A 113,325-nucleotide genomic window follows, 5' to 3' on the forward strand; every position below is an offset into this window, starting at 1 on the left:
GTCGGACGACGTGTTGGGGTCCACGTTCAGCGCGTAGACCTGGCCGGCGGCACCGAGTGCGCGCACCTGCGACAACTGACGCTGCGAGTCCGCCTCGTCCGTGATCACGTTCACCTCGAGGCCTACTGATTCGCCGAAGAGATCGCCGCCGTCGACCCAGTTCGCGTGGTACGAGTTCGACAGGCTGCGCACGCCCTCGTACAGGGCGACATCACCGCCCTCGGCAGTGGCGCCGGCGTCATCCGACGCCGAGCTGCAGCCTGCAAGCATCATGCCCGCGGTGGCGGTGACGGCGGCCGCAGCGAGCGCGAGGCGCCTGCGGCGCGTGAATCCAGACATCTTCATCGATTCTCCTTGTGATCAGTGACACCCGTGTCACCCCGGGGATGCGAGAACCTCCTCGCGGCCCGAGTTCTCGGCCCATCCTTCGGGTGATCAGGACGTGCGGCCGTGGTGCATATCGTTGAGAGCGACCCGTGAGCGGACGATCTCCGTCGGGGCCGAGCGAGCACCCCACATCACGTAGTTATACTACACAAAACCTACATTGACGCAAGCCGCCGGGCCAAATAGAACGCATCCTCGGCGAGGATAGGTAGTCATGCTACATTCCTAGAGATCGAAAGCCTCGGCCCTCGCGCCATCCGCAAAGGAGCAACCATGTCCGGGAACCGTCGCCGCGTGCTCATCCCCAGCCCCGACGTCGTCGAAATCGTCACCGAGGAGCGGGCCGAACTCCTCCCTGGCGAGGCGCTCGTCTCGTTCCGCCTGGCGGGAGTGTGCGGGTCTGATACGCACGCGATGCATGGCCACCACCCGCAGATGACGCTGCCGTACTACCCAGGGCACGAGGTTGTCGGGATCGTGGAAGAGGTGGCCGAGGGAGTGGATGCGTCGCTCCTCGGCGCCCGGGTCACCCCCGAGCCGACCCTGCCGTGCGGCCAATGCAAAACGTGCCGCCGCGGCAACGAGAACGTGTGCGAGAACCTGGAGTTCTTCGGCTGCGGCTTCCGCGAAGGCGGCATGGCAGACACCTTCACCGTGCGGGCCGACCGTCTGCACGTCGTGCCGGAGGGCTTCACCGACGAGCAGGCGATCCTCATCGAGCCGCTCGCCACCCCCGTTCATGCGACCCGGTTGGCCGGCGACCTGACCGGCCGCGCAGTGCTCATCCAGGGGTGCGGCACCATCGGGCTTCTCATGCTGGCCGCTGCCCGCCACGCAGGTGCTCGCCGCATCGTCATGAGCGACGTGCTCGCTTCCAAGCGTGCCTTCGCCGAACAACTGGGCGCCGACGCGACCGTCGACGCGCTCGCAGAGGACTTCCCGGGAGCGGTGCTCGAAGCGCTCGGCGAGACCGCCGACGTCGTTTTCGACTGCGTCTCGATTCCCTCGACCGTCGAAGCCGGCCTCGCCGTTCTCGCCAAGGCCGGGAAACTGGTGACCGTCGGCATCCCGACTCGGCCGGTGACCATTCCTCTCGCGCAGGTGCAGGACGCCCAGCAGTCGATCCTGGGAGCCGCGACCTACGTGGCCGAGGACTACCGCATCTCGGCCGAGATCATCGGCAGCGGCGCCGTCGACACGAACGTCATGGTTTCGGCGTCATACCCCTTCGAGCGGGCCGCCGAGGCATTCGCCCAGGCAGCGACCGGCGAGCAGGTCAAGGTCGTCATCACCGCGTGATCAGGTGGGTGGTGTGCTCGCGCCGCCCGGTCGTCGGGAAGTCCCGACAGAGGAGGAAGACATGAAGGCGATCGTGTTCCGTGAAGGCTCGCAGTGGGCCGTTGAGGACGTTCCGACGCCCGAGCCCGGCCCGGGTGAGGTGCGTCTGCAGATTCTGCGCACCGGCGTCTGCGGCACCGACGAGCACCTGCTCCACGGCGGATTCATCGCCACGCTTCCGCTCATCCCCGGTCACGAGATGCTCGGCCGGGTAGACGCGATCGGCGACGGCGTCGACAGTCGCCTCCTGGGGTCGACCGTCGCCGTCGACAACACCATCCACTGCGGCGAATGCGAACCCTGCCTCTCTGGGCGCCATCTGTTCTGCGAGAATTTCGTATCCCTCGGCTGCAACGCGCCGGGCGGTTTCGCCGAGTACACCGTCGTGCGGGCGGCGAAGACCTTCGTCGTGGACGACCTCGATCCGGTGACGTCGACCTTCGCTGAGCCGACCGCCTGCGCGATGCACGGCGCCGACGTGCTCGCGCTGCGACCGGCCTCCGACGTGCTGATCTTCGGTGCCGGCCCTACCGGATTGATCCTCGCGCAGCTCCTCAAGGCATCGGGCGCTGCCCGCGTGGTGGTTGCGGCTCCCACCGCATCAAAGCTCGAGCTGGCCGAGTCGCTGGGCGTCGACGTCACCGTGCAGGTCGACCGCACCGATCCCACCGGCGCGGAGGCCGAGCTTCGCGCGCTTGCCCCGCGCGGGTTCGACGCCGTGGTCGAGGCGACCGGTTCCATCTCGGTGCTCGAGTCGGCGGTACGCCTCACGGCGACCGGCGGCACGGTCCTCGTTTACGGCCTCGCGGCCGAAGACGCGCGGGCGGCGATCAGCCCATACGAGATCTTCAGTCGCGAGTTGACCCTCAAGGGCTCCTTCGCTCAGGCGTTCACGATGCGCCGCGCGATCGACGTCCTGCGCTCCGGAGCCGTGCGCACGGATGGGATCATCACGGACACCGTGGGTTTCGACGACTTCGGCCGCGCACTCGCGAACCTCCACGACTCATCTCAGATCAAGACCGTGTTCGTGCCCTGAACGGCGCCCGCCGCGGACGAGCAGATCAGACGCGCTTGGTGCCACGGAAAACCGCGAGCTCGTCCTTCATGCGCGAGAGTCGTTTCGCATGATCGGCGCCACGGCGCAGTGAGACCGCTGTGGCGAGCACATCGATGACGACGAGGCCCGCGATCCGGCTCACCGTCGGGGTGACCATGTCGGTGTCTTCGAAGGTCTTGACGACGATCGGGATGTCGACGAGTTTGGCGAGCGTGTTGTCGTCGTCCCCGGTGATGCCGATCACGACGAGGCCGTGATCCTTGCCCTGTCGCACGATGTCGAGGAGGGCCTTCGTTCGTCCGGTGTTCGAGATCGCGACGAGCACGGAGCCGGCCGGCGCCATGGCCACGGCCATGAACTGCTGGTGCGGGTCGGGCGGAGCCGTCGCGGGGATGCCGAAGAGGACGCCCTTCTGCTCCGCGTCGCTCGCGATCAGGCCCGATGCGCCCAGACCCGCGAGGAGCATCGCCGGTGCGGCCAGAATCGCGTTCACGGCCTGCTCGAGCCGGTCGGAATCGATGTAGTGCCGTGCGCGGTCGAGGCTGGCGATCGTGTGATCGAACATCTTGGTCGCAACGAGCGAGACGGGTTCGTCGGCGCCGATCGCCGAGACGGTGGCAGGGCGGCCCAGAGCGACCGATTGCGCGAGGGCGAGCTTGAACTGCTGGAAGCCGTCGAATCCGAGATTCGTGCTGAATCTCATGACAGTCGGTTCGCTGACCCCTGCCGCCTCGGCGACGGCAGCCATCGTCGAGCCCACGACGAATTCTGGATTCTCCATGACGAGGTCCGCGACGGACTGTTCCGATTTGCGCAGCCGCCCGCGCTCTCCGGCCACGTACTCGCGCAGCGGCACACCTGGATCGAACGCCACCCGTTGCCCCTCGCTTCCACGGCCGCTTCGCCGCGGCGCCTCGTGCCTCAGGCTATCGCGTGCGCGCGGCGGCTCCGGCCGTGTTCTGCCCGATCTCACCCGCTGGCCGAATCGCCGGAAAGGGCGAGCAGGCGCGCCGGATTGCGGGTCAGGATGTCACTGAAAGCATCGTCGCTCACGCGCTCCGCGAGGCGAGGGAGGAAGCGCAACGGGAGGTATTCCAGTCCCGGGATGCCGCCGTACGCCCGATACCGGGTACTGCGCGCGACGTCCCCGCCGATCACGATCCTTGTGCCGCCGCCGCGCGCGACCACGTCGGCGATACACGCGATGATGGCGGAGTCGGGGGACTCGCGGTGCCGTGCCGGTCCGTCGAAGCCCAGGTAGGCGCCGCGGCGGGCGAGCTCGGCGTGAAGCCCGGCGTCGAGGTTGCGATCGATGTGCGCGAGCACGACGCGGCGCGGCGCGATGCCCTCGGACTCCAGGTGGTCGAGAACCTCGTGCGCGGCCGAGCCGTGCTCGAGGTGGACCATGATGGCGCAGCCGGTCGCGCGCGAGGCGATCGCTGCCGCGATGAGCGCCTTCTGCTCGAATTCTCCGATGCTCCAATAGCGTGCCGCAGCCTTGACCACTCCCGCACGGATCGGGTCTCCGTCAGGCGTGCGGGCCATCCCTCCATCGTCGGTGCGCATGCCCTCAGCGATCTCTGCGGTGAACCGCTCGCCCAGGTCCTCGGGCGTCGCATCCCGCAACGGGTGGTCGGCGGCGTAATGCCCGCCGTGGTGCAGGCCGGTCGTGTGCACCAGGTGCATACCGGTGGCCGCACTGATGCGCGCAAGTCCCTCGGGATTGCGGCCGAGCCCGAGGGGCGTCGCCTCGACCATGGACGTAACCCCGCCGCGCAGCATCCGTCTCGCCTCCTCTGCCGACAGGGCCTCGTCGTCGAGTTCGTCGCCTGAGAGGAGCGGGGTCGCCTGGAACAGGTGCTCGTGGTAGTCGACCACTCCGAGTGCCGACGGTGGGACGTCGCCGAGCACGGTCCGCACGACGTTCATCCGCGCCTCGCGTCGGCCGTGGCGTCGAACCAGGGCTCGAGCCGCGCGTACGCATCCCGGAATTCCGCGTACTCCGCCCTCGATGCCGCGTGACGCGCCATGTCGGGAGTACGCGAGGACGCGCGGGTGGAGAAGCCGAGGGTGGCGTCGAAGTCGTCGAAGACGCCCACACCGACACCCGCGACCACCGCGGCGCCGACGGAGCCCGCCTCGTCGATCAGGTCACGCACGCTCACCGGCACACCCCATGTGTCGGCGAAGATGTCGAGTAGGAGGCCCGCGTTCGCAGCACCGCCGATGGCGTCGATGTGACCGACGGCGATGCCGTTGTCGAGGAAGGCACGGATGCCCGTGTAGAGGTTGAAGGCGACCCCCTCGAGCACGGCGCGCGTCAGATGTCCGCGTCCATGGTGCATGTGGATGCCGACGAACGCGGCGCGCGCGTTGGGGTTCCAGTACGGCGAGCGCTCGCCCAGCAGATGTGGCAGGAAGTACAGCCCTTCTGACGCCGCCTCGGCGGCCGCCGCGTCGCCGAGCAGCTCGGCGTAACGATCTGCCTGCGCTGGCGAGAGCGTGTCGGTGATCCACTGCAGCGAGGCGCCGCCGGTCTGCATCGTGGCGGTGGGCACGAACCGCCCGGGGATGACGTGGTTGAAAGTCATCGACCGCATGAGCGGGTCGAGCAGCGGAGCCTCGGCGCTGACCGAGACCCACGACGACGATCCGAGGTATGCGTAAGCGCCCGAGCTCGGATCGATGATCCCGGCGCCGAGGGCGGCCATCGGTCCATCCCCGCCGCCGATGACGACAGGAGTGCCCGCGGCCAGGCCTGCCTCGGCGGCCACGTCAGCGCGAACCGTGCCGATGACCGTGGTCGATTCGACGATCTCGGGAAACAGCGCGCGATCGACTCCTGCGGCGGCGAGGAGCTCGTCCGACCATTCGCCGCCGAGCTGGTCGTAGGCGTTCGTGCCCGACGCGTCTGAGCGGTCGGTGATCTGCACCCCGGTGAGCCGGTACGCCAGGTAATCCTTCGCCTGCAGCGTCTTGTCGATCCGCGCGAACGCTTCGGGCTCGTTGTCGCGCAGCCACATGAGCTTCGGCAGCGAATACGTGGGGTTCAGCCGGTGTCCGGTAACCGCATAGCCCCGGTCCATCCCGACACGATCGATCAGCAGGGCGCACTGCGCGCGCGATCGCGTGTCGGCCCAGATCATCGCCGGACGCACGAGTTCGCCGTGGATGTCGACGGGCACAACGCCCATCATCTGGCCCGAGAACGACACAGCGTCGATGGATGTCGCGGGAGTGCCGGTGCGCTCGAGCAGTTCGCGGCCCGCCTCGCACATCGCCCGCCACCAATCGTGCGGATCCTGCTCTGCGCGTCCGTCGGCGCCGAAGTCGGCGTCGTAGCGAGCCGTGACCGACGCCACGAGCACGCCGTCGTTCGACACGAGCGTGGCCTTGTCCCCGGTCGTGCCGAGGTCGTGCGAAACGATCATCCGAAACTCCTCCGTCTTCCCCCGGCGTCGCGATAGTGAAACTACAAGATTGGGCGTTACGTCACGATTCTAGGCCGAAGATTCCGTTCGGGTGGTCCAGTTCATGTAGTCTTACTACATGGCTACGCATGACCTGGGCGTTCTGCCCGCGTTCGACCTGGACATCCCCACGCTCCTCGACATCTCTCGTGAAGGCGGCATCGGAGGGCGCACGAGACGCTACGAGAAGTTCGCCGGAGATATGGGTGGGGTCTACCGCGACGGCGACGCGTGGCGGATGGATGTCGAGGCGCGCGGATCCGATCGGCTCGTGTACTGGGTCGACGACCACCGCTACCAGGAGGGCCCCGGAGCCCTCGTTGTGGGCACGAGCACTCTGCTGCCCGGACGCGTGGGCGACGAGTTCGCATTCACCCGCGGTCACCTGCACGAGGTCGCCGACCGCGCTGAGCTCTACTACTGCCTGAGGGGGCGCGGTGTCCTGCTGCTCGAGACCATCGATGGTCGCAGCGAGGCCATCGAGCTCACTCCCGGCAAGGCAGTCGACGTCCCAGGACACTGGATCCACCGCAGTGTGAACGTCGGGGACGAGCCGTTCGTGACGCTCTTCTGCTACGCCGCCGATGCGGGGCAGAATTACGCGATCATCGGTGATGCGAATGGCATGAAGAGCCTGGTGGTGACCGACGGCGCCGGCGGCTGGACCACGGTCCCCAACTCCGACCACCGGGGGTACCGCGCGTGAGCGCGGTGTTCGAGACGATCCGAGGCATCGGAGTCGTACCCGTCGTCGAGATCGAGAACCCCGACGACGGCGTGCCGCTCGCGCGTGCGCTGCGTGCCGGCGGTATATCGACCATGGAGGTGACTTTTCGCACTGCGGCCGCCGCGGAGGCGATCCGCCTGGTGAAGGCCGAACTCCCCGACTTCGTCGTGGGCGCCGGCACGCTTGTCACGCCCGCCGACGTGGCCCAGGCGGTCGCCGCCGGCGCGGCTTACGGGGTGTCGCCCGGCTTTCGGGCGGACCTCTCCGCAGCCGCTGCTGCCGTCGCCCTGCCCTTCATCCCCGGCGTCATCACGCCGTCGGAGATCCTGGCCGCGGTCGATGCAGGTCACCGGCATCTGAAGTTCTTCCCGGCAGCGCATTACGGCGGAATCGAGACCCTCCGCTCGCTCGCGGCCCCGTTCTCGCGCCTGAGTGTCAGTTTCATGCCGACGGGCGGCGTGCGCGCCGCGACGCTCGCCGACCATCTCGCTCTGCCGCACGTCTTCGCGGTGGGGGGCACGTGGATCGCCTCTCGCGCCGATGTCGTCGGAGGGCGATTCGGCGAGATCGAACTGGCCGCACGCGAGGCCCGCACCACCCTTGACGCCCTCTGACCCGGACCAGGAGACGCATATGCCTCGCACATACACGTGGGACACCCTCGAGCCCGCCGAGACCCCCACCTTCTACTTCATCGGAGTGACGACCGACCGTTCATCGATCCGCAAGGTCTTCCCGCTGTGGGCGGCGCACCTCGGGCTCGGCGACGTCGAGATGGTCGGGATCAACTTGGGGCTGCATGCGCCGGCCGACCACTATCGCACCGTTGTGGAGTTCCTCAAGGACGACCCGCTGAGCCTCGGCGCCCTGGTCACGACCCACAAGCTCGACCTCTACAGCGCGGCTCGTGACCTCTTCGACGAGATCGACCCGCTCGCCGAGCTGATGGACGAGGTCAGCTGCCTCTCCAAGCGCGACGGGCGCCTCCGCGCCCACGCCAAGGATCCGATCACGGCTGGTCACGCACTGGAAGCCTTCATCCCAGTGGGCTACTTCGCCGAGAACGAGGTCGATGTCGTGGTGTTCGGCGCCGGCGGGTCGGCGATCGCGATCGACTGGTACCTGAGCCGTACCGAGCGCGGCGTCGACCGTCCGCGGCAGGTCACCGTGACGAACCGCAGCCTCCCGCGCATCGAGACGCTGCGCGCGGTGCACGACGCGTCGAACACCGACACACGACTCGAAACGCATCTCTGCCCGGCGCCGGCCGACAATGACGTCGTCATGGCGGCCGCGCCCGCCGGGTCGATCGTCATCAACGCAACGGGTCTGGGCAAGGACGCACCCGGTTCGCCGCTCACGTTCGACGGGGTGTTTCCCGAGCGCGCGCTGGTGTGGGAGCTGAACTACCGCGGAGACCTGGTTTTCCTCGACCAGGCGCGCGCGCAGGAGCGCGAGCGATCGCTCACAGTTGTGGACGGCTGGGTCTACTTCATCCACGGGTGGACGCAGGTGATCGCCGAGGTCTTCGACATCGAGATCGCCCCGTCCAGCCCCGCGTTCGACGAACTCGCGGCGATCGCCGAGTCGGTCCGATGAAGATCCTCGTGACGCCGCGATCGATCACGACACGCCCGCTCGACGACGTGCCCGAACTGGACCCGCTGCGTGCACGCGGCTGGACGCTCGTCGCCGGTCCTGCCGGCCGCCTGCCGACCGCCGACGAGCTTGCCGCACTGCTGCCGGGTGTCGACGGCTGGGTGTGCGGAGTGGAGAATGTCTCGGCAGAGACTCTCGCCTCGGCCGACCGGCTGAAGGTCATCGCCCGCAACGGCGTCGGGGCCGACGCGATCGACACGGATGCAGCGGCAGCCCGCGGCATCGAGATCGCACTCGCCCGAGGCGCCAATGCCAACGGCGTGGCCGAGCTGGCCGTGGCGCTCATGCTGAGCGCCTTGCGGGACATCCCGGCGACCGACGCGGCGCTGCACGGCGGCGACTGGAGACGACGCCTCGGCAGTGAGCTCGCAGACTGCAATGTGGGCATCGTCGGCTACGGCGCGATCGGACGCATCGTTTCACGTCTCGTGCGCGCCTTCGGCGCTCGCGTGTTCGCGTACGATCCCATCGCCGATGTGAGCTCTGACGGCGCTGAGGCGGTATCCCTCGCCCAGCTCTTCGTGAAGAGCGACATCGTGACACTGCACTCCCCGCCCCCGCAGAGCGGTCACGCGCTCGTCGACGCGGCGCTGCTGGAGTCGATGCCTCGGGGCAGCGTGCTCGTGAACACCGCCCGGAGCGCCCTCGTCGACACCGGTGCGGCGCTCGACGCGCTTCAGTCCGGTCGTCTCTCGGCCTATGCGGTCGACGCATTCGACCAGGAACCCCCAGTCCTCGACGAGCTCCTGCGTCATCCACGCACGATCATGACCGCGCACCTGGGCGGCTATACGGACTCGAGCACCCGACGGGCGACCGAGCAGGCGGTCGCCAACGTCATCTCTCGGCTGACGGCTTAGCCGCGGCTTGCGCTCCGCGTCCCCAGCGGAACGGCGACACCGTCGGGTCGCCGGGCACCCAGTACCGCCACGGGAATGCCGCGGTTCCCGCGACGCCCGCCACGCCGACGCGCGGACCGGACGCGATGTCGGCGAGGGGATCGGCGAGCAGCTCCAGTCGCGCCACGGCGCCGTGCCACGGGGCCGACGTGATCGCGTCGATGCCGTCGTGGATCGGATGCCGCAGCCCGACCGCGTCGCCGAGGCGGCCGGGTCCGCGCGCGAGATCACGAGCGTTCCGGGCTGCGGGCCGGCGGCGGGCCGCGGCATCCGTCCCCTCGATGACCTGGCCCGCGCGCAGCAGGATTCCGCCGGCGACCCCCTCCGGACCGCACACCACGTTGACGCAGGAATGGATGCCATGACTGAGGTAGACGTAGAGGTGACCGGGTTCGCCCCACATGGTGGCGTTGCGCGGCGTCGGCCCCATGCGCGCGTGCGAGCCGGGATCTGCCGTCGGACCGGTGCCGAGGCCGTGGTACGCCTCGACCTCGGTCAGGCGCACCGTCACCGTCTCGCCGGCGACGACCGTCGTCAGATGCGCGCCGAGCAGCTTCGGCGCGACGTCCGAGGGGAGGCCGGCCAGGTCGGCGCGGGTGGCAGCACGCAGCACGGACCCGGGCATGCCGCGAGTCTACGCAAGCGATCTCACCCAGATAGGTCTACGCCACCGACGCACCCCGCGAGTAGCCTTCGCCCATGAAGCGGTGGTTCGTGCTGGTGCTGCTCGGCGTCTCGCAGTTCGTCATGGTGCTCGACAGCACGGTCATGAACGTCTCGATCTCGACGGTTGCGGCCGATCTCGGCACCGACATCTCGGGCATGCAGGCGGCGATCACGTTCTATGCCCTCACCATGGCGGCGTTCATGCTGACCGGCGGCAAGATCGGCGACAAGTGGGGGCGCAGCCGGGCATTCCGCATCGGATCGGTGATCTACGGCATCGGATCGCTCACGACCGCCCTCAGCCCCAACCTCACCGTGCTCATGCTCGGCTGGTCGCTTGTCGAAGGTCTCGGCGCGATCCTCGTGATTCCCGCGATCGCGGCGTTGGCGGCGATCAACTACCTCGGACGAGAGCGGGTGATCGCGTTCGCCGTGCTCGGCGCGATCACCGGCTTCGCCGCGGCGGCGGGCCCACTCATCGGCGGCCTGCTGACGACATATTCCTCCTGGCGGTACGTGTTCGTCGGCGAGGCCGTGGTGATGGTCATCGTGCTCGTGCTGTCAGGCCGGATCAAGGACACCGCGGCGGACCGCACGCTGAAGATCGACCTGCTGAGCGTGGTCCTCTCGGCCGCAGGGCTGGCGATCCTGGTCTACGCGATCCTCCAGAGCAAGACGTGGGGCTGGATCGTGCCGCTGAATCCGCCTGAGATCGCCGGAGTGACGATCGCACCGTTCGGCGTCTCGCCGGTGGCCTACCTCATCGTCCTGGCGATCGTCGTGCTGTGGCTGTTCATCCTCCGACAGCATCACCTCGAGAAGGTCGGAGCGGTTCCCCTGCTCAAGGTCGGGCTGCTGCGCATCACCGCACTCCGCAGCGGCCTGACGATGTTCCTGGCGCAGTACTTCGCGATCGCGGCGCTGTTCTTCGTCGTGCCGGTGTACCTGCAGACGATCCTCGGCTATGACGCGCTGCAGACGGGCCTGAAGATCCTCCCGCTGTCGGTCGGGCTGATCATCTTCTCCATGCTCGGCTCGCGCCTGTCGACGGTCCGATCGGCGCGCCACATCGGCCGCGTCGGACAGTTCACCCTCGCCGTCGGCCTGTTCCTGGTGTTCGCCGCCGTGCAGCCGGAGCTCGCAGGGTGGCTGTTCGCATCGGGCATGTTCGTCGTGGGCGCCGGTTTCGGGTTGCTCGCCTCCCAGCTGGGGAACGTCAACATGTCGGCGGTGGACAGCGCAGACACCTCCGAGGTGGGCGGGCTTCAGGGCACCTTCCAGAACCTCGGCTCGTCGTTCGGCACGGCCGTCGTCGGGTCCGTCTTCGTGCTCATGCTGACCTCGGGTTTCACCGCGGCCGTCGCCGAGAGCGACACCCTGCCCGCCGACGTCCGCGATCGCGTCGTGGCCGCGTCGTCCACCGGCGCGCCGATCCTGTCGCAAGAGCAGGCCGAGCAGGCGATGACGGATGCCGGGCTCCCGAGCGAAGCCGCGCGTGAGGTGGCCCAGGCCTACGCCGATTCGCAGGTCGAGTCGCTTCAGCAATCGCTCTTCCTCGTCTTCATGCTGACTGTCCTCGGGCTGATGCTGGCCCGAGGACTTCCTGCCCAGATCCCCGTCCCGGAGGCGAAACCCGTCGCCGGGGGTGAGGATCCTGCGCCGTCGACGCGACGGGCGAAGCGGGCGGCGGCCGCCACTCCTCCGGTCAGCTCGGCGGAACCTGGCACCACGAGATCGCGGCGCCGTTCAGAGCGATGACCGGTTCGCCGTCCGAGACCTGGAGCACGCGCGTCTCGGGCCGTTCCGGCAGCGGCAACTGGTACGTGTCGTAGCTGTTGGACACCGCGTCCGGCGCGACCAGCGCCGCGACGTAGCGGGCACTGGGCGATACGCACACCTGCAGCACGGCATCCGTCTCGGCGATCTCGGTGAGCATGCGCGTCTCGCCGTCCGCGCCGACGAGAGCGACCGACGTGCGCCCGGTCGGCACGCCGCTGTCGAGAACAGCGGCGGTGCGGATCGTCGAGCCGTCCGGCAGCGGCGTCACCGAGCTCACGCCGCCGAGGTCGGTGCCCGGAGCGACGAGCGGCTCCTCGCTCGCGTCGGTGAGGTCGACCACCGCCGTCTGCTCGGCGCGGTCCACGACGGCCTCGCTCGAGCCGCGCGCGATGCCCTCGATCGTCATCGCCGTTCCCAGTGCCGTCGCCCCGTCGCCGCCCGACCCGATGAGCAGCAGCGACCCGTCGAACGAGAGGAGCAGGATGCTGTCGGTGTCGGGCACGAACCGCCATTCGGCCACGCGGGGGTCGGCGCCTTCCACGGCGATCTCGGCGGGGGCGGCATCCGGATCCTTCAGCGACGCGGTGTAGAGCCGGCTCTCGCGTCCGGACTCTGCAGTGAGCTGGGCGTCGGAGAAGGTGTACCCGATCAGCTCGCCGCGGTCGGCGCTCTGCAGGTTCGAGACGAAGCCGTCGCCCGGCAGCCCGAGTTCGCGCTCGTTCGAGCCGTCGAGATCGGTCACGATCAGGCCCGGGCCGTCGTCGTCGGTGCGCACCGAGACGACGAGGTGCGACGCCGTGGCGCGGAAGTCCTCGATGTGCCCGTGGCTGAAGACGGGCACCGCGTTCTGGCCGGTGAGGTCGGTGCGGTAGATCAGGTCGCCGCCGTCCGGGGCTCCGGTCCGCTGCAGCAGGAACATGTGCGCCGCGGGCGTGCGGAAGGTCTCGGCGATCGTCGCCGCCGGACCACCGGAGACCGAGGCGACGTCGGCGATCTCGACGGTGTACTCGGTGTCGTCCCACAGCGGCAGCGTGAAGCGCACTCCGATGCTGCGGCCCGACGTGTCGACCTCGAACGGGGCCGCGGGCGTGACCGTCACCTGAGACGGGTCGACGTCGGCCAGCGTCTGCGACGTGGTGACGATGAGACGGGATCCGGATGCCTCAGCCGCGGCAGCCGGATCGACGGACACGTCCGTGATCCGAGGACCCTGCGCGACGCTCGCCGCGGCGCCCGCGAGTCCGAGCACCATGAGCGCGCCCACGACGATCGCAAAGGCGCCCGCGAACGCCCGGCCCCTCCGCCGCCGCGATCGCGCGCGACGCGAGCCGGCGTCAGTACTCATAGGGATCCTCGGGCTCGGGGATCGACTGCACCGACGCCGCGTCGATGGCGAGGCGTCCGTCCGATGAGGAGCGCACGGTGCCCGTGATCGTGACCCACTGGCCGGTGTCGGGCACGGCTGCGGCGGCGAGCACCGGCACGCTCGCCGGCTGCGCGTCGATCACGCAGTGGGTGATGACGAGCCGCGTGAGGTCGAACCCGCCGTCCTCCGCCGGGGTGACGAACCCTGTGAGCTCGACCGGATCGCCGTCGAACGCGTCGGGGTTCGTCGCGGTCGCGAAGGCCGTCGACCACTCGCCGACGCCGAACGAGGCGGTGTCGCCGGTCGAGGCGAGCTGGATGGTGTCGGCGCCGCCGAACAGCGGCGTCGCGCCCACGTCGCGCGACATCGCGAGTTCGGCCGACAGTGACGCGGGCGGCAGCACGAGCGCGAGAACGACGACCCCGGATGCTGCGACCCCGCCCACCACGCTGGCCCCGACGGCCGCCGGGTGCCGAGGGTGAGCGTGCGACGGCTCTTCGGCATTCACGTCGCCGTGGTCGTGGCCATGGTCCGCCTCGGCGCCGAGCGGGAGCGCGAACGACGCGACCGTGCCGACGAGGACGAGCACCGCCATCGACGCCGCGAACCATGCCGAGTCGGGGTTGATGTACAGCCCGAGCCGGCCGGTCACCGCGAGCGAGATGGTGACGACCGCCAGCGCCGCGGCGAGTCCGACGCCCAGCCACCGTGTGCCGACGAATCCTGCGTTACGCAAAGAGATTCACCGCCGTCCCGATGGCGAAGGCGGCGAGCACGACCACCACGACGACGCCGCCCAGCGTCCGCCACGTGAAGGTGGTGCGCATGAGGGCGAGCATCTTGACGTCCACGAGCGGCCCGACGAGCAGGAACGCGACGATCGAGCCGGGCGTGAACGTCGAGGCGAACGACAGCGCGAAGAACGAGTCGACGTTCGAGCAGATCGACACGACCATCGCCAGCGCCATCATCGCCACGATCGACAATGCGGGGTTCGAGCCGATCGCGACCAGCGCCTCGCGCGGGACGAGCACCTGCACCGCCCCCGCGAGCGCCGAACCGATGATGAGGGCCGGCATGACGGCCCGCAGCTCGATCACGAATTGCGCGATCGTGCGGCGGCCGCGGCCTCCGGGTTCGTGCGTCACGAGGGCGCACGTGTCGCGGAAGCGGTCGGTCAGCAGGGCATCGGGAGACGGATGCCGGCTGTACAGCCAGCCGATGAGGTTGGCGATCGCATACCCACCGAGCAGCCGTGCGATCAGCACGCCGTCGCTGAGGCCGAAGGCCTGGTGCGTCGTGATGATGACGATGGGGTTCACGATCGGCGCCGCGATGAGGAAGGTCAGGGTCTCGGGCACCGAGAACCCGCGCATCAGCAGGCCGCGCGCGAACGGCACGTTGCCGCACTCGCACACCGGCACGATCATTCCCAGGAGCGACAGCACCGCACGTCGTGCCCACGCACGGCGCGGCATCCACCGTTCGATGACGCCCGGCGGCACCCACACCTGCACCACGATCGACAGCACCACCCCGAGCGCCACGAACGGCAGCGACTCGATGAGCACGCTGATGGCGAGGGTCAGTCCGTCCTGCGCGCGCGTCGGGAGCGGCGCGGGGAACAGCTGCGGGGCGAGCCAGTCGACGAGGAAGAGTCCGGCGACCACGAGCAGGCCGGCCACGACCCACACCAGAGTGCGGGCCGGGGACGAGGGCCGTGCCGCGGCATCCGGAACCGTCTCGTGACGGTGGGTGCGAGCGCGACCGGCCGGCGGGCGGGGGTCAGTCCGCGTCACGCTTCTCTTCCCGGGCCGCCGCGCAGGACGCGCACAGCCCGAAGATGTCGACGATGTGCTCGGCGTCGCGGAAGCCGTGCCGCTCTGCGGTGCGCTTGGCCCACTGCTCGACGTCGGTCGCCTCGATCTCGACCGTCAGCCCGCAGGAGCGGCAGATCAGGTGGTGATGGTGGCCGCTGCTGGCACACGCGCGATAGAGCGCCTCGCCGTCGGGGCTCTGCAGCGAATCGGCGTCGCCCTGGGCGGCGAGCCCGGCGAGTGCGCGGTAGACCGTGGCCAGGCCGATGCCGGTGTTCTCGTCGCGCAGGGTCGCGTGCAGAGACTGTGCGCTCACGAAGCCACGGGCGTCGCCGAGCGCTTCGCGCACGCGTTCGCGCTGCCAGGTGTTGCGCTGGACCATGCCCGGGAGTCTACTGGCGTGTCCTGGACGTCGGCCGGGCGTGGTTCGGGCGCCTCTGGTGTTTCCGGCCCTGACCTTCAGGTGGCGCAACACGCGGGCTCACGACGCCGATGCCGCGTGTTGCGACACTCGAACGGCCGGGCCACCGCGGCTCAAGCGGCGACGGCCGTGGGCGCCTGAGCACGGGTGACACGGCCTCGGCGGGCGCCGATCGCGCGGCACACCAGGTAGATCACGAACGAGATCGTGGTGATGTACGGGCTCACCGGCAGCGTGCCCATGATCGCGAGGAGGATGCCTCCGACGGCCGACACGAAGCCGAACAGTGCCGACAGCAGCGGCACCGACAGCGGACCCGATGCGACGCGCATCGCGGCGGCGGCGGGCGTGACCAGCAGCGCCATCACCAGCAGCGCGCCGATGATGTGCACCGCGACGGCGACGATCAGTCCGAGCAGCAGCATGAACGCCAGCGACACCGCGGTCGTCGGCACTCCCCGCGCCGCGGCGGACTGGGGGTCGAGCGAGTCGAATCTCAGCGGGCGCCAGATGAGCAGCAGCCCGAGCAGCACAACGGCGCCGATCGCGATCAGCCAGCCCAGCTGGCCGGACTGCACCGACACGATCTGCCCCGTCAGCAGGCTGAACCGGTTGGCGCTGCGGCCGTCGTAGAGAGACAGGAACAGGATGCCGAGACCCAGGCCGAACGGCATGAGCACGCCGATGATCGAGTTCCGGTCGCGGGCACGCGCGCCGAGCCATCCGATGATCGCGGCGGCCACGAGCGAGCCGACGATCGAGCCGGTGACGACGTCCCACCCGATGAGCAGCGCCGCAGCGGCACCGGCGAACGAGAGCTCGCTGATGCCGTGCACCGCGAAGGCCATGTCCCGCTGCATGATGAACACGCCGATCAGCCCGCCCACGAGCCCGAGCACGGCTCCGGCCCACACCGAGTTCGACACGAGCGCAAGGATCTCGCCGTAGTACGGCAGGCCGCCGAACATCGCGTCGGCGACGTCGTCCCCGTTCACTCGTGCGCCCCGTTCATTCGTGCACCTCGTCGTGATGGTGGTGGGATGCCTCCGCATCCGGCGCCCCCACGACCACGAGCCGGTCGCCCGCCCGCAGCACGAAGACGTGGGCGCCGTAGAGTGCGGTCAGGACGTCCGAGCGCAGCACCTCCTTCGGGGTGCCCAGCGTGAAGCGTCCGTTCGCGATGTACAGGATGCGGTCGACCTTGCCCAGCAGCGGGTTGATGTCGTGAGTCACCAGCAGTACGGCGGCATCCTTCTCGCGCCGGTGCCGGTCGATCAGACCGATCACCGCCTGCTGGTTGGCCAGGTCGAGGCTCGTGAGGGGCTCGTCGCACAGCAGCAGACGCGGGTCATCGGCGAGCGCCTGACCGGCGCGCAGCCGCTGCTGCTCACCGCCCGAGAGCTGCCCGACCGGACGATCCGCGAACGCCCTCGCGCCGACGGCGTCGATCAGCTCGTCCACGCGGGCACGGTCGCCCCGGCGCGGGATCGGCAGCCCGAACCGGTGGCCGTCGACGCCCAACGTCACGAGGTCGCGGCCCCGCAGCGCCGTGTCGCGCGGCAGCGGGCGGGACTGCGGGATGTAGCCGATGCGGCGGCTGCCGCGGCCGCGCACCTCGGTTCCGAGGACCTTGATGCTGCCGCGCGAGAGGTCGTCGAGGCCGAGAATCGCGCGCAGGAGCGTCGTCTTGCCCGACCCGCTCGGCCCGAGCACCGCGATCAGCTCGCCCGCGTGGACATCGAGATCGAGGCCGGACCACAGCTCGCGGTCGCCGCGCCGCAGCGCGGCATCCCTGATCGTGAGGATCGGCTCGCCGGAGCCGGCGGTCACTCGTCCAGCGCCGCGCTCAGCGCCTCGATGTTCGCCTGCATCCACGAGATGTAAGTCTGGCCCTCCGGCAGCGTTTCTGAAAACGCGATCACGGGGATGCCGCCGGCCTCGGCCGCATCCACGATCTGCGTCGTCTCGGCGCCGCCGGTCTGCGTGTTGGTGATCACGACGCCGACGTCGCCCGATTCGATGAGGCCGAGGGCCTCGAGAAGCGTCGCGGGCGCGACATCCTGCCCCTCCTCGACGGCCTCGCTGAACGCCTCGGGCGTCACGTTCTCCAGGCCGGCGGCAGCCGTCAGGTACGTGGGCACCGGCTCGGTGACGAAGACATGTGCGCCCTCGTGGGCTGCGGCGATCTCGCCGAGCGAGCCCTCCAGCCCCTCGATCTCGGCGTAGAGCTCCTCGGCGTTGGCGGTGAACGTGTCAGCATCGTCGGGGCTCAGCTCGCCGAGCTCCTCGGCGATGGCCTCGCCGACGTGGGCGACGGTGTGCGGGTCGTACCAGACGTGCTCGTTGAAGCCCTCGACGTGCTCGTGCTCGTGGTCGTGGTCGTGACCCTCCTCGGCGTGCTCCCCCTCGGCTTCGCCGTCGGTGTGCTCGTCTTCGCTGTGCTCGTCGGTCGTGGGATCCGCGTCACCGGCGTGCTCTTCCTCGGCATGCTCGTCCTCGTGACCCGCGTTCTCGGGCCAGTCGTGCGAGAACTCGACGGCGGTGATCACGTGGGCCTCGCTGCCGCTCGACTCGATGAGCGCGTCGATGAACGAGTCGTACCCGCCGCCGTTCTCGATGATGAGATCGGCATCGGCGACGGTGAGCTGGTCGCGGGCGCTCGGTTCGAACGAGTGCGGATCCTGCGAGTCGCTCGTGACGATCGACGTCACCTCGACGAGGTCTCCGCCGATCTGCTCGGCGATCTGCCCGTACACATTGGTCGACGCGACCACGCTCAGGCGCCCGTCCGAACCGCTGTCGCCGCCCGCCGCCGGGGTGCCGGCACACCCGGCGAGGGTGACAACGGATGCCGCGGCCAGGCCGAGCAGGGTCAGGGAGCGTCGATTCGGGGTCATGCCGCCAGTCTAACGCTATTGATAATCGTTCTCGACGCGGCGGTCCGCTCGCGGCTCTCTCGCCCCGGAAAGTCAACCCCCGGTTGACGCCACGCTGCGCCGCTTACCGTGTCGTGTCATGACGGACGAGTTCGACGACCCCGCGACCGGCGAGGCTGAACTGCCGCGCCGGCGCCAGCTCGCGGTCACGTGGGGGATCCCCGACCAGTACGGCGGCATGACCGCGGCGCTGCTGCACCGTTCGCGCGCGTTCGTCCGGCGGTCCGGCGCCGCCGTCGACATCCTCACGTTCGAGTCTCGCCCCGACTACGAGGACGTGCGGCAACGGCTGCGGGCGCAGGGTGAGCTCATCGACGGCATGCGCCTGCGCAACATCTACGAGGACTTCCGCGCGGCGGCGCGGGCGCCGGTCGATGTGCCCCGGCGGACCGGGTCACGGTCGCGGCCGCACGACGAAGAGACGGCCACCGTCGCCGGATCCGTACGCCGGTGGCGCAGAGGCGAGGCTGACGAGCGGGTCGAGCACCGTCGATCGGACGGCAGCCTGGCGGTGCTCGAAGAGCAGCGCCGCGGCGGCCGGCTGATCACGTCATTCGACCGAGCCGGCCGCCCCACCGGTCAGTGGACGTCGGCGTCGGCGTTCCGCTTCGCATGGATCGACGACGTGCTCGGTGCGGACGAGGCCGTGGTCATCGCCGACAGCAAGACCGTCGCGCGCTTCCTGCAGCGGTACCGGCGACCGAACATCGCCCTGATCCACATGGTGCACGGATCCCATCACGACTCCCGCGGCCGGCTCACCGCGTCGCGCCGGCCGATCTTCGAGAATCTCCACCGGTGGGATGCCGTCGTGTTCCTCACCGCCCGCCAGCGCGCGGCGGCCGCGGCGCTGCTGGGCGACACCGGCAACCTGCACGTCGTGCCGAACGGCGTGACGCTGCCGGAGCGGATGCCGCGACTCCCGCGCGACCGCCTGCACGGCGTCATCGTGTCGAGGCTCAGCGGCATCAAGCGCCTGGACCACGCGCTCCGGATCATCGCGGCCGTCCGAGAGCTCGGCATCCCCGTGACCGCTGACATCGTCGGCGAGGGCGCTCAGCACGCGCGCCTCGAGGCACAGGCGAAGGGCCTCGGCGTCGCGGGTGCCGTGCGATTCACCGGCTACGTGCCCCGGGCCGCGGACCTCTACGCCCGCGCGTCGTGGACGCTGCTCACCAGTCGGTCGGAGGGGGAGTCGCTGAGTCTCGTCGAGGCGATGGCGGCCGGCTGCCTCCCGGTGGCGTACGACATCCGCTACGGGCCCGCCGAGGTCATCGCCGACGGCCGCAACGGCCACTTGGTGCCCGACGGCGACGTCGATGCGGCGGCGCGTGCTCTCGTCGCACTGTGCGTGCTCGACGACGACGCCCTGGCCGCCGCCCGCCGAGCCGCACGCCGCACGGCGCAGCAGCACGACGACGAGGCCACCGTCGCACGCTGGGCGGCGGTGCAGCGAGCAGCCGTCGGCCGTGCCGCGCTCCGCGAATCGCTCGACGACACCGCGCTGCAGCGGGTGCGCGTGCGGCGCCTGCGCGGGCGCCTGCTCGTGACCGCGCGCGTGCCGTCGCGGCGCCGTCGCGCCCGCGTCGACGTCCGTCTCTCGACGCCCGAGCGCACCGCGGCTCTGGCGACCATGCGGCGGTTCGGGCGATGGCGCTTCGTGCGGCTCGACCGGCAAGGCTCGGAGCAACTGGGCGGCGTCGAGGCGAGCGACACCGTCCGGACGCGCTTCCTCGTGCATGTGGACGGTGCGGTGATCGCGGTGGACGCCGGGTCGCGGCATCCGGATCACCGCTCGCTGGTGCGCCGCGCAGCCGATCGCCTGCGGCGCTGACCGCGGTTCGTCAGTCCAGCAGCAGCGCGGGCTCCTCGAGGATCGAGGCGACGTCGGCGATGAACCGCGACATGCCGTCGCCGTCGATCACGCGGTGGTCGAACGACCCCGACACCGTCGTGACGAAGCGCGGGCGCACCTCGCCGTCGACGACCCACGGCTTCTGGCGGATCGTGCCCATCGCGACGATGCCGGCCTCGCCGGGGTTGATGATCGGTGTGCCGGCATCCATCCCGAACACGCCGATGTTGGTGATCGTGATCGTGCCCCCCTGCTGGTCGGCGGGCGTGGTGCGGCCCTCGCGCGCGGTGAGCGTGAGCTTCTCGAGCGCGCGGGCGAGGTCGCGCATCGACAGATCCTGCGCGTCCTTGATGTTCGGCACGAGCAGGCCGCGCGGCGTGGCAGCGGCGATGCCGAGATTGACGTACCGGCGCACCCGGATCTCGGCGCCGCCCTCGGCGTCGACCCACGCCGCGTTGACCATCGGCGTGCGGCGCGCCGCCCAGATCACGGCACGCGCCATGATGAGCAGCGGCGAAACCTTGACGTCGGCGAAGTCCGGCGACGCCTTCAGCCGCTTGACGAGCTCCATCGTGCGCGTCGCGTCGACGTCGGTCCACACCGACACGTGCGGCGCGGAGTAGGCCGACTGCACCATGGCCGACGACGTCGCCTTGCGCACGCCCTTGACCGCGATCGTCTCCTCGCGCCCCTCGGCGTCTGGCGCGGGCGTCGCCGGGGCCACGGTGGCGCGCCCGGTCGGGCCGGTCGGGCGCTGCGGCGCCTGCACCGGGATCCTCTCTTCACGCACGTCGCCCCACTCGGGAGTCTCGATGTTGCGGAACACGCTGGCCTGCGACGCGTGGCGCACCACGTCGTCGCGCGTGACCTCGCCGGCCGGACCGCTCGGCGACACCGCGGCGAGCTCGACGCCGAGGTCGCGCGCGAGCTTGCGGATCGGCGGCTTGGCGATGACACCGACGGATGCCGCGACCCGCTGCGCGTCCGGAGCCGCGGTCTTGCGGCGGCGCGACTGCACGTGACCGCCGGTGCCGTAGCCGACCAGGACCGCGCCCTCGCCGGCATCCGCAGCCGACTCGGGCTCGCCGTGCTCGGACTGTCCGACGGTGGCCGGGCCCGCGGGAACCGTCGTCGATGCGATCGTGATGATCGGCGCCCCGACGTTCACCGTCTCACCCTCGGGTACGAGCAGCTCGCCCACCGTGCCCGAGAACGGAGAGGGCAGCTCGACGAGCGACTTGGCGGTCTCGATCTCGACGAGGACGTCGTTGACGCCGACCGCGTCGCCCGGGCCCACGCGCCACTGCACGATCTCGGCCTCGGTCAGTCCCTCGCCGACATCGGGGAGGAGGAAGGTCTGCGTGGTCATGTCGTTCCTCACGGGTCAGTAGGCGAGGGCGCGGTCGACGGCCTCGAGAATGCGGTCGGCGTCGGGGAGGTAGGTGCCCTCGAGCTTGGCGGCGGGGAAGGGGGTGTCGAAGCCCGACACGCGCAGGACGGGGGCCTCGAGCGCGTAGAACGCGCGCTCCATGACGGTCGCGGCGACCTCGGACCCGAGTGACGTGAAGCCGGGCGCCTCCTGCGCGTAGACCATGCGGCCGGTGCGGCGCACGGAGTCCAGGATCGGGCCGTAGTCGACGGGCGACAGCGAGCGCAGATCGACGACCTCGCACGACGTGCCCTCGGACTCGGCCAGCGAGGCGGCCTGCAGCAGCGTCGTCACCATCGCGCCGTGCCCGACGAGCGTGACGTCGGTCCCGCGGCGCACGACTCGCGACGCGTGCAGCGGCAGCGCGCGGGCCGACGTGTCGACCTCGCCCTTCTGCCAGTACTTGGCCTTGGGCTCGAGGAAGATCACGGGATCGGGCGAGGCGATGGCGTCCTGGATCATCCAGTACCCGTCGTTCGGCGTCGAGGGGCTCACGACGCGCAGGCCCGGAGTGTGCGTGAAATACGCCTCGGGGCTCTCCTGGTGGTGCTCGATCGCGCCGATGTGCCCGCCGTACGGAATGCGGATGACCACGGGCATCTGCAGCGCGCCTTCGTGCCGGTTGGTGATCTTCGCGAGCTGGGATGTGATCTGGTCGAACGCGGGGTACACGAAGCCGTCGAACTGGATTTCGACCACCGGCCGGAAGCCCGCCATCGCCAGGCCGATCGCGGTGCCGACGATGCCTGACTCGGCCAGTGGGGTGTCGATCACGCGTCGCTCGCCGAACTCGGCCTGCAGACCCTCGGTCACGCGGAACACGCCGCCCAGCTTGCCGATGTCCTCGCCCATCAGCAGCACGCGGTCGTTGCTCGCTAGGGACGCTCGCATGCCGGCGTTGATCGCGCGGCTGAGCGGCATGGTCTGCACGTCGGGCGTCTGCGAGGCCGCGTCGGCGCCTTCCGTCTCGCTTCTCTCACTCAGCGACCGGGTGCCGGTGTCGGTCACGATGCGCCTCCTTCGAAGGATGCTTCGTAGTCGGCGAGCCAGCGGCGCTGCTCGTCGATGAGCGCGTGGTCCTCCGAGTACACGTGCGCGAACATCGCCTCGCGGTCGAGCCCGCCCAGCGCATTGGTCCGCGTGCGGACGTCGTCGGCGAGCGCCTCGGACTCGGCTTCCACGTCCGCGAAGAAGGCCTCGGACGCGCCTCGCGCGAGCAGGTACGCCCTCATGCGCGCGATCGGATCGCGCCGGCGCCACGACTCCTCCTCGTCGGAGGTGCGGTACTTCGTGGGATCGTCGCTCGTGGTGTGCGCGCCGAGTCGATAGGTCATCGCCTCGATCGCGCGGGGCCCGGAGCCGGAGCGCGCCTCGTCGAGCGCCCGACGGGTCACCGCCCAGCTCGCGAGAACATCGTTGCCGTCGATGATAATGCTCGGCATGCCGTAGCCCTCGCCCCGCTTGTACAGCGGGGAGCGGGACTGCGTGGCGACCGGAACCGAGATGGCCCACTGGTTGTTCTGCAGGAAGAAGACCTCGGGGGTCGCATAGCTCGCCGCGAACACCATCGCCTCGTGCACATCGCCTTGGCTGGATGCGCCGTCGCCGTAGTACACGATCACCGCTTCGTCGCGCTCGGGGTCGCCGGTTCCGCAGCGGCCGTCGAAGACCAGTCCCATGCCGAAGCCGGTGGCATGCAGGGTCTGCGCCCCGAGCACCAGCGTGTAGATATGGGTGTTGCCGTTCTTCGAGTCGAAGGGATTCCAGCCGCCGTGCGTGAGACCACGCATAAGGCGGATGATGTCGATCGGGTCGACGCCGCGGATCTTCGTCACGACGTGCTCGCGATACGACGGGAAGATGTGGTCCTGCGGGCGGGCGGCGTGCGCTGAGCCCACCTGAGCGGCCTCCTGGCCGTAGCTCGGCGGCCACAGCGCGAGCTGCCCCTGGCGCTGCAGGTTGGTCGCCTGCACGTCGAACGCGCGGATGACGGCCATGTCGCGGTAGAACTGCTCGAGATCGGCGTCATCGAGCCCGTTCACGAGCTCGAGGTAGGGCTCGGCGGCGGCACTGGGAGCGAATGTGCCGTCCGCCTGCAGGAGGCGGACGAGGTTAGGGTCCTCGCGCGGCGCGCCCGCGGCGCCTGGAGCGGTTGTGGGGACAGTCGTCGCCGACTCTTCAGGAGGCGTCACCGTTCTACGCTAGCCCGCGCCCCGAGTGACCCTGTGGGAGGTCCTTCACAACGGATGCCGCGATCCGTAGGACCTTCTCGACAGATTCCTCTTCGCCGACGGAGATCCGGATGCCGTCACCGGCGAACGGGCGGACGATCAGGCCGGCGGCGTCGAAGGCCGCCGCGACCTCGATCGTCTCGTCGCCGCTGGGCAGCCACACGAAGTTGCCCTGCGCCTCGGGAATCCGCCAGCCCGCTGCCCGCAGCGCGGCGGCGAGGCGGTCGCGGCGCTCCGCGATCGTGCGCACGCGCTCGATCAGCTCGGCCTCGGCGTCGAGGCTGGCCAGCGCCGCCTCCTCGGCGTGCGCCGTGACCGACAGCGGGATCGCGGTGCTGCGCGCCGCGTCCAGCACGCGCGGGTGCCCGATCGCGTAGCCGACCCGCAGCCCCGCGAGCCCGAACGCCTTCGAGAAGGTGCGGAGCACCACGACGTTGGGGTGGGCGCCACCGGCGAGCACGCGAGCGCCGTCCACCGCGTCGGGCGCCGTGACGAACTCGGCGTACGCCTCGTCGAGGATCACCAGCACGTCCGACGGCACCCGCTCGACGAACGCCTCGAACTCGGCCTGGGTGACGATGGGTCCCGTCGGGTTGTTCGGGGTGCACACGATGACGGCGCGCGTGCGCCCGGTGATGGCTGCGGCCATCGCGTCCAGGTCGTGCCGAGCGTCCGGGGTGAGCGGCACCTGCACGGCCGTAGAGCCGGCGACGACAGCGAGCCACGGATACGCCTCGAACGAGCGCCATGCGTAGATGACCTCGTCCCCGGGTCCGGAGGTCGCCTGCACGAGCTGCGCGAGGATCGACACGCTCCCCGCGCCGATGTGCACGCCGTCGACGTCTACCCTGAAGCGCTCGGCCAGGCGGGCGCGCAGGCGGTTGGCCGCGGCATCCGGATACCTGTTCAATGCGCTCGCGGCCTGCACGCGGGCGAGGACTCCCGGCAATGGATCGAACGGGTTCTCGTTGCTCGACAGCTTGAACGCCTCGGCGCCGGCCTGCTTGCCCTGCTTGTACGGGGGCAGCGCGGCGACCTCGGCGCGCACGCGGACAGGGATCTGTGGTGCGTCGGTCACGCCCCGAGTCTAAGAGCGCGGGACGGATGCCGCGCGCCCTTCCGGGCTGTCGCACCGGCGTGCCAGACTGACGCGCATGGGCTTCCTCATCCGCGTCGTCGTCAACGCGTTCGCGATCTGGGTCGTGACCCTGATCCCGGCGCTGCAGGTGTTCGTCATCCCGTTCGCGCCCGGCGAGACGCTGCAGCTGGTGCTCACGCTGCTGCTCGTGGCGGTGATCTTCGCCCTGGTGAACACGATCATCGGCACGGTGATCAAGGTGCTGGCCTTCCCCATCTACATCCTCACGCTGGGGCTCATCGGGCTCATCATCAACGCGTTCCTGCTGTGGCTCACGGCCTGGCTCACGCACTGGTGGAACTGGGGTCTTCGCGTCGAGGACTTCTGGTGGGGCGTCGTGGCGGCGATCATCATCTCGCTCATCAACTGGATCTTCGGCATCATCCTGCGCCCCCGGAAGAAGGACTGACCGGCCGCTCGCCTCGCGTCGCTGCGTACTCGGTCACCTGGACCGACTCCGCCGTCGCCAGCCGATCGAACACGGCCTGCAGCTCGCCGACCCGCGGGTCGGACGAGGCGTCGACCATCGCCGCGGTCTCGGCGTACGCGGTCATCCGATGCGCGGGCACGTCGGCGTCGGCGAGACCGATCTCGGTGTGGGCGACGCGCTCGGCGACGAAGCTGCCGGGCGCGCCGACGGCGGCGTTGTGCCCTCCGCCCGCGAGCGCGGCCACCGGATCGTCGGTGTGGCGCAGCGTCACGCTGAGCGTGCCCGTCCCCACATCGGCGGCGACCGGATTGCCGAACGTGACCAGCGTGCGCGTGTCGTACTCGCCCTCGAGCGCGAGGTGCGAGCCGATCATCGCCCCCTGCGAGTGCCCGAACGCGTGCACGACATCACCCGGCCGTGCACCCGCCTCGGCCAGCGCCTGCGTGGTCGCCGTATACGACTCGGACTGCCGGCCGGTGTAGAGCTCGTGGTTGGACTGGTTGTCCCACGGGTCATCGCCCCCGTAGGCGAAGGACTGCATGCCGGCGATGTACACGGCGTACTGCGTGGTGCCGTCGGGCATGGAGTACTTCTCCACGCGCACGCGGGAGTCCCCGGCCCCCGGCATCCGCTGCGTCACGGCCGTCAGGCTCTGCGGCGCCCCGGCTGCCGGCACGGGCGCGACCGGGGTCAGCGCGACGGGGCCGGCCTGCCCGCTCAGACGCGCGTCGCGGGACAGGCGGCCCTGGCCTCCGATGCCCAGCACCGCCGCGCCCGCGATCGTGCCGAGGCCGAAGACGGCACCTGTGCCGATCCCGACCGGACCGCCGAACTCGGAGCCGACGACGAGGCCGCTCTCGGCAGCCTGCCGCGCCAGTTCGCCCGGCCAGTTCACGGCCCGGTCGAACTCCGACCACAGCGCCGTCGACCACGCTTCGGGGTTCTCCTGGCTCAGCCTCGTCACGCGCGTATCGATCGACGCCGCGCGCTCGGTGTCGCCGGCGGCGAAGGCGGCACGATGCTCGGCGCTCAGCTCGACCAGCTCGTAGGCGATCGCGGCTTCGCGCAGCGAGTCCGCGATGCGCTCGGCCTCGGCCCGCACCTCGACGAGCCGCTGGAACAGCACGGTCACCGACGAGAGCGCGTGCCACGCCTGGTCGCGCAGACCCAGCAGCGTGCCCTGCGGATTGCCGAGACGCCGGCAGATCCCCTCGAGCTCCGCCTGCGCCGCGAGGAACAGCACCCCCGTGTGGCGCAGCGTGCCGGTGTCGACGGCGACGGCGCCGCCCCCGCGGATCTCCAGTCCCGTCTCGCTCCGCGGCCAGGTCGTGGGCAGGCCGCTGAAGCGGTCCCTCCAGTGGACGTCGACCGTACGGCCCTCGTCGAAGGGGAGCGCGCCGTCGGGCAGCGGCGGGAGTCCGTCGCCGCTCATCGCCCAACCGCCGGGGTGGACGCGGCCGCGAACGCATCGGCTTCACGGAAGGCAGCGCGGTCTCGCGCGTGGGACGCGTCGATCCGGGCGGTCTCGGCAAGGCAGACGAGCCCCGAGACCTCACCTGCCCACGACTCGGCCTTCTCGTGGAACGCCGTCGCGGCACGGGACTGCCAGTCGGTGGCAGCGGCCAGCCCGCGAGCGGTGGCGGCAGCATCCGTCAGCCGTTCGATGATCGTCGCGAGGTCGCGCACGACGACGGCGAGCTGGTGCGAGGCGGGGGCGCCGGGGTCGTTCACGCGTCCATGCTCGCGTCGGCCGCCGGCCTGACCGACCCGCTGCGGCCCATCTGTGCATGACCGCGCGCTGAGTCCCGTTTGGGGAGGAGCCGGCGGATGCCGCAGCCCAGGAACGACGAAGCGCCGCCCCGCCAGGGAGCGGCGCTTCGTGCGCGCGTGGCTAGAAGAGCTCGAGAAGCCCCTTCACGCCGACGATCACCTTGGCGGTGTCGGTCGCGGTGTTGCCCGCGGCATCCGTCGCCGTCCACGTGAAGGTGTACACCGCGCCGTTCACGGCCTTGACCTCGAACGTGCGGTCGCCGGTCTGCTCCCACTCGGCCTTGCTGCTGCCGGCGACCGTGACGTCGGTGAGCTCGACGGTCACGTCACCGCGGTCGTCCTCGGCCTCGACGAACAGCTTCACGGTGCGCATCTTGTTGTTCGGCACCAGGATGAACGACGGCAGCGCGACGGCCTCGATGGTCGGCGCCGTCGTGTCGGGCGGCGTCAGGTCGAGCCCGACGATCACCGGGTCGTGGTCGCTCGAGCGGTACGCGTCGGGCGCGTAGAGCGCGTCCTGGGCGGGCTGCTTGAACGTCATGTCGTAGTCGATGAGGCTCGGCTCGTCGGCGTTGACGTTCCACGTCGTGGCTCCGGTGACCTCGTCGAGCACGTCGCCGCCGGCGAGTGCGTAGTCGAGGTAGCCGAGCTGGCCGTCGAACACGTACGAGTAGGCGTCCTGACCCTGGAACTGCGCGAGCAGATCCGTGTACCCGGCGCCCGCGAGCAGCTGGATCGGGTCCTCCTGCGCGTAGGAGTTCAGGTCGCCCATGATGAGCTCGCGACCCGCGCCCTGAGCCGTCGGGTCGGTGGCGAGCCAGTCGGCGAGCGCTGCGGCTGCCTGCGTGCGCACGCCGTTGCAGTTGCCCTGGCCGTTCGGATCGGTCGGGTCGTTCACCGCGTTGCAGTCCGATCCCTTCGACTTCAGGTGGTTCACGACGACGGTGAAGGTCGCGCCCGCCGCGTCGGTGAAGCTCTGCGTGAGCCCCGGACGGTTGAAGTCGTCGAGCCAGCGGGCGTCCTTCGACTGGTCCATCAGCTGGAACGCACCCGCCGGCGTGACCGACGCCGGCTTGTAGATGAGCGCCGTCGTGATGACGTCGGTGCCGATGACACCGGTCTCGATGTGGTCGTAGACCTCGGCGCCGAGACGCTCGTTGAGCGCCGCGGTGAGGGCGGCGACCGCCGTGCCGTTGTTCTCGATCTCGATCAGGCCGAACACGTCGGCATCGATCTCGGCGAGCGCCGTGACGATCTTCGCCTCCTGGCGCTCGAACTCGACCGGGTCGTTCGCGCCGCGCGCGTCGGGACCGGTGAGCGTCGTGAAGTAGTTGAGCACGTTGAAGCTCGCGACCTTCAGTTCGCCTCCGACCTCCGGCGCGGGTGTGCGCGGGTTGCCGACGGCGAAGTCGGCGCCTGGTGTCGAGTCGGCTGAGCTGGGCTGCACGGCCCACACGTCGAACCGGTAGTCGAGCACGCCCGTCGCGTTCGTCACGAGGTCACCGCTGCGGAACGTGTTCTCGAGCGTGAAGACCTCGCCGTTCGGGTGGATCGCCGGGTCGGGGTTCTGCGACCCGCGGCCGTCGTCGACCGTGATGCTCTCGGCGATGTTCTTCGCGGCGAGCGCCACTGCCTCGGGCGAGCCGGCGTCGTACAGGCCGGTCGGCTGGGCCTGGCGTCCGAGCGACAGGCTGAAGGTGCCGAAGCGGCCGTACTCGAACGTCTCGGCCACGGTCAGCTGCTGCGGCAGCGTGACGTACATGCCCTCCGCGGCCTCGCGCTGCTCCTCCGACAGCGGCAGGCTCAGCGCCGTCGGCGCCGGCAGCTCGCTCGTGCCGCACAGCTCCACGTCGGCGGCGACGATCTGGGTCATGCCGAAGTGCTCCGTCGCCTCGCCGGCGACCGAGACGGCGTCGCCGACGGCGACCTCGGCGCTGCCCGGCGCATAGACGAAGACCCCGTCGGATGTCGCAGGGTCGCCGTCGCCGGCATCCTGCACGTAATACCCGTCGAAGCCGCCGGTCTGGAAGTCGCCGACGACAACGCCCTCGACGAGCACGTCCTCACCCGCGACGGGTGTCGCGGCGCCCGCGCCCTGCACGGCGCCGATGGCGACCGGCTCGAGGTCGCAACCGGCCTCCACGGGGTCCGTGCCGGGGTCGGTGGCGGGCGGCAGCGCGCAGTCCGCGTCGTGCACGCCGAGCCCGTCGAACGTGTCGGTGGCCAGCCCCGTCCAGCCCGCGGCCGGGTCGAACGCGTCGTTCGCCGTGACGTCGCCGACACACGTGTCGGCCGCGCGACGCAGCGTGTTGTCGGCGGTGGACGTCAGCCCGGTGCCCCATTCGCTGCCGGGGTCTACGCCGACCTGCCCGAACACGTCGACGATCGTGCCGTTCTTGGCCAGCGCCACGGCGTCATCGCCGTTGAACAGGCCGGACGACGTCGTCTGGTCGGCCTGGGCGAGGATCGCGGCACCGGACGACGCGTGCGCGAAGACGAAGACCTCGTCGGGTGCGATCGTGCCGGCCAGCGGCACCGTCAGGCCCGCCGACGCGCTGCCGTTGAAGTACACCTGCAGGGCGTAGCCCGATGCGGCGAGGTCGACGGCCGCGGTGCTGGGGTTGTAGACCTCGAGGGCCTTGTTGTTGGACGAGCCTTCGATGTACTCGCTGATGAGCAGATCTCCGGATGCCGCGGCCGCAGGCGGTGCGGCGACCATGACGGCCGCGGCCGCGAGCGCTGCGGCGCTGACGACGGCCGCCAGGCGGCGGGGTGAACGGGACAGGGGCACAGATCCTCCATTGACGGTCGCAGCGGCGAGACACGCGTTTGACGGGAAAGGAAGGCGGGCAGCCTCCCTCGATCCTCACAACGTAGGGGAGTGGCATCCGTCCCGGAAGACCGCGAGGAAGAGAGTTCCTTAACGTGAGGTTGCGGCTGGGCGCCGAATCTCCTCTTGGGCGCTCGCGGCGGCCGCGCGAGAATGGAGTCCATGACCTCGACCGCCGTGGAGCCCTTCCGCGTCGTCTTCGTCTGCACCGGCAACATCTGCCGGTCACCTATGGCCGATGTCGTCTTCCGGGAGTTCGCGGATGCCTCGGGCCTGGGGATGCGCGTCGCCTCGACGAGCGCGGGCACCGGCGACTGGCATGTGGGCGAGCGGGCCGACCAGCGCACGATCGAAGCGCTGGCCCGGTCCGGCTACGACGGCACGAGGCACCGGGCGCGGCAGTTCACGCACGCCGACTTCGCCCACAGCGACCTCGTGGTCGCACTGGACCGCAGCCACGAGCGCATCCTCCACGGCTGGGCCCGCACCGAGACGGATGCCGACAAGATCGCGCTGCTGCTGTCGTTCGATCCGTCCGCCAGCACGCTCGACGTGCCCGACCCGTACTATGCCGGGCCCGGAATGTTCGACGAGGTGCTCGGTATGATCGAGAGCGCGAGCCGGGCGCTCTTCCGGCAGCTCGAACCCGCCATCCGTCCGGTGCCCTGACACCGGAGTGGCGCCTGCATCCCGATGGGAGCACCGTGACCTCTCTGCCTCCGCAGCCCCTCAGCCCGCTCGACGGCCGCTATCGCGCCGCGATCGGCGAGCTCGCCGACTACCTCTCCGAGGCAGGGCTCAACCGCGCGCGCGTCGAGGTCGAAGTCGAGTGGCTCATCGCCCTCACCGATCGCTCGCTGTTCGGCACGTCGCCGCTCGGCGACGACGACAAGTCCCGTCTGCGGTCGCTGTACCTCGAGTTCGGTCAGACCGAGATCGACTGGCTCGCCGAAAAGGAAGCCGTCACGCGCCACGACGTCAAGGCCGTCGAGTACCTCGTGCGCGACCGGCTCTCGGTCCTCGGTCTGGACGGCATCGCCGAGCTCACGCACTTCGCGTGCACCAGCGAAGACATCAACTCCGCCTCCTACGCCCTCACGGTGCAGCGCGCCGTGCAGCGCGTGTGGCTGCCCAAGCTGCGCGCGGTCATCGCTGCGCTCGGCGAGCTGTCGGTGGCGCATCGGGATGCCGCGATGCTCAGCCGCACGCACGGCCAGCCCGCCACGCCGTCGACGATGGGCAAAGAGCTCGCGGTCTTCGCGTGGCGCCTCGCGCGCGTGGCCGACCAGATCGAGGGCGGCGACTACCTCGCGAAGTTCTCGGGCGCGACCGGCACGTGGTCGGCGCATCTGTCCGCCGCTCCCGACGTCGACTGGCCCGAACTCTCGCGTTCCTTCATCGAAGGACTCGGGCTCGACTTCAACATCCTGACCACTCAGATCGAGTCCCACGACTGGCAGGTCGAGCTGTACGACCGCGTGCGGCATGCCGGCGGCATCCTGCACAATCTCGCCACCGACGTGTGGACCTATATCTCCATCGGCTACTTCACGCAGATCCCCGTCGCGGGTGCGACCGGCTCGTCCACGATGCCGCACAAGATCAACCCGATCCGCTTCGAGAACGCCGAGGCCAACCTCGAGATCGCCGGCGGCCTGCTCGCCACCCTTTCGCAGACTCTCGTGACCTCCCGCCTGCAGCGCGACCTCACCGACTCCACGACGCAGCGCAACATCGGCGTCGCCTTCGGCCATTCCCTGCTCGCGCTCGACAACCTGCAGCGTGGCCTCACCGAGATCTCGCTCGCCGAGGACGTGCTGCTGGCCGACCTCGACGGCAACTGGGAAGTGCTCGCCGAGGCGATCCAGACCGTCGTGCGCGCCGAGATCGCCGCGGGCCGATCACAGATCACCGACCCCTACGCGCTGCTGAAGGATCTGACCCGCGGCCGCCGCGTCGGCGCCGCCGAACTGGCCGAGTTCGTGCGCGGACTCGACATCGGCGATGCCGCGAAGGAGCGTCTGCTGGCCCTCACCCCCGCGACGTACGCGGGACTTGCGTCGCAGCTGGTCGACGAGCTCGGCTGAGCGGGACCTGCTCAGGCCTTCGGGGTGCCGCCGGCTGCGGCATCCGGACCCTCGTCGTCCCCGTCGTCGTCGTCGGAGTCGGGCAGCAGCACCGGCTTGTCGACCTGCTTCGTCACCTGCGCGGGGTCGACCGCCAGCAGCAGCAGAGCGACGACGACCAGCACCGTGATGAAGGTGACGCCGGCGATGATCAGCGCGAGGATGACGGCGGCCTGCGCCTCTTCGCTCGTGCGCTGCTGGAAGAAGCCCATCGACACCAGGGTCACGATGCCTGCGAAGGCGGCGGCGCCGAAGGCCATCCCGAGCAGCTGTACGGGCTTCATCAGGTCGCGGCGGGTGGGGCGGTCGTCGCTCACGCGGAGTCCTTCTGGTCGGCCGGTGCGGGTGCGTCCGTGACGGCATCGGCGCCTGCGGGGCGGGGGGAGAATCCGGCGATGCCGAGGTACACGGCGACGATCGCGGCGTAGCCGCCGAAGATGCCGACGCCGATGATGGTCCCGGTCAGCGTGAAGGTCTGGCCTGCTTCCTCGACGGTGTAGTCCAGTGCGTAATCAGGCTGGACGAACAGCAGGACGACGCCGAGGATCATCGTGACGGCGCCGATCACCACCGCGTCGCGGCTCTCGGATCGCGGCGCGACGGGAACCGCGGCGCGCGCGTCGGCAACGCCGGGCACGATCTCGCGGCGCGAGGTGCGGCCACGCAGACCGAGGGAACCGGCGATCAGCTCGACGCCGCCGCTCAGGAGCGCCCACACGATGACGACGGTGAAGAAGCCGCCGACCGTGCGCAGAGGAGCGAGCCCGCCCGCCATGCCCGCGACCAGGGTGATGCCGCCGATCGCGACGGCCTGCCAGCGCCGGCCGGCGGGATACACGAGCCACACGGCGAGCAGGAGGACCATGCCGGTCGCGATCGCGAAGCCGCTGAAGACGGCCGCGCCGACGGCCGCGGAGTGGTCGGGAGAGAAGGTGATCATGACCGCTGCGATCGCCGCGAAAGCGGCGCGCGCGAGTTGCACATGGCGCACGTCGAACGTGCGGGCGGAAGCTGAGGTCACGGTGTTCCTGCGGAGCGGCGGGTTCCCGGATGCGGGAACGGATGCCTCCATCCTACGTGCGCCGCCGCCGGAGCCTCCGGTGCCCGGCTCAGCGCAGGGTGTCGAGGATGCCGGCGAGCAGCTCGAACGTGGTCAGCGGCGACACGATCGCGAAGCGCAGCACGGGCTCGCCGGCGTGGGAGCTGGGCACCACGAACGCGTGCTGCTCCTCGAGCAGGCGACTCGACCAGGCGTCATAGTCGGCGAGCGTCCAGCCCTCGCGCCGGAACACCACGACCGACAGCTGCGGGTCACGCACCAGTGAGAGCTCGTCGCGGTCACGGATCTCGTCCGCGATGCGGGCCGCGAGATCGATGCCGTGCGCGATCGCGGCGCGGTACGGCTCGGTGCCGTGCGTCGCCAGCGAGAACCACAGCGGCAGGCCGCGCGCGCGACGCGTGAGCTGCACGGCCAGGTCGGACGGGTTCCAGTCCGGCTTGCCGGTGAGGGTGTCGAGGTACTCCGCCTGCTGCGTGTGGGCCGACAGCGCCAGGGACGGCTCGCGGTAGATCAGCGCGCACGCGTCGAACGGCGCGAACAGCCACTTGTGCGGGTCGACGATGACCGAGTCGGCGAGCTCCACGCCGGCGAAGGCCGGGCGCATGCTCTCGACGAGCATCGCCGCCAGCCCGTACGCGCCGTCGACGTGGAACCAGACGCCGTGCGCCTTCGCCGCGGCACCGACGCCCGCGATGTCGTCGACGATGCCGAAGTTCGTCGTTCCCCCGGTGGCCACGACGGCGAACACCGCATCGCCGTGCTCGTCCAGCGCGCGCGACACCGAGGCGCCGTGCAGGCGCCCGTCGGCGTCGACGGCCGTGGTGACGACATCGACGTCCATGACGGCTGCCGCCGAGGCGATCGACGAGTGCGCCTCGGCGCTGCACACCACGAGCCAGCGCGCAGGGTCGGCGCGGCCGGCGTCACGGTTGCGTCGCCGCGCGGCGTCCCTCGCCGTCACGAGGGCCGACAGGTTGCCGATCGTGCCGCCCTGGACGAACACGCCGCCCGAGCCCTGCGGCATCCCGAACTCGGCGGCAAGCCAGTGCAGCACCTCGTTCTCGGCGAAGACGGCCCCGGCTCCTTCCATCCACGAGCCCCCGTAGATGGCGGATGCCGACACCACGACGTCGAATGCGAGCGCGGCCTTGGTGGGGGCCGAGGGGATGAAGGAGAGGTAGCCGGGGTGATCGGTCGAGAGGCAGGCCGGCGCGAGGACGTTCTCGAACAGGGCGATCGCCCGCCGCGCGCCGATGCCGTCGGCCGTGATCGAGCCCGAGGCCAGTCTCGACAGGTCCCGCGGCGTCATCGGCTTGTCGAGGGGCACGTCCTCGTACAGAGCCCGGCGCCGTGCGTAGTCGAGCACGTCGTCGACCGTCGAGCGGGTCTCGGTCGAGATGGCGTGCATCTGAGTGGGAACGGATGTCGCGGTCATGGGGCTGCTCCACGTTTCGGGGACACCTCACGCTAGGGGCGCGCGGGCGGGCGTTCAAGGTGCGCGGGGCTCGGCATCCGCCCACGACCGACCGATCGGGCAGGAATGGAGAAGCACGCACGACAGCGCCGCGCGTAGCGTGAGGGCCACGGGCCAGGAGGCCCCCAGCGCGAAGGAGGAAGACATGGCCGGCAAGACGACGTCGGACGGATTGACCGAGGAGGAGCGCGACGCCGTCAAGGCGCGCGCGAAGGAGCTGCGTGCGCAGGCGAAGGCGGGCAAGAGCCGCGAGGCAGGCACCAAGCAGGTGCTCGAGGCGATCGCCAAGCTCGACGGGACCGACAAGGAACTGGCCGAGGGCCTGCACAAGCTCGTCGGCGAGGCCGCACCCGACCTGGTGCCGAAGACGTTCTACGGCTTTCCGGCATACGCGAACGAGGCGGGCAAGGTGGTCGTGTTCCTCCAGCCCGCGTCGAAGTTCAAGACCCGCTACGCGACGATCAACTTCGACGACCCGGCGGCCCTCGACGACGGCGACATGTGGCCCATCGGCTTCGCCGTCACCGCGTGGACCCCCGCTGTGGAGAAGACTCTCTCCGCGCTGGTGAAGCAGGCGGTCTCCTGACGCATCCGATGGCCCCACCCGGTCGTCGGCGGCACAGATTACGCCGCCGACGGGCCGTTTGCAACGGGATGAGCGGATCACGACCGGTCGCATAGCTTTTCGACATGGCTACCGACTACGGTTCGAACGACCCGAGGCGCGCGGACGCCGCCCACCTGGGCGATGACGACCGCACCGTTCCGGTGGAGCGCTCCGCCCCGGCCGACCGCACCGTGCCCGCAGACCACGCCGACACCGTCGACGAGCGGCGGTCGCTGCGCGAGGAAGTGCTCAGTCGCGAGAACGAGCGCTTCGGCGGCTTCAAGTTCGGCTCGGCGTTCTTCGGCTGGCTCACCGCGATGGGCGCGACGGTCCTGCTGACGGCCCTCGTCGCGGCAGTCGGCACGGCGCTGGGCCTGGCATCTCCGGAGGCGATCGACGACGCGGCCGCGGCCGCCGAGCAGAACCTCGGAGCCGCCACCATCATCGGCGCCGTCGCCATCGGCCTGGTGCTGTTCATCGCCTACTTCGCCGGCGGCTACGTCGCCGGTCGCATGGCGCGCTTCAGCGGCCTCAAGCAAGGTCTGGCGGTCTGGCTGTGGGCCATCGTCATCGCCGTCGTGCTGGCGATCATCACCGCCATCGCGGGCAGTCAGTGGGACGTCTTGACCGCTCTCGAGGGGTTCCCCCGCATCCCCGTGACGCCCGAGACGGCTACGACCACCGGGATCCTCACCGCCGTCGGCGCAGCCATCGTGACCCTGGTGGGGGCGATCCTCGGAGGCATCGCCGGCATGCGGTACCACCGTCGCGTCGACCGCGTCGGACTGGGTGCGTAGCGCCCTCAGAGCCAGGGCCCGGCGACGCCGGGCCATCACAGAGAGAAGGGAGATCGCCCATGGGCATGGGAGACGACATCAAGCACAACGCAGAGGAAATGAAGGGCAAGGCAAAGGAGGCCGTCGGGGACGCGACCGACAACGAGCGTCTGCAGGCCGAAGGCCAGACCGATCAGGCGAAGGCCAACCTGAAGAAGGCCGGAGACGACATCAAGGACGCCTTCACCGGCGACCGCTGAGCCAGCCCTCTGCAGGTGCCCCCGGCCGGCTGGCCGGGGGCATCGGCGCGCCAGGACTCAAGCGGCGAGAAGCGACTCGATCGCACGCTGACGGAAGACGCGTGATCCGGGGGTGTTGAAGTGATGCCGGCCCGGGATCTCTTCGAATGTGCCGCGTGGTGTGCTCGCGGCAAGCGCGCGGGAGCGCTCGAGGATCGCATCCTCGGACCCTGTCGCGAAGAGGATCGGCTGCCGGGGCGGACGCTCGGGATCGGGGTCGGCGTCCCCGAAGCGCATGCCCTCGGCGAGCGCGAGGAGGGCGCTCAGGTCGTTGCCGGGCACGCGCTCGGCGAGGGTCACGTAGTTGCGTGTCACCGGATCCTCCACCGCTTTGCCCTCTTCGGCATACGCGCGTGCCTGGTCGATCTGCAGGCGCGCCAGCGGGCGTCCGTCCGGGATGCCGCCCAGCACCGCTCGTGACACGTGCTCGGGTGCGTCGACCGCGAACTGCCAGCCGACGCGCGCTCCCAGGGAGTAGCCCACGTAGCGGACTTCGTCGACGAGATAAGTGTCGAGCACCGTGATCAGGTCGGACACGAACGATCCCATGGAGTACGCACGCGGGTCGCGCGGCTTGTCGCTCGCGCCGTGTCCCCTCTGGTCCACGCCGATCACGCGGAAGCCTGCCCGCGTCAGATCGCGCACCAACCCGGTCTCGACCCAGTTGTCGCGGCAGCTCGACGCGAACCCGTGCACGCACAGCACCGGGTCGGCGTCGGGCTCGCCCCACACATACGTGGCGATCTGATAGCCCTCGTCCGTCATCACGAAGCTCGGGGCGGGCATCTCGGTGCGGGCGAGCGGGGCAGCGGCATCCATCCCGCCATTCTGCTCCTGCCGCGGTGGGGGCGAGCCTCAGAGGGAGTCCCATCCATGAGCGGCTTCGACCAGCGCGTCGATCACGCGCGCCGTCGCCGCGCCGGGCGGACGGCCGGCCTTGATCGCCAGGTGGAGCGTGTTGATCGGCGCTTCGTCGGGCCGATGCAGGACCTCGACCGAGCCGGTCCCGATCGCCGGATCGGCGAGGTAGCGGGGCAGCGCTGAGACGCCGGCGCCGGCGACGACGGCCGCGAGGATTCCGCGCAGGTCGGGCACGATCACGGCGATCGGATTGGCCGGGCGATGCCCGAACTGGCTGCGCCAGTACCGGCGGACGATCGAGAGGTCGGGGTCGTAAGCCACGAGCGGCAGATGCAGCAGCGCCGCAGCAGCATCGTGCGCCAGTCGTTCGCGGTCGATCGTCCTCGCGAGCGACGGCGCGCCCACCAGCACGAACTCCTCGTCGACGAGACCCCGATACCGGATGCCGCGCATGGGCGTCCGCACCGACGACACCACGACGTCGAGCCCGTCGCCGTCGAGCCTGCCGCCGTCGAGACCCTCGCCGTCGAGACCAGCCGCGCCGAGGCGCGCGAGCAGGTCGGGCGCGAGTCCCAGCTCGAACTCCAGCCGTACGCCCTTCGTCGCGAGCGGGGCGAGGGCGGGGATCACGCGCGTGGCGATCACATCGCTGGCCCCGCCGATCCGGACCGTCTCGGGGACGGCAGGCGTCGGCTGCGTCCAGACGGCGCGCAGCCGGTCCACGGGGTCGGCGATCCGGGCCGCCAGGCGATCGGCTTCGGCGGTCGGGGCCGCTCCTCGCGCAGATCGCACGAACAGGGGCGTTCCGAGCTCGGCCTCGAGGCGCGTGATCCGCTCGCTGACCGAAGGCTGGCTCACGCCGAGGCGAGCCGCGGCGGCTGTGATCGAGCCGGCGCGGTGGACCTCGAGGAACGTCCGGAGCAGATCGAGCTCTTGCATGCAGCATCGGTTCCATCAAGAAATCTATGGCGTGATGCGAGTCTATGAAATGTCGCCGATGGATGCCTCGTTCCACTCCGCAGCGGCCGGGTCCGGCCGCGACACACACAGAGGGAGTGGACATGGCGAAGGTTCTCATGGTCGTGACGGGCGTCGACAGCATCGAGCTGGCGGACGGTCGCGTGCACCCGACGGGTTTCTGGGCAGAAGAGCTGGTCGAGTTGCACCGCGGGCTGCGCGCGGCGGGGCACGCCGTCGAGGTGGCGACGCCGGGCGGCGTGCAGCCGACCGTGGATCCCGGCAGCCTGGCCGGCGCGCCCGAAGAGCTCACCGGCTACCTCGCCGGACTCGCGCCCGTCTTGGCACGACCACGCGTGCTCGCCGACGTGCGCGACGGCGAGTTCGACGCGATCGTGCTGCCCGGCGGACACGGACCGATGGCCGACCTCGCTGCCGACCCGGATCTCGGCCGGCTGCTCGTGGACGCGGCGGACCGGGATGCCGTGGTGGGGGTGCTCTGCCACGGGCCCGCCGGGTTGCTCAGCGCCGTGCGGCCCGACGGCCGCTTCGCCTTCGAGGGCCGCAGGCTCGCTGTGTTCACCGACGAGGAGGAGCACCAGGGCGGCCTGGGCGACGCGTCGCCGTACTTCGTCGAGGCGCGCCTGCGCGACCTCGGCGCGGTCATCGCCTCGGCCGAGCCGTGGAGTTCGACCGTCGTGTCGGACGGCTCGCTCGTGAGCGGACAGAACCCGCAGTCGAGCGTGGCCACCGCGGAGCGCCTCGTGGAGGTGCTCGCCGGCCGCTGACCCACGAGCGGCGCATGAGCGGATTCTCACGCGCCGCTCGCCCGGCGTTCACCGATTCGCCCCGCGATCGTCGGCGACCTGTCATCGCGACGAGCGACGGCACCGGTTGGGTCGTGGCCATGAGTCCACACCGATCTCCGCGCGCGCTGACGCGCCTGTTCGCCGTGACCGCCGCAACGGTGGCCGCCGTCGCCCTCCTGCCGGCCGCCGCCTCCGCGGCCTCGCCCGCTGCGAATCCGTCTGACGGGCGTTCGCAGTCGCCGTACATCCAGACCCACGTGCCGACGCTGGTCGCCCGGGCGACCCTCTCGGCCGACCACCTCGAGTCCGGCCCGCCCTCGGGCGCGCTCGCGTCACCGGCGAACGGCCGCACCGGCCCGTGGGAGGGCCAGGTCATCCCGGGCTTCTCGGCCATGCTCGACAACGGCGACGGCACGTTCTGGGCCCAGCCCGACAACGGTTTCGGCAGCAAGGGCAACTCGGCGGACTTCCTGCTGCGCAACTACCTGGTGCGTCCGGCATGGCAGACCGCCGGGGGCGGCGCGGGCGCGATCCAGATCGAGCGATTCATCTCCTACAACGACCGCAACGGCGTGCTGGACTTCCCGATCGTGAACGAAGACACCGACGAGCGACTGCTCACCGGTGCGGACTTCGACATCGAGTCGGTGGTGCGCGCGAAGGACGGCTCGTTCTGGGTCGGCGAGGAGTTCGGTCCGTTCCTGCTGCACTTCGACGCGGAGGGCACTCTGCTCGAGAAGCCCTACGCGCTGGACGGCGCGAAGTCGCCGCAGAACCCGTACCTGCAGCCGGGCGAGACCCCGCGCGTCCGTGCGAGCCGCGGCTTCGAGGCGATGGCCGCATCGACCAACGGCCGCTACCTCTACCCGGTCGTCGAGGGTGCGTACGCCGACGACACCGATCTGCGACGCCGCGAGATCCTCGAGTTCGACACGCGCGCCGGCCGGTACACCGGCCGCACGTGGAGCTACCAGACCGATCAGGAGGCGAACGTCATCGGCGACGCCTTCACTGTCCGGGGCGACGTGCTGATCCTCATCGAGCGGGATGACTTCGAAGGCGAGCAGGCCGTCACCAAACGCGTCTACGAGGTCGACCTGCGCCGCACCGACGCGGAGGGCTACCTCGAGAAGTCGCTCGTGCTCGACGCACTGCGCATCGCCAACCCGCACGGCATCGGCGCGGGCGACGGCTACGGCACCGGCGAGATCTTCTCGCTGCCGGTCCAGTCGTTCGAGACCGTCGTGCAGCTGAAGGACGGCAGCCTCCTCATCGGCAACGACAACAACTACCCCGGCAATGATGCGCGCATCCCGGGAACGCCGGATGACACCGAGTTCGCGATCATCGACCTCGACAAGACCAAGCTCGAGCCGTCGACGGTGAGCCTCATCGGTCACCGCGGCGCCAGTGGGTCGCGGCCCGAGCACACTCTGGCAGCCTACGAGGCGGCGATCGTGCAGTGCGCCGACTACATCGAGCCCGACGTCGTCTCGACCAAGGACGGCGTGCTCGTCGCACGCCACGAGAACGAGATCAGCGGAACCACCGACGTCGCGACCCGACCCGAGTTCGCCGCCCGCCAGACGACGAAGCTCATCGACGGCGCATCGATCACCGGCTGGTTCACCGAGGACTTCACCTTCGCCGAGCTGCGCAGCCTGCGCGCGAAGGAGCGCCTGCCGCAGGTGCGCCCCGGCAACACCGCCTTCGACGGCCTCTACCTGATCCCGACCCTCGACGAGGTCATGGACCTGGCTCGTCACTCGGTCAGCTGCGACGGCCGCCCGGTCGGCGTGTACCCCGAGACCAAGCATCCGTCGTACTTCGACTCGATCGGTCTCTCGCTCGAGGAGCCCCTCGTCGCGGCCCTGCGTGCGAACGGCCTGGACCACACCCAGGCGCCGGTGATCCTGCAGAGCTTCGAGGTGTCGAACCTCAAGGACCTCGACGCGCTCACGGAAGTGACGCTCGCGCAGCTGGTGAACTCGTCGGGCCGCCCGTACGACTTCACGCTCGCCGGTGACGCGCGCACGTACAAGGACCTCGTGACGCCCGCGGGTCTCGCCGAGGTGGCGGCGTACGCCGACGGCGTCGGCCTGGAGAAGTCGGTCATGATCCCGCGCACCGCGGCGGGCGCGCTTGGTGCACCGACCACGGTGATCGCCGACGCGCACGCCGCCGGCCTCTCGGTGCACGGCTGGACCTTCCGCGCCGAGAACCAGTTCCTGCCGGCGGAGTTCCGCTCCAGCGCCGACCCGGCCGCGCACGGCGACCTCGCCGGTGAGCTGCAGGTGTTCATCGACCAGGGCATGGACGGCGTCTTCAGCGACCACCCCGGCATCGCCGCGGTCACGATCGACACGGTGACCATCGACACGGTGACGCTCGGGGGCTGAGCCCGCGACACCGGTGACATGGGACGGGGGGATGCTGCGGCATCCCCCCGTCGTTTTCGTCCAGGCACGAGCCCTCGAGCGGTCGGCTAACGTGAGGGCGATGCACTCAGAAGCCGATGAGAAGACGGATGCCTCGTCCTTCGTCCAGCACGCGCTGGAGCGATATCTGCTCACCGGCGTGCGGGTCGAGCACCTGGCGGACTCGTTCAACACGATCTACCGGATCCGTGCCGACGAGGGCGATTTCGCGTTGCGAGTGGGGCCGGCCGACGGCATCCATCGACCGGGCGCAGGCGAGGCGGAGGCCCGCTGGACGGAGCAGCTCGCCCGTTCAGGACTTGCCGTCCCGCGCGTGATCCGTACGACGGACGGCGCCGACACGGTGATCGACCCCGATGGGTCGTGGCGGGCGACGATGCTCACGTGGCTGCCGGGGATGCCGGTGCCCGTCCCGCCGACCAGTCGCGACATCGAGGCCCTCGGCGAGCTCAGCGCACGCCTGCAAACGGCGACGCCCCCGACGGCCACCCTTCCTCGCGGCGTGCTCGACGCGCGCGACCCGTTCGCGTTCGTCGTGCCGATCGCGCTCTCCACAGCGCCAGAACCGCATCGCGCCCTGCTCCGGCGGGGAGAAGAGGTGGCGCGCGAGGCGGTGGCGACGCTCTGGGCCAACGCAGACGAGCCGCCGCGCGTGATCCATTTCGACCTGACTCCGCGAAACGTCGTGCGGATGCCCGGCGGTGGACTCGGCGCGATCGACTTCCAGGACATCGCGTGGGGCCATCGTGCGCACGACATCGCCCACTCGATCTTCGGAGCCACGCGGGGCGAGTGGTCGGTGGCAGCGCTCGCGGCCTTCCGTGCCGGATACTCGCGGCACGGCGACTGGCCGACGATCGATGACGGCCTGCTGCGACGACTCTTCGTCGCGCGGCGCGTCAGCATGGTCAATCTCACGCTCGCGCTGCGGCGTCCAGGTCACGAGGAGATCCTCGCCCGGCATCTGACGGCGCTCGCGGCGGCGGTCGACTCGCTCTGACGGCGCAACGCGGGAGCTGCGAGACGGGGGATGCCGCAGCATCCCCCGTCTCGGGTGTCTTGCGTGCCGGCCTGTTCAGCTCTGGCGCCGTGCGCGTCCTCGGACGGCGAGCAGCCCACCCGCCGCGGCGAGCGCGGCCGCGACCGACACCCACAGCACCCACGAGGAGTCCGGGCCGGTGGCCGCGAGGCTGTCGGGCAGGGCGGACTGGGGAGGGTTCACCCCCGGTGCGGGCGGGCCTGCGGGCGGGTCGACCGGGACCTCGACGGTGCGCAGGATGACGTCGCTGCCGTCCCACACGACATCGAAGACGGTGTCTCCGGCCGTCGCCTGAGACGCCGGCAGCGCGGCGCCGCCGTTCGCGGTCGAGAGGACGACGAACTCGTCGCCCATAGCAGGCTGGAAGCCGCCCGTGAGCGCGACCGCCCACGTCACCGTCGCGAGATCCTGGGTCTGGCTGAGGATCTGGTCGTGCGCGGTGCACGGCTGCACGCCCCCGAGCTCGACCGTGATCGTGCCGCTCCCCGATACGGCGCCTTCGACGGTCAGGCAGCCGGGCGAGGTGCCGGGCGCCACGGTGCCGCCGTCGATGACGATCTCGCCGAGGGTCCCCGCACCGGCCAGGGTGCCGAACACCTCGGCCGTCGTGAAGGGCATCGAGCCGTCGACGATCACGGTGCCGGCCTCGGCGTCGAGCGTCGAGTCGAGCGCCGCCTGCGTCCAGTCCCCGGTCAGGTGCAGAGTGCCGGTGCCCTCATGGGTGAGATGACCGTGCCCCATGAAGTCGCCCTCATAGGTGGTCGCCGCCGACCCCGCGACGGTCAGTCCCGAGTCGGGGTGCACGACGTGCACCACGCCGGACGGGCCGGCGAGCGACGCGATCCGCTCGTTGTCGTTGACGACGAGCGACCCGGCGCCGTCGATCGTGACCGCAGAGGTGTCGGCGATCAGGTCGTGGAGATCGTCCGGCAGTGTGTGCAGAGTCGTCACGGCAGCGTCGACGATGCGGAAGTCGCCGGGAATCGAGAGATCACGATCGAGCTGAACGGCGCCGCTGGAGGCAACGGTCAGGCCGGCATAATCGCTGAGTCCGTCGGCGCCGAAGATGATCGGCGCGTCCGCGCCGGCACTGCCGAGCACGACGGTGCTGCCATCGGAGCTCGACAGCTGGTCGATGACGAGGCTCGACGCCGCCGCACGCGTCTGGATGTTCACGCCTCCGCTGAACGAGGCGTTCGCGAGAGTGAGGGATGCCCCGGACGAGAGCGCCGCGACAGCCGAGCCGTCGACGAGCTGGACGTCCTCGGCGAGTGTGATCACCGAGTTGGTCCCGAGCGTCGCGCCCGCCTCGAGCGTCGTGCCGGGAAGGGCGTTCGGTCCCAGCGCGAATGCGTCGTCGGCGACGATGACGGATTCCGCTCCGGTCGCCGCCGTGCTCCCGTTGTGATCGAGCTGGCCCTCTTCGATCCGGATGCTGCCCGGAATGTCGGCCGTGCCGATCTGCAGTCCGCCGGCCGCGGAGCTCGTGAGGTTCGCGAAGAGCGGGACGGCGGTCGCGCCGTGCACCGTGAGCCGATGGTCTGCGAGCGCGACGCCGCCGGAGAACAGCATGGGTGCATCGTCCTGCCCGCCGCGCACGGTGGCGGGTCCGGCCAGACTCACCGCCCCCTGCAGATCGACCGCATGCCCGGCGGCATCGACGGAGTAGCCGCTGCCGGGTCCGATCTGGATCGATCGAGCGAAGGCCGTGTCGGCGGTGAACTCCAGGCCAGCGGCATCCGTGATCGTCACCGGATCGCCGGCGATGCCGCACTCGATCGCGCCGCAGCGCACACGTGCGCTGCCGGAGAGCTCGAGCGCTCCCGGGTACGACAGACCGCGCGCATGCACGACGCCGTCACCGCCGATCTTCAAGAGGTCACCCGCTCCGTCCAGACGCGCGTCGACCACGGCGCCGCCGCTGAGCTGAAGCGCAGCGACCGCGAGCGGCTCCTGGTCGAACTCGATCTCCCACGGAATCGGCACGGTGAGCGGCGCCGAGATCTGGTAGGCGGTCTCTCCCGCCGCGACGGGCAGGATCACGTTGACCTCGAGGGTCGTGGAGCCGGCCACCGTCAGACCGTTGGTCCGAAGCTGGGAACCCCCCACGGAGTACCCGTCGACCGCGAACTCGACGTTCGCGAACGAGACCCCCACGAGATCATTCGTCGTCGCGAGGGTGGTGGCACCGGCGCCGAACCGCAGCAGGTCGCCTTCGCCGGGTGCCGCGTCGGCGCAGTTGGTCCAGTTCGCGGCATTCGACCACAGGCCGTCGGCGCTGGCGCCGGTCCAGTCGCAGGTCAGCCCGAGGGCGGAAGCCGTCGGAACGGTGAGGAGAGAAGTCACAAGGATGCCGCCCCCGACGACGGCGGCGGCCAGCTTTCTGGCAGGAGTCATGGCAGTCACCCGCTCGACGCTAGGGATCGCCCGGGTCTGCCGGTATGGGAGTTCCTACGCATTTCGTTCCGCCGGGCGCTCATCTTCTCTACGCTGACCCCGGGGGAGCTGGGGGGAAGGAAGGCGGATGACAGACACCGCGGACACGACGAGGACCGCAGGGATCGAGTCGGAACGGCTCGGGATCGACAGCGTCTGGGACCTGGTGACAGGCCCCACCGGGCGCCGACTGGGGGAGTCAGCCGACCCTCGCGACCGCATCCGGCTTGCCCGGTACGAGCAGCTCGCCGGATTCGAGAGGCGGGCCCACGGGCGCCTCGCCGACGTTCTCCGCACCGTGGACGATCCGGCGGTGCGCGCCGAGGCGCGGGGGCAGCAGTTGGCGGGCGCCGCATTCGAGCCCGGCCTCGAGACCGTGGACTGGGCCGCGCACCCTTGGCCGGACGGCGCAGACGCCACCGCGCTGCGCACCAAGCTGGCGATCTCTTACGCCCTGCTCATGAACGACGGCGTCGAGCCTCGCGAGGGGTGGCGCGAAACACCGACGGAAGGCGACTGGAACCGTCAGCTGGCCCGGGTGCGGGAGGTCTACGACGGGTTTCTCGCGTACATCGAGCAGGCCGACGTGGCGCAGGTCCTCTCGGCACTGGATCTCGTGGTGCTGGTGCCGCTGCTGGTCCTCACTCACTCGATGCAGGAGGAGTCGCTGGCCGCGGCAGGCCTGGTGAGCCGGCTCGCCGAGCGATCCGGCATCCGGGGTCTGCAGCCGTACGTCGATTACGTCGAGGGGGTGTCGCTGACCGCGGCGGCTCGCGTCGAAGAGGCGGCTGCACCGCTCGAACGCGCGGCCGCGGGTTTCTCGGATGCGCCGAACCTCGGCTGGTGGATGACGGTGCGGGGAACGCAGTACGTGCTCTCGGTGATGACCGCCACGACGCCGCCCGATGACGTGGAGCGGCTCGAGCGGGAACTGCTCGCGGGCTCCTGGCGTGACGCACGTCGCTCGCTGGGGCACGGCGTCATCGCATCGGTCGCCCTCATGCTCGCGGGCCACGGTGACCTCGAGGCAGCCCGCCGGATCGCGCTGTCGGAAGGCGACATCGACGACCTGCAGGTCGGCAGCAGCAACCGATGCTGGCTCGCCGAGGTCATCTTCGCCGCCGCGCTGGCGGAAGGAGAGACGGGCGAGTGCGACCGGATGCTGCGCATCGTGGAGCACATGATGCCCTCGCCGTGGCAGCGGGCGACGCTGCACCGCATGCGGACCCGGCGCGACGGCGGCCCGGGCGATCCCTCCGGCGGCGTGCCCGAGATCCCCGGCAGCATCGACTCCGAGATCCTTCGCACGCGGTGGGTCTCGCTTGCCGGTGCCGTCGAGCATGGGCACCGGTCGTCGGCGTACCGCGCGCTCGCCGCGCTCGACGAATTCGCCGCGCAGTCTCGCGCCGCCGCATTCCGCGTGCGAGCGGTCCAGCTGTTCCGGCCGCCACGGTCGGCGACGGGTGCGACACTCTCGACACGCCAGCTCGAAGTGGCGACCCTCGCCGCGGCCGGGCGCACGAACCGCGAGATCTCGCACGAGCTCTTTCTCGGCATCCGGACCGTCGAGGGCTACGTGCGCAGTGCCCTCGCGGCACTCGGCCTGTCGCGGCGCGAAGAGCTTGCCACCGTCGAGCTGCCCGTCGACGTTCCGCCACCGGCCGGCGAGGTGGTGCAGCTCACGCTGCGACAGGGGCAGGTCGCCGCCCTGGTCGCGGCCGGGGCCACCAATGCCGAGATCGCCTCCGCCCTGGGGATCAGCGAGAAGACCGTCGACAAGCACATGGCCGTGATCAAGGCCCGCACGGGCGTCGCCACCCGTACCGCTCTGGTCACCCTCTTCCGGACGGCCATCGCGCCGAGCCGGCCGTCACCCTGACCGGCCCCGGCCGACGGCATCCGGATCAGACCGTCAACAGGACTTTCGTGGCACGCCGCTCGTCCATGGCGCGGTAGCCCTCGGCGGCCTCCTCGAGGGGAAGCGTGAGGTCGAAGACGGCGCCGGGGTCGATCTCGCGGTCCCAGATCAGCTGGATCAGGTCGGGCAGGAAGCGCCGCACCGGCGCGGGTCCGCCATGGAGGTGGACGCCGGAGAAGAACAGCTTCAGGCCGTCGATCGAGACGTTGTGGGCCACTCCGACGAAGCCGATGTGCCCGCCGGGACGCGTGGCGCGGATGGCCTGGTCCATGGACTCCTGAGTCCCGACCGCCTCGACCACGGAGTGCGCCCCGAGACCGTTGGTGAGCTCCTTGATCTTCGCGGCGCCCTCGCGACCGCGCTCCTCGACGATGTCGGTCGCGCCGAACCGGCGCGCGAGCTCCTGGCGGTCGGCGTGGCGCGACATCGCGATGATGCGCTCCGCGCCGAGCTGCTTGGCGGCCAGGATCGCGAGCAGGCCGACTGCGCCGTCGCCCACCACGGCGACCGTCTTGCCGGGGCCCGCTTCGGCCGCGACGGCCGCGAACCACCCCGTGCCGAGCACGTCCGAAGCCGCGAGCAGGGACGGGATGAGGTCGGGCTCGGGCGTCCCGGGCGTGGCCACGAGCGTGCCGTCGGCGAGCGGGATGCGGGCGTACTCGGCCTGCGTGCCGACCGAGCCCATCATCACGTTGTGCACGCAGCGCGACTGGTAGCCGGCACGGCAGATCTCGCACGTGTTGTCGGAGGCGACGAACGAGCCGACCACGAAGTCGCCGACCGCGACGTTCTTCACGTCGGCGCCGATCTCGGAGACGACGCCGACGTACTCATGCCCCATCGGGGCGTGATCGACCTGCCCGACGCCGCGGTACGGCCACAGGTCCGACCCGCAGATGCAGGTGGCGGTGACACGGATGATCGCGTCGGTGGGCTGCTCGATGGTCGGCATGTCGCGATCTTCGACCCGGACGTCGCCGGGCGCGTGCATGATGACTCCGCGCATGATGTTCTCCTCGCTCGACGGGCACGGTGGTGACCGCCTGTCATCGATACTTCCCTGTCGCGGGATCGGAAGGGAGTTCCTGACGAGACGTGTACCGGCAGGGCACCCCGGGCGCCGCGACGCCGATCTACCCTGGACCGCATGGACACCAGGGCGGAGGTGCGTGAGTTCCTCATGACGCGCCGCGCCCGTCTGACGCCCGAGGCTGCAGGCATCCCCGCCGGCACGGGCCGGCGAGTCGCGGGTCTGCGCCGCAGTGAGGTGGCGATGCTCGCCGGCGTGAGCGTCGAGTACTACGCGAGGCTCGAGCGCGGCACGATCGCGGGCGCCTCGGCATCCGTTCTCGATGGGCGGTGTGCCGGAGTCGCAGGAATCGTAGATTCGTTCTTGTTCTGAAGGGCTGGCTTCGATAGGCTGACGATCAGAGATTCGATGAAGAGTGCCCGCCGGTCGAGGTGGGCTGCGAATGGGACGCGGCAGAGCCGCGAGGGCGTCGGATGGATGAGAGCGCTGGATCTCTCCGTGATTCCTCCTGTCTGCGAGCCTCATGTCTGCGAATCCTGATTTCGAGCCCGGCCGGCCTCTCGACCCCGTCGAGCGACTCGTTGACGCGTTCGAGGCCGGCCGTCGCCGACGCGCGGCCGAAGACGCCGCCGAGATCCGTCTCCTCGCGCAGGCCGCCGCGTCCCTTGCCCCCTCGGCGACCGCGACGCCCGAGCAGCTGCGCAGGACAGAGCTCGATCGGCGGGCGCTGGTCGCGGACCTCGCCACGTCGAACCACATCTCGGAGTGGACGGTGACGCGCCTGCTGTCGGAGGCCACCGATCTGTGCCGCCGCTTCGGCGCCGGAGTCGACGCCCTCGAGCGGGCCGACATCTCTCGTCAGCATCTGAGCGCCATCCACGACACCGGCGCGGCGATCCTCGATGACGGCGCACGCGCCGAGTTCCTCGCCATCGCCCTCGAGCGGGCGACCGAGCTCACGCCCAGCCGGCTGACCTCGGTGCTCCGGGTGATCGCCGAGCGCTACCTCGAGCGCACCCTCGACGAGAGGCATGACGATGCTGTCGCCGAGAGACGCATCGAGACGTGCGACCTCGACGACGGCATGGGCACCCTGACCCTGTTCGCGGCGGCGACCTTGATCCACGGCATCCGGGATCGCCTCGCTCAGCAGACGCACTTCGTGATCGCTGCGCGCGAGCCGGACGACGAAGACACGCGCACGACGGCGCAGATCCAGGCCGACATCGTCACCGATCTGCTGCTGACAGCCGGGCCCGACCGGTGCGTCGCGGGCGATGGACTCGACGCGATCCGCGGCAGGGTGCAGGTCTCGCTGCCGGTTCTCACGATGACCGGCGCCTCGAACGAGCCGTGTCTGCTCGCGGGCTATGGTCCCATCGACGCCGACACCGCACGGGCGCTTGCCGCGGGCGCTGCCGGCTGGGAGCGGGTCATGACCTCACCCGTCACGGGGGCGGTGCTCGCGGTCGACCGCTACCGCGCGGGCAAGCGGCTGGACCGCTTCCTGGCGGCACGCGACGAGCGGTGCCGGTTTCCCGGATGCCGCCGGCCCGTCTGGCGCTGCGATATCGACCACACGATCGACCATCAACTCGGCGGTGCCACGCGCCACGACAATCTCGCGCACCTGTGCCGTCGGCATCACACCATGAAGCACCACACGGCGTGGACCGTGGAGCAGACCTCGCCGGGTGTGCTCGTCTGGACCAGCCCGACCGGTCGCAAGCACACCGACCTGCCTGAGCCCGTCGTCCGGTTCGTCCTCGACGAAGAACGAGAACGCCGGCGGCGGATGCTGCGTGAGCCGTGGCTGGTGACGCCCGACGACCTGACCGCAGACGGCGACCCGCCCCCGTTCTGACCCGCGACGCCGTTCCGGACCGCGCCGCGCTCGTGAGACCGCCGCGCGCATGAACCGCCCTGGGCGTGCCCCGCGCCGCGCGCCTGAACCTGGGTCAAGCCCCGGGAGGGCCCCCAAGCACCGTCGGGATGTACTCCAGCAGCTGGCTTCGCCGATCGAACGTGCGCGCCTCGACGAGATCCAGGCGCACGTCGGGGTAGTCGTCGAAGATGCGCTCCTGCCCCGTCGCGCCCGTGATGACAGGGAACACGACGACGCGGTACCGGTCCACGAGTCCCGCCAGCAACAGCGAGCGGCAAAGCGCGACGCTCCCGAGCGTGCGCAGCGGAAGGTCGGACTCGTCTTTCAGCCGTCGCACGAAGTCCACGGCATCCTCACGGACCAGCGTCGAGTTCTCCCACGTGAGCGGCTCGTCGAGCGTCGACGAGAAGACGTACTTCTGCACGCCGTTCAGCACGTCGGTGCCCTCTTCGCCGCCCGCCGTCAACTCCGACATCACCCGGTATGTCGTGGCTCCCATGAGGATCGGATGGTCCTGCTCAGGCAGCTCCTCGAGCCATCCGAGATAGTCCGGGCCTTCCAGCCCCCACCAGCCCGGCCAGCCCTCGGCCGCGCCGTAGCCGTCGAGCGACATGATGAAATCCACCGTCAACGTCTGCATTCGAGCTCCTTCGCGTCAGCCCCAGCACCCACGAGCGTAGGCTCACGAGCCCGACAGCAGAAGGCCCGTCAGCGCGCCCCCGACCATACCTTCCGACGGAGCGTGCGCTTCGGGACGCGTGGCAGCGGGATGGGCGCCGTCACCACGGCATCCACCGTCATCGAGCCATCGGTCGGCCCGATCACCGGGATGGGGGTCGTCGGGGTGACGCCGACCGGGGCCACCGGCATCCGGCCCAGTCGACGGTGTGCGTGCACGTACGCGGGCACCAGCAGCACGACCGCGCCCACCCACGCCAACGGGTTCGACCACACGACGCCCACATACCCGAAGGCGGCGCCGAGCACGATGGCCGCACCGACGCGCATGATCAGCTCGACCACACCGGTGAGCGTCGGGATCATTGCGTCGCCGAGCCCCTGCAGCGCACCGCGCACGACGAAGAGGACGCCCAGCACCCAGTAGGTCGTGCCGTTTATGACCAGCATGAGCGCCGCCATGTCGACGACGTCGTCCGAGCCCTCGCCGACGAACAGACGCACCAGCGGCGCACCGAACGCGACCAGCAGCGCGCCCAGCGCGACGGCGGCGACGACCGCGATCCACGTCGCCTGCGCGACGCCGCGACGGATGCGGTCGGGCCGGCCGGCACCGAAGTTCTGGGCGACGAACATCGACGCGGCCAGACCGATCGACTGCAGCAGCGCGACGGCGAGCCCGTCCACGCGTGAGGCCGTCGTGTACGCGGCGACCGCATCGGCGCCGAGGTCGTTGAGCGCCACCTGCACGACCAGGGTGCCGATGGCGATGATGGATGCCTGGAACCCCATCGGCAGACCGAGGCGCAGGTGCGCGACATAGTCGGCCTTCGTGACCGTGAAGTCCGCGCGGCGCACGTGGAGGGCGGGGATGCGGCGGCGGACGTACTCGAGGCACAGCACCGCCGATACTGCCTGCGAGATCACCGTCGCCAAGGCGGCACCACCCACGCCGGCCTCGATCACGCCCACGAAGAGCAGGACGAGCGCGACGTTGAGCAGACAGGCGAGCGTCAGGAAGACCAGAGGCGTACGGGAATCGCCGATCGCGCGGATGACGGCCGCGAGGTAGTTGAAGAAGAGCATCGTCGCCGCGCCCAGCAGACTGATCTGCGCGAACATGGTGGCATCGGCCATGAGCTCGGGCGGCGTGTTCATGAGCTCGAGCGCCGGACCCGCGAGCAGCGGGCCGCCGATGGTCAGCGCCGCACTGGCGATCGCGGTCAGGATCGTGCCGGTCGCGACGGACCGCCGCACCCCGGCGGCGTCACCCGCCCCGAACGCCTGTGCCGTCGGGATGGCGAAACCGCTCGTCATTCCCCAGACGAACCCGAGCAGGAGGAACAGCAGGCTGCCGGTCGCTCCCACGGCGGCGAGCGCGTCGACGCCGAGGTGGCGGCCGACGACGACGGCATCTGCGAACTGGTACAGCTGCTGCACGACGTTGCCGACCAGGAGCGGGACCGAGAAGGCCAGGATGACGCGCCACGGACTGCCGGTGGTGAGGGAACGGGACATGCGGGTGCTCTCGAAGAATGTGGGGAAGCGGCGACGGCCGTCACGAACGCCGAATCGATTCGAGTGACGACCCTCCACTCTCTCGCAGAACCCGGGCCCGGCGAAATCGGCGCGCACGAGAACGCGCGGCGCGCCCCTCAGCGCGCGCCGGCGACGCGGGGTCGAGCACGCCACGCGACGGTCGCGGTGACCGACGCGCTGAGCACGACGAATGCGCCGAACACCTCGAACGTCGGCCCGAGGCCGAGTCCGGCCACGACGAGCCCTGCCAGCACGGCGGGCACTGAGAGTGCCAGATACGCGACCGTGTAGTACGCCGACATGACCGACGCCCGGTGTGCGGCCGGAATCGAGCCGAGGAGCGCCCGCAGCCCGCCGAGGAACCCGATGCCGAAGCCGAGCCCGCCGACCGCCGAGCCGACGAGGGAGAGCGCGCCAGAACCGAGCGCCACCGCGACCACGATGATCGCCACGCCGGCAGCGAGGCCGAGCGAGCCGACGAACGCGCCGAGCCACGGGGCGGTGCGGCGTAGCAGGAGTTGCGACACCGCAGCGGAGCTCGCGAGCGCGACGATGCCGATCGACGACACCATGACGTTCGACGAGTCGAGCAACCTCGCGCCGAGCGCCGGCCCGAGACTGAAGAACAGGCCGCCGAGCGACCACGCCGAGAGCACGGTGAGTGCGGCGAGGAGGAACGGTCGACGCACCACAGCCGGCACGTGCGGTCGTGGGACGCGCCACCGCAATCGCCGACGGTCCACGACGGGCTCGGGCATCCAGACCACGCCGACGGCCGCGACCGCGAGCAGCGCGAACTGCACGACGTACGGCAGCACGAGCGGGGCCGCACCGTACTGCACGAGCAGGGCGGCCCCGAGGATGCCGAGCGCGATGCCGAGGGTGCCCGAGACGGCGTTCGCGAGGCCTGCCGCGGCCGGGTCGCGGCGCGGATGCAGCTCGAGCAGCGCGGCGCTCGCGGCGCTCATCGCCAAACCGGTCGCGAGGCCCTGCAGGCCGCGGGCGACGAAGAGCCAGGCGACGGATGACGCGAGAACGAACAGCAGGGTCGCCACCATGAGGCCCGCGAGCGCCACGAGCAGCACCGGACGGCGGCCCACGTCGTCCGAGACGGATCCGGTGACGACGAGCGCCACGAGGACGCCGACCGCGTACGTCGCGTAGACCAGCGTGAGGGTCAGCGGCGAGAGCTGCCACTGCGCACTGTAGGCCTGGTAGAGCGGCGAGGGCGTCACCGAGGCGAAGAGCGCAAGGCCGACGATGCCGGCGGCTAGTGCGAAGGCGAGCGGCGGCGGCAGGGTGCGGCGCAGGGGCCGCACCGTCGTGGCGGCATCCGCGGCGGTGGAGAGCGCGAGTTCGACGTCCGTTCGGAGCTCGGTGTTCAAGATGATCTCCTTGGCTGAATCAGTGGAGGATGTTCCTGCTGGGCGGTCATCACCCCGCGAGGGGGGCCAACGCTGACTCACGCTCCGGATCGACCCGGGGTGCGGCGCTCTGCCGCCCGTAGGTCTCGAGGAGGCGCAGCCATATCTCGCTCACGGTCGGATAGGCCGGAACGGCGTGCCAGAGGCGGGCGAGCGGCACCTCCCCGACGATGGCGATCGTGGCCGCCTGCAGCAGCTCAGCCACGTCCGGCCCGACGAAGGTCGCGCCGATGATGACCGAGCGGTCCTCGTCGACGACCATGCGGGCGTGCCCGCGGTAGCCGTCCGCGTGCACGCTCGCGCCGGCGACCCAGCCGATCTCGTAGTCGACCGTGCGAACGCGGTAGCCGGCGGCGATCGCGGCATCCGCCGTGAGCCCCACCGCGGCGACCTCGGGGTCCGTGAACGTCACCTGCGGCACCGCCGCGTGGTCGGCGCTCGCCACGTGGGCGCCCCACGCGGCATCAGATACCGTCGTGCCCTTCGCCCGAGCGGCGATCACGTCACCCGCGGCGCGCGCTTGGTACTTGCCCTGGTGCGTGAGGAGCGCGCGGTGGTTCACGTCGCCGACGGCGTAGAGCCAGTCGAAGCCGGGCACGCGCAGGGTGTCATCGGCGTCGAGCCACTGGCCGGGAGTGAGCCCGATCGTCTCGAGCCCGAGGTCGGTGGTGCGCGGAGTTCGTCCGGTCGCGACGAGCAGCTGCTCGGCGCCGATCGCATCACCAGCAGAGGTCTCGACGGTGAATCCGGACTCGCCACGGCTGACGCGCACGGGCTGGGTGCCCAGCAGCACGTCGACGCCCTGCTCGCGCAGCGCCTCCGTGACCCGCTCACCCGCAAAGGGCTCCATGCCGGCGAGCAGCGTGCCCCGCGAGATGAGCGTCACCTGCGTGCCGAAGGCGGCGTAGGCGGTGGCCATCTCGGCTGCGACGACGCCGCCGCCGACGATGGCGAGGCTCCTCGGCACCTCGCGGACGCTCGTGGCCTCGCGGCTCGTCCACGGAAGGGCATCCCGGAGACCATCGATGTCGGGGATGTAGGCGTCGGAGCCGGTAGACACCGCCACCGCGTGACGGGCGACGAGCACGAGAGTGCCGCCATCGGGCGTCGTCACCGTGACTTCGCGGATACCGCTGATGCGGCCGTGGCCGCGCACGAGGTCGATGCCGGCGCTCTTCACCCACGAGACCTGGCCGGCGTCCGACCAGTTGCTCGTGAACGCGTCGCGGCGTGCGAGCACTGCGGAGACGTCGAGGTCACCGGTGATCGCCTCGGCGGCGCCGGGGACGCTGCGGGCGGCACGGAGTGCAGCCGGCGAGCGCAGGAGCGCCTTGGAGGGCATGCACGCCCAGTACGAGCATTCGCCGCCGAGCAGTTCGTGCTCGACGATGACGGCGCTCAGGCCGCCCTGCACGGCGCGATCGGCGATGTTCTCGCCCACCGCACCGCCGCCGAGGACGATGAGGTCGTACTCCTCGATGAGGTTCGTGTCGAAGGTCTTCATGATGCTCAGCGCTCTTCCTGTGCTTCGCTGGTTGCTGGAGTGTCGGTGTCGGATGCCGCTCGGTCGGCGGCGCCGGTGCTCGCGCGCAGCAGCGCCGTCGCGATTTCGCGACCGAGCAGCTGTTCGTAGATCCACATGATGGTGATCTCCCTCGTGGCGGACGCGGGCTCAGGCCCCGTCCGCGACCAGCCGGTAGCCGAGGGCCGCGAGCGCGTTCGTCATGTGCGCGGCGTACCACTCGGGCCATTCGTCGTCGTACGCGCCGCCGAGCTCCTCGGCCTCGAATACGCCGTGGGCCGCCGCGGCGGCCTTGAGGACGTCGAGGATGACCTCGTTCGTCGTTGCGTCCATGCGTCGTCTTCGTCCTTGTGGTTCGCTCAGCGACCGGGGAGGCGGTCCGTGATCTCCTGAAGGAGCCACTGGTTGCCATCGGGATCGGCGAACGTCGCGAACGAGCTGTAGCTGGCGCGCTCAGGGTGCGCTCCGGGGATCCGGTGCTCGACGCCGGCCCGGACGAACGGGTCGGCCTCGTGGAAGATCTCCGACACCTCGATGCCGCGCTCGGCGATTTCAGCGCGGGCGGCTTCGATGTCGGGCACGGCCACGAGGAGGCCGCGAACGGATCCCGCCGGCGCCGTCGTGATGCCGGTGCCGAAGATGATGGAGGCGGTGGATGCCGGGGGTGTGAGCTGGACGATCCGGTACCCCTCGTCGACGATGAAGTCGGCGTCGAGGCGGAAGTCCAATCGTTGGTAGAAGCTCTTCGCGCGGTCCACGTCGGAGACGGGCAGCACGACGACTTCGAGTTTCAGTTCCATGATCTACTCCTAATTTAGGATCATTTGATCCGATTGGGAGAGTAAACCGTGCAGCTGTCGTACTCTATTCCCATGACGACGAGAAAGTACGAAGATGCCTGCGGCATCGCCCGGTCGCTGGACGTGATCGGCGAACGGTGGGCGCTGCTCGTCGTCCGGGAGCTCGTCTTCGGGCCCAAGCGGTTCACCGACCTGCGTGCCGGACTGCATGGCATCAGCCAGAACGTGCTCAGCCAGCGCCTGCGCGATCTCGAGGCCGGTGGCGTGGTGCGTCGTACGGTGCTCGGCCCGCCCGCGAGCGTCCAGGCCTACGAGCTGACACCGCGGGGCCACGCGCTCGAACCGGTGCTCGTGGCCATGTCCCGGTGGGGCGCGCTCACCCCGGTGGCCCCCGGATCGGAGATGAGCAACGATGCCTTCGCGCTCGCGCTGAAAGCACTCCACGCGCCGACGGCGCCCGGCGGCTTCCACGGGCGGGTGCGCCTGAAGCTCGTGCGCGACGCGTTCGACGTGATGATCGACGGCGAGGTCATCGAGGTGACGCGCGCGTTCGGCGCCGACCCCGAGCTCGTCCTCGAGGCATCCGAGTCGGCGCTGCGAGGGGTCATCTTCCACCGCCGAACGTTCGACGAAGCCGTCACCGCCGGAGAGGTGCGCATCGCTGGCGACCGCAGGCGGGCGGCCGCCTTCCTCGAACGCTTCGCGCTCCCGCAGCTCGCCGACGACGGCCCCGCCGCCTGACGACGAGCGCCGCGGCCTGCCTCGGATATCTCTGCCGCGGTACTGAACCGGTGGTCTCAGCGAGCCCAGGAGGACCGGCCGAAGCGCTCCCAGCGCTCGACGACGCGCGGGGACGCGGCATCTGTTCCCGGCTCGTACACCGCACGGCCTTCGATGAAGACGCGCTCGACATGCGAATCGACCGCGAGCGGGTCGTCCGACCACACCACGATGTCGCCGTCGCGGCCCACCTCCAGGGCACCGACGCGCTCGTCGAGCCGCAGGATCTCGGCCGGGTTCGTCGTCAGCGCCTGCAGCGCCGTCGTCGCCGGGAGCCCCTCGCGCACGGCGAGGATCGCCTGCAGCCGGATGTGGTCGATCGGCACGACCGGGTGGTCGGTCGTGATCGCGACCTTCACGCCCGCCTCGGCGATCAGTGCGAGGTTGCCGATCGCGCGGTCGCGCAGCTCGACCTTCGAGCGCGAGGTCAGCATCGGCCCGAAGATCACCGGGATCTGCTTCTCGGCCAGCACGTCGGCGATCTTGTGCGCCTCGGTGCCGTGGTTCACGACCAGCGTGTAGCCGAACTCCTCGGCGATGCGGATCGCCGTCGCGATGTCGTCGTGGCGGTGGCAGTGCTGATCCCACACCAGCTCGCCCGCGAGCACCGCGGCGAGCGTCTCCTTGCCGAGGTCACGCTCGAACGGCTCGTCCTTCTCGGCTGCCGCGGCCCGCTTGTCGGCATAGGTCCGTGCGGCGACGAACGCTTCGCGGAGGACGGATGCCACGCCCAGGCGTGTCGACGGAGTCTGCTTCTTGTCGCCGTACACGCGCTTCGGATTCTCGCCGAGCGCCGACTTGACCGACACGTCGGCGGCGAGGATCTGCTCGTCTACTGTCCGCCCGCCCCATGTCTTGATGGCGACGGTGCGCCCGCCGATCGGATTGCCTGAACCGGGCTTGACGACCGCGGTGGTCACTCCGCCGCGCAGCGCGTCGCGAAACCCGACCTCCTCGATGTCGATCCCGTCGAGCGCGCGGAAGCGCGCGCCATTCGGGTCGGTCATCTCGTTGGTGTCCTCGCCCGACCAGCCCTCGCCGTCCTCGTGGACGCCGAGGTGCCCGTGGGACTCCACGAACCCGGGAACGACCCAGCGCCCCGACGCGTCGATGACCTCGGCCCCGTCGGGTACGGGCGTGTCAGGTCCGCCGACGGCGGTGATGACGCCGTCGGTGACGATCACGGTGCCATCGGGGATCGGGTCGGAGCTGACGGGAACGAGGTGACCGCCGGTCACGGCGAGGATGCGAGCCATGCCTCCAACCTACGACGCGCCGCGACGCGGGCTCGCGCGCGGCGCTCGACAGCACGCGCCCTGCCGGGCACGATCAGTGGATGATCAATCAGACGCCGGTGATGCGCGGTTTCCGTCAGGTGGACGTCTTCGGCCAGGGGTCGATGAGCGGGAATCCGGTCGCCGTCGTCCTCGGCGCGGACGGTCTCGACGACGAGACGATGCGGCGCTTCTCGGTATGGAGCAACCTGTCCGAGTGCACGTTCGTGCTGCCGCCGACCAGGTCCGACGCCGACTACAGGGTGCGGATCTTCAGCCTCAGCACCGAGCTGCCCTTCGCGGGGCATCCGACGCTCGGCACCGCGAGGGCATGGCTCGACGCCGGCGGCACACCGGCGGATCCCGATCTGCTCGTCCAGGAGTGCGGAGCCGGGTTGGTTCCCGTCCGGGTCGACGGCGAGCTCCTCGCCTTCTCCGCGCCACCGCGCATCCGCTCCGGTCCCGTCGAGCCCGGTCTGGTGGCAACCCTGGCCGACATCCTCGGCATCGACGTGACGCAGATCCTCGACGCCGAGTGGCTCGACAACGGCCCGGGCTGGGTCGGCCTTCTGCTCACCGATGCGAAGACCGTCCTCGGCGTGCGCCCCGACGCGTCGAGGCATCCGGGTCGCTGGGACATCGGCATCCTGGGCCTGCACGAACACGGAGCGGATGCCGCGCTCGAAGTGCGCGCGTTCTTCACAGAGGGCGCCGAGCCACTCCGGGAGGATCCGGTCACCGGCAGCCTCAACGCCGCCGCCGCCGAATGGCTGACCGCACGCGGCAGTCTCTCGGCTCCCTATGTCGCGGCGCAGGGCACAGCGATGGGACGGCGCGGGCGAGTGCACGTCAGCGCCGACGACGGCGGCCTCTGGATCGGTGGCCGCACCGACGTGGTCATCTCGGGCAGCATCCGGCTCTGACCCGGATCGCCGCGCGCCGCGGGGCGTACGGGATGGAAGACTCGCGTCATGGCCGCTCCCGTGCTGTTCATCGCCGCTGCGCTCCTGGTCGCCCTCGGGCTGTTCCATTCGTTCCTGGGTGAGCGGTACATCATCCGCCGGCTGCTGCGACGGGACGATCTTCCGAAGCTCTTCGGCGGGCAGGAGTTCACCGCCGGCACGATCCGCTTCGCGTGGCACATCACCACGCTCCTGGCGTTCGGCGTCGCCGCAGTGCTCATGCTCTTAGCGTTCGACGCCGATCAGCGGGCCGTCGTCGCCGCCGTCGGGATCACGTGCCTGGCGTGCGCCGTGCTGCCCCTCGTCTTCACGCGCGGCCGCCACCTGTCGTGGGCGATCTTCGTCGCTGCCGGCGCCCTCTGCCTCGTCGCCGCGATGATCGCCTGAGAGCGCCCCGCGTCCCAGCCCGCCCTCGCGTCGGCTCGCTGACGCAGGCTCGAATTTTACATTGCTTGCTATTCCCTCGTGTACTCACTACTCTGGCGCTGTCGTATCCGGCTCGTACGCCGCCGGCAGCTGCGCCGGTAGGCCTCGCACACGAGGGGGACTCAGATGAACCCGGACCACCAGCCTGCCTCCAGCGACCAGTCGGACGCTCTGGCCGCCTTCGATGAAGTACGCCGAAAGCTCTTCGGCATCGCCTACCGGATCACTGGCACGGTTACCGACGCCGAGGACGTCGTGCAGGAGACGTGGATCCGGTGGCAGCTGTACGACCGATCCCTGGTGCGTGACGCCACCGCGTTCCTCGCCACGATCGCCACGCGGCTCGCGATCAACGTCCTCACCAGCGCGCACACGACACGCGAGACGTACATCGGCCCCTGGCTCCCCGCTCCCACTGACACGACCGACGACCCGGCGCTCGGCGCGGAACGTGACGAGGCGCTGCACTTCGCGACACTGATGCTGATGGAGAGACTTACACCCTCCGAACGGGCGGCGTACGTGCTGCGCGAGGCGTTCGACTACCCCTATTCACGCATCGCCGCCATCCTGGAATCGACCGAGGCCGCCGCGCGGCAACTCGTTTGCCGCGCCCGCAAGCGATTGGCGGGAGGGCCGGCCCGCGTCGATGGCCGCGACACTCATCGCACCTTCCTCGACGCGTTCCTGCGCGCGGCCCGGGGAGGCGACACCGCGCAGCTCGAGATGCTCCTCGCCACCGACGCGATCAGCTACACCGACGGCGGCGGAGTCGTCCGGCATACGGCGCGACGCCCCATCTACGGCCGCGACAAGGTCGTGCGCTTCTTCGCGGGCCTCGCCCGATGGTTCTGGGCCGACATCGAGATCGTTCCGATGGAGGCCAACGGGCGCGCGGGAGCGTACCTCGTGCACGGATCCGAGCTGGTCGCAGTGTTCACGGTGACGGTGCAGAACGACGCGATCTCGCAGATCCTGTGGATGATGAACCCGGCCAAACTCGGGGCCGTCGCGAACGCCGGGCACTGGCATCCGGCACGATCGGATTGGGTGGTCGCGAGCGAGCGGTCCCCGAAGGCGGAGCTTCCCTCGCGCACGATCACCTCGTCCACGAGCGATTTGGGGTACAGTCGCGTGCATGGCTCGCGCAGATTCGAACCCGCCTGACGTCGCTTTGGACGACATGGTCTGCTTCAACCTGCACGCGGCCTACCGTGCCGTCACGGCGGCCTACCGGCCGCTGCTCGAGCCGCTCGGAGTCTCGTACCCGCAGTACCTCGTGCTCGCACTCCTGTGGCGTGACGGCGACCTTCCGGTCGGGCAGATCGTCGCCGGCCTGCGCTCCGACTACGGGACCATCACGCCGATCGTGAAGAGGCTCGAGAAGCTCGGATTCGTCACTCGGACCCGCAATCCCGACGACGAGCGGTCGGTGGTCGTCTCACTCACTCCGCGAGGGCGAGAGCTCGGCACACACGCGCCGCGCATCTACAGCGCCATCGCCGACCGGTTCGGCTTCACCGATGACAGAGCGGATGCCGCCCTCGACGTCCTTCGAACGATCACCGCCCGCGCGGGCTCCGACATCTGAGCCCACGCGGGCGGGGACGGCAGCCGGTCAGTGCTCCGCGGGCACGGCGCTCATCGCAGCGGTCGCGATGACGTCAGAGACGACGCCGGACTGGGTCATGAAGAGCGCGTGACTCGCCGACACGTTGGTGATGTCGGCTCCGCTGCGCGTCGCCATGTGCTGAAGCATCGCCTGGTCGAACGACTTGTCCTCGGTCGCGATGACCGCCCACGTGGGCTTGTCGCGCCATGCGGCGTGCGTGACGGCCGCGCCGAACACCGACATGTTGATCGGGATCTGTGAGTCGCGGAGGAACGCGGCATCCTCGTCCGAGGCATCGTGTGCGAATCCGGCCTTGAACGAATCGTGGTTGAGGAAGCCGTAACCGTCCTCGCCCACGTCGATGACGAATTCCGGTGTCGCGGCGAAGCCCTCGTACTGCTGACCCGTCGTCTCCCCCGTATCCGGCGCGAGAGCCGAGACGTAGACCAGACCCGCGACCTTCGGGTGGACGCCCGCTTCGGTGATCACCGTTCCGCCCCAGGAATGCCCGACCAGGATCGTCGGCCCGTCCTGCCTGTCGAGCACGCGAGTCGTCGCGGCGACGTCATCCTCCAGTGAAGTGAGCGGGTTCTGCACGATCGTCACGCGGTACCCGCGCGCCGTCAGATTGTCGTAGACCCCGCGCCAACCCGAACCATCGGCGAATGCGCCGTGGACCAGCACGACGTTCTTCACGTGGTGGTCGGTCGATTCCGGAACGGGAACTGCCGTGGGGGCGTCGATGGTGCTCATGTCATTGTTCCTCTCTCTCGCAGCGCCGGGGGGTTCCCGAGCGACTCTGCATCGGTGGCCGATCGACCAATCCGATGTGCAATATATTGCATGCAGTGTCTCAACAGAAGCGAGCTCGTCTAGATTCCCGGCTCGACGGATTTTGTGTGCAATATGTTTCATGCCCATTCCGCGCAATACTCCGGCCGTCGACCGCACGCTGCTCCGCGACGATGTGTACCGGCGACTCCGCGACGCCATCGTCGATGGCACGTTCACGCCGGGGGAGCAGCTCAAGGATGGCGAGGTGGCCGAATGGCTGGGCGTGAGTCGCACCCCGGTACGCGAGGCTCTGCTGCGGCTCGCGGCAAGCGGACTGGTGGTCGCGCTTCCCGGTCGATCCACCACCGTCAGCGCCATCGATGCGCCGATGGTGCGCGACGCGAGAGACGTCGTCGCCGCGATGCACGAGCTGGCCGTGCGTGAAGTCACCGGCCGATTGAGCGATCGCGACGTGGAACGGATGCGGGAGGCCAACCGCCGGTTCGCCGCTGCGGTCTCTTCCGGTGATGTCGGAGCCGCCCTGGACGCTGACGAACAGCTGCATCGAATCCCGGTCACGGCGCTCGGGAACCACGCCCTCGAAGCGGTGCTGGAGCAGTTCGGTCCGCTCGTGCGTCGGGCGGAGAGGCTGCGCTTCGACCTGGATGGCCAGGTGTCCACCGAACAGCACGAACGGCTCATCGACCTCATGGCGGCGGGAGATGCCCAGGGCGCCGCCGCCGTCGCGTTCGAGATCTGGCGCAGCCTGCCCGCCGAAGCGGCGGTCTGAGAGGCCTGTCACCGGGACTCGATCGTCTGGTCAGTCGGGCAGGCCGCGCACCATCACGAGGGATCCCTCGAAGGTCGGCTGCCGACGCAGGTCGCCGTGGCGCGCGTCCCATTCGCCGCTGTCGATCGCTCGCGCGAGATCGTCGGTGTAGGCGTCGACCTTGGTCTGCGGAACAAAACTCCACGCGGAGCAGGCAGCCCGGGCCTCGGGAATCAGCAGCTGTTCGGGGCGGCCGTAATACGCCTCGTTGAAGCCGTCGGAGCAGTCCAGTGGAATCGGCACGAGGTCGGCCGACACCGTTCCGCCGAGCGCGGTGCGCAGGCGCGGGATCAACGGGTAGCGCCGTCGCTCGGTCTCGATCACCTCGGGTGCGTACTCGGCGAGCCAGAACCTGTCGAGCAGATCGGGGTCGCAGGTCAGGATGACCACCGGGCCGCGCGTCACGCGACGCATCTCTCCCAGCCCTGCTTCGAGGTTCGTCCACTGGTGCACCGAGAACGTGGTCATCGACGCATCGAAGTGGTCATCGGGGAACGGCAGGGACTCCGCCACCGCATCCAGTGCCGGGACGAGCCCGGCAGGTCGTTGGCTGCGCATGCTCGCGGACGGCTCGACAGCCGTCACGTCGCGGTCCGTGGGCTCGTAGTTTCCCGCGCCGGCCCCGACGTTCAGCACGGATCGGGCGTCTCCCAGTGCGTCCGACACTGCCTGGGCGATTCGCGGATCCGGGCGGCGGAAATCGCTGTACGTCCTGCCGATCACGTCGTAGTCGGCGTCCCCGGCGCTTCCGTCGCGACTCCGCCTGTGCTCCGCACCGCTCATGGCTCGATACTGGCACGACCGCCCGGCGGGCTATCTGCAGCCTTCCGCCGCACATGACGAAGGCCGCCGCAACTGGTCCACGAATGGACGAAGCCGCAACGCGGTCGCGCAGCTCGTGCGCAGACGACCTCCGCGATCTCTGCCTACGGCCGGACCAACCCGGTCTCGTCCACCCGCACGATCCGCTGCCGCTGCACGCCCAGCCCCTCGATGCCGATCTCGACGAGGTCGCCGGCGGCGAGATACGGAAAGCGACCGGACAGCGCGACTCCCTCGGGAGTGCCTGTGTTGACGAGATCTCCGGGTTCGAGCACGAGGAAATGCGACAAGTGACGCACGAGCTCTGCGACGTCGAAGATCATGTCCGAGGTGCTCGAGTCCTGCCGCTGCTCGCCGTTCACCCGCGACCAGATCCGCAATCGCTGCGGGTCGATCTCATCTGCGGGCACCAGCGCCGGCCCGAGCGGATTGAACGTCTCGGAGCTCTTCCCCTTCGACCACTGCCCGCCCGACCGCATCAGCTGGTAATCGCGCTCCGACACGTCGTTGCTCACGACATAGCCCGCGATGCACCCGAGCGCGGCCTCCCGGTTCGGCAGGTAGCGTGCGGTCGCGCCGATCACGACGCCGAGCTCCACTTCCCAGTCGACCGCGTCGGCACCGGGAGGGATGCGGACATCATCGAAGGGACCGATGACGGTGTTCGGGTGCTTGAAGAAGAGGATCGGCTCCGCGGGGGGCTCCGATCCCGACTCCGTCGCGTGCGCCGCGTAGTTCTGTCCGATGCACAGCACCGCGCCGGGGCGCGCGATGGGAGCGCCCAGGCGCTCGCCGTCGATCTGCACGGCAGGGAGGGACTCCGCGGCGAGCGCTTCACGGACCCTCCGGATGCCGTCTGTCGCCAGGAATCCGCCGTCGATGTCGCCGGCGATGCCCTCGAGCGCGTACGTGCGCCCTCCGGCACGGACGACAGGGCGCTCCCGGCCGGCCGGGCCGACCCGGAGTAGCTCCACGCCGATCACTCCGCTTCGGGCATGGCGACGACCGCGTCGACCTCGATCCGGAATCCGTTCAGGTCGGCCCGGATCGTGGTGCGGACGGGGTACGGCTGGGCGAGGAACTCCTTGGACAGATCGTTCAGCTCGGCCCAGTCATCCATGTCATTCAGATAGACGCCGATGCGCACCGCACGGTCGAGGGATGTTCCCCCGGCCTCGGCGATGGCCTGGAGGTTCCGGAACGTCTGCCGCAGCTGGTCGGCGAAGGTCTTGCCGACGAGTCCGCCGTCGGCATCGAACGGGCCCTGCCCCGCGATGAAGAGGAAACCTCCGCTCACGATGCCGGAGGAATAGGTGCCGGCAGGCGCGGGTGCGTGAGGGCTGGAGACGGCGTACGGCATGATCATCCTTCTGTTTCAGTGGCGGCCCAGGACGGACCAGATGTCCACGACGACGCCGTCCGCGACGGCGACGATGTGCGAGTGCATGTTGGAAAGCCCGCAGGCGTGATTGGGGCGGATGCGGACGGTGTCGCCGACACGCAGGCCGGAGGCGCCGCGCAGGAATCCGTGCTCTTCGTGACCCATTGCGAGTACGCCGCCGTGGTCCGACACCACCGTGCCGATGCGCCCGTCGCCGTGGAGGCTGCCGTCCGCGCTCATCGCCTTGATGCCCGCGTCGACGAGCACCGGATCTCCCCGTTCGACGCTGATGACGCGACTGAGCACGGTGATGGCCGTGTGCTCCGGGTCGACCGTGCCGATCGCGACCTGGTTCTCGTCGCCGTACACGTAGGTGCCCGGCCGTGCTTCGGTGATCCCCTCGACCGTCGGGGCGGAGCGCGCGCCGGCGGTCGACCCCACCGAGACGCTCGCGAGCGGCATACCGTCGTTCCTGATCCCGCCCGCCACATCGGCGAGCAGCCGACCGGCCGCGAGCCCGGTGACGGTCCTGCGAGCGGCGTCGGCACCGACGCCCTGGACCTGTCCTTCGTGCGTGAAGACGCCCTCGAGGCGAAGCCCGGGCGTCCCGGCGATCTCGCGAGCCGCCCGCACCGCGTTGTCGGGATCGACTCCCGTGCGGCCGAGCCCGGTGTCGACCTCGAGCCGGACGTCGATGATCGTCCCGGCGGCGACCGCGGCTTCGCCGAGCTCCGAGACGGATGCCGCGGAATCGGCGCCGACGATGAGGCGCACGCGCCTCGCGGCCGAGATCGCCGTCGCGACCCGTGGCCCACCCACCGGTGGATAGGCCCAGAACACATCGGCGAAGCCCGCCGCGGCGAGGGCTGCGACCTCGTTCGCGGTGGCGGCGGTGAGGCCCACCGCGCCGGCCTCGACCTGGAGGGCTGCGATCTCGGCGCACTTGCTGGTCTTCCAGTGCGGCCGCAGCGCGACCCCGAGGGCCTCGGCGTGCGCGGCCATCTCACCGATGTTCCACCGCAGCGCGGGCACGTCGACGATCACCGACGGAGTGGGCAGCCGGTCGATCGGCTCTCCGATCAGATCGCGCAGCTCTGCGGTTCCGATGGCAGGGGGTTTCACGCGGCGGTGTCCTTTCGCATGCTCGGAAGGCCGAGCTGCAGCGGGTGGTGGCATGCGACGCTCCGTGAGCCGCCGGCGACCGGAGTCAGCACGGGCTGGACGGCGACGCAGACCTCGTCCGCCCGCCAGCAGCGAGTGCGGAAGCGGCAGCCCGACGGAGGATTCGACGCCGAAGGCAGCTCACCCTGCAGCACGATCCGCTCGCGCACGTCGTCGGGAGACGACGGCGGCGTCGCCGAGGCTAGGGCGGCGGTGTAAGGATGCAGCGGCTGGTCGAGCACCTCGTCCGCCGGGCCGGTCTCGACGATCACACCGAGATACATCACGACGACGCGATCGGTGACATGGCGAATGACATCGAGGTCGTGCGAGATCATCACCGACGACATGGAGCTGGATCTGCGGAGGTCCATCAGGAGATTGAGAACCTGTGCCTGCACCGAGACGTCGAGTGCCGAGACCGGCTCGTCCAGGATGAGCAGCTCGGGGTCCAGCGCGAGAGCCCGGGCGATGCCGATGCGCTGACGCTGCCCTCCGGAGAATTCGTGGGGATAGCGGTTGCGCGCCGTCGCTGGAAGCCCGACCCGATCGAGCAGTTCGGCGGCCTTCGCGGGACCGCTCCTGCCCTTCCACCTGCCGAAGGCGCGCAGCGGCTCGGCGAGGATCTCCTGGACGGTCATGCGGGGATTGAGGGACGACTGCGGGTCCTGGAAGACGAACTGCATCTTCTTGCGCAGCTCGTGCCGTTCGGCGCGCGCAGGGCGGGTGATGTCCCGGCCGCGGAAGGCGATGCGACCGGACGTCGGATCGACGAGTTGCACGAGCGCCCTGCCCGTCGTGCTCTTGCCGCAGCCGGATTCGCCGATGATGCCGAGGGCCTCGTTCTCGCGGACGGTGAAGCTCACGCCGTCGACCGCGTACACGGTGCGCTTGCGCCCGTTGATCGCGGCGCTGGTGAAATGCACCTTGAGGTCGTCGACGCGCAGCACCTCGGACGCGTCGGCACCCGGCCTCGCCTCGTCCACGATCGTCATGCGATCACCTCCTGTCGTACGTCCCGGTAATGGCAGGCGCTCAGCCGGCCGTCCACGCTGAGCTCCAGCTCGGGGCGCTCGGCGAAGCAGCGGTCGTTCTTGTACGGCGAGGCGCAGCGCGGCGCGAAAGCACATCCCGGCGGCAGATCCGTCATGCTCGGTGGGCGGCCCGGGATGGCGACGAGCCGCTCGCCGCGTTCGTGCGCGCCCGGCTGGCTGCGCATGAGTGCGTTCGAGTACGGATGCCGGCTGTCGGCGAAGAGCTCGCGTGTGGTGGCGACCTCGACCACGCGTCCGGCGTACATCACGACGACCCGAGACGCGGTCTGCGCGATCACCCCGAGGTCGTGGGTGATGAGCACGACCGCCACCCCGAGCTCGTCGCGAGCGCGCATGAGGGCGTCGAGCACCTGGGCCTGGATCGTCGCATCAAGGGCCGTGGTCGGCTCGTCGGCGATGATCACCGCCGGATCGTTGACGAGCGCCATCGCGATCGCGGCGCGCTGGCGCATGCCACCCGACCATTGGTGCGGATACTGCTGGGCGCGCTGCGCCGCGTCGGGCACACCGACGAGCTCGAGCATCTCGACCGTGCGACGGCGCACGTCGGCGTGCGAGGCGCGCCGGTGATGGATGCGGTACGCCTCGTCGATCTGGGCGCCGACTCTCACGACCGGATCGAGCGTCGTCATCGGGTCCTGGAAGACCATGCCGATGTGCTTCCCGCGCACCTCGCGCAATTCTCGCGAGGTGAGGCTCGCGAGATCTCGGCCGTTGAACTCGATGACCCCCGAGAGCTGGGCTCCCGGCGGTAGCAGTCTCAGCACGGTGAGCGCGGTCATGGACTTGCCGGAGCCGGATTCGCCCACGATTCCGACCACTTCCCCGGGTGCGACGTCGAAGGAGATGTCACGGAGGATCCGCACCGGTCCGGAAGGGGTCTGCAGGTCGAGGTTCACGCCCCGCAGCGACAGCGCGGCGTCGGCTCCGGAGTGGGGAAGAGGCATCCGGTTCACTTGTTCTTCCTCGGGTCGATGGCATCCCGGATGCCGTCGCCGATCGCCATCGCCGAGAGCACGGTGGCGGCGATCAGCAGACCTGCCGGAACCCAGAGCCACGGCATGGACGACAGCACGGTCAGTGACTGCGCTTCATTGAGCATGTTCCCCCAGCTGGACTGGGGCGGTTGCACGCCGGCCCCGAGGAACGACAGCGACGATTCCAGGAGCACCGCCTCGGCCACGAGGATCGTCGCGGAGACGACGACGGGCGGCAGCACGCCGGGGACGAGATGACGGCGGATGATGTAGCCGTTGCTCGAGCCCAGCACGCGCGCCGCCTGCACGAACTCCTCCTCGCGCAGGCTCAGCACGACCCCTCGCGCGATCCGGGCTGACGAGGGCCACGACAGCAGCGCGATGATGCCGATGAGCAGCGGCACGCTCGGACCGACGACGCCCGCGAGCACGATGATCACGAGCACGGCCGGGACCGACAGCATGATGTCGACGGTGCGGCTGATGATGGTGTCGGTCAGGCCGCCGAACCAGCCCGCGAGGACGCCGGCGAGGGTGCCGAGCGTCACCGCGATGATCGCCGCGAGGAAGCCGACCGACAGTGAGACCTGCCCCCCGGCCAGGAGTCGGCTGAAGACGTCGCGACCCGTGGAGTCGGTCCCGAGGAGGTGTCCGGGGGAGGGCGGCTGGCGGATGTTCTCGAGGTCGATCGCGGTCGGTGAGTACGGGCTGATCAGAGGCGCGAGCACGCTCGCCAGCACGATGACGGCGAGCACGATGACGCCGATGACAGCGGTCGGGTTGCGCAGGAACCGGCGCCGTGCGAGCTGGTCGGGCGAGAGCTCACGGGGCAGGCGCCTGGCTTCTTCGGCGATGACGGCCTGCGTGGCGGTCTCGGTCAGGCTCATCTGGCGGTCCTCACCCTCGGGTCGACCACCGCGTACAGGAGGTCCGCGATGAGGTTGCAGGCAAGCACGACGATCGCGATGTACAGGCCGAAGCCGATCAGCACCGGGTAGTCGCGATTCGTGAGTGACGCGATGGCGAGCTGCCCCATCCCCGGCCAGGCGAAGATCTGCTCGAGCACCACCGCGCCGGCGAGCACACCTGGGATCGACAGCGCGACCACCGTGACGAGCGGGATGAGGCTGTTGCGGAGCGCATGTGACAGCACGCGCACTGGGCTCGCGCCCTTGGCGACGACCGCTCGGACGTAGTCCTTGCCGAGCTCCTCCATCATGCCGCTGCGCACGTAGCGGATGAGGGATGCCGCGATCGCCAGGCCGAGCAGACTCACGGGCAGAACCATATGGACCAGCAGGTCCCCGATGTCGGTCTTGCCGGACGAGTGCATGCCCGCCGACGGCAGAACCCGCAGTTTCACGGCGAAGATGTAGATCGACAGCATCCCCAGGAAGAAGCTGGGCACCGCGATGGCCACGACGCTCACGGTGCTGATGGTGTAGTCGGCGATGGAGTTGCGCTTCACGGCGGCGAGGACGCCACCGGGGATCGCGACGAGAAGCCCCAGCAGCAGCGCGCTTCCCATGAGCAGGATGGTGGGGCCTAGCCGGTCGGCCAGGAGTTGTCCGACCTGCTGTCCGTTGGAGTACGAGTAGCCGAGATCCCCCACCATCAGCCCGCCGAACCACCGGAAGAACTGCACCACGATCGGCTGATCGAGGCCGTACTTCTCGCGGAGCGAGGCTGTGTAGGCCTCTCGATCGGCACCGTCGACCTCCGGCGGGACCATCATGTCGATGGGATCGCCGGGTGCCATTCGCACGAGCGTGAAGAGCCCGATCGCGACCAGCAGGAAGACGAGCACGCTCGAGGAGAGCCGTGTGGTGAGGGATCTCAGCATCTTCTACTCGGAGATCGTCCAGTCGGCTGCGTTCCAGAAGCCGTTCGTGAAGTCGCCGTGGGGCACGAAGCCTTTCAGACGCTCGCTCGTCGCCCAGATCGTGTCGGGCACGTGGAGCCACAGGTACGGGACGTTCTCGTTGTCCACGCGTGCGGCCTCCTGGTACACCTCGGCACGCTCTTCCGGATCGGCGATCACGGCGCCCTCGGCCATCAGCGCGTCGAGCTCCGGGTTGCAGAACAGCGATGTGTTGCCGCCGGCCGGGTACACGGTAGCGCACGAGAGCGGAGCGACCGATGCCGCCGGATCGGTCGTGTACGTGCCTCCGCCCGAGACCATGAGGTCGTACTCCGCATTCTCGATCATGGGCAGCTGGGCGGCCGACTCGATCTGGTTGGCGACCGCGTTGACACCGATGGCCTTGAGGTTCTCGAGGATCACCTCGACGCTCTGGTCGCGGTCACGCGTGCCAGGGATCCACGTGAGCTTGATCTCCCGCGAGAAGTCGAACCCGGCTTCCTCGAGCAGCTCCTTCGCGCGGTCCGGGTCGTAGTCGTAGGTGTCGAGATCGTCCGGAAGCGCCCACGGGGTCATGATCGTGCTGTTGATCGGCTGACCGTAGCCGCTCAAGACGCCGTCGATGATGCCTTCCCGGTCGATCGCGGTGAGGAACGCCTGGCGCACACGCTCGTCGGGGAACTTCTCGAAGTTCACCAGCAGCCGCAGGAAACCCGCGGACGGCTTCGACGAGACGGTGACGCCGGGCAGACCTTCGACCGCCCCCAGGTCGAGAGCCGAGAGCTGCACGAGATCGATCTCGCCGGTGGCGAGCTGGGCCGTCGCGACGTCACTCGTGAGCATCTTGAGGTACAGCGTGTCGATGCCCACGTCGGTGCGGTAGTTGTCGTTCTTCTCGAGGACGACGTCCTGGTCGATGTTGAATTCCTTCATCGTGTACGGGCCCGCACCCACGTCGGGGAGCGTGAAGTACTCGTCGTCGGCGAGGACTGCCGGATCGACGTCCCCGAGGATGTGCTCGGGGAGGATGAAGAAGCTGCCCACCAGCAGTGACATGAACCCTGCATTGGGCGTACTCAGAGTGATCTTCACCGTCTGGTCATCGACCGCTTCGACGCCCGTCAGGCTGTCGGCGGCGCCTGCTTTGACCTCATCGAACCCCTCGACTCCCGCGAGCCTCGACGCGTAGATGCTCGCGGCGGCCGGATTCGCGTACAGGTTGAACGAATAGACGATGTCGTCTGCGGTGAGGGGCTCGCCGTCGCTCCACTCCAGCCCGTCTCGCAAGTGGAACGTGTATTCGGTCGCGTCGTCGGACACGTCCCACGATTCCGCGAGGCGTGGCTCGTAGTCGAAGTCGGGATTCGTCGTGTACAGCGTGTCGTAGACGAGCGACATCGTGAGCGCCTCGGCGCCCAGGCCCGCCACGAGGGGGTTGAAGGTGACGGGCTTCTGGTAGAGGTAGACGTTGGCCGAGGTGGGCTCGTCGGATTCTGCGGGCGGCGAGGTGGACGCGCTGCAGCCCACGACGAGTGCTGTGGTGGCGGCGAGCGCGAGCGCGCCGGTGATGAACCGCGATTGCATGGCTTGCTCCTTACGGGTTGTCGATGTGATGGTGGTGCGTCGCGCCGGGTGATCAGGCCGCCACGATCGGGGTGGTGAGGGAACCGAGTCCCTGCACCTCAGCGACGACGATGTCGCCGTGATTCAGAAAGGTGCCGGTGGTGGCACCCACGCCTGCGGGCGTTCCGGTGAGGATGATGTCGCCCGGGTTGAGCGTCATCAGCCTCGAGCTGAACGACACGAGCTCGGCGACACTGTGCACCATGTCGGCCGTGCTTCCGGTCTGTTTGAGGTCGCCGTTGACGTGCAGCGTGAGCTGCAACGCCTGCGGATCGCCGACTTCGTCGGCCGTCACGATCCACGGTCCGAACGGGGCGGAGCCGTCGAGCCACTTGCCTTCGAGCCAGTCGAAGAACCCCGTCCACACCTCGCCGTCGCGCTCGAACCCGAGATCGAGGCTGCGTGCGGACAGGTCGTTGCTGGTGGCGTAGCCGAAGACGTGCTCGAGCGCCTCGTCCTCGCTGACACCGCGGGCGGTGCGACCGATCACGACGGCGAGCTCCACCTCCCAGTCGAGCTCGCGGGTGATCGGGTTGAGCGTGACGGCGGTGTCGGGACCGACGATGCTGGTGTCAGGCTTGAGGAACAGCCGCGGCGAGGCCGTACCCACATCGCGGGCCTTCCCACCGCCCTCCTCGACGTGGGCCTGATAGTTGGCGGCGACCGCGATCACCTTGCCCGGCGCGGTGAGCGGGGCGACGAGCTTCAGGCCGGCCAGCGGCACGCGCGACACCTCGCGCTCCTCGGTGGTCCCGGCGACGACTCCGGCCAGGTCGCCGTCGCCGGTCACCACGACCTCGCCGCCGTCGATGCGTCCGTGGCGCACTGTTCCTTCATCGTCGAATGCGAGCCATTTCATGTTTCGGTTCCTCCGGGATCACCAGGTGAGTGTGGTCGGGTTGCCGCTCGACGCCGATTCGGCGATCGCGTCGAGCGCGCGAGACAGCGTGACGAGATCGGATGCCGCGGCCGGCCGATGCCGGCCCTTGATCGTCTCGGCGAACCGCGCGAGCAGCGCGGTCACCGAGTCCTCGCCGAACGGGAGGACGTCGCGTCCTCGGGGTGTGTGGACTTCGATGGACGGGCGAGCCAGGTCGGCGAGGAGCGAACCATGGGTACCGACCAGACGCACGACGCAGCGCAGGACCCCGCTGCCGCCGGCACTCTCCGCCGTCCGGGAGACGTGCATGCTCACGATCACGTCGCGCTCGGTCTGACCGAGGAAGGTGAACGCGTCGGCCTCACGGCTGCCGTGGGTCTGGAGCCGCACCTGGGCGGGGCCCGTCGCCTGGCGGAGCAGGTCCACCAGGTACACGCCATGGTTGCGCAGCTCCCCGACCGGGCTGAGCCCGTCACCGGCGGCCACGACGAGGTCGACATGCACGGCGCGGAGCAGTCCGATCTCGGCGCCGCGCACCGCGGACAGCGCGCGTGTGAAGCCGGCGTGCGCACTTAAGTGGTGCCCCGGAACGACCGTGCCGGCCGCGGCCGCGAACGCCTCGAGATCTGCGGTGTCGTCGAGCGTCGGCTTGTCGAGGAGCATCGGGATCCCGGCATCCGCCGCGAATCGCGCGAACGCGAGCCGGTCTGCGCCGCGCAGGCATACGACGGCACCGGATGCCGCGGCGGTGGGCCGCTCGGAGACCTCGAGCCCGACGCCGAGGGCGGTCGCGAGGGCGGTCGCACGCGCGACCGCCTCGTCGCTGACCGTCGGCGGCGTCCACACGCCGACAGGCGCGAGTCCCGCGGCGGCCAGGCGCGGCGCCCACATGTCGGCCTGATGGTGCTGTCGCCCGGCTCCGAGCGTGCCGGCGAGGAGGACGGGGATGCCGCTCATGCCGCCTCCTCGATCCGGACGGTGTCGCCGGTCGCGAGCGACCGCTCCGATGCGACCGCGAGGTCGACGGCGTGCACGGCCGCCGCGACGGGCGGCACGACCGGGCGGCGTCCGCGTGCGGCATCCACGAATCCTTCGAGCTCGCGGCGGAAGGTACGCGCCCCGGCGCCGTCCACGCCCCAGGCCGCGAGGCCGGTGTCGGTCCAGGCGAGCAGGCCCTCGGCATCCCACTCCCGCGCGAGCACCCCTTCGGTGCCGACGACCGTGAGCTCGAGGTACGACGCCGATCGGGGCCGTTCGCCGCGGCTGATCTCGCAGACCGCGGCTGCGCCCGAGGCGAAGCCGAGCTCCATGACGAGGTAGTCGTGGATGCCGAGCGCCGCGCTGGTGGCCTTCTGCCCGGCGGCGAACACGCTGACGGCGGGTTCGCCGATCCACCACGAGGCGAGGTCGACCAGGTGCACGCCGTTGTGGAGCGAGTGGCCGCCCGAGAGCTCCGGGTTCAGCACCCACGACTGCCACCCCGGCCAGATCCATCCGCCGTTCATGGCCACGCGCACGAACCGGGGCGTTCCGATCACGCCGGCGTCGATGGCGTCGCGGATCGCCAGCCCTTGGTCCGAGAACCGGTGGCTGTGACCGACCGCGAGCGCGAGTCCGCGCTCGGCGGCTTCGCGCTGCAGTGCGCGCGCCCCGGCGCTCGTCATGGCGAGCGGCTTCTCCATCAGCAGGTGCTTGCCCGCCGCGAGCACGGTGCGGCCGAGGCTTTCGTGGGTCATGTTCGGGGTGCACACGATGACGGCGTCGACGGACGGGTCGGCCAGCAGCACCTCGACGTCGTCGTACGGCGTGCAGCGTTCGACGTGTGCCGCCTCCGCTGCCCGTGCGGCGTCGACGTCGCAGACCGCGACCAGTCGTGCTTCGGGCATGGCGCGCAGCGCCGCCATGTGGGACACGGCGATTCCGCCGACCCCCACGATGCCGATTCCCAGAGGCCGGGATGCCTCACTCATTGCGTCCCTTTCGAAGGAGTGCGCCGGAGCGATGGGGGGTGAGTCGACCACCCTCCATCACGGCGACGCCGTTGACGAACACGTGGTGGATGCCGGAGGACGCCGTCGCCGGACGCGCGAAGGTCGCCGCAGAGTCGAACCGCGCGTCGTCGAAGACGACGACGTCGGCGCGGGCGCCGCGCGCGATGCCGCTGCGCAGTCCGACACGCGCTGCCGGGGCGCTCGACATGCGACGCGCGGCCTCGCCGACGGAGACGCCGAGGTCGCGCATCCGCCGGTAGCCCGCGGAGAAGGCGCCCCACGACCGGGGGTGCGGCGCAGATGCCGCGTGGCTCGCGTCGAGCGCGGTCCCATCCGAGGCGACACTCACCCACGGCGTCCGCAGCGCGTGGTCGACGTCGGCCCAGCGACCGCTCTCGACCGCGACGTCGACGAGGCCGTCGTTCGCGATGAGCAGATCTACCAGCCATCGCCACGGGTCCTCCGTGTGCTCGCCCGCAGAGACGCCGACAGCCTCGGGGGTCGCTGCGGCCTTCATGACGATGATCTGCTCGGGGGTGGTGCCGGTATCGGCGAGGGCACGCGCGACCCCTGCCGGATCTCCGACCGCGGCGGCGATGGCGGCATCGGGCCCCGCGGCGCGCACCGCGCTGGGAAGCAGCTGCACCAGTGTCGTGTGCCCGTGAACGTACGGGTAGGCATCCGCGGCCACGTCGACACCGGCGCTGCGAAGCCTGTCGATGTGGTCGACGGCCTCCGCGAACCCGTCCTCGCCGCCGATCGCCCGCAGGTGGGAGATCTGCAGCCGTGCGCCGGCGCGCGCTGCCGGGATGGCCACCTCGTCGATCGCGCCGCGCAGCGCTCGGGCCCGATAGTCCCGGAGGTGCACGGACAGCACTCCGTCGTGGGCCGCCACGACTCCCGCCACGCGCTGGAGTTCAGCCGCCCCGGAGGATTCGCCGGGCGCGTACATGAGGCCGAGGCTCACTCCGACACAGCCGCTCTCGAAGGCGGAGGACAACTCGCGCTCCAGCGCGTCGAGCCCCTCCGTGCCGAGCGCTGTCGCGGCGAGGCCGGCCACCGCGAACCGTGCGGATCCATGCCCGACCTGGACTGCGACGTTTGTCGCGGTGGGCACGTCGTCAAGCGCCTGCATCCAGCCCGCGAAGTCGTTCCAGGTCCAGTCGAGGCCCGGAGTGACGTCGACGGGCCCGATGATCCGCGAGAGGCCCAGTCGATCGCGGTTGCCCGGCGCCGGAGACATGCCGCAGTTGCCGACCACTTCCGTGGTCACACCCTGTGTCACGCGGCTCGCGTTGCCGGGGTATGCGATCAGACTCAGGTCCGAGTGGCAGTGGATGTCGACGAATCCCGGAGCCACGACGCGACCGGCGCAGTCGATCACAAGGGCGTCGTATCCGCCCGCAGGACGATGGCCGGCCGGAACGATCGCGTCGATCTGCCCATTCGCCATCATCACATCGGCGATGCGCGGCTCACCGCCGAACCCGTCGGCGACGAGCCCGCCGACGAGCGCGACAGGGCCGGGCGGAGCGGTCATCTCAGGCACGCTCCCCGAGCAGCGCGAAGGCGCCCTCGCTGGCCATCGCACCCAGCACCTCATCGGCCTGATCCAGGGTGCGATCGATGTCGGCTTCGGTGTGGGCGAGCGAGATGTGGTTGCGCTTGAGCGACATGGGGTACATCAGCGAGCCCTTGCCGATCATCCGGCGGTGGAACGTCGCGTAAGCATCGTCGTCGTTGCGCAGCAGGTCGCGATAGCCTCGCACCTCTCCGTCGAGGAAGTACGCGATGAAGACCGAGCCGACACCTGTGATGACGGCGGGGATGCCGTGGGCCGCGGTGATCTGTCGCAGACCGTCTCGCATCCGGTCGCCGAGACGGTAGACGTGACCGTAGAAGTCGACCTCCGGATCCTTCAGGACTGTCATCGTGGCGATCGCGGCAGCCATCGACACCGCGTTGCCGTTGAACGTGCCGGCGAGCATCACCGTGCCCCCCGCGGGCGTGAAGTTGGACATGACCTCCGCCGACCCGGCGAGGCCAGCGACCGGGTATCCGTTCCCCATCGACTTGCCGAACGTCGTGAGGTCGGGGGTCACGCCGCAGATCTCCTGGTAGCCGCCGAGGGCGTGCCTGAACCCCGTGATGACCTCGTCGAAGATGAGCAGGCTCCCGTGCGCGGCCGTCAGGTCGCGCAGACCCTGCAGGAAAGCGAGCTCGGGCAGCAGAGCGCCGACGTTGTGCGGAACGGGCTCGAGGATGACGGCGGCGATGTCATCGGGATGAGCGGCGAAGAGCTCTTCGACGGAGGCGAGGTCGTTGAACTCGGCGATCAGGGTGTGATCGATGGCGTCGTCGAGGATGCCGCTCGAGTTCGGGTCGCGGCGCCATGCGAGCTCGGGGCTGGAGATCACGTTGCGGGCGATCGCATCGTACGAGCCGTGGAAGCATCCCTGGAACTTCACCACGTACCGTCGGCCTGTGGTTCCCCGCGCCAGACGGATGGCCTGGAACACCGCCTCCGAACCGCTCATCGTCGAGATCACCATCTCGGCCGACGGAATCGCGTGGGTAACGAGCTCGGCCGCGCGGACCTCGAGCTCCGTCGTTCCCAGGCCGACGAGATCCATGTCGCCGATCGCGGCGGTGATCGCGCTGTTGACGCGCTCGTCGCCGTGACCGAGCAGGATCGCGCCGAACGCCGCGTGGTAGTCGGTGTAGCGATTCCCGTCGAGGTCGGTGAGGGTCGCCCCGTGCGCGGATGCGAAGGCCCAGGGGGCTCCGATGCTGCGCGTGGCGGAGTTGACTCCGCCGGGGATGATGCGCGCTGCCGCCTCGGCGAGGGCGCGGGAGGCCGATGTCACGTAGATCTCCTTGGTGTTTCAGGTCGGACGAGAAGCGCTCAGGCGCGAGGGTCTTCGAGTTCCAGCAGGGCCAGCGCATCCTGGTGGATGATGCTCTCGACCGTCTCTTCGAGCACATGCGGGAGGTCGCCCGCACGGAGCTGCGCGATGCCGCGCAGCCGGCTCATCGCCTCTGCCGGCGTCCACAGCGGATAATCGGAGCCGAAGAGCAGCTTCGGCACCGTGTTCCACTCCTGCGCGTTGACCAGGGCGAGGTAGGCGTCCATCGGGCGGGACGGCACGCCCGAGACGTCGGCGAACACGCGGCGGTTCTTGCGGAGGACGACGTTCGCGTCGCGCTGCCACGGATGGCCCATGTGCGCCATGACCTGCGTGAGGTCCGGATGCCGCCGTGCGACCTCGTCGATGACGAGCGGTTGACTGACGGCGAGACGCCCGGCCGGGCTGGGGGTTGCGCCCATATGCCAGAGCGCCACCATTGCGTTGTCCGAGAGCAGCCGGTAGAAATCGTCGAAATCCGGCGCGAGAGGATCGAACAGCGACAGCACCGGATACAGCTTCACACCGCGCAGCCCCAGCTCGATGGCCTCCTCTACCTGCTCGCGCCAGTCCGCGTCCAGCGGGTCGAGGGAGCAGAAGCCGATCGCGGGCGTGTTCATCCGTGAGACGAAGTCGGCGGTGAAGGCGTTCGGCGTGCGTACGCCCGCCCGCGACGCGGCGAGGCCGAACACGATGGCGACATCCACGCCCGCCTCGCCCATGACCCGGTCGAACGACTCGGGTGTCACGACGGGGTACGGCTCGCCGCCGTACGCCCCCTGCCAGTTCTCCTCGTGCTCATGGCCCCAGTGCTCGGGCTGATGGCAGTGGCTGTGGACGTCGACGATCACGATATGGCCATTCGGGTGCGCAGCGCGCTGAGCGCGCTCTCGAATCGCGGCTCGGCCACGAGTTCGGCGGCGGCCGCATTGAGGATGGGAAGGATCCGCTTCTGATCGGCCGGCTGGAGCTCGCCGGTGGGTGCCGAGACCGACAGCGAGATCACGGGCGGACCGCCGGAGGGCAGCAGCACGGCCATGCACGTGACGCCGCGGTTGCGTTCTTCGTCGTCCACGCTGTAGCCGGCTTTCCGGATGCGCTGCAGGGCGAGGTCGAGTTCGGAGCGCGTCGTGATCGTCGTGGGCGTCCACCCCGTGTAGGGGTCCTGCTCCGGCAGGTGCGCTGCGAGTTCGTCCTCCGGGAGCGTCGAGAGCAGCATCTTGCCCAGGCCGGTGCAGTATGCGAACTCGAGGGTGCCGCTGGTGGCGAATCGCAGCGCCCGCTGCGGCTCCTCGACATGCAGGTGCAGCACGAAGCGACCGTCGAGGACGCCGACGTTCGTGGTGAATCCGACCTCTTCGGCAAGCCGGCGAAGCACCGGTGCGGACACCTCGGCGACGCTCGGCGGGCGGTATCGCTCGGCGATCTCGTGCACCGTGTGCCCGATCGAGTAAGCCGGCGGGGCGCCGAACCGGCGCACGAAGCCCTCCTCCTCCATGACCGCGAGGATGCGCACGAGGGTGGACTTCGGAAGGTCGAGCATGCGCGCGAACTGCGCGAGGGTCAGCGGACCGTCGGCAGCGCCGAGCAGCCGGAGCATGGCCAGCCCGCGGCTGAGCCCCTGTGAGTGATACGACATGGCACGTTGTTCCACGTCGGCATACTCGCACCGTCCCGAATGAAATGGAACCCCGTTCCATGTAACGAGTTCGTAAGGCGACATGGAACGAAAGTCACGGTTCGGGGTTTCGACATGGAACGTCTGGACATGGAACCCCGATCCGTGCAGATACTCACGCTCAGCACTGTTCCCAGCGAAGAAGAGACCACATGAAGATCCTCACCGTCTACGCCCACCCCGCTGACACGATCACGAACTGCGGGGGAACGCTGGCCCGTCACGCCGATGCGGGAGACGACATCACGGCGCTCATCGTGACGCACGGCGGCCGCATCCACGCCAACCGCTACGCGGAGGAGTGGCGCAAGAACGCTCCCGACGAAGCGATCGCCGCGGCGGGTGTGGACGAGATCATCGGCCACAAGAAGGGTGAGCTCGAGCGCGCGGCCGAGATCGTCGGCATCCGCAAGCTGATCACCCTCGACCACGACGACAACCTCGCGGCCGTGCGCGAAGACGCCGTCGATCAGATCGCCGAGACGATCGCCCTGGAGGCGCCCGACGTCATCCTGTGCGACTACCCGAAGAACCCGGTGTTCGCCACCGACACGCACACGGTGATCAGCACCATGGCACTGGCGGCGGTCGCACGCGCGGGCATGTTCCTGAAGAATCTCGACGGCCGCTCCGAGACCTGGGTCAAGCAGATCTTCATGACCTCGCTGCAGGCGACGGGCAACGACGCGCTGAGCTACTACGGCCTGCGCAACGACTACTTCGTCGACATCACGCCGGTGGTGGACCGCAAGATCGCCGCGATGGACTGCTTCGACAGCCAGGGCTACTCCGGGCTCTTCGCCCGCAAGCTCATCGAAGCGAACAACGGCGAGTTCGGCCGCGCCGCGGGCGTCAATTTCGCCGAGGCCTTCGTGCGGCTCAACAGCGAGACCCACCCGCTGCTCACCGTCACCGACGCAGCGCGCGAAGCCGACCCGCTCACGCGCCACGTGACGTACTCGCAGATTGATCTGCGTGCGCAGTTCCCGATGCGCGTGGGCGAATGAGATGACGTTCCGGATGCCGCGTCCCACCCGCGCCGTGATGGTCGAGTGCGCGTGCCTCAGCCTGGACTGATCGGCGGCCCTCGATGATGACCCCGACCACGACGCGGTACCCGCCGCTCACGATCACCGGAGCGGTGCTCGAGGACGTCGGGCGCGCCCGGCCGTTCGCCGCATCGCGTCCGATCACGGTGAGCGAACTGACCCTCACTCCGCCGGGTCGGGGCGAGATCCTGGTGCGCATCGAAGCGGCCGGCATCTGCCACTCCGACCTGTCCGTCGTAGACGGGAACCGCGTCCGGCCGACCCCGATGCTGCTCGGACACGAGGCGGCAGGGATCGTGGACCGCCTCGGCGACGGAGTCGCCGACCTCGAGGTCGGCGACCGGGTGGTGCTCACCTTCCTTCCCCACTGCGGCGACTGCGACGGATGCCGATCCCACGGTCGCCTTCCGTGCCGACGCGGATCCGAGGCCAACGGCGAGGGCATGCTCCTGGGCGGGGAGCGGCGATTGCGCCGCGATGGCGCGCCGATCCATCACCATCTCGGTGTCTCGGGCTTCGCGACTCACGCCGTTGTGCACCGCAGTTCGGCGGTGCGAGTCTCTCCCGATGTGCCGGCCGAGGTCGCGGCCCTGCTCGGCTGCGCGGTGCTCACAGGCGGCGGAGCGGTCCTGAACGCCGGTCGTCCCGCCCCGGGGGAGCCTGTCATGGTCGTCGGGCTCGGTGGGGTGGGCCTGGCAGCAGTGCTCGTCGCGGCGGGCGCGGGGCATCCCGTCATCGCCGTCGACGCGCTGGGGTCGAAGCTCGCCATCGCGCGCGAACTCGGCGCCGAACTCGCCCTCACTCCTGCCGATCTCGAGAGCAGCGGAGTCCGGGCACCCGTCGTCGTGGAGGCAGCGGGCCATCCGCGCGCCTTCGAGACGGCGTTCGCGGCGACCGCACCCGGCGGCACGACAGTCACCGTCGGGCTTCCTCCTCCATCCGCGCGGTCCGAGCTGTCTCCACTCACCATCACGGCGGAGGCGCGCCAGATCGTCGGCAGCTACCTCGGCTCGTCGGTACCCTCCCGCGACATCCCCCGCTACGAGGAGTTGTGGAGAGCGGGCCAACTTCCCGTCGAGCGGCTCATCTCGGGCCGCATCGGATTCGACGATCTCAACGACGCGATGGATGCCCTCGCCGAAGGCCGGGCCATCCGCCAGATCCTTCTTCCCGACCGCTCGCACACCCGTGGCGAGCCGGCGAGGAGCGCCGTCCGTCGGACGACCTCGGCCGGTACTGACCCAGACCACTGATCGAACAGGTGAACAGGAACAGGAGCTGGAGATGAAACCCCAAACCCCGCGTGCATTCCGGCGACGGGCCGTCGCGGTCGTCGCCACGATCGGCCTCGCGCTCGCCGTCCTCCCGGCCACGGTCGCGTCCGCAGCGCCCGCAGACGCAACCGTGCGCACATTCGACGCTGAGCCTGTCGGCACGGCACCGGCTGAGTGCACGAGCGTCGGCGACGTCACCGTCGCCCAGGCAGCCTTCGGCGGAGCGGCCGACTCGAACCGGGCCATGCGCCTCAACGACCAGACGGCGGCGGCACAGACACGCACGCAGTGCGCGTACCCTCTGTCGACCGAGCGCTCCGTGGCGTTCCGGCTCTCACCGGCTCAGCTGTCGAACAGCATGATCGTCGCCCTGATGGGCGGCCCCGGCGACAACGGCAATGGGGTGTGGCGATTCGTCTTCGCCCAGGACGGACCTGACCTACGGGTGCAGGCCTACAACGGCTCCGGGTGGGCGACCATCGCGTCCGTTCCCGGTGGCGCCACACTCGGTGCGTGGCAGGACGTGACCATCAACGCGACCCTCGAGCGCGCGGAACTCATCGTGAACGGGATGCGCTTCCAGACCACCGTCCGTGTCGCGGCATCCACTGCGATGGGGAACGTGTACTTCGCCTCCGCCGGCACCGCCGCAACCGGGATCGACTTCTACGTGGACGACCTCGCAGTCGCCGGTGCTCTGCCCGAAGACGCGTTCGCGGGCGTGCCGATCGAACCCCTGTTCGCCGGGGCCGTGAAGGGAGTCGAGGTCGTCGACGCCCCGATCGCACGGTTCCGCATCGCGGAAGGAGGAGACCCCAGCGGCTATTCGGTTGTGAGCACGTTCATCGGCGAGCAGCTCCCGGTGTCGCTCAGCGGCGCCGACGGCGACGGATGGGTGACGGCATCCATCACCCACATCTTCCCCGAGGCACTGAGCGGAACACTGCGCACAGTCGTCACCGACGCCGCGGGCATCGAATCGGTGGCGGAGCAGTTCATCACCATCAACGCCTATCGGCACGTGACCGTCGCGACGGCGCCGCAGGGCGTGCAGATCCGGTTCCCCGACGTGATCAAGCTCGACGACGGCCGACTGCTCGTCGCCTACTACGAGGCGAGCGGGCACACCGCCCCGAGCGGCAACATCAAGGTCACCACCTCGAGCGACGACGGTGAGACATGGACGGATTCCGCTATGGCGGTCGATGTGCCCCACGACGCACGCGACCCGAAGCTCGTGCAACTGACCGATGGCACGATCCTGCTCACCTACTTCGACTACAACTGGGCGGGCCCGACCGCGGTGCAGCCGTTCCTCGTCCGGTCGACCGACGGCGGGGAGACCTGGTCGGACCCGATCTTCGTGTCCAACGACCTCAGCAGCTCGACCAGTAGGGCCGAGGGGTGGGCTGCCAGCCACGGACCGATCGTCCAGCTCTCGAACGGTGACCTGCTCGCGCCGCTCTACGGCGCACCCGACATGACAACTCCGGAGCATTCGTCCGTCGTGCGCAGCACCGACGGCGGCCTCACGTGGGATCCGGAGACGATCACCGTGGCCGCGGACCCGGTGATCAAGTTCCAGGAACCGAACCTCACACCGCTGCCCTCGGGCGAGATCGTCGCGCTGAGCCGCTCGACCTCGTCGCCGATCCGGGCCTACTTGAGTCGGTCCTTCGATGACGGCCGCACCTGGTCGGATCCGGTCGCCACCGACCTGCCCGCCCAGTCGCACCACCAGCTGTACACGCAAGCGGGGCAAGTGCTGCTTACCTACGGCAACCCGGAGCTCGCGGGGCGTCCGACGCAGGGCGTGCTGATCGAGGACCCGGCGATGGACTGGGATGGGTACGCTGCGAACGCGGTGCCGATCTACGACGCCGGCAACGGCGATCAGGGCAACCCGTCCAGCGTCGAGATCGCGCCGGGTGAGTTCATAACCCTCGGCTACAACGTAACGGCGCGCACGCTCACCGCGGTCTTCACGACGGCGGCTGATTACCGGCCGGCGGACGGGGCCGATGCCGCCCCGGCCGCGGGGAAGCTCTCATCGAACGAGGGCTGGAACACGGGCCTTCATGACGGGAACTTCGAGGTATCGATGAACCTCTGGTGGGGCGAGAACGCGAGCATCTTCCGTCTCTACCGGGAAGGCGATCTCGTCGCGGTACAGGAGCTCGACCTCGACTCCCCCCACGCGCAGCACACCGTCGTGAAGATCGAGGGCCTGCCGAACGGTGAGTACGAGTTCACCGGCGAGCTCATCAACTCGAGGGGATCCTCGAAGCTCGCTCCGTTGAGGATCGAGGTCACCGACGCCGCCCCCGCCCGCCCCGTGCTCAGCGCGCCGAACAAGGACGGCGACGGCACCTATACGGTCAGCGCGAATCTCTGGTGGGGCACCAACGCGACATCGTACGTCTTCCGCGAGAACGGGGTGGATGTCGCATCCGGCGACCTCACGGCGGCGACCCCGTCGGCGCAGGTCGCAACCCTCGAGGTCACCGGCAAGCAGCCCGGAGCCAATGTGTACACAGTCGAGTTCCGCAACGCGGCCGGAACGACCGAGAGCCAACCGCTCACGGTGACCGTCACCCGCTGACGGACGCACCCCGAGACGACGGACCCGACAGTACTCCCGTCGAGCCCACCACCCCACCGCAGAGAACGGACGCGCATGGTTGAACCTGGCCGGGCGGCTCGCCCAGCCTCGCGACTCATCGTCGGGGCGGCCCAGTTAGGCCAGCCATACGGCCGTCGCCGCAAGCCCGCCCCGACCGATGACGAGACGCGGGCTGTACTCGACCTTGCCGCCCGCCTGGGTTGCGCGGCCGTCGACACGGCGCGAGCCTACGGCGCCAGCGAGGCCGTGATCGGACGGGCGCGAGCAGCGGGAGTGGCGACGGAGCTTCCCCTCGTGACGAAGGCCCTGCCCCTGACCGACCTCGATGACGCGCGAGGCGTCGAGGCCGCGGTTCGCGCGAGTCTGGCAGCCTCGCTGACGCACCTGCACGCCGAGCGCGTCGACACGGTGCTGCTGCACCGCGCCGTCGACCTGTCCCGTGCAGAAGGGGCGGCCGTCCGCGCCCTTCGATCGGCACGCGACGACGGCCTGCTCACCACGTGGGGCGTCTCGGTCTCCGAACCCGCTGAACTCGTCGCGGCCCTTGCCGTCACGGACCTCGGCGCGGTGCAGCTTCCGTTCAACCTGCTCGACAGACGCTGGTTGCGTGCTGACGTCGAGGCTGCGCTCGCGGCCCGCCCGGACGTCACGATCGTCGCGCGATCGGTGTTCCTGCAGGGCTTGCTGCTGCATCCGGAGCCGTCGCTGTGGCCGAGCGGCGCCGAGCCGAGCGCGAGAGCAGCGGCCTCCGGCATCGCAGGGCTCACCACCGAGACAGGCCGGACACCCGCTGGCCTCTGCATCGGTTATGCGCTCGCCCAGCCGTGGATCGACGCCGTCGTCATCGGCGTCCGCTCGGCAGCGCAGCTGGATGGCGTGGCGGACGAGGTCGCACGCGGCCCGCTTGCGCGGGAGGAGTGCGAGGCGGTGGCGGGCGTCCTGCCCGCAGGCACACTCAACCTGGTCAACCCGGCCCTGTGGCCGACGTACGAAGTGGAGCACGTATGATCAACGCCCATCGTTTCGACCTCACCGGTCAGGTGGCGTGGGTGGCCGGCGGCGCCGGTCTGCTCGGCAGCGAAGTGGCGCGGGCACTCGCCGAGCACGGGGCGCACGTCGTCGTCGCCGATCGACGACTCGGCGAGGCGCAGCGGATCGCCGACGAACTGACAGTGGACGGCCTGCTCGCCGAGGCCCTCGAACTCGACGTCGCGGACGCGGACGCGCCTGACCGGCAGGCGGCAGACATCGTCGAGCGGCATGGCAGGCTCGACATCGCGGTCAATCTGTGTGCCACGCACTCCGGGCTGACCTACGACGAACTGGACGCCCCCGGCTTGGCCGCCGGGGTGGCGGTCACTCTGCAGGGAGCCTTCTGGTTCGGTCGCGCGGCAGAGCGGGCGATGCTCTCGCAACCGGGCGGCAGCGGTGGCCGTATCGTCCAGTTCGGATCGATGTACGGCGTCGTGAGCCCCGACCCGGCGAACTATCCCGCCGGCATCCCCATCAATCCGGTGGAGTATGGCATGGCGAAGGCGGGCGTCGGCCAGCTGGTGCGTTATCAGGCGGTACGGCTCGCCGAGCACGGGATCACCGTCAACGCCGTCATCCCGGGTCCGTTTCCCAACCCCGCCGGCCAGGGTTCCCAGACGACTTTCGTAGAGAACCTCGCGTCGCGGGTTCCGCTGGGCCGGGTGGGGCGCGCGGGCGAGATCTCCGGTGCCGTCGTCTTCCTGGCCTCGCCGTCGGCGAGCTTCGTCACCGGCACGCAGCTCGTCGTCGACGGCGGCTGGACGGCCTGGTAGCGCCGAGCCGAACCGAGACGGATGCCGGGCTCGCGCCCATCGTCGATGGGCCGAATGCTGTGGTGCCACCGGGACCCGGGGGCACCACAGCGACGGCCGGGCGACATCGACGTGACAGAGTGAAGGCATGGCTCTTCACCTCGCCGTGAATTTTCCCGCGCCCATCCCGGTCGGCCATCGGGTCGAGATCACGCGCTTCGCCGATCCGCGCCCGGAGAACAAGCGGCACAAGGACGCGCGTTTCGAGCCGTTCACTTATCCCGCCCTGCTCGATCTCGACACCGGCATCCGGTATCTCAATCACGCCCACGTGTCGCGAGGTGGAAATGGCGGTCTGCCGTTCTTCGCGAACCCCTACCCCTTCGAGCCGCTGCCCGATCTGGCGGTCGACAGCGTGACACGCGGACGGGTGACGGCCTGCACGCTCGTCATGGTCGAGGGCTTGAACGGTCAGCACACGATGCTCGCGATCGCGCCCGAGTTGGACTGAGCCGGAGCCGGTCGGCTCACCCGGAGTTCGACGCGTCGTCGATCACCCGGGTGGACGAATCTCCCCTCGCCCTATCCGAAGTCCCCCGGCGCCATGTCGGTGAAGCGGGAGAAGTGGCCCTGGAAGGCGACCGTGATCGTGTCGGTCGGGCCGTTACGGTGCTTGGCGACGATGAGATCCGCCTCGCCGGCGCGGGGGCTCTCCTTCTCGTAGGCGGCTTCGCGGTGCAGGAGCACCACCATGTCGGCGTCCTGCTCGATCGAGCCGGACTCACGCAGGTCGGACAGGGCCGGCTTCTTGTCGGCGCGCTGCTCGGGACCACGGTTCAGCTGCGACAGTGCGATGACCGGACACTGCAACTCCTTGGCCAGAAGCTTGAGCGCCCGCGAGAACTCCGAGACCTCCTGCTGACGCGACTCGACGCGCTTGCCCGACGTCATCAGCTGCAGATAGTCGATGACCACCATCTTCAGTCCGGCTTTCTGCTTGAGCCGGCGGCACTTCGCCCGGATCTCGACGAGCGTCATGTTGGGGCTGTCGTCGATGTAGAGAGGCGCGTCGTTGATGCGTCCGCGGGTCGCGGCGATCGTCGTCCAGTCGCGAGAGTCGAGCGTGCCCTTGCGCATCGACTGCAGCGGCACCGCACCCTCGGCGCTCATCAGGCGCATCGCGATCTCGCTGCGCCCCATCTCGAGCGAGAAGAAGATGGTCGGCATGTCGTGCTTGATCGCCGCCGCACGGGCGAAGTCGAGGGCGAGCGTCGACTTACCCATCGCGGGACGCGCCGCGATGATGATCATCTGCCCGGGGTGCAGGCCGTTGGTCAGCTGGTCGAGACCCGCGAAGCCGGTGGGGATGCCGGTCATCTGACCGTCGCGACCGCGAGCCGCCTCGATCTCTTCCACCGCCGCATCCACCGCGATCGTCAGCGGCACGTAGTCCTCGGCCGCCTCGGTGCCGGTCACCGAGTAGATCTCGGCCTGCGCGTTGTTGACGAGATCGAGCGCTTCGCCCTGGCCCGAGTAGCCCATCTGCACGATCTTGGTGCCGGCCTCGACGAGGCGGCGCAGCAGCGCGCGCTCGGACACGATGGACGCGTAGTAGCCGGCGTTCGCCGCCGTCGGCACGATCGACGTGAGGGTGTGCAGATAGTCGGCGCCCCCGGCGCGTTGCAGCTCGCCGGTCTTGATGAGCTCGTCGGTGACGGCGACCACGTCCGTCGGCTCACCGTGCGAGTAGAGGGTGAGGATGGCCTCGAAGATCAGCTCGTGCTTCGGGATGTAGAAGTCGGTGCCTCGGAGCGTCTCGATCACGTCGGCGACGGCATCCTTGGACAGCATCATCCCGCCGAGGGCGCTCTGCTCGGCGAGCAGGTCGTGTGGGGGAGTGCGCTCGTATTCGCGCGGGCCGCCCATGCGCTCTTCGGAGATGTCAGCGATCGACATAGGGTGCGAGTCCTCCTGATCGGTCGTTCACATCATCCGGGCATGGTCCGACATCGCCCGGCCGAATGGGGCGATACCACGGGCAGACGCGAGCGACTCACCGCCGTGGCGCACGATGTCGAAGAGGAGCGGCGCTGGTCACGCACCCGCGGACGCCCTTCCCGAGTGGGCCGCACCCCACGCTAAGGACAGCCTCGCAGACACGCAACACAGCCTGTGGATAACTATGTGGAGAGTCTGCAAGAAACGCCGACAGACCTGTGAACAACCGCTGTGGACAAACTCCTCCATTTCGTAGGGAGGGGTCAAATATCACGCCCCTGACCTGCGCTTTCCAGTTCCACAGCCTGTGGAGGAAGATGTGGTTGAAGTGCCGCTTGAAGGTTGTGCGCCGACGACCCGCCTGTGTACAAAGTTCGGGCGATTCAGCGCCAATACGCGCATGTCATCGCACAACGAGGCCGCGACCCGCGACAACCCGCGAGAATGCTGGACACGCAGCGCTCGGAGGCGTACTCTCTGAGATCCAGGCACCCTCACGCACGTTCCGCCCGGAGCGTGTGGCGTTGATCGTCGTGGGAGGTGAACGTGGAGATCGCAACCTCGAGGCAGCTGCCCAAGGTCGTGCGAGTGGCCCTGATCGGGGTCGCTGCCACGTTCGCCTGGATCGTTCTCTCATTCGTGCTCGGCCTCGGCGCCTCGAACGCGAACGCAGCGGAGTCCGACGACGGCCTGCTCGGGGGTGCTCTCGGTGCTGTGACATCGCTGGTCGATCAGACCGCGTCGACCGTCACCGGCACCGTCTCCGGCGTGACGTCCGGAGTCACCGGCGTGGTGAACAGCGTCGTCGACGTGGCGCCCGCTCCCGTGCAGCAGCCGGTGAGCCAGGTCGTCCAGTCGGTGGGCGCCGTCGTCACCGCGGTCACCCAGCCAGTCTCGGACGTCGTCGCCGGCGGCGTCGTCAGCGGCATCACGCAGCCCGTGGTCGATGTCGTCACCCAGGTTCCCGTCGTCGGCGGGATCGTCTCGGGCATCGGACTCGACGATGCTGTCACCGATCTGAGCGAGACCGTCGACGACACTCTCGGCGGCGTCGTCGACGCGGTCGACGAGACCGGCGCCACGGTGGGTCAGCCCCCGGTCGGCGCCCCGGGCGCCCCGGGCACGCCGGGGCTTCCCGGCATCCCGGATCTCCCGCTTGTCCCGGCTCTGCCCGGGCAGACCGACGCCGGTCAGATCCTCGCGGCCGACGCGCTCACCCAGACGGTGGCGGATGCCGCGGCCGTGACCTACGCGAAGCCGAGATCCCTCTCGGCGGCGTGGTCTTCCGATGGCGACCCAGCCGTCGTCCACAGCTCGGTCGCCCCTTCGGCGACCCTGCCCGGCACCTCTGGTGTGCCCGGCAACGGGGCAGGACTCTGCCTCGCCTCTTCTTCCGCGGGACCCGGTGGTGCGGGTCCCGGCGCCTGGGCGATCTCGGCCCTCGGACCCCTCGATGCAGACCGTGCCTGGACGCATCGAGCCGGCCCCGAGGACGATGACGCCCCGCCGGCGCCTGTCGGTTCCACCGACGTCTCCCCTGACTGATCGGCTCACCGCCGCCTTCCTCGCCTCTGCGAGCATCGGCGGCTGAGCGTCGGCGCGTCCTCACGCGCTGTCTTCCGATCAATCCATTAAGGGGAACATCATGCGCACTTTCATCAAGCGCGCCCTCTGGGGCACGCTTCTCGCCGGCGGCATCACGCTGCTCGGCGCGACGGTCGCCAACGCGGCCGAACCACCAACCGATCCCGACCTTCTCTCGTCCGTCGTCGCCGACGACGGACTCGTCGACTCGCTCGTCGGCGACAGCATCGTCGAGCCGATCCTGGGCGACGACGGGGCAGTGGCTCCCGTGACGGACGCCGTCGCCGAGGTCGTGGACGAAGTCACGAACACCACCGCCGGCACCACCGTCGTGGACGCACTCGTGGGCGACGACAGCGCTCTCAACGACGTCGTCGGGGACGGTGCGCTCGTCGAGGGCGGCACCGTCGGAAACGTCGCATCGAACGTCGATGCGGTCGTGAACGATGTCGCCGCCGGCGACCTCGACGCGGCCGTCACCGACCTCGGCACCACCGTCGAGGACCTGGGTGCCGACCTCGGTGAGACGGTCACCGACGCCGCGGCCAACACCGACGACCAGGTGATCGACGGCATCGTCGACGACCTGCTCACCGACACCGTGGACCTCCTCGACGGAGTCCAGAACGGTGGCGACGCAGGCGGGGACCTGAGCGATCTGGTCCAGAACCTCGGCGACAACACCGCCGACGCGACGGACACCACCGGCCTCGCCCAGGACGCACTCGAGACCACTCTCGAGGGCGGCCCGACGTCGACGCCGGCCACGCCGGTCGATGACGCGGACGGCCTGCTGACCGGCCTGACCGAAGACAACGGCCTCCTGGACGGGCTCGCCGGTGACAGCGTCCTCGACCCGATCCTGGGCAACGACGGCACGGTCGCGCCTGTCACCGACCCGGTCGGCGACCTGCTGGACGGCGTAACCGGAACGACCGGTGGCAGCGTCATCCTGGATGGCCTGCTCGGTGAAGACTCCGGTCTGAACGACGTCGTGGGCGACGGCATCCTCGTCGAAGGCGGACTCGTCGGAAACCTCGTCGACAACGGCGACAACACGATCGACGACCTGCTCGACGGAGACATCGACAACGTGATCGAGGACCTCGGCACCACGGTGTCGGACCTCGGCTCCGACCTCGGCACGACGATCACCAACGCGACGGAGAACACCGCCGACCAGGTGATCGACGGTCTCGTGAACGACGGGCTCAATGACGCGGGCACGATCGTCGACGAGCTGCTCAACGGCGGCGACGTGATCGGTGCGGTCTCGGACACGGTGCAGAACGCGGCGGACAACGTCGCCGATGCGACCGACAACACCGGCCTCGTCGATGACCTGCTCACCGACCTGCTCGGCGACACCGACCCGACCGATCCCACGGACCCCACGGACCCGACCGATCCGACCGATCCCACGGACCCGACCGATCCGACCGATCCCACGGACCCGACCGATCCGACCGATCCCACGGACCCGACCGATCCCACGGACCCGACGGACCCCACGGACCCGACGGACCCGGGCACTCCGAGCAACCCCGGTGACGGCGGCAACAACACCGTCACGGGATCGAGCTCGGCGGCCGGTGACGCCTCTGGACTCGCCACGACAGGAGGAGCGGGCGCGCTTCCCGCGCTGCTGATGGGGCTGCTGCTCCTGATGGCAGGCGTGATCGCGCGCGTGTCGCGGCGCCGCTCCGCGTAAAGGGCGTGGGGCACCTCGCGTTCCCCGAACGCCCCGCGCCCCCACCCGCGTGAGCACGCGGGAGGGCCGTTCCCCAGCCGGCCCTCCCGCACCTCTCTCTTCCGGATCGCAGCTACCCACCATGCCTGGATCGGGCCGCTGCGATCCGGATCAACAGACGACGGATGCCGCGAACCGGGGGGCTCGCGGCATCCGTTCTGTTTAAACGACGGATGCCGCAGACTCAGTGCTCAGAAGCACCGGTCCGCGGCATCCGTTCTGCTGTTCGCGCCTTACTTGGCGGCGACCACCTGCAGGGTGATCACGGCGGTGAGGTCGTCGCGCAGACGGATCGTCGCCTCGTGCTCTCCCACCGACTTGATCGGAGAGGTGATGTGGATCTTGCGCTTGTCGAGGTCGCCCAGGCCCGCGGCCTTGACGGCGTCGGCCACGTCGGTGGTCTTCACCGAACCGAAGAGGCGACCCTCTGCACCCGCCTTGACGGCGAGGCGGACCTTGTTGGACTCGAGGGCGTCCTTGAGAGCGACGGCCTCTTCGTGGTCGTGGATCGCACGCGACTCGCGGGCGGCGCGGATCGACGCCACCTGCTTCTCGCCACCGCGGGTCCACGCAACAGCGAAGCCCTGGGGGATGAGGTAGTTGCGGGCGTACCCGTTCTTGACCTCGACAACGTCACCGGCGCCACCGAGCCCGGCGACCTCGTTCGTGAGAATGAGCTTTGCCATGTCGGTACTCCTTAGCGGCCAGCGCCGGCGTAAGGCAGGAGCGCCATTTCGCGCGCGTTCTTGATCGCGCGGGCGATCAGACGCTGCTCCTGCACCGAGACACCGGTGATACGACGGGCGCGGATCTTGCCGCGCTCCGAGATGAACTTGCGAAGAGTTGCGACGTCCTTGTAGTCGATGACGCCGACACGGATCGCCTTCGCGGGGGCGGCGTTCTTCGCGCCCTTCCGCGGCTTCCGGCGGTCGCCGGTTGCCTTTCCAGCCATGGGTTTTCCTTACGTTTCCTTGATCGGATGCCGAAGCCTCGGCATCCGGAATCTGCTTCTGAGATCAGCCCTTAGAAGGGTGTGTCGTCGCCGTAGGCGCCCGGGGCAGCCCACGCGTCGGCGTTGCCGCCGGCGTTGGCCGAACCGGGGGTCGACCACGGCTCGTCGGCGACCTGCGCGGGACGCGACTGTCCGCCGCCCCCACCGCCACCGCCCCCACCGCCACCGGCTGCGCGGGTGACCTGAGCGGTCGCGTAGCGCAGCGACGGGCCGATCTCGTCGACCTCGAGCTCGATCGCGGTGCGGTTGTTGCCCTCGCGATCCTGGTAGCTGCGCTGCTTGAGGCGGCCGGTCGCGATGACCCGCATGCCCTTGGTCAGCGAACCGGCCACGTGCTCGGCGAACTCGCGCCACACGCTCGCGCGGAGGAACAGCGCTTCGCCGTCCTTCCACTCGTTGGCCTGGCGGTCGAAGTTGCGCGGCGTCGACGCGATCGTGAAGTTCGCGACGGGGAGGCCGTTCTGCGTGTATCGCAGTTCGGGATCAGCCGTGAGGTTTCCCACGACGGTGATGATCGTCTCGCCGGCCATGACCCTTAGGCCTTCGCTGCCTTGGCGGTCTTGCGGGCGGCACGCTCGTCGGCACGCTGCTTCTCGGACGCGATCATCGCGATCGCCTCTTCGGCGCGGAGCACCTTGGTGCGCATGATCTGCTCGCTGAGCTTCAGCTGACGGTCGAGCTCCTGCGTGGCTGCGCTCGACGCGGTGAAGTTGACGACGGCGTAGATGCCTTCGGTCTTCTTCTGGATCTCGTAAGCAAGACGGCGCTTGCCCCAGATGTCGACGTTGTCGATCGAGCCACCATCATTCGTGATGACCTTCAGGAACTTGTCGAGGTTCGGGCCGACCTGGCGCTCGTCGATCTCCGGGTTCAGGATGACCATGAGTTCGTACTGGTGCGTCACTTACCCACCTCCTTCGGACTAGAACGGCTGTCGGGCATTTCCCGGCAGCAGGAGGGTGTGTGTGCACGTCATCCGGCTTCTGGCGCCCTGATCCCATCGGTGAGATGCGGGGCGCGTGCGGACAACCCTCCTATGGTACCGGATGGCCCGGCCCGCGCCGAATCACAGGTTCGGGGCATCCCTGACGGCGGATCCCGGTCCATGCGGAGCGTCACCGGTACCGTGGGCGTCATGGAGTGGACGGCGGACGTCGCGGCCGGCGCATGGATCAGAGATCGCATCGACGACCCCTGGCGGGGGACGATGCACGATGTGGTTCCCCGCGGGTTCCCCTTCTATACGCGCGTCTTCCACGGCACGACCCGATCGCGCCCGGTCGAGGGGGAATGGCCGCCACTCCCGCACGACAAGAATCGGCGTGCATGGGAGGACTTCGTCCGCCGTCAGGTCGAGATCGAGACCACGGCCGCGAGGTGGGCCGATGCAGCCCAGTCGTTCGGCACCGAGATGCACGGCGGGGCGCAGTGGGGCTCGCTCGTGCGCGCCCGCGGCAGGGACTGGGACCCGAATGCGTGGCAGCAGGCGCAGTCTGCCGACGGCTGGCAGTTCGACGCTCCTCAGGAAGGGCAGCTCGATGCCGCGGCGCTCAGCGCCGTGGCCGGCGTCGCGGCCGCTCACACGACGACTCCGGACGACGGCTTCGTCGCGCTCTGGGAGGGCTGGGGCGGCCTGGTGGGCGCGATGGGGTACGGCCCTTCGCGCGTACTCCTCACCGCTGTGAACGAGCCGGACGCCGCGGACGCGCAGGCCGGGCATCACCTCGAGTTCCTGGCCCGCTCGACCCGTGACGTCTTCAACGACGTCTTCCGCCGGCCGACATGGCAGCCCGGCATCCTGTCGGAAGAGATCTCGCGCGGCCCACGGCTGAGCCTGCCGAATCGCGACTTCGTCCTCTTCTGCACCGCGATGTCGGAGCTTGCCGATCCGGACTGGGTGCGCACCGTTCCGTGGCGTGATCGCGTCGGTGATGACCACGGATTCCCGCCGCGCGCGGAGTCGCCCAGCATCGTGTGGCCGGCCGACCGGGCGTGGGTCATGGTGAGCGAGGTGGACTGGGACTCCACGATCGTGGCCGGTTCCTCCGAGCTGCAGCACGCGCTGTGCACCGATCCGCGGCTCGAGGCGCTCGGGATCCGTGAGGGCGCATCGCTGCAGTGGGACGCCGACGAGGTGAACCGGTGAGCGGGATGCCGCCGCCCGCCGCCGCCGCGTACCCGTTCGACGCGCGACCCCTCGGCGAGCCGGTGGACCCGGCGGCGGCGCGCACGTTCGCGCAGGAACTCCGACGCACGGGCCGGATGCCGGCCGCGAACGTCGTCGGGATCATCGTCATCGCGGCGGTGGGCATCGTGTTCGTCTCGGTCTTCTTCACGATGGTCGGCACCATCGTCGCCGTGGCGGCGTCGGCCGCGGGCGACGGCGCCGGCGCCCTGTTCGCGTTCATCCCGGTCGTGATCGTCGGCGGTATCGTCGCCCTTCTCCTCTTCGCGACGCTCACGGCCCGGCGATCCGCGAACGTCCGCATGCTGCGTCTGGACCGCTTCGCGCGGGCCAACGGCATGAGCTACCTTCCGCGGCTCGCGAACCCCGCGCTGCCGGGGATGATCTTCTCGCTGGGCAGTTCACGCCAGGCGTCGGACCTCGTGCGGGGCGACCGCCCGCGCTTCGTGGAGTTCGCGAACTACCGCTACACCACCGGTTCGGGCAAGAACCGCAGCACGCACACGTGGGGGTACGTCGCCGTCAAGCTCGACGTGCCACTGCCCCACATCGTGCTGGATGCCACCGGCAACAACGGCCTGTTCGGCTCGAACCTGCCCGCGACCTTCGACAAGGACCAGCGCCTCAGCCTCGAAGGCGACTTCGACCGCTTCTTCTCCCTCTACTGCCCCGAGGGCTATGAGACGGACGCGCTGTACTTGTTCACGCCCGACATCATGGCGCGCTTCATCGACAACGCGGCGGCACTGGATGTCGAGATCGTCGACGACTGGTTGTTCCTGTACGCCAAGCGCGACTTCTCGACGCTCGATCCGGCGACCTGGGCGTGGCTCTTCTCGGTCGTGGGCGCGCTCCTCGACAAGTTCGCGCAGTGGGCGCGGTGGCGCGACGAACGGCTGCGAGCTGCCGCGGCGTTGACGATGCCGGATGCCTCGGCACCGACGGACGCGAGTGCTGATGCCGCGACGAGCCCGCCACACGGCGCCGACCCGGGGGGCGTGGGGACCGTTCCCTTCACGCCGCCGCTCGCGGCGCTTCGCCCACCGCCCGGCGTCGCGCCGCAGGGACGCCGCCTCCAGCGCAGCGTGCCCTGGATCTCATTCGTGGTGATGGGCGTCGTCGTCCTGTGGTGGATCCTCTCGCAGGCCGGGGTGTTCGGCATGTTCTTCAGCCGCTGACCCGGCAGAACTCAAGGAGCTCGAGTTCGTCGCGGGCGTAGGCTTGTCGCGTGCCATCACTGAGCTTCGCGACGCCCGCAGGGCGTAAGGGGGTCGTCGGCGCGCTCTGCGCCGAGCGGAGGTAGCCGCATGCGTCGTCATGAGCGACGCCGCCGAGCCCTCCGCGGACCGCCGGTTCGCGGCATCCGATCTCTCGTCCCACCGTGGCGAGCCCTTTGTGAAGCAAGGAATCATGCACGCATTCACCGAGAAGGACATCCGGTCGTCCTTCGTCAACGCCTCGCTGCGCGAGCGCAACTCCATCGTCCTGCCCGCCCTCGCCGAGGTGGGCTGGGAGAACCTCGACTACCTCGGCTGGCGCGACCCGAAGCAGCCGTTGGCGGGCTTCATCGTCATCCCCGTCGACGATGAGCCGGTCGGCATCCTGCTGCGCCAGACCGAGCAGCGCGTGCGCACACGTGCGCAGTGCTCGTGGTGCGAGGACGTCACGCTTCCGAACGACGTCGTGTTCTTCAGCGCCAGGCGCGGAGGACAGGCCGGTCGCAACGGCAACACCGTGGGGACGATGCTGTGCGAGCGGTTCGAGTGCTCGGCGAACGTGCGCCGGCCGATGCCGCCCGCCTACCTCGGGTTCGACGTCGAGGCGGCACGGCAGCGCCGGATCGAGGCGCTGCGTGCGCACGCCGACGGGTTCGCACGAGACATCCGCGACGGTAACTGACGGAATCGGTCGCCGGGCGCGGGCTCAGCGACCACGGGCGCAAGGGGCTTGTGCTGCACCCCAGCCTTGGAGAGCGTGGCTTCGAACAGAAGGAGCGCGCCATGAAGGCTGTGCAGTACCGGAAGATCGGGGCGGGACCCGAGGTCGTCGAGATCGACGCGCCCGAGCCTGGTCCGGGGCAGATTCGCCTGCGAGTGACGGCGGCAGGACTGTGTCACTCGGACTGGTTCCTGATGGACCTGCCCGAGGAGCAGTACACCTACGGACTGCCCCTCACACTCGGTCACGAAGGGGCAGGCGTCGTCGACAAGCTGGGAGAAGGTGTCGAGGGCGTCGCCCTGGGCCAGGCATACGCGATCTACGGACCGTGGGGCTGCGGCCAGTGTCACGCGTGCTCGGAGGGCCGTGAGAACTACTGTCCGTACGCCGCCGATCTCGGCATCGCGCCTCCGGGACTCGGCGCGCCGGGAGCGATGGCCGAGTACGTCGTCGTCGACGATCGACGGCATCTCGTGCCCCTCAGGGACCTCGATCCCGTCGAGACGGTCTCGTTGACGGATGCCGGACTCACGCCGTACCACGCGATCAAGGCCGTCGAGCACAAGCTCTACCCTGGTTCGACAGCCGTGGTGATCGGAGTGGGCGGACTCGGGCACGTCGGCATCCAGATCATCCGCGCGATCAGCGCCGCGAAGGTGATCGCGGTCGACGTCAGCGAAGAGAAGCTCGCACTCGCGTCCGAGGTCGGTGCACATCACACCGTCGTGTCGGACGCGGGGGCCGCCGATCGCATTCGCGAGCTCACCGACGGGCTCGGGGCTCAGACCGTGTTCGACTTCGCCGGAGTGCAGCCCACCGTCGACCTGTCCAAGGCCGTGGTGGCCGTCGACGGCTTCGTGCACATCGTGGGTATCGGGGGTGGCGTGATGTCGGCCGGGTTCTTCCAGACGCCCATGGGTGCCGCGGTGCGGGCACCGTACTGGGGCTCTCGCAGCGAGCTCAGGGAAGTCCTCGACCTCGCACGCGTCGGGGCGGTGAGCGTACACGTCGAGCGGTACAGCATCGACGACGCCGTCGAGGCATACGACAGGCTGCACCATGGCGATGTCCGGGGCAGGGCGGTCGTCGTGCCCTAAGCGCCCCCGTCGTGCGGCACCTTAGCGCCATGCCGAGACGGGTCCGAGCCGAGACGTCTGAGTCGCTCGCGCGTCGCTGCGACGCGCGAGCCTCAGGTGCGGACGACAGCCGCGGTGAGGTTCTCCTCAGCCCAGCGACCGAGGTCTCGAAGCACCGGCACCAGGCGCTCGCCCGCGGTCGTGAGGGCGTACGTGACGGCGACGGGCGGTCCGGGATCCACGTTCCGCGTCACGAGCTGGGCCGCAGCCAGCTCGGTGAGACGGTCGGACAGCACTGCATCACTGATGCCGGAGACCGTGCGGCGCAACGTCACGAACGACAGCAGGCCACCGCTGAGCGCGTCGATGATCATGCCGTTCCAGCGCTTGCCGAGGACCGAGAAGGCGAGCGCGACCGCTTCGTCGCATTCGGGTCCAGCCCGCTCTTCATCCGCCACCCCCTCATTGTAGTCGTGCTAGTCTCGCGCTAGTCGCTCTTCTTTTCTTAGCGACTACGAGAATATGACTGGAGATCAGATGACCCTCTTCCGCCTCGACGCGAGCATCCTTCCCGCGTCGTCCGCCAGCCGCGAACTCGGCGACCTCGTCGAGACCGAGTGGAAGGCGGCCCATCCCACGTCGACCGTCCTCCATCGCGACCTCGCGTCGGATCCGGTGCCCGCCACCGCGTGGCGCGACGCCGTGCAGGGCGGGTTCCTGGCCGAGGAGGAGCGCTCCGTGTCGCAACGCGACGCGATCGCCTTGTCTCGCACGTTCGCGGATGAGCTCACCGGCGCTGACGCGCTCCTCTTCACGGTGCCGCTGTACAACTACGGTGTCTCGCAGCACTTCAAGACATGGTTCGACCTGGCCTACACCGACCCGCGCATCGACCCTCAGGGCACCGCTCTGCAGGGCAAGCCGGCGACCCTCGTCACGGTGCTCGGTGGCAACTACGAAGAAGGATCGCCCAAGGAAGGCTGGGACCACTCCACCGGCTGGCTGCGCCGCGTGCTGGAGGACGTGTGGGGTCTCGACCTTCGTGTCGTCCATCGGGCCTTCACCCTCGTGGGCGTGAATCCCGCGCTCGATGCGTTCGCCGAGCCCGCGGCCGAACTCAAGCGTGCTGCGGAGTCCGCTGCGGTGCGGTCCGGACGGGAACTCGCCGAGTCCCGCGGCAGACGAGTCGCCTGACCCGGCCTTCGGCGCCGGGCGCGGGTCAGCCGCGCCCGGCCCACCATTCCCGCAGGCGCTGCTCGGCGGCATCCGCCCCGATGACGCCCTCATCCAGGCGCAGGTCGAGCAGGAACCGATACGCCTCACCGACCGCGCGACCGGGGCCGATGCCCAGCACCTCCTGGATGCGGTTGCCGTCGAGCTCGGGACGCATCGCGTTGAGCTCCTCCTGCGCGGCGAGCTCGGCGATCCGGCGCTCGATGTCGTCGTATGCGCGGGCCAGCCGCCCCGCCTTCTTGGCGTTGCGGGTCGTGACGTCGGCGCGGGTGAGGATGTGCAGGCGCTCGAGCTCGGGTCCGGCATCGCGCACGTAACGGCGGACGGCCGAGTCGGTCCACGTCCCCTCGGAGTACCCGAAGAAGCGCAGGTGCAGCTCGATCAGGCGTGTCACGGAGCCGATCGTGTCGGAGTCGAAGCGCAGCGCCTGCAGCCGCTTGCGCGCCATCCGCGCGCCCTTGATGTCGTGGTGGTAGAAGGTCACGCCGCCGCCGGGCTCGAGACGCCGTGTCGCGGGCTTCCCGATGTCGTGCAGCAACGCCGCGAGCCTCAGCGCGACGTCGGGAGCGGCCCGCGGATTCCGCTCTTTCTCGAGGTCGATGGCCTGGCGCACCACGGTGAGGGAGTGCTCGTACACGTCCTTGTGGTGGTGGTGCTCGTCGATCTCGAGCTGCAGCGCGGGGACCTCGGGAAGGAACTCGCGCATCAAGCCGGTCTCGACGAGCAGACGGATGCCTCGCACCGGGTCGTCGGTCGCGAGGAGCTTGACCAGCTCGGCCTGGATCCGCTCGGGGCTCACGATCTCGAGCGTGGCGCGCAGTTCGGCCATCGCCTCGACGGTCGCAGGCTCGACGTCGAAGCCGAGCTGTGACGCGAACCGCGCCGCACGCAGCATGCGCAGAGGGTCGTCGCCGAAGCTCACCGCCGGATCGGCGGGCGTGCGCAGCGTCGTGCGGACGAGGTCCTCCACGCCGCTCGTGGGGTCGACGAGGGTGCGCGCGGGCACGCGCAGGGCCATCGCATTGACCGTGAAGTCGCGGCGCACCAGGTCGCCCTCGATGGTGTCGCCGAACTCGACGGTGGGCTTGCGCGTCACGCCGTCGTAGCTGTCGGCCCGGTAGGTGGTGATCTCGACCTGCTCGCCGCGAATGCGGGCGCCGATCGTGCCGAAGGCCCGGCCGATGTCCCAGTGCGCGCTCGAGATGGGCTTGACGATCCGCAGGATGTCGTCGGGGCGTGCGTCGGTCGTGAAGTCGAGGTCGTTCGTGGTGCGCCCCAGCAGGGCGTCGCGCACCGGTCCGCCGACGATCGCGAGGTCGAAGCCGGCGTCGGCGAACGCGCGAGCGAGTGTGTCGACGACGGGTGATTCGGCGAGCGCGCCGAGGCGCGCGACGCCCTCGGCCATGTTGAGCATGGACTCCAGCCTACCGAGCGGTCGCCTCTGGCCCGAGGTCAGGCGAAGCGGAGGAACCCGGTGAACAGCAGCTCCCGCACGCGGGGGATCAGGTCGGCTCGCAGCGCCGCGGCGTCTACCTCGAGCAGCTGCGCGATGGCGTCGATGAGCGCGCCGGCAGGCAGGTCTCCGTCGCATGCTCCGACCAGGGCCGCCAGTCCCGGGTCGACGGCCAGCGCCCGGCCGAACCCGCCGCCCTGCCGCAACTCGATCACGGTGGGGTCTTCGGCGCCGGGCAGGTGGTGGCGGTTCTCGGTGACGTCGGGCGCGACGACGAGGACGGATGCCGCGACCCGGTCGTCGTCCAGAGCGCCGAGGCGGTCGTGGGCGGCGAGCGCGTCGGCCAGATGCGCGCCGAGGCCGTCGCCGCCGGACGTCGATCCCGACAGCCGTTCGTACCGAGCGAGGGTCGGCACGCGCGAGACCGGACGGCGCAGCAGCACGTAGCCGAACCCGACCTCGGTGACACCGCGCGATCCGAAGTCGTCGAGCCACACGTCGACGAGCCGGGCGAATCCGGGCGTTCCCGCCTGCGTGCCGCCGTCGCGCACCCACAGCTCGGCGTACGACAGCGGGTCCAGGCTCTCGCGCTCGACGACCCAGGCGTCCAGCGGCACCGGCGAGGCGGCGACCCATTCGCGCACTCGATCCAGCCCCGCGACACCGTCACGCGTCTCCCAGTTGCCGAGCAGCTGCGCGACCCCGCCCGGCGCGAGGTGGGCCCCGACCTCCGTCACGAAGGCCGCGACGACGCCGTCGCCGACCATTCCTCCGTCGCGGTACTCATACGCCGGCACATCTGCGACCCGCGGCGTGATCACGAACGGAGGGTTCGACACGATGCGGTCGAACTGCTCGCCGGCGACAGGCTCGAAGAGGCTGCCCAGGCGCACGTCGATGCCGTCGACGTCGTTCAGCAGCGCGTTCAGCCTCGTGAAGGCGAGCGCGCGGGCCGAGATGTCGGTGGCGATGACGTGGTCGGCGTACGCCCGTGCCCGCAGGGCCTGGATGCCGCACCCCGCGCCGACGTCCAGCACACGCGTGGCCGGCGTGGGCAGGTGCAGACCCGCAAGCGTGAGCGACGCACCGCCGACACCGAGCACGTGGTCCTCGGTGAGCGGGCCGCCGAGAGCAGCTTCGTCGAGGTCGCTCGCGATCCACCACTGGCCGGAGCCGTGGGTTGGGCCCACGCGCCCGGAGGCTCCGGATGACGCGCCAGCGGCATCTGGAGGGGGCGTGGGGACGGTGAAGGACTGCGGCCGCACCACCGTAAGCGGACGCACGATGCCGCCGGCGACGTCGACGAGCCCGAGACCCGCCAGGCCGGCGGCGCGGGTGCGTGTGAGAGCGCGGTCGGCGGATGACTCCGCCTGCGGCATCCCGAGCACGAGAAGCCTGCACAGCACAGCCAGCGGGTCGTCGCGAGAACCCAGGGCGCGATCGGCCGGTGAGCGCAATCCGCGCGCGATCGCGTCATCGGCGGCATCGCCCCACGCGGCGCGCACGGCCTCGGCCGAGAATCCGGCGTCTCGGAGGTCGGCGGCGAGCGCACGGCACAGGGCCGGATCCGGTTCGGGGAGCACGGAACCATTCAACCGCGCCGGTGATGTTCGGGGGGCTCGGAGCGTCGGACCGTAGAATCGCACTCGATCGTGCGGTCAGGCCATCGCACAGGAGCGAACCCCCGACAGGATGATCGTGACCACACCGGGAACCCCCGCCCGGCGCCGTGCCCGGCTCCGGGCGCCGCGCCTCATCGCGGGCATCGCCGCGAGTGCGGTCGCCCTGGTGGCACTGCTTGCTCCCCTCACGATCCCGGCGGCGGTCGCGTCGCCCTCGCCGGATCCGACGCCGACCCCCACCGCGACGCCGCCCGTGACCCCGGGCACGACGGTGTTCACGCTCTCGCCGGTCGCCAACGGCATCGTGCGGCCCGGTGAGTCGCTCACGGCCTCGATCACGCTGCAGAACGGGACGGATGCCGGGCTCCCGGGCGCTGAGGTGACCCTGTCGCTGGGTCCGGCCCCGCTGCCCGACCGTCAGGCGCTGACCGCGTGGCTCGATGGCGAGACCGACGGCGTCGCCGTCGACCCGGTCGCGACCGCCGCGCTGGAGCCGGTGGCCCCGAGCTCGGAGGAGGTCACGAGCGTGGGACTCGCGGCCGACGCTCCGGCGCTCGCGGGCCGCGCTCCCGGCGTGTACCCGCTCGCCGCGTCATACGCGACGGAGTCCGGCGTCGTCACCGCGACGAGCGCGATGATCGTGCCCGCCGACGATGGCCGCGAGGTCGGTCTCGGCGTCGTCGTGCCGATCACCGCCGGCACGCTCACCGAGGGACTTCTGACCGCCGACGAACTCGAGGTGCTGACCGGCCCGGGCGGCGGCCTCATCGGCCAGCTCGACGGCGTCGACGGCACGGCAGCCATCCTCGCCGTCGACCCGGCGATCCCCGCCTCGATCCGCGTGCTCGGGTCGTCGGCGCCGGCGACGGCCGTCGATTGGCTCGATCGGCTCGAGGCGCTTCCCAACTCGCGCTTCGCGCTGCAGTTCGGCGACGCCGACGTCACGCCCCAGCTGCAAGCCGGCCTGACCCGGCCGCTGTCGCCGTCGTCGTTGACCGCCTACATCGACCCCGCGAACTTCGCGGCCCCCGACCCGTCACCGAGCCCGACACCGTCCCCGACCGTGACGCCCACCCCCGACACCGGGACGGAGCAGCCGAGCCTCCCCGATCTGCTGCAGCTGCTCTCGATCGGCGATGCGACCCGCGAAGGCGTGTATTGGCCGGCCGACGGGACCGCGACGCGCGACGTCGTCGCCACGCTCGGCAGCCTCACCTCCGACGACGGAGCCGGGCTGACCGTCATCCCTTCGAGCTCGACCACCGCGGGCGCCGACGGACGCACGGTTCCCGCGTACGGCCGGGCGGGAGAGTCCCCCGTACTCTTGTTCGACGCCGACATCTCGCAGCAGCTGCAGGAGGCATCGGTCCGCGAGAAATCCTGGCTGCGCGGCGCCTCCCTCACCGCCGCGACCGCCTTCCTCGCGTTCGCGACGGCCGAGACCGATGGCCCGCTGCTGGTCTCGCTGGGGCGCAGCGCAGACCGCGACCGCATAGGCCTGAGCACTGCGATCGACACCGCGTCCACAGCGCCGGGTGTCGTGCCGAGATCGCTGACCGCGGTTATGGCCGCCGAACCCGGCGACGTCGAGCTGCGCGACATCGAGCCGCAGGAAGAGCGTGCTGCGGCAGCATCCGCTCTCCTCACGCGGGAGAGCGAGCTCTCGCGGTTCGCAACGATCCTCGACGACCCGTCGATGCTCACCGGGCCCGAGCGCGCCGAGATCCTGCAGCTGCTCGGCGTCGCGTGGGTCGCCGACCCCGCGTGGCCGACCGCCCTGGCCGAGCACCATGCCGCCACGACCGAGACTCTCGGCTCGGTCGCCCTGCTGCCCGCCAGCGCGGGCGATCTATACGGCGCGAGTGCGTCGCTGCGGTTCTGGGTGCGGAACGATCTGGATTACCCGGTCAACCTCGTGCTGTACACGACGCCCGGCAACCTGCGGCTCGACGTGCAGAGCGAAACCCCCGTCGTTGCGACCCCGCAGAGCAACACGCGTGTCGAAGTGCCCGTTCAGGCACGCGTCGGGAGCGGTGAGGTGACGCTCGCGCTGCAGCTGCGCAGCCCCGCGTTCGTCGCGATCGGGCCGCCGCAGACCGTCGAGGTGAACGTGTGGGCCGAGTGGGAGGCGGCGGGCATCGCGGTGCTCGCGGTGATCGTGGGCGGGCTGCTGGTCATCGGCGTGGTGCGCACGGTGCTGCGGGTGCGCCGTCGACGGCGGCGTGGCGATGAGGAGCCGGAACGGTGAGCGGCATCGGGCGGGCAAGCGTCCTGATCGGCGCCGGCACGGTCGTCTCGCGGCTGACGGGCTTCCTCCGGACCGTCGTGCTGGTGTCGGCGGTCGGGGCGTTCGCCGGCGCGGGCAACGCCTTCGCCGTCGCGAACCAGCTGCCCAACAACATCTACGCGATCATCTCCACGGGCCTGCTCAGCGCCGTCGTGGTGCCGCAGATCGTCAAGGCGGCCGCCCACGACGACGGCGGCCGCGCGTTCGTCTCGAAGCTCTTCACCCTCGGCACGGTGGTGCTGCTGGTGACGACGGTGCTCGCGACGCTCGCGGCCCCGTGGCTGGTGGCACTGTACGCGCCCGAGTATCCGCCCGAACTCCAGGCGCTGGCGACGGCCTTCGCCTACTGGTGCCTGCCGCAGATCCTCTTCTACGGCCTGTTCGCCCTCGTCGGCGAGTCGCTCAACGCGCGGCGCGTGTACGGGCCGTACACGTGGGCGCCGATCGTCAACAACCTCGTCTCGATCGCCGGCTTCCTGGTCTTCATCTGGCTCTTCGGCTCCGGCACGGCCGACACCGCCTGGACGTCCGAGATGATCGCGGTGCTCGCCGGCACGGCGACGCTCGGGATCGTCGTGCAGGCCGGCATCCTGTTCGCCTTCTGGCGCCGGACAGGGCTGCACGTGCGCCCGGACTTCCGGTGGCGGGGTGTCGGCCTCGGCCAGATCGGGCGGCTCGCCGGCTGGACGTTCCTCATGGTCGTCGCCGGGCAGCTCGCCGGACTCGTGCAGTCGCAGGCGCTCTCGCACATCGCCGAGGGCGACCCCGGCTTCTTCGCCTCGCAGAACGCGTGGCTGCTGTTCATGCTCCCGTACTCGATCATCGTGCTGTCGATCGGCACGCCTTACTTCACGCAACTCAGCGAGCACGCCGCAGCGGGGCGGCACGACGAGGTCCGTGGCGACATCGGGCGCAGCATCCGCACCCTCGGGATCTTCGTCGTGGCCGCCACCGCCGCCCTCGCCGTCGCGGCCGTGCCGGCATCGCGCATCTTCACCAACAGTTCATCCGAGGCGGTGGCGGCATCGGGAGTGCTGCTCTGCTACCTCATCAGCCTGATCCCCCTCGCGGTGCTGTTCGTCGTGCAGCGCACGTTCTACGTCTACGACGACACCCGCACGCCGTTCTTCTTCACACTGCTGCAGTGCGTGCTGGTGGTGGCGACGGCGTGGGGAGCGGAATGGGCGCTGGATGCCGGCCTCCTTCCCCCAGGGCAGCTGGCCGCCGCCGTCGCCCTCGGTCAGTCATTCGCCACGGTCGTCCAGGTGATCGTCGCGACGTGGCTGCTGCGCCGACTTCGCGGCGACATCGGAGTCGGATCATGGATGCTGGCGCTCGGCCGGTTCGCGATCGCCGGCGTGCCCGCGGCAGGCGCCGGATGGCTCACGTTCGTGCTGCTGGGCGGCAGCGACGGCTGGACCACGTCGGGGCCTCTTCTCGGCGCGGTCGGAGCCGCCATCATCGGACTCGTGGCGCTCGTCGTGTACGTCGCCTTCCTCGCGCTGCTGCGCGCTCCCGAGCTCACCACGGCGACGCAGCTGGTGCGGCGGATGCTGCCGGGCGGGCGGGCGTAGCCGAGGCATCCGTTTCTCACCTCGTGGAAGCGCCGCGGGCCGATGGAATGGCCCGCGGTTACGATGTGTTGAAGCACACGAACCATGCGAAAGGGGCGCTCGTGCGTCAGGTCATCATCATCGGGTCGGGGCCGGCGGGCTACACCGCCGCCATCTATGCGGCACGCGCGAATCTGAATCCCCTCGTGGTCGCCAGCTCGGTCGAAGCCGGCGGTGAGCTCATGAACACGACCGACGTGGAGAACTTCCCGGGCTTCCCGGAGGGTATCCAGGGGCCGGATCTCATGGCCAAGATGCAGCAGCAGGCGGAGCGCTTCGGCGCCGAGGTGCTCTACGACGACGTCGTCGATCTGGACGTCGCCGGACCGGTCAAGAAGATCACGCTCGGCAGCGGCGGCAGCCACGAAGCCGACTCGATCGTCTTCGCCACCGGCTCGGCGCCGCGCAAGATCGGCATCGACGGCGAGGCGCGCCTTTCGGGCCGCGGAGTGTCGTACTGCGCCACGTGCGACGGGTTCTTCTTCCGCGAGAAGGTCATCGCCGTCGTCGGCGGCGGCGACTCCGCGATGGAAGAGGCGACCTTCCTCACCAAGTTCGCCTCGAAGGTGTACATCATCCACCGTCGTGACGAGCTGCGCGCGTCGAAGATCATGCAGGATCGTGCGTTCAAGAACGACAAGATCGAGTTCGTCTGGAACAGCGCGGTCGTCGACATCATCGGCGACGACGCCGTCACCGGCGTCGTGCTCGAGTCCACCGTCGACGGCACCCGTTCGGAACTGGCGCTGGACGGCGTCTTCGTCGCGATCGGCAACGACCCGCGCACGCACCTCGTCCACGGCAAGCTCGACCTGACGCCCGAGGGAACGGTCTGGGTCGACGGCCGCTCCTCACGCACCTCGCTGCCCGGCGTCTTCGCCGCGGGCGATGTGATCGACCCGACCTACCGTCAGGCCGTGACCGCCGCCGGCAGCGGTACCGTGGCGGCCCTCGACGTCGAGCACTACCTCGCCGCGCTCGGCGAGGCGGGCGCGCCCGCCCCCGACGTCGCCGAGATCGACGGGCTGCCGGGCGCTGACCAGGGGCGCGCCGACACGGACCAAGCCGACGCCGCGTAGCACGTCCGGAACAATGCGGGCAGCCGCAACGTTGCGCCAAGAAGCAGGCTTCCCACCGAAGGAGACGAATACATGACCGCTAAGGCGACGACTTCCGCCACATTCGAGCAGGACGTGATCCAGGCCGACGGACCCGTGCTGGTGGACTTCTGGGCCGAGTGGTGCGGACCGTGTCGCATGGTCTCGCCGATCCTCGACCAGATCCAGGCCGAGCACCCCGATAAGATCACCGTGCTCAAGCTGAACGTCGACGAGAACCCCGACCTCGCCATGAAGTACCAGATCACGTCGATTCCGGCGATGAAGGTCTTCAACAAGGGCCAGGTCGAGACGACCATCATCGGCGCCAAGCCGAAGTTCGCCCTCGAGCAGGATCTCGCGTCCTACATCGCGTAAGACGACCGCTTCGCCCCGGCGTCGGGTGCCTTCTCAGCGAGAAAGCCCGATGGCCGGGGCTTTCGCGTTTCATGCCGGTTGCGGCATCCAGTTACGCATCCGCGCGCACGTTCGCATCCCAGCGGCGGTGCGTGTTGGCGTCGCCCAGAAGCCGCCACACGGCGCGCGTGAGCGGCGGATAGTCGAGCGCGATCTGCCGCAACACCCGGTAGTGACGAGACGCGTTCGGGCGAGCACCGCCGTTCTCGGCGATGTTCTCGGCGCGCAACATGAACACCACGAGTTCGTCGACACTCGGCAGGTCTTCCATGAAGTCCCACGGGTCTTCGCCGGCACGCAGGCGCTCGGTCACGAGCACCGACAGTTCATCGGCCGCTTCGGCGCGAAGAAGTTCGAGACTGGCGCGGGGGCGCCTGGTCTGCTCGTCGTTCGCCACCAATCCAGGGTAAGGCCCGCGGGCGCGGGTGCGGGTCACCGCGCGCCTTACGCTGAGATCATGAGCGACGAACCCTCGCGCCGCGCCGTCGAGGCGGTGTGGCGCGACGAGTCCGCCCGGATCGTCGCCGCCCTCACCCGTCACACCGGCGACTTCGCGTGGGCCGAGGATCTCGCCCAGGAGGCGCTTCTGGAGGCCCTCTCCGCGTGGCCGCGCACGGGCATCCCCGACAACGCCGGCGCGTGGCTCATGACCGTGGCCAAGCGGCGCGCCATCGACGGGTGGCGCCGCCGGGAGCGGCTCGCGCAGCGCGAGCCGCTCCTCGTCAGCGAGCTGCGCGAGGCCGAGGGGACGGATCCGGTTCCTTCGCTCGCCGATCCCGACCGCATCGACGACGACGTGCTGCGTCTGGTCTTCGTCGCCTGCCATCCCGTCCTGGCGCCGGAAGCGCGACTGGCCCTCACGCTTCGCACCGTCGCGGGCATGACCACCCAGCAGGTCGCCCGCGTCCTGCTCATGACCGTGACGACCGTCCAGCAGCGGATCGTCCGCGCCAAGCGCACGCTCGGCGCTGCCGGCGTGCCGTTCGAAGTCCCCGACCGCAGCGAACGACCGGAACGACTGTCGAGCGTGCTGCAAGTGATCTATCTGCTCTTCACCGAGGGGTATTCGGCGGCCGCCGGCGATCACCCGATCCGCCCGGAGGTCGCCCGCGAGGCTATCCGGCTCGCCCGGCTGCTCGACGCTCTCATGCCCGGCGAACCCGAAGTGGGCTCGCTCATCGCCCTCATGGAGTTCCAGTCCTCGCGGTTCACTACACGTCACAGCTCGGAAGGGCTGCCGCTGACCCTGGAAGAGCAGGACCGCGTTCGCTGGGACCGGGCAGCGATCGAACGCGGCAGTGACGCGCTGCGGCGGGCCGCCGGCGCAGGGTCCGGGCTGGGCTACTACGGCCTGCAGGCGGCGATCGCCGAGTGCCACGCGGTCGCACCCACCTACGCCGACACCGACTGGCCGAGGATCCTCGCCCTGTACGACGCGCTCGAGGCCCTGGCGCCGTCAGCGGTCGTGCGACTGAACCGCGCCGTCGCCGTCTCGATGGTCGCAGGGCCCGCGGAGGCGCTGCCGGTGGTGGACGGACTCGCGCCCGACCTCGCCGGCTTCCGTCCGTGGCACGCCGTCCGCGCCGAACTGCTGGAACGCCTCGGGAGAGCGGATGCCGCAGCGACGGCGTACCTCGAAGCGGCCGACCTGCCCGGAAACGACGCCGAGGCCGCGTTGCTGCGCCGACGAGCGGCCACGCTTCGCGCGTAGCGCCGGGTCCCGTTCTCCGAACGGGAAGTTCCGGCTCCGCGCTCAGTCCGAGCCGAAGCCGGTCTCGCCGATCTCCTCGAGGATGCGGTTGAGGTCCTGGATCGTCGCGAAATCGATGTTGATCTGGCCTTTACGTGCCGTGAGCGAGATGCGGACACGGGTGTTGAGGCGATCACCGAGCTTCTCGGCCACCTCGTCGAGGTGGGCTCGACGCGAACCGGCCTGGGGTCTGGTCGCACGGGTGCCGCCGGCATCCGGAATCTTCGCCGCTGCCTCGGCCGCACGCACCGAGAGGTCCTCGTTCACGATCTTGTCGGCCAGACGCTGCATCGCAGTTGCATCCTCGAGCGAGAGGATCGCACGCGCGTGCCCGGCGCTGAGCACACCCGCCGCCACGCGCTGCTGCACCGGCACCGGCAGCTTGAGCAGGCGGATCGTGTTGCTGATCTGAGGACGCGAACGGCCGATCCGTGTCGCGAGCTCCTCCTGCGTGATGCCGAAGTCCTCGAGCAGCTGCTGGTACGCCGAGGCCTCTTCGAGCGGGTTCAGCTCCGACCGGTGGAGGTTCTCGAGCAGAGCGTCGCGGAGGAGGTGCTCATCGGCCGTGTCACGCACGATCGCCGGGATCGACGTCAGCCCCGCCTCACGGGCGGCGCGGGTGCGGCGCTCGCCCATGATGAGCTCGTATTTGCCGTCTTCGTTGGTACGAACGACGACGGGCTGCAGAACGCCGAACTCGCGGACGCTGTGCACCAGCTCGGCGAAGTGCTGCTGGTCGAAGTGCGTCCTCGGCTGGCGCGGGTTGGGCACGATCTCGTGCGGATCGATGTTGGCCAGGTGCGCGCCGGGCACGGCGACGAGATTCTCCTGGGAGTCGGCGGGCACAGCCTCGGCGGGAGGGGCCTCATCCACCGCGACAGCGCGCGGGAAGAAGACGTCGGAGGGCCGGTCGTCGACCTGCTCGTTGGTCGGAATCAGTGCGCCGATTCCACGGCCCAGTCCGGTGCGCTTCGCTGCCATCAGATGCCCCTTTCGTTCGAGGCGCTGTCGCGCCGGATCATCTCAACAGCCGCTTCGCGGTATGCGATGGCTCCGGCCGACTGTCCATCGTAGGCCAGAACCGACTGGCCGAAACTCGGCGCCTCGGAGACGCGAACCGAGCGGGGGATGATCGTCTCGAGCACCTCCTTGGGGAAGTGCTCGCGGACCTCGTCGGCGACCTGCTGTGCCAGGCGGGTACGCCCGTCGTACATCGTCAGCATGATCGTCGAGAGCTCCAGCCGCGGGTTCAGGTGCTTCTGGATCATCCGCACCGTGCCGAGCAGCTGGCTCAGGCCCTCGAGTGCGTAGTACTCGCACTGAATCGGGATCAAGAGCTCGGTCGCCGCTGTGAAGGCGTTGATCGTCAGCAGCCCGAGCGATGGCGGGCAATCGATCAGGATGAAGTCAAGCTGCCCTTCGTGGTTCGCAAGATACTCGTCGACCGCGACTCTCAGCCGGTGTTCGCGTGCCACCTGCGACACCAGTTCGATCTCGGCGCCGGCGAGGTGGATGGTGCTCGGTGCGCACAGCAGGTTGGGGGATTCCGGGCTGACCTGGATGATGTCAGCCAGCGGGAACTCGTCGATGAGCACGTCGTACACGCTCGGGATGTCGGACGTGTGCGGAACGCCGAGCGCCGTCGAGGCGTTGCCCTGAGGATCCAGGTCGATCACGAGCACGCGAGCGCCACGCTCGGCCAGTGCGGCAGCGAGGTTGACGGTGGTCGTGGTCTTGCCGACGCCACCTTTCTGGTTCGAGACCGTCAGCACCCGGGTGCGGCCCGTCAGCTGTACCTCGGCCGCGTCGAGAGCCTTGCGGCGCGCGGTCAGGTCCGCGAGTTCCCGGGCGATCGGGGAGTCGTCCTCGGTCTCCGCCGAGGTGGCGCCGTCGTGCTGCGCGATGGGGGATTCCTCTTCTTGGGTGGCAGGTTCGTCACGGACGCCGTCGGATGTGTCGTCCAGGGCCGGCTCAGGGTCGGCGTCGGGTTCGGTCGCAGGCTCGGAGTCAGGGTCGGGTGCCGGTTCGGGGTCGGGTGCCGTCGCATGCTCGGAGTCGGTGTCGGGTGCCGGCTCGGTGTCGGCGTCGGGTACTTCGGTGGTCGCATGCACGTCCGCCGGCGGCTCCGTGCCGCCCCCCGTTGATGCGATCACGACCTCTTCTGGTTCTGCCTGCGCGATGACGTCGGGGGCGGTGGCTTCCGGTGCGCCGTCTTCAGCGTCCGGGCTCCGCAGACTGTCCCGATCGTCGCCTGAAGGGCTCTCGTCTGTGAGTGTCTGCTCGTCAGCGAACTCGCTCCGGGAGACTTCGGACGAGTCGTCCGCGGGTGCTTCGGGAGTCTCCGGCGCCGGTGAGATCGGCTGCTCTTCGGACGAGAGGGATGCCTGAGCCTCGGTCTCGTCGGGTTGTTTCACGTGAAACTCTCCCCTTTGTGCGAGCCGCTCAACATTGCCTTCCACCCTATCTCGCCTTCCCCCCATCCCCAGCCGTCGGAGCCAGTTGCTCATGCGTTCCTTACTGTTCGGGCGGGACCTCCGCCACCTCCAGTCAACAGTGCCCCACCTCTCCGACGGCGCCAACCCGCCGCCCTCCTGCGAACCGCCGCCGAGCCGCCCACACCCGTGGGTCGAGGAGCGAGGAGCGAGGAGCGAGGAGCGAGCGAGTCGAGACCCAGGACCCCGATGGCCGAGGAGTCCTCGCCAGTCGCGTAGCAGGGAAGGAGCGGGTCGAGACTCCGTACCGGTTCAGTCCGCGGCCTCCGGTTCGTCGAGCGACGCTGCATCCCCACGCGCTGCCGACCTCGCAACCCCAGTGCGTCAGCGCCGACTCAGCGCTCTGACACCGAGCGACGAGCGCATGGCGACCCGCTCCTCGCACCAGGCCATCCCCGGAGGCTCAGAAGATCCACGCTGGCAAGCTCTGGGAGACGTATACAGCCGCGACGATGTTGGACGTGGCAGCCCCACTTCCGTGCGTCAGTGCAGAGGTATGTGCAGATCGCGCCCCGGCCATGGACACCCTCGTTCACGCTCGCAGCGGAAGCCGCGGCTCCTCTGCGGCACGGACCGTTCCACGTGAAACATCGAATCACACGCGTGCTCTCAGACGCTCAAGAACGGCACCGAGCATTCGCTCCCCGCTAGACGCTTGCGCAAGCCTCCGGTGATATCAGCTCCGTGGTGGGGACCATCGAGCGGCGACCACGCCCACCATCGGCGGAGATCTAGAGCCCTCAGCGCACCGCGGCCTCACAAACGAGACGGCCGGACTGCTTCTCCCTTGAGCGATGGCAGCTGCGGCAAGCTCCCCTGATGAGGGCGAAGTGCTTGGCGTCCCCAAAGTACTGCACTTGCTTCTGGTCGAGAGCCGCGTCGTCGATGCTCACTCACGTCGCGACACGACAATGATGCGCCGGCGGGATCGTGAGTACTTGGCGCCCTCACCGTCGTTGTGTTGTGCGAGAACGTGGGCGCGATCTCGAGCTCCCCACCAGTTCGTCGTCCGACCCCGGTGCCCCACCGACTGGCTCCATCGGTGTGGCGGCGGCTCCTGTACAGCTGTGATCGGGGAAGGGAGGAGCTCGCACGCCTCGGAAACGACACAAGTCGACGGCCCGCACACCACCTTTGGGCGAGCGATAGGGCGTGCGTCACCTCGCACGAGGGATCGCGATCCGCTCTGCTCGTCATACTCGGTCGAGCGGCTGGACGGTCAGGTAGAAGCCCATCGGAGGCTCACCTCGGTCGTTCCTCGCTCTCGATGGACAGCGTCGCAGAGGCCCCGATCCCGTCGCAGTCGGGCGGATGAGTCGCTCAGCGCGTCATGACTGCCGCGCGGATCCGAAAGGGGGTCTCGTGCCCCGAGCGGTTCACCCTCAGACGCTTGCGGTTGTCACGGGAGGGCCGAATCGCCCGAGGCGAGCTGGCGTCGCGATATCAGAAGATGCCTAGGACGCGCGGGCCCACTCGCCACGGATCGGGTCCTCCAGGAGTGACTCGATCAGCGTCTCGATGCGCTCTCGCTCCGGGGTCCCATGGGCGCGGCGTGGAGCGCGCTGACGAGACCGGCGTCCGTCAATCAGCTTCGCCGTTTCACGTGAAACATTCGGGCGGGAGTGTCGAAGCCAAGGACAGAAGGGGCGACGCTCGTGAGTCCACGTAAGCGTTCCAAGGCGTCTGAGCGACGGTGGACCAGAGCGGAGCCGCGGATTAATGCTTCACCCCCGAGGACCGATGGATGTTTCACGTGAAACGCGGACGAACCGCGGGGGTACCGAGCGGGCTGCCGACTGCGACCTGGGAGCCTGCGCCTAGCGCGACGGCTCATTCATCTCGGATCAGTCGGTGGTCGCAGCGTGCTGCGGCGTTCGCCCATGCTCGGCGGGTGGCACACCCAACACGCCAAGGCGCCCGGTGGGCGAGCTCGTGCGACGCGAGCAACCCTTACGAACTGAACCCAACCAGGGCCGCCCGGGCTGCCGACGCATATCGATGCCTCCCCAAGCCCGCTACGCGGTCTGCCGGTTCACGGCGGCCTCCCTGTGGTTCGAGGATTGCTCCCCCGTCACCCCGTTCGGCCGAGTGTCTTCGAGGAACCGACGCGTGGCCGGTGGGGCGTGTTGATCGGGTATGAATCGACTGATGTGCGCGGACTGGAGCGTCATCAATCCCGACGTCAGGGGCGCCGCGTAGAGTCGGCCCGG

106 protein-coding genes and 1 pseudogene (2 of these 107 cut by a window edge) are annotated in these 113,325 nt (G+C 69.8%); 45 read left to right on the top strand and 62 right to left on the bottom strand.

All coding sequences use genetic code 11. The features are described 5' to 3' along the window. Positions 1 to 345: the beginning of a sugar ABC transporter substrate-binding protein gene (locus ACLKM7_RS05880; RefSeq protein ID WP_436446225.1), read on the bottom strand. It extends 753 nt beyond the left edge of the window; only the first 345 of its 1,098 coding nucleotides appear in the window; its start codon is at positions 343 to 345; its stop codon lies beyond the left edge, outside the window. 315 nt (positions 346 to 660) lie between these two features. On the opposite strand from ACLKM7_RS05880, the gene ACLKM7_RS05885 reads away from it, so the two are divergent. Beyond that, on the top strand, positions 661 to 1,686 hold the full coding sequence (locus ACLKM7_RS05885; protein ID WP_436446226.1) for a zinc-dependent alcohol dehydrogenase: 1,026 nt from the start codon (positions 661 to 663) through the stop codon (positions 1,684 to 1,686). A 61-nt stretch (positions 1,687 to 1,747) separates the two neighbouring features. Further along, the gene (locus ACLKM7_RS05890) at positions 1,748 to 2,764 is read left to right on the top strand and encodes a zinc-dependent alcohol dehydrogenase family protein (protein WP_436446227.1); all 1,017 of its coding nucleotides are present in this window, start codon (positions 1,748 to 1,750) and stop codon (positions 2,762 to 2,764) included. A gap of 25 nt (positions 2,765 to 2,789) precedes the next feature. Here the strand turns inward: ACLKM7_RS05890 and ACLKM7_RS05895 are convergent, their stop codons facing one another. From ACLKM7_RS05895 to xylB, 3 genes are all read right to left on the bottom strand, one after another. Next, positions 2,790 to 3,659, bottom strand: a complete 870-nt coding sequence (locus ACLKM7_RS05895; protein ID WP_168913242.1) for an SIS domain-containing protein — start codon at positions 3,657 to 3,659, stop codon at positions 2,790 to 2,792. A 95-nt stretch (positions 3,660 to 3,754) separates the two neighbouring features. After that, positions 3,755 to 4,714: a phosphotriesterase family protein gene (locus tag ACLKM7_RS05900; protein ID WP_436446228.1), complete on the bottom strand. Its 960-nt coding sequence runs from the start codon at positions 4,712 to 4,714 to the stop codon at positions 3,755 to 3,757. Then, on the bottom strand, positions 4,711 to 6,216 hold the full coding sequence (gene xylB / locus ACLKM7_RS05905; RefSeq protein WP_436446229.1) for a xylulokinase: 1,506 nt from the start codon (positions 6,214 to 6,216) through the stop codon (positions 4,711 to 4,713). Before xylB ends, ACLKM7_RS05900 begins: the two co-directional genes overlap by 4 nt. 118 nt (positions 6,217 to 6,334) lie before the next feature. On the opposite strand from xylB, the gene ACLKM7_RS05910 reads away from it, so the two are divergent. From ACLKM7_RS05910 to ACLKM7_RS05925, 4 genes are read left to right on the top strand one after another with little or no spacing between them, the layout of a single operon-like run. Further along, complete coding sequence (locus ACLKM7_RS05910) at positions 6,335 to 6,961, top strand: glucose-6-phosphate isomerase family protein (RefSeq protein WP_436446230.1); 627 nt, start codon at positions 6,335 to 6,337, stop codon at positions 6,959 to 6,961. Next, on the top strand, positions 6,958 to 7,596 hold the full coding sequence (eda, locus tag ACLKM7_RS05915) for a bifunctional 4-hydroxy-2-oxoglutarate aldolase/2-dehydro-3-deoxy-phosphogluconate aldolase (protein WP_436446231.1): 639 nt from the start codon (positions 6,958 to 6,960) through the stop codon (positions 7,594 to 7,596). The genes ACLKM7_RS05910 and eda overlap by 4 nt, the downstream gene beginning before the upstream one ends. 19 nt (positions 7,597 to 7,615) lie before the next feature. Next, on the top strand, positions 7,616 to 8,581 hold the full coding sequence (locus ACLKM7_RS05920) for a shikimate dehydrogenase family protein (protein WP_436446232.1): 966 nt from the start codon (positions 7,616 to 7,618) through the stop codon (positions 8,579 to 8,581). Then, positions 8,578 to 9,501 (top strand): NAD(P)-dependent oxidoreductase, encoded by a 924-nt coding sequence (locus ACLKM7_RS05925; RefSeq protein ID WP_436446233.1) that lies wholly within the window; start codon positions 8,578 to 8,580, stop codon positions 9,499 to 9,501. The genes ACLKM7_RS05920 and ACLKM7_RS05925 overlap by 4 nt, the downstream gene beginning before the upstream one ends. On the opposite strand, the gene ACLKM7_RS05930 is transcribed toward ACLKM7_RS05925, so the two are convergent. Beyond that, the gene (locus ACLKM7_RS05930) at positions 9,479 to 10,165 is read right to left on the bottom strand and encodes a DNA-3-methyladenine glycosylase (RefSeq protein ID WP_436446234.1); all 687 of its coding nucleotides are present in this window, start codon (positions 10,163 to 10,165) and stop codon (positions 9,479 to 9,481) included. The two genes, ACLKM7_RS05925 and ACLKM7_RS05930, sit on opposite strands and share 23 nt — an antisense overlap. Positions 10,166 to 10,239: 74 nt before the next feature. Between ACLKM7_RS05930 and ACLKM7_RS05935 the strand changes: the two genes are divergently transcribed. Next, the gene (locus ACLKM7_RS05935; protein WP_436446235.1) at positions 10,240 to 11,964 is read left to right on the top strand and encodes an MFS transporter; all 1,725 of its coding nucleotides are present in this window, start codon (positions 10,240 to 10,242) and stop codon (positions 11,962 to 11,964) included. On the opposite strand, the gene ACLKM7_RS05940 is transcribed toward ACLKM7_RS05935, so the two are convergent. The 7 genes from ACLKM7_RS05940 to ACLKM7_RS05970 all read right to left on the bottom strand — a co-directional run bounded on the left by ACLKM7_RS05940 (position 11,912) and on the right by ACLKM7_RS05970 (position 18,486). Continuing rightward, entirely contained in the window at positions 11,912 to 13,330 is a 1,419-nt protein-coding gene (locus ACLKM7_RS05940) for a hypothetical protein (RefSeq protein WP_436446236.1), read from the bottom strand. The two genes, ACLKM7_RS05935 and ACLKM7_RS05940, sit on opposite strands and share 53 nt — an antisense overlap. Continuing rightward, positions 13,320 to 14,087, bottom strand: coding sequence for a TIGR03943 family putative permease subunit (locus ACLKM7_RS05945; protein WP_436446237.1), 768 nt, complete (start codon positions 14,085 to 14,087; stop codon positions 13,320 to 13,322). The genes ACLKM7_RS05940 and ACLKM7_RS05945 overlap by 11 nt, the downstream gene beginning before the upstream one ends. Beyond that, positions 14,080 to 15,150, bottom strand: a complete 1,071-nt coding sequence (locus ACLKM7_RS05950) for a permease (protein WP_436446238.1) — start codon at positions 15,148 to 15,150, stop codon at positions 14,080 to 14,082. The genes ACLKM7_RS05945 and ACLKM7_RS05950 overlap by 8 nt, the downstream gene beginning before the upstream one ends. Then, positions 15,137 to 15,550 (bottom strand): Fur family transcriptional regulator, encoded by a 414-nt coding sequence (locus ACLKM7_RS05955; protein ID WP_436446239.1) that lies wholly within the window; start codon positions 15,548 to 15,550, stop codon positions 15,137 to 15,139. The genes ACLKM7_RS05950 and ACLKM7_RS05955 overlap by 14 nt, the downstream gene beginning before the upstream one ends. A 152-nt stretch (positions 15,551 to 15,702) precedes the next feature. Beyond that, the gene (locus ACLKM7_RS05960; RefSeq protein WP_436446240.1) at positions 15,703 to 16,584 is read right to left on the bottom strand and encodes a metal ABC transporter permease; all 882 of its coding nucleotides are present in this window, start codon (positions 16,582 to 16,584) and stop codon (positions 15,703 to 15,705) included. 13 nt (positions 16,585 to 16,597) lie between these two features. After that, positions 16,598 to 17,419 carry a metal ABC transporter ATP-binding protein gene (locus ACLKM7_RS05965; RefSeq protein ID WP_436446241.1) on the bottom strand — a complete coding sequence of 274 codons (822 nt, stop codon included), beginning with the start codon at positions 17,417 to 17,419 and terminating at the stop codon, positions 16,598 to 16,600. Then, on the bottom strand, positions 17,416 to 18,486 hold the full coding sequence (locus ACLKM7_RS05970; protein WP_436446242.1) for a metal ABC transporter solute-binding protein, Zn/Mn family: 1,071 nt from the start codon (positions 18,484 to 18,486) through the stop codon (positions 17,416 to 17,418). Before ACLKM7_RS05970 ends, ACLKM7_RS05965 begins: the two co-directional genes overlap by 4 nt. Positions 18,487 to 18,604: 118 nt before the next feature. On the opposite strand from ACLKM7_RS05970, the gene ACLKM7_RS05975 reads away from it, so the two are divergent. Further along, on the top strand, positions 18,605 to 20,359 hold the full coding sequence (locus ACLKM7_RS05975; protein WP_436446243.1) for a glycosyltransferase: 1,755 nt from the start codon (positions 18,605 to 18,607) through the stop codon (positions 20,357 to 20,359). Between the two features lie 10 nt (positions 20,360 to 20,369). Here ACLKM7_RS05975 and ACLKM7_RS05980 read toward each other — a convergent pair whose 3' ends face one another. The 4 genes from ACLKM7_RS05980 to ACLKM7_RS05995 all read right to left on the bottom strand — a co-directional run bounded on the left by ACLKM7_RS05980 (position 20,370) and on the right by ACLKM7_RS05995 (position 25,118). Beyond that, complete coding sequence (locus ACLKM7_RS05980; protein ID WP_436446244.1) at positions 20,370 to 21,749, bottom strand: dihydrolipoamide acetyltransferase family protein; 1,380 nt, start codon at positions 21,747 to 21,749, stop codon at positions 20,370 to 20,372. A gap of 15 nt (positions 21,750 to 21,764) precedes the next feature. Next, positions 21,765 to 22,730: an alpha-ketoacid dehydrogenase subunit beta gene (locus tag ACLKM7_RS05985; RefSeq protein WP_436446466.1), complete on the bottom strand. Its 966-nt coding sequence runs from the start codon at positions 22,728 to 22,730 to the stop codon at positions 21,765 to 21,767. Between the two features lie 83 nt (positions 22,731 to 22,813). Next, positions 22,814 to 23,908, bottom strand: coding sequence for a thiamine pyrophosphate-dependent enzyme (locus ACLKM7_RS05990; RefSeq protein WP_436446467.1), 1,095 nt, complete (start codon positions 23,906 to 23,908; stop codon positions 22,814 to 22,816). Between the two features lie 97 nt (positions 23,909 to 24,005). Next, positions 24,006 to 25,118 (bottom strand): histidinol-phosphate transaminase, encoded by a 1,113-nt coding sequence (locus ACLKM7_RS05995; protein WP_436446245.1) that lies wholly within the window; start codon positions 25,116 to 25,118, stop codon positions 24,006 to 24,008. 76 nt (positions 25,119 to 25,194) lie between these two features. Here ACLKM7_RS05995 and ACLKM7_RS06000 point away from each other — a divergent pair, with 76 nt between their 5' ends. Continuing rightward, positions 25,195 to 25,587: a phage holin family protein gene (locus ACLKM7_RS06000; RefSeq protein ID WP_436446246.1), complete on the top strand. Its 393-nt coding sequence runs from the start codon at positions 25,195 to 25,197 to the stop codon at positions 25,585 to 25,587. Here the strand turns inward: ACLKM7_RS06000 and ACLKM7_RS06005 are convergent. The 3 genes from ACLKM7_RS06005 to ACLKM7_RS06015 form a co-directional block, all read right to left on the bottom strand. Continuing rightward, positions 25,559 to 27,040 carry a hypothetical protein gene (locus ACLKM7_RS06005; RefSeq protein ID WP_436446247.1) on the bottom strand — a complete coding sequence of 494 codons (1,482 nt, stop codon included), beginning with the start codon at positions 27,038 to 27,040 and terminating at the stop codon, positions 25,559 to 25,561. The genes ACLKM7_RS06000 and ACLKM7_RS06005 overlap by 29 nt on opposite strands. Then, the gene (locus ACLKM7_RS06010; RefSeq protein WP_436446248.1) at positions 27,037 to 27,339 is read right to left on the bottom strand and encodes a hypothetical protein; all 303 of its coding nucleotides are present in this window, start codon (positions 27,337 to 27,339) and stop codon (positions 27,037 to 27,039) included. The genes ACLKM7_RS06005 and ACLKM7_RS06010 overlap by 4 nt, the downstream gene beginning before the upstream one ends. A 160-nt stretch (positions 27,340 to 27,499) precedes the next feature. Next, positions 27,500 to 30,169: an ExeM/NucH family extracellular endonuclease gene (locus ACLKM7_RS06015; protein WP_436446249.1), complete on the bottom strand. Its 2,670-nt coding sequence runs from the start codon at positions 30,167 to 30,169 to the stop codon at positions 27,500 to 27,502. Positions 30,170 to 30,370: 201 nt separating this feature from the next. Here ACLKM7_RS06015 and ACLKM7_RS06020 point away from each other — a divergent pair, with 201 nt between their 5' ends. Then, on the top strand, positions 30,371 to 30,877 hold the full coding sequence (locus ACLKM7_RS06020; protein ID WP_436446250.1) for a low molecular weight protein-tyrosine-phosphatase: 507 nt from the start codon (positions 30,371 to 30,373) through the stop codon (positions 30,875 to 30,877). Between the two features lie 35 nt (positions 30,878 to 30,912). Then, on the top strand, positions 30,913 to 32,295 hold the full coding sequence (gene purB, locus ACLKM7_RS06025) for an adenylosuccinate lyase (RefSeq protein ID WP_436446251.1): 1,383 nt from the start codon (positions 30,913 to 30,915) through the stop codon (positions 32,293 to 32,295). 11 nt (positions 32,296 to 32,306) lie between these two features. On the opposite strand, the gene ACLKM7_RS06030 is transcribed toward purB, so the two are convergent. The 3 genes from ACLKM7_RS06030 to ACLKM7_RS06040 all read right to left on the bottom strand — a co-directional run bounded on the left by ACLKM7_RS06030 (position 32,307) and on the right by ACLKM7_RS06040 (position 34,829). Continuing rightward, positions 32,307 to 32,651 (bottom strand): amino acid transporter, encoded by a 345-nt coding sequence (locus tag ACLKM7_RS06030; protein ID WP_436446252.1) that lies wholly within the window; start codon positions 32,649 to 32,651, stop codon positions 32,307 to 32,309. Continuing rightward, the gene (locus ACLKM7_RS06035) at positions 32,648 to 33,355 is read right to left on the bottom strand and encodes an acyl-CoA synthetase (protein WP_436446253.1); all 708 of its coding nucleotides are present in this window, start codon (positions 33,353 to 33,355) and stop codon (positions 32,648 to 32,650) included. The genes ACLKM7_RS06030 and ACLKM7_RS06035 overlap by 4 nt, the downstream gene beginning before the upstream one ends. An 88-nt stretch (positions 33,356 to 33,443) precedes the next feature. Continuing rightward, positions 33,444 to 34,829: a pyridoxal phosphate-dependent decarboxylase family protein gene (locus tag ACLKM7_RS06040; RefSeq protein ID WP_436446254.1), complete on the bottom strand. Its 1,386-nt coding sequence runs from the start codon at positions 34,827 to 34,829 to the stop codon at positions 33,444 to 33,446. Between the two features lie 184 nt (positions 34,830 to 35,013). Here ACLKM7_RS06040 and ACLKM7_RS06045 point away from each other — a divergent pair, with 184 nt between their 5' ends. The 3 genes from ACLKM7_RS06045 to ACLKM7_RS06055 all read left to right on the top strand — a co-directional run bounded on the left by ACLKM7_RS06045 (position 35,014) and on the right by ACLKM7_RS06055 (position 36,511). Continuing rightward, positions 35,014 to 35,454, top strand: a complete 441-nt coding sequence (locus ACLKM7_RS06045; protein WP_436446255.1) for a hypothetical protein — start codon at positions 35,014 to 35,016, stop codon at positions 35,452 to 35,454. Positions 35,455 to 35,558: 104 nt separating this feature from the next. Continuing rightward, a complete protein-coding gene (locus tag ACLKM7_RS06050) occupies positions 35,559 to 36,272 on the top strand; it encodes a hypothetical protein (protein ID WP_436446256.1) in 714 nt (237 codons plus the stop codon). Between the two features lie 59 nt (positions 36,273 to 36,331). Beyond that, positions 36,332 to 36,511 (top strand): CsbD family protein, encoded by a 180-nt coding sequence (locus tag ACLKM7_RS06055; RefSeq protein WP_436446257.1) that lies wholly within the window; start codon positions 36,332 to 36,334, stop codon positions 36,509 to 36,511. Between the two features lie 57 nt (positions 36,512 to 36,568). Here ACLKM7_RS06055 and ACLKM7_RS06060 read toward each other — a convergent pair whose 3' ends face one another. Further along, positions 36,569 to 37,369 carry an alpha/beta fold hydrolase gene (locus ACLKM7_RS06060; protein WP_436446258.1) on the bottom strand — a complete coding sequence of 267 codons (801 nt, stop codon included), beginning with the start codon at positions 37,367 to 37,369 and terminating at the stop codon, positions 36,569 to 36,571. A gap of 36 nt (positions 37,370 to 37,405) precedes the next feature. Further along, on the bottom strand, positions 37,406 to 38,350 hold the full coding sequence (locus ACLKM7_RS06065) for a LysR family transcriptional regulator (RefSeq protein WP_436446259.1): 945 nt from the start codon (positions 38,348 to 38,350) through the stop codon (positions 37,406 to 37,408). Between the two features lie 122 nt (positions 38,351 to 38,472). Between ACLKM7_RS06065 and ACLKM7_RS06070 the strand changes: the two genes are divergently transcribed. From ACLKM7_RS06070 to ACLKM7_RS06080, 3 genes are all read left to right on the top strand, one after another. Then, positions 38,473 to 39,156, top strand: a complete 684-nt coding sequence (locus ACLKM7_RS06070) for a type 1 glutamine amidotransferase domain-containing protein (RefSeq protein ID WP_436446260.1) — start codon at positions 38,473 to 38,475, stop codon at positions 39,154 to 39,156. 119 nt (positions 39,157 to 39,275) lie between these two features. Then, a complete protein-coding gene (locus tag ACLKM7_RS06075) occupies positions 39,276 to 41,576 on the top strand; it encodes an esterase-like activity of phytase family protein (RefSeq protein WP_436446261.1) in 2,301 nt (766 codons plus the stop codon). A 100-nt stretch (positions 41,577 to 41,676) separates the two neighbouring features. Next, positions 41,677 to 42,615 (top strand): phosphotransferase enzyme family protein, encoded by a 939-nt coding sequence (locus ACLKM7_RS06080; protein ID WP_436446262.1) that lies wholly within the window; start codon positions 41,677 to 41,679, stop codon positions 42,613 to 42,615. A 75-nt stretch (positions 42,616 to 42,690) separates the two neighbouring features. Here the strand turns inward: ACLKM7_RS06080 and ACLKM7_RS06085 are convergent, their stop codons facing one another. Next, positions 42,691 to 45,060, bottom strand: coding sequence for a hypothetical protein (locus ACLKM7_RS06085; RefSeq protein WP_436446263.1), 2,370 nt, complete (start codon positions 45,058 to 45,060; stop codon positions 42,691 to 42,693). A 118-nt stretch (positions 45,061 to 45,178) separates the two neighbouring features. On the opposite strand from ACLKM7_RS06085, the gene ACLKM7_RS06090 reads away from it, so the two are divergent. After that, the gene (locus tag ACLKM7_RS06090; protein WP_436446264.1) at positions 45,179 to 46,969 is read left to right on the top strand and encodes a response regulator transcription factor; all 1,791 of its coding nucleotides are present in this window, start codon (positions 45,179 to 45,181) and stop codon (positions 46,967 to 46,969) included. A gap of 25 nt (positions 46,970 to 46,994) precedes the next feature. On the opposite strand, the gene ACLKM7_RS06095 is transcribed toward ACLKM7_RS06090, so the two are convergent. Further along, entirely contained in the window at positions 46,995 to 48,014 is a 1,020-nt protein-coding gene (locus ACLKM7_RS06095) for a zinc-dependent alcohol dehydrogenase family protein (RefSeq protein ID WP_436446265.1), read from the bottom strand. A 141-nt stretch (positions 48,015 to 48,155) separates the two neighbouring features. On the opposite strand from ACLKM7_RS06095, the pseudogene ACLKM7_RS06100 reads away from it, so the two are divergent. Together ACLKM7_RS06100 and ACLKM7_RS06105 are read left to right on the top strand one after the other, a co-directional pair. Then, positions 48,156 to 48,362, top strand: a pseudogene (locus ACLKM7_RS06100) (transcriptional regulator); the annotation flags it as partial. Between the two features lie 199 nt (positions 48,363 to 48,561). Continuing rightward, positions 48,562 to 49,902: a hypothetical protein gene (locus ACLKM7_RS06105; protein WP_436446266.1), complete on the top strand. Its 1,341-nt coding sequence runs from the start codon at positions 48,562 to 48,564 to the stop codon at positions 49,900 to 49,902. A 94-nt stretch (positions 49,903 to 49,996) separates the two neighbouring features. Here ACLKM7_RS06105 and ACLKM7_RS06110 read toward each other — a convergent pair whose 3' ends face one another. The 7 genes from ACLKM7_RS06110 to ACLKM7_RS06140 form a co-directional block, all read right to left on the bottom strand. Next, a complete protein-coding gene (locus ACLKM7_RS06110) occupies positions 49,997 to 50,563 on the bottom strand; it encodes a dihydrofolate reductase family protein (RefSeq protein WP_436446267.1) in 567 nt (188 codons plus the stop codon). Between the two features lie 68 nt (positions 50,564 to 50,631). Beyond that, positions 50,632 to 52,119: an MATE family efflux transporter gene (locus ACLKM7_RS06115; RefSeq protein WP_436446268.1), complete on the bottom strand. Its 1,488-nt coding sequence runs from the start codon at positions 52,117 to 52,119 to the stop codon at positions 50,632 to 50,634. Between the two features lie 137 nt (positions 52,120 to 52,256). Further along, positions 52,257 to 53,525, bottom strand: a complete 1,269-nt coding sequence (locus tag ACLKM7_RS06120) for an MFS transporter (protein ID WP_436446269.1) — start codon at positions 53,523 to 53,525, stop codon at positions 52,257 to 52,259. Between the two features lie 49 nt (positions 53,526 to 53,574). Continuing rightward, positions 53,575 to 55,068 carry a dihydrolipoyl dehydrogenase family protein gene (locus tag ACLKM7_RS06125; protein ID WP_436446270.1) on the bottom strand — a complete coding sequence of 498 codons (1,494 nt, stop codon included), beginning with the start codon at positions 55,066 to 55,068 and terminating at the stop codon, positions 53,575 to 53,577. Between the two features lie 5 nt (positions 55,069 to 55,073). Next, positions 55,074 to 55,205, bottom strand: coding sequence for a hypothetical protein (locus ACLKM7_RS06130; protein WP_436446271.1), 132 nt, complete (start codon positions 55,203 to 55,205; stop codon positions 55,074 to 55,076). A 31-nt stretch (positions 55,206 to 55,236) separates the two neighbouring features. Next, entirely contained in the window at positions 55,237 to 55,419 is a 183-nt protein-coding gene (locus ACLKM7_RS06135) for a hypothetical protein (protein WP_436446272.1), read from the bottom strand. A 26-nt stretch (positions 55,420 to 55,445) separates the two neighbouring features. Beyond that, positions 55,446 to 55,886, bottom strand: a complete 441-nt coding sequence (locus ACLKM7_RS06140) for a VOC family protein (RefSeq protein WP_436446273.1) — start codon at positions 55,884 to 55,886, stop codon at positions 55,446 to 55,448. 72 nt (positions 55,887 to 55,958) lie between these two features. Between ACLKM7_RS06140 and ACLKM7_RS06145 the strand changes: the two genes are divergently transcribed. Continuing rightward, entirely contained in the window at positions 55,959 to 56,627 is a 669-nt protein-coding gene (locus ACLKM7_RS06145) for a winged helix-turn-helix transcriptional regulator (RefSeq protein WP_436446274.1), read from the top strand. A gap of 56 nt (positions 56,628 to 56,683) precedes the next feature. On the opposite strand, the gene ACLKM7_RS06150 is transcribed toward ACLKM7_RS06145, so the two are convergent. Then, positions 56,684 to 57,922, bottom strand: coding sequence for an amidohydrolase (locus ACLKM7_RS06150; RefSeq protein ID WP_436446275.1), 1,239 nt, complete (start codon positions 57,920 to 57,922; stop codon positions 56,684 to 56,686). Between the two features lie 80 nt (positions 57,923 to 58,002). Here ACLKM7_RS06150 and ACLKM7_RS06155 point away from each other — a divergent pair, with 80 nt between their 5' ends. The 4 genes from ACLKM7_RS06155 to ACLKM7_RS06170 all read left to right on the top strand — a co-directional run bounded on the left by ACLKM7_RS06155 (position 58,003) and on the right by ACLKM7_RS06170 (position 60,919). Then, a complete protein-coding gene (locus tag ACLKM7_RS06155; RefSeq protein WP_436446276.1) occupies positions 58,003 to 58,863 on the top strand; it encodes a PhzF family phenazine biosynthesis protein in 861 nt (286 codons plus the stop codon). 48 nt (positions 58,864 to 58,911) lie between these two features. Beyond that, positions 58,912 to 59,289, top strand: coding sequence for a hypothetical protein (locus tag ACLKM7_RS06160; protein WP_436446277.1), 378 nt, complete (start codon positions 58,912 to 58,914; stop codon positions 59,287 to 59,289). A gap of 165 nt (positions 59,290 to 59,454) precedes the next feature. Further along, positions 59,455 to 60,495 (top strand): RNA polymerase sigma factor SigJ, encoded by a 1,041-nt coding sequence (gene sigJ, locus ACLKM7_RS06165; RefSeq protein ID WP_436446278.1) that lies wholly within the window; start codon positions 59,455 to 59,457, stop codon positions 60,493 to 60,495. Continuing rightward, positions 60,467 to 60,919, top strand: a complete 453-nt coding sequence (locus tag ACLKM7_RS06170) for a MarR family winged helix-turn-helix transcriptional regulator (protein WP_436446279.1) — start codon at positions 60,467 to 60,469, stop codon at positions 60,917 to 60,919. Before sigJ ends, ACLKM7_RS06170 begins: the two co-directional genes overlap by 29 nt. Before the next feature lie 27 nt (positions 60,920 to 60,946). Here ACLKM7_RS06170 and ACLKM7_RS06175 read toward each other — a convergent pair whose 3' ends face one another. Then, positions 60,947 to 61,693 (bottom strand): alpha/beta fold hydrolase, encoded by a 747-nt coding sequence (locus ACLKM7_RS06175; RefSeq protein WP_436446280.1) that lies wholly within the window; start codon positions 61,691 to 61,693, stop codon positions 60,947 to 60,949. Positions 61,694 to 61,853: 160 nt separating this feature from the next. Between ACLKM7_RS06175 and ACLKM7_RS06180 the strand changes: the two genes are divergently transcribed. Next, complete coding sequence (locus tag ACLKM7_RS06180) at positions 61,854 to 62,504, top strand: GntR family transcriptional regulator (protein ID WP_436446281.1); 651 nt, start codon at positions 61,854 to 61,856, stop codon at positions 62,502 to 62,504. A gap of 30 nt (positions 62,505 to 62,534) precedes the next feature. Here ACLKM7_RS06180 and ACLKM7_RS06185 read toward each other — a convergent pair whose 3' ends face one another. The 16 genes from ACLKM7_RS06185 to ACLKM7_RS06260 all read right to left on the bottom strand — a co-directional run bounded on the left by ACLKM7_RS06185 (position 62,535) and on the right by ACLKM7_RS06260 (position 78,854). Then, entirely contained in the window at positions 62,535 to 63,326 is a 792-nt protein-coding gene (locus tag ACLKM7_RS06185; protein WP_436446282.1) for a class I SAM-dependent methyltransferase, read from the bottom strand. A 143-nt stretch (positions 63,327 to 63,469) separates the two neighbouring features. Then, positions 63,470 to 64,339 (bottom strand): fumarylacetoacetate hydrolase family protein, encoded by an 870-nt coding sequence (locus tag ACLKM7_RS06190; RefSeq protein ID WP_436446283.1) that lies wholly within the window; start codon positions 64,337 to 64,339, stop codon positions 63,470 to 63,472. Between the two features lie 5 nt (positions 64,340 to 64,344). Continuing rightward, entirely contained in the window at positions 64,345 to 64,725 is a 381-nt protein-coding gene (locus tag ACLKM7_RS06195; RefSeq protein ID WP_436446284.1) for a RidA family protein, read from the bottom strand. A 15-nt stretch (positions 64,726 to 64,740) separates the two neighbouring features. Beyond that, entirely contained in the window at positions 64,741 to 65,868 is a 1,128-nt protein-coding gene (locus ACLKM7_RS06200) for an alanine racemase (RefSeq protein ID WP_436446285.1), read from the bottom strand. Then, complete coding sequence (locus ACLKM7_RS06205; RefSeq protein WP_436446286.1) at positions 65,865 to 66,902, bottom strand: ABC transporter ATP-binding protein; 1,038 nt, start codon at positions 66,900 to 66,902, stop codon at positions 65,865 to 65,867. Before ACLKM7_RS06205 ends, ACLKM7_RS06200 begins: the two co-directional genes overlap by 4 nt. Continuing rightward, the gene (locus ACLKM7_RS06210; protein ID WP_436446468.1) at positions 66,899 to 67,909 is read right to left on the bottom strand and encodes an ABC transporter ATP-binding protein; all 1,011 of its coding nucleotides are present in this window, start codon (positions 67,907 to 67,909) and stop codon (positions 66,899 to 66,901) included. The genes ACLKM7_RS06205 and ACLKM7_RS06210 overlap by 4 nt, the downstream gene beginning before the upstream one ends. A gap of 5 nt (positions 67,910 to 67,914) precedes the next feature. Beyond that, entirely contained in the window at positions 67,915 to 68,826 is a 912-nt protein-coding gene (opp4C, locus tag ACLKM7_RS06215) for an oligopeptide ABC transporter permease (protein WP_436446287.1), read from the bottom strand. Continuing rightward, positions 68,823 to 69,782 carry an ABC transporter permease gene (locus tag ACLKM7_RS06220; protein WP_436446288.1) on the bottom strand — a complete coding sequence of 320 codons (960 nt, stop codon included), beginning with the start codon at positions 69,780 to 69,782 and terminating at the stop codon, positions 68,823 to 68,825. Before ACLKM7_RS06220 ends, opp4C begins: the two co-directional genes overlap by 4 nt. A gap of 3 nt (positions 69,783 to 69,785) precedes the next feature. Continuing rightward, positions 69,786 to 71,384, bottom strand: a complete 1,599-nt coding sequence (locus ACLKM7_RS06225) for an ABC transporter substrate-binding protein (RefSeq protein ID WP_436446289.1) — start codon at positions 71,382 to 71,384, stop codon at positions 69,786 to 69,788. Between the two features lie 52 nt (positions 71,385 to 71,436). Continuing rightward, positions 71,437 to 72,282 carry a fumarylacetoacetate hydrolase family protein gene (locus ACLKM7_RS06230; RefSeq protein WP_436446290.1) on the bottom strand — a complete coding sequence of 282 codons (846 nt, stop codon included), beginning with the start codon at positions 72,280 to 72,282 and terminating at the stop codon, positions 71,437 to 71,439. An 18-nt stretch (positions 72,283 to 72,300) separates the two neighbouring features. Continuing rightward, positions 72,301 to 73,260 (bottom strand): hypothetical protein, encoded by a 960-nt coding sequence (locus ACLKM7_RS06235; protein ID WP_436446291.1) that lies wholly within the window; start codon positions 73,258 to 73,260, stop codon positions 72,301 to 72,303. After that, positions 73,257 to 74,273: a Gfo/Idh/MocA family protein gene (locus tag ACLKM7_RS06240; RefSeq protein ID WP_436446292.1), complete on the bottom strand. Its 1,017-nt coding sequence runs from the start codon at positions 74,271 to 74,273 to the stop codon at positions 73,257 to 73,259. The genes ACLKM7_RS06235 and ACLKM7_RS06240 overlap by 4 nt, the downstream gene beginning before the upstream one ends. Then, on the bottom strand, positions 74,266 to 75,834 hold the full coding sequence (locus tag ACLKM7_RS06245) for an N-acyl-D-amino-acid deacylase family protein (RefSeq protein WP_436446293.1): 1,569 nt from the start codon (positions 75,832 to 75,834) through the stop codon (positions 74,266 to 74,268). Before ACLKM7_RS06245 ends, ACLKM7_RS06240 begins: the two co-directional genes overlap by 8 nt. 1 nt (position 75,835) lies before the next feature. Beyond that, a complete protein-coding gene (locus ACLKM7_RS06250; protein ID WP_436446294.1) occupies positions 75,836 to 77,161 on the bottom strand; it encodes an aspartate aminotransferase family protein in 1,326 nt (441 codons plus the stop codon). Between the two features lie 38 nt (positions 77,162 to 77,199). Beyond that, positions 77,200 to 78,051 (bottom strand): amidohydrolase family protein, encoded by an 852-nt coding sequence (locus ACLKM7_RS06255; protein WP_436446295.1) that lies wholly within the window; start codon positions 78,049 to 78,051, stop codon positions 77,200 to 77,202. Beyond that, entirely contained in the window at positions 78,048 to 78,854 is an 807-nt protein-coding gene (locus ACLKM7_RS06260) for an IclR family transcriptional regulator (RefSeq protein WP_436446296.1), read from the bottom strand. The genes ACLKM7_RS06255 and ACLKM7_RS06260 overlap by 4 nt, the downstream gene beginning before the upstream one ends. Before the next feature lie 176 nt (positions 78,855 to 79,030). Between ACLKM7_RS06260 and ACLKM7_RS06265 the strand changes: the two genes are divergently transcribed. From ACLKM7_RS06265 to ACLKM7_RS06290, 6 genes are all read left to right on the top strand, one after another. Beyond that, positions 79,031 to 79,885 (top strand): PIG-L deacetylase family protein, encoded by an 855-nt coding sequence (locus ACLKM7_RS06265; protein WP_436446297.1) that lies wholly within the window; start codon positions 79,031 to 79,033, stop codon positions 79,883 to 79,885. Positions 79,886 to 79,968: 83 nt separating this feature from the next. Then, the gene (locus tag ACLKM7_RS06270; RefSeq protein ID WP_436446298.1) at positions 79,969 to 81,180 is read left to right on the top strand and encodes an alcohol dehydrogenase catalytic domain-containing protein; all 1,212 of its coding nucleotides are present in this window, start codon (positions 79,969 to 79,971) and stop codon (positions 81,178 to 81,180) included. A gap of 31 nt (positions 81,181 to 81,211) precedes the next feature. Next, entirely contained in the window at positions 81,212 to 83,803 is a 2,592-nt protein-coding gene (locus ACLKM7_RS06275) for an exo-alpha-sialidase (RefSeq protein ID WP_436446299.1), read from the top strand. Positions 83,804 to 83,878: 75 nt separating this feature from the next. Continuing rightward, a complete protein-coding gene (locus ACLKM7_RS06280) occupies positions 83,879 to 84,832 on the top strand; it encodes an aldo/keto reductase (RefSeq protein WP_436446300.1) in 954 nt (317 codons plus the stop codon). Then, entirely contained in the window at positions 84,829 to 85,629 is an 801-nt protein-coding gene (locus ACLKM7_RS06285) for an SDR family NAD(P)-dependent oxidoreductase (RefSeq protein WP_436446301.1), read from the top strand. Before ACLKM7_RS06280 ends, ACLKM7_RS06285 begins: the two co-directional genes overlap by 4 nt. Positions 85,630 to 85,756: 127 nt before the next feature. Then, on the top strand, positions 85,757 to 86,119 hold the full coding sequence (locus ACLKM7_RS06290; protein WP_436446302.1) for a hypothetical protein: 363 nt from the start codon (positions 85,757 to 85,759) through the stop codon (positions 86,117 to 86,119). 71 nt (positions 86,120 to 86,190) lie between these two features. Here the strand turns inward: ACLKM7_RS06290 and dnaB are convergent, their stop codons facing one another. After that, the gene (dnaB, locus tag ACLKM7_RS06295; RefSeq protein ID WP_436446303.1) at positions 86,191 to 87,564 is read right to left on the bottom strand and encodes a replicative DNA helicase; all 1,374 of its coding nucleotides are present in this window, start codon (positions 87,562 to 87,564) and stop codon (positions 86,191 to 86,193) included. Positions 87,565 to 88,152: 588 nt separating this feature from the next. On the opposite strand from dnaB, the gene ACLKM7_RS06300 reads away from it, so the two are divergent. After that, on the top strand, positions 88,153 to 89,151 hold the full coding sequence (locus ACLKM7_RS06300) for a hypothetical protein (RefSeq protein ID WP_436446304.1): 999 nt from the start codon (positions 88,153 to 88,155) through the stop codon (positions 89,149 to 89,151). A 100-nt stretch (positions 89,152 to 89,251) separates the two neighbouring features. After that, on the top strand, positions 89,252 to 90,901 hold the full coding sequence (locus tag ACLKM7_RS06305; protein ID WP_436446305.1) for a beta strand repeat-containing protein: 1,650 nt from the start codon (positions 89,252 to 89,254) through the stop codon (positions 90,899 to 90,901). A gap of 272 nt (positions 90,902 to 91,173) precedes the next feature. On the opposite strand, the gene rplI is transcribed toward ACLKM7_RS06305, so the two are convergent. The 4 genes from rplI to rpsF form a co-directional block, all read right to left on the bottom strand. After that, positions 91,174 to 91,626 carry a 50S ribosomal protein L9 gene (gene rplI, locus ACLKM7_RS06310; protein ID WP_436446306.1) on the bottom strand — a complete coding sequence of 151 codons (453 nt, stop codon included), beginning with the start codon at positions 91,624 to 91,626 and terminating at the stop codon, positions 91,174 to 91,176. A gap of 11 nt (positions 91,627 to 91,637) precedes the next feature. Then, the gene (gene rpsR, locus ACLKM7_RS06315; protein WP_013584646.1) at positions 91,638 to 91,892 is read right to left on the bottom strand and encodes a 30S ribosomal protein S18; all 255 of its coding nucleotides are present in this window, start codon (positions 91,890 to 91,892) and stop codon (positions 91,638 to 91,640) included. A 71-nt stretch (positions 91,893 to 91,963) separates the two neighbouring features. Continuing rightward, positions 91,964 to 92,482, bottom strand: a complete 519-nt coding sequence (locus ACLKM7_RS06320; protein WP_436446307.1) for a single-stranded DNA-binding protein — start codon at positions 92,480 to 92,482, stop codon at positions 91,964 to 91,966. 5 nt (positions 92,483 to 92,487) lie between these two features. Further along, a complete protein-coding gene (gene rpsF / locus ACLKM7_RS06325; protein WP_019181651.1) occupies positions 92,488 to 92,856 on the bottom strand; it encodes a 30S ribosomal protein S6 in 369 nt (122 codons plus the stop codon). A gap of 201 nt (positions 92,857 to 93,057) precedes the next feature. Here rpsF and ACLKM7_RS06330 point away from each other — a divergent pair, with 201 nt between their 5' ends. From ACLKM7_RS06330 to ACLKM7_RS06345, 4 genes are all read left to right on the top strand, one after another. Further along, positions 93,058 to 94,098, top strand: coding sequence for a hypothetical protein (locus tag ACLKM7_RS06330; RefSeq protein ID WP_436446308.1), 1,041 nt, complete (start codon positions 93,058 to 93,060; stop codon positions 94,096 to 94,098). A 5-nt stretch (positions 94,099 to 94,103) separates the two neighbouring features. Further along, positions 94,104 to 95,315, top strand: a complete 1,212-nt coding sequence (locus ACLKM7_RS06335) for a hypothetical protein (RefSeq protein ID WP_436446469.1) — start codon at positions 94,104 to 94,106, stop codon at positions 95,313 to 95,315. 232 nt (positions 95,316 to 95,547) lie between these two features. Then, complete coding sequence (locus ACLKM7_RS06340; RefSeq protein WP_436446309.1) at positions 95,548 to 96,036, top strand: FBP domain-containing protein; 489 nt, start codon at positions 95,548 to 95,550, stop codon at positions 96,034 to 96,036. A gap of 101 nt (positions 96,037 to 96,137) precedes the next feature. Further along, on the top strand, positions 96,138 to 97,172 hold the full coding sequence (locus ACLKM7_RS06345) for an NAD(P)-dependent alcohol dehydrogenase (RefSeq protein ID WP_436446310.1): 1,035 nt from the start codon (positions 96,138 to 96,140) through the stop codon (positions 97,170 to 97,172). A gap of 92 nt (positions 97,173 to 97,264) precedes the next feature. Here the strand turns inward: ACLKM7_RS06345 and ACLKM7_RS06350 are convergent, their stop codons facing one another. After that, positions 97,265 to 97,609, bottom strand: a complete 345-nt coding sequence (locus ACLKM7_RS06350; RefSeq protein WP_168913304.1) for a winged helix-turn-helix transcriptional regulator — start codon at positions 97,607 to 97,609, stop codon at positions 97,265 to 97,267. A 79-nt stretch (positions 97,610 to 97,688) separates the two neighbouring features. Here ACLKM7_RS06350 and ACLKM7_RS06355 point away from each other — a divergent pair, with 79 nt between their 5' ends. Next, positions 97,689 to 98,345, top strand: coding sequence for an FMN-dependent NADH-azoreductase (locus ACLKM7_RS06355; RefSeq protein WP_436446470.1), 657 nt, complete (start codon positions 97,689 to 97,691; stop codon positions 98,343 to 98,345). A gap of 25 nt (positions 98,346 to 98,370) precedes the next feature. On the opposite strand, the gene ACLKM7_RS06360 is transcribed toward ACLKM7_RS06355, so the two are convergent. Next, positions 98,371 to 99,798, bottom strand: a complete 1,428-nt coding sequence (locus ACLKM7_RS06360; protein WP_436446311.1) for a CCA tRNA nucleotidyltransferase — start codon at positions 99,796 to 99,798, stop codon at positions 98,371 to 98,373. 38 nt (positions 99,799 to 99,836) lie between these two features. After that, a complete protein-coding gene (locus ACLKM7_RS06365; protein ID WP_436446312.1) occupies positions 99,837 to 101,420 on the bottom strand; it encodes a DUF7059 domain-containing protein in 1,584 nt (527 codons plus the stop codon). Positions 101,421 to 101,535: 115 nt separating this feature from the next. On the opposite strand from ACLKM7_RS06365, the gene ACLKM7_RS06370 reads away from it, so the two are divergent. The 4 genes from ACLKM7_RS06370 (at position 101,536) to trxA (ending at position 106,834) form a co-directional block, all read left to right on the top strand. After that, on the top strand, positions 101,536 to 103,707 hold the full coding sequence (locus tag ACLKM7_RS06370; RefSeq protein ID WP_436446313.1) for a DUF6049 family protein: 2,172 nt from the start codon (positions 101,536 to 101,538) through the stop codon (positions 103,705 to 103,707). Beyond that, positions 103,704 to 105,320: a murein biosynthesis integral membrane protein MurJ gene (gene murJ, locus ACLKM7_RS06375; protein ID WP_436446314.1), complete on the top strand. Its 1,617-nt coding sequence runs from the start codon at positions 103,704 to 103,706 to the stop codon at positions 105,318 to 105,320. Before ACLKM7_RS06370 ends, murJ begins: the two co-directional genes overlap by 4 nt. A 101-nt stretch (positions 105,321 to 105,421) precedes the next feature. Beyond that, positions 105,422 to 106,438, top strand: a complete 1,017-nt coding sequence (trxB, locus tag ACLKM7_RS06380; protein WP_436446315.1) for a thioredoxin-disulfide reductase — start codon at positions 105,422 to 105,424, stop codon at positions 106,436 to 106,438. A gap of 72 nt (positions 106,439 to 106,510) precedes the next feature. Beyond that, positions 106,511 to 106,834 (top strand): thioredoxin, encoded by a 324-nt coding sequence (gene trxA / locus ACLKM7_RS06385; protein ID WP_168913310.1) that lies wholly within the window; start codon positions 106,511 to 106,513, stop codon positions 106,832 to 106,834. A gap of 91 nt (positions 106,835 to 106,925) precedes the next feature. On the opposite strand, the gene ACLKM7_RS06390 is transcribed toward trxA, so the two are convergent. Further along, positions 106,926 to 107,270, bottom strand: coding sequence for a tryptophan synthase subunit alpha (locus ACLKM7_RS06390; RefSeq protein WP_436446316.1), 345 nt, complete (start codon positions 107,268 to 107,270; stop codon positions 106,926 to 106,928). Between the two features lie 60 nt (positions 107,271 to 107,330). Between ACLKM7_RS06390 and ACLKM7_RS06395 the strand changes: the two genes are divergently transcribed. Next, positions 107,331 to 108,584 (top strand): RNA polymerase sigma factor, encoded by a 1,254-nt coding sequence (locus ACLKM7_RS06395; protein ID WP_436446317.1) that lies wholly within the window; start codon positions 107,331 to 107,333, stop codon positions 108,582 to 108,584. 42 nt (positions 108,585 to 108,626) lie between these two features. Here ACLKM7_RS06395 and ACLKM7_RS06400 read toward each other — a convergent pair whose 3' ends face one another. Both ACLKM7_RS06400 and ACLKM7_RS06405 read right to left on the bottom strand, forming a co-directional pair. Next, positions 108,627 to 109,604: a ParB/RepB/Spo0J family partition protein gene (locus tag ACLKM7_RS06400; protein ID WP_436446318.1), complete on the bottom strand. Its 978-nt coding sequence runs from the start codon at positions 109,602 to 109,604 to the stop codon at positions 108,627 to 108,629. Beyond that, positions 109,604 to 110,527 (bottom strand): ParA family protein, encoded by a 924-nt coding sequence (locus ACLKM7_RS06405; RefSeq protein WP_436446471.1) that lies wholly within the window; start codon positions 110,525 to 110,527, stop codon positions 109,604 to 109,606. The genes ACLKM7_RS06400 and ACLKM7_RS06405 overlap by 1 nt, the downstream gene beginning before the upstream one ends. A 2,797-nt stretch (positions 110,528 to 113,324) precedes the next feature. Between ACLKM7_RS06405 and ACLKM7_RS06410 the strand changes: the two genes are divergently transcribed. Continuing rightward, position 113,325: a 1-nt sliver of an AAA family ATPase gene (locus tag ACLKM7_RS06410; protein WP_436446319.1), read on the top strand. 380 nt of this gene lie beyond the right edge of the window; only 1 of the gene's 381 nt is visible here; only part of the start codon is in view: it crosses the right edge, with 1 base visible at position 113,325; its stop codon lies beyond the right edge, outside the window.

This window comes from Microbacterium sp. I2 (assembly GCF_051364985.1).
GTDB lineage: Bacteria > Actinomycetota > Actinomycetes > Actinomycetales > Microbacteriaceae > Microbacterium.

Coding starts and splice junctions, on each gene's coding strand:
- ACLKM7_RS05885 (WP_436446226.1), top strand. CDS start 661: ATGTCCGGGAACCGTCGCCGCGTGCTCATCCCCAGCCCCGACGTCGTC.
- ACLKM7_RS05890 (WP_436446227.1), top strand. CDS start 1,748: ATGAAGGCGATCGTGTTCCGTGAAGGCTCGCAGTGGGCCGTTGAGGAC.
- ACLKM7_RS05900 (WP_436446228.1), bottom strand. CDS start 4,714: ATGAACGTCGTGCGGACCGTGCTCGGCGACGTCCCACCGTCGGCACTC.
- xylB (WP_436446229.1), bottom strand. CDS start 6,216: ATGATCGTTTCGCACGACCTCGGCACGACCGGGGACAAGGCCACGCTC.
- ACLKM7_RS05910 (WP_436446230.1), top strand. CDS start 6,335: ATGGCTACGCATGACCTGGGCGTTCTGCCCGCGTTCGACCTGGACATC.
- ACLKM7_RS05920 (WP_436446232.1), top strand. CDS start 7,616: ATGCCTCGCACATACACGTGGGACACCCTCGAGCCCGCCGAGACCCCC.
- ACLKM7_RS05925 (WP_436446233.1), top strand. CDS start 8,578: ATGAAGATCCTCGTGACGCCGCGATCGATCACGACACGCCCGCTCGAC.
- ACLKM7_RS05930 (WP_436446234.1), bottom strand. CDS start 10,165: ATGCCCGGGTCCGTGCTGCGTGCTGCCACCCGCGCCGACCTGGCCGGC.
- ACLKM7_RS05935 (WP_436446235.1), top strand. CDS start 10,240: ATGAAGCGGTGGTTCGTGCTGGTGCTGCTCGGCGTCTCGCAGTTCGTC.
- ACLKM7_RS05940 (WP_436446236.1), bottom strand. CDS start 13,330: ATGAGTACTGACGCCGGCTCGCGTCGCGCGCGATCGCGGCGGCGGAGG.
- ACLKM7_RS05955 (WP_436446239.1), bottom strand. CDS start 15,550: ATGGTCCAGCGCAACACCTGGCAGCGCGAACGCGTGCGCGAAGCGCTC.
- ACLKM7_RS05970 (WP_436446242.1), bottom strand. CDS start 18,486: ATGACCCCGAATCGACGCTCCCTGACCCTGCTCGGCCTGGCCGCGGCA.
- ACLKM7_RS05975 (WP_436446243.1), top strand. CDS start 18,605: ATGACGGACGAGTTCGACGACCCCGCGACCGGCGAGGCTGAACTGCCG.
- ACLKM7_RS05980 (WP_436446244.1), bottom strand. CDS start 21,749: ATGACCACGCAGACCTTCCTCCTCCCCGATGTCGGCGAGGGACTGACC.
- ACLKM7_RS05985 (WP_436446466.1), bottom strand. CDS start 22,730: ATGCCGCTCAGCCGCGCGATCAACGCCGGCATGCGAGCGTCCCTAGCG.
- ACLKM7_RS06000 (WP_436446246.1), top strand. CDS start 25,195: ATGGGCTTCCTCATCCGCGTCGTCGTCAACGCGTTCGCGATCTGGGTC.
- ACLKM7_RS06005 (WP_436446247.1), bottom strand. CDS start 27,040: ATGAGCGGCGACGGACTCCCGCCGCTGCCCGACGGCGCGCTCCCCTTC.
- ACLKM7_RS06020 (WP_436446250.1), top strand. CDS start 30,371: ATGACCTCGACCGCCGTGGAGCCCTTCCGCGTCGTCTTCGTCTGCACC.
- ACLKM7_RS06040 (WP_436446254.1), bottom strand. CDS start 34,829: ATGACCGCGACATCCGTTCCCACTCAGATGCACGCCATCTCGACCGAG.
- ACLKM7_RS06045 (WP_436446255.1), top strand. CDS start 35,014: ATGGCCGGCAAGACGACGTCGGACGGATTGACCGAGGAGGAGCGCGAC.
- ACLKM7_RS06050 (WP_436446256.1), top strand. CDS start 35,559: ATGGCTACCGACTACGGTTCGAACGACCCGAGGCGCGCGGACGCCGCC.
- ACLKM7_RS06055 (WP_436446257.1), top strand. CDS start 36,332: ATGGGCATGGGAGACGACATCAAGCACAACGCAGAGGAAATGAAGGGC.
- ACLKM7_RS06060 (WP_436446258.1), bottom strand. CDS start 37,369: ATGGATGCCGCTGCCCCGCTCGCCCGCACCGAGATGCCCGCCCCGAGC.
- ACLKM7_RS06065 (WP_436446259.1), bottom strand. CDS start 38,350: ATGCAAGAGCTCGATCTGCTCCGGACGTTCCTCGAGGTCCACCGCGCC.
- ACLKM7_RS06070 (WP_436446260.1), top strand. CDS start 38,473: ATGGCGAAGGTTCTCATGGTCGTGACGGGCGTCGACAGCATCGAGCTG.
- ACLKM7_RS06075 (WP_436446261.1), top strand. CDS start 39,276: ATGAGTCCACACCGATCTCCGCGCGCGCTGACGCGCCTGTTCGCCGTG.
- ACLKM7_RS06080 (WP_436446262.1), top strand. CDS start 41,677: ATGCACTCAGAAGCCGATGAGAAGACGGATGCCTCGTCCTTCGTCCAG.
- ACLKM7_RS06090 (WP_436446264.1), top strand. CDS start 45,179: ATGACAGACACCGCGGACACGACGAGGACCGCAGGGATCGAGTCGGAA.
- ACLKM7_RS06095 (WP_436446265.1), bottom strand. CDS start 48,014: ATGCGCGGAGTCATCATGCACGCGCCCGGCGACGTCCGGGTCGAAGAT.
- ACLKM7_RS06105 (WP_436446266.1), top strand. CDS start 48,562: ATGTCTGCGAATCCTGATTTCGAGCCCGGCCGGCCTCTCGACCCCGTC.
- ACLKM7_RS06110 (WP_436446267.1), bottom strand. CDS start 50,563: ATGCAGACGTTGACGGTGGATTTCATCATGTCGCTCGACGGCTACGGC.
- ACLKM7_RS06115 (WP_436446268.1), bottom strand. CDS start 52,119: ATGTCCCGTTCCCTCACCACCGGCAGTCCGTGGCGCGTCATCCTGGCC.
- ACLKM7_RS06125 (WP_436446270.1), bottom strand. CDS start 55,068: ATGAAGACCTTCGACACGAACCTCATCGAGGAGTACGACCTCATCGTC.
- ACLKM7_RS06130 (WP_436446271.1), bottom strand. CDS start 55,205: ATGTGGATCTACGAACAGCTGCTCGGTCGCGAAATCGCGACGGCGCTG.
- ACLKM7_RS06135 (WP_436446272.1), bottom strand. CDS start 55,419: ATGGACGCAACGACGAACGAGGTCATCCTCGACGTCCTCAAGGCCGCC.
- ACLKM7_RS06140 (WP_436446273.1), bottom strand. CDS start 55,886: ATGGAACTGAAACTCGAAGTCGTCGTGCTGCCCGTCTCCGACGTGGAC.
- ACLKM7_RS06145 (WP_436446274.1), top strand. CDS start 55,959: ATGACGACGAGAAAGTACGAAGATGCCTGCGGCATCGCCCGGTCGCTG.
- ACLKM7_RS06150 (WP_436446275.1), bottom strand. CDS start 57,922: ATGGCTCGCATCCTCGCCGTGACCGGCGGTCACCTCGTTCCCGTCAGC.
- ACLKM7_RS06155 (WP_436446276.1), top strand. CDS start 58,003: ATGATCAATCAGACGCCGGTGATGCGCGGTTTCCGTCAGGTGGACGTC.
- ACLKM7_RS06160 (WP_436446277.1), top strand. CDS start 58,912: ATGGCCGCTCCCGTGCTGTTCATCGCCGCTGCGCTCCTGGTCGCCCTC.
- sigJ (WP_436446278.1), top strand. CDS start 59,455: ATGAACCCGGACCACCAGCCTGCCTCCAGCGACCAGTCGGACGCTCTG.
- ACLKM7_RS06170 (WP_436446279.1), top strand. CDS start 60,467: ATGGCTCGCGCAGATTCGAACCCGCCTGACGTCGCTTTGGACGACATG.
- ACLKM7_RS06175 (WP_436446280.1), bottom strand. CDS start 61,693: ATGAGCACCATCGACGCCCCCACGGCAGTTCCCGTTCCGGAATCGACC.
- ACLKM7_RS06180 (WP_436446281.1), top strand. CDS start 61,854: ATGCCCATTCCGCGCAATACTCCGGCCGTCGACCGCACGCTGCTCCGC.
- ACLKM7_RS06185 (WP_436446282.1), bottom strand. CDS start 63,326: ATGAGCGGTGCGGAGCACAGGCGGAGTCGCGACGGAAGCGCCGGGGAC.
- ACLKM7_RS06195 (WP_436446284.1), bottom strand. CDS start 64,725: ATGCCGTACGCCGTCTCCAGCCCTCACGCACCCGCGCCTGCCGGCACC.
- ACLKM7_RS06205 (WP_436446286.1), bottom strand. CDS start 66,902: ATGACGATCGTGGACGAGGCGAGGCCGGGTGCCGACGCGTCCGAGGTG.
- ACLKM7_RS06210 (WP_436446468.1), bottom strand. CDS start 67,909: ATGCCTCTTCCCCACTCCGGAGCCGACGCCGCGCTGTCGCTGCGGGGC.
- opp4C (WP_436446287.1), bottom strand. CDS start 68,826: ATGAGCCTGACCGAGACCGCCACGCAGGCCGTCATCGCCGAAGAAGCC.
- ACLKM7_RS06220 (WP_436446288.1), bottom strand. CDS start 69,782: ATGCTGAGATCCCTCACCACACGGCTCTCCTCGAGCGTGCTCGTCTTC.
- ACLKM7_RS06225 (WP_436446289.1), bottom strand. CDS start 71,384: ATGCAATCGCGGTTCATCACCGGCGCGCTCGCGCTCGCCGCCACCACA.
- ACLKM7_RS06230 (WP_436446290.1), bottom strand. CDS start 72,282: ATGAAATGGCTCGCATTCGACGATGAAGGAACAGTGCGCCACGGACGC.
- ACLKM7_RS06235 (WP_436446291.1), bottom strand. CDS start 73,260: ATGAGCGGCATCCCCGTCCTCCTCGCCGGCACGCTCGGAGCCGGGCGA.
- ACLKM7_RS06240 (WP_436446292.1), bottom strand. CDS start 74,273: ATGAGTGAGGCATCCCGGCCTCTGGGAATCGGCATCGTGGGGGTCGGC.
- ACLKM7_RS06245 (WP_436446293.1), bottom strand. CDS start 75,834: ATGACCGCTCCGCCCGGCCCTGTCGCGCTCGTCGGCGGGCTCGTCGCC.
- ACLKM7_RS06265 (WP_436446297.1), top strand. CDS start 79,031: ATGAAGATCCTCACCGTCTACGCCCACCCCGCTGACACGATCACGAAC.
- ACLKM7_RS06270 (WP_436446298.1), top strand. CDS start 79,969: ATGATGACCCCGACCACGACGCGGTACCCGCCGCTCACGATCACCGGA.
- ACLKM7_RS06275 (WP_436446299.1), top strand. CDS start 81,212: ATGAAACCCCAAACCCCGCGTGCATTCCGGCGACGGGCCGTCGCGGTC.
- ACLKM7_RS06280 (WP_436446300.1), top strand. CDS start 83,879: ATGGTTGAACCTGGCCGGGCGGCTCGCCCAGCCTCGCGACTCATCGTC.
- ACLKM7_RS06285 (WP_436446301.1), top strand. CDS start 84,829: ATGATCAACGCCCATCGTTTCGACCTCACCGGTCAGGTGGCGTGGGTG.
- ACLKM7_RS06290 (WP_436446302.1), top strand. CDS start 85,757: ATGGCTCTTCACCTCGCCGTGAATTTTCCCGCGCCCATCCCGGTCGGC.
- dnaB (WP_436446303.1), bottom strand. CDS start 87,564: ATGTCGATCGCTGACATCTCCGAAGAGCGCATGGGCGGCCCGCGCGAA.
- ACLKM7_RS06305 (WP_436446305.1), top strand. CDS start 89,252: ATGCGCACTTTCATCAAGCGCGCCCTCTGGGGCACGCTTCTCGCCGGC.
- rplI (WP_436446306.1), bottom strand. CDS start 91,626: ATGGCAAAGCTCATTCTCACGAACGAGGTCGCCGGGCTCGGTGGCGCC.
- rpsR (WP_013584646.1), bottom strand. CDS start 91,892: ATGGCTGGAAAGGCAACCGGCGACCGCCGGAAGCCGCGGAAGGGCGCG.
- ACLKM7_RS06320 (WP_436446307.1), bottom strand. CDS start 92,482: ATGGCCGGCGAGACGATCATCACCGTCGTGGGAAACCTCACGGCTGAT.
- ACLKM7_RS06330 (WP_436446308.1), top strand. CDS start 93,058: ATGCGGAGCGTCACCGGTACCGTGGGCGTCATGGAGTGGACGGCGGAC.
- ACLKM7_RS06335 (WP_436446469.1), top strand. CDS start 94,104: ATGCCGCCGCCCGCCGCCGCCGCGTACCCGTTCGACGCGCGACCCCTC.
- ACLKM7_RS06340 (WP_436446309.1), top strand. CDS start 95,548: ATGCACGCATTCACCGAGAAGGACATCCGGTCGTCCTTCGTCAACGCC.
- ACLKM7_RS06345 (WP_436446310.1), top strand. CDS start 96,138: ATGAAGGCTGTGCAGTACCGGAAGATCGGGGCGGGACCCGAGGTCGTC.
- ACLKM7_RS06355 (WP_436446470.1), top strand. CDS start 97,689: ATGACCCTCTTCCGCCTCGACGCGAGCATCCTTCCCGCGTCGTCCGCC.
- ACLKM7_RS06360 (WP_436446311.1), bottom strand. CDS start 99,798: ATGCTCAACATGGCCGAGGGCGTCGCGCGCCTCGGCGCGCTCGCCGAA.
- trxA (WP_168913310.1), top strand. CDS start 106,511: ATGACCGCTAAGGCGACGACTTCCGCCACATTCGAGCAGGACGTGATC.
- ACLKM7_RS06395 (WP_436446317.1), top strand. CDS start 107,331: ATGAGCGACGAACCCTCGCGCCGCGCCGTCGAGGCGGTGTGGCGCGAC.
- ACLKM7_RS06400 (WP_436446318.1), bottom strand. CDS start 109,604: ATGGCAGCGAAGCGCACCGGACTGGGCCGTGGAATCGGCGCACTGATT.